At 65.4% G+C, this 84,881-nt stretch carries 85 protein-coding genes and 2 tRNA genes (1 of these 87 cut by a window edge); 45 read left to right on the forward strand and 42 right to left on the reverse strand.

Annotated elements, in window-relative coordinates:
* From C8J40_RS15110 to nadA, 15 genes are all read left to right on the forward strand, one after another.
* A protein-coding gene (locus tag C8J40_RS15110; RefSeq protein ID WP_132897715.1) for a CoA transferase subunit A crosses the window boundary here: on the forward strand, positions 1-416 show its 3' portion. Its footprint begins 295 nt before the window's first position; the window shows 416 of its 711 coding nt (coding positions 296-711); its start codon lies beyond the left edge, outside the window; it ends in the stop codon at positions 414-416.
* A gap of 185 nt (positions 417-601) precedes the next feature.
* Complete coding sequence (locus C8J40_RS15115) at positions 602-1,348, forward strand: HAD family acid phosphatase (RefSeq protein ID WP_132897789.1); 747 nt, start codon at positions 602-604, stop codon at positions 1,346-1,348.
* Positions 1,348-1,656 (forward strand): DUF5076 domain-containing protein, encoded by a 309-nt coding sequence (locus C8J40_RS15120; protein WP_165911470.1) that lies wholly within the window; start codon positions 1,348-1,350, stop codon positions 1,654-1,656. Before C8J40_RS15115 ends, C8J40_RS15120 begins: the two co-directional genes overlap by 1 nt.
* Complete coding sequence (locus C8J40_RS15125; protein WP_120299824.1) at positions 1,656-2,291, forward strand: 3-oxoacid CoA-transferase subunit B; 636 nt, start codon at positions 1,656-1,658, stop codon at positions 2,289-2,291. The genes C8J40_RS15120 and C8J40_RS15125 overlap by 1 nt, the downstream gene beginning before the upstream one ends.
* On the forward strand, positions 2,291-2,974 hold the full coding sequence (locus C8J40_RS15130; protein ID WP_132897717.1) for a glutathione S-transferase family protein: 684 nt from the start codon (positions 2,291-2,293) through the stop codon (positions 2,972-2,974). Before C8J40_RS15125 ends, C8J40_RS15130 begins: the two co-directional genes overlap by 1 nt.
* Positions 2,941-3,855, forward strand: coding sequence for an alpha/beta hydrolase (locus tag C8J40_RS15135; protein WP_243693412.1), 915 nt, complete (start codon positions 2,941-2,943; stop codon positions 3,853-3,855). The genes C8J40_RS15130 and C8J40_RS15135 overlap by 34 nt, the downstream gene beginning before the upstream one ends.
* A 265-nt stretch (positions 3,856-4,120) precedes the next feature.
* Positions 4,121-5,560: a 3-isopropylmalate dehydratase large subunit gene (gene leuC, locus C8J40_RS15140; RefSeq protein ID WP_132897791.1), complete on the forward strand. Its 1,440-nt coding sequence runs from the start codon at positions 4,121-4,123 to the stop codon at positions 5,558-5,560.
* Positions 5,561-5,672: 112 nt separating this feature from the next.
* Positions 5,673-6,302 (forward strand): 3-isopropylmalate dehydratase small subunit, encoded by a 630-nt coding sequence (leuD, locus tag C8J40_RS15145; RefSeq protein WP_132897718.1) that lies wholly within the window; start codon positions 5,673-5,675, stop codon positions 6,300-6,302.
* Positions 6,265-7,263, forward strand: coding sequence for an NADPH:quinone oxidoreductase family protein (locus tag C8J40_RS15150; RefSeq protein ID WP_207901245.1), 999 nt, complete (start codon positions 6,265-6,267; stop codon positions 7,261-7,263). The genes leuD and C8J40_RS15150 overlap by 38 nt, the downstream gene beginning before the upstream one ends.
* Positions 7,264-7,355: 92 nt before the next feature.
* Positions 7,356-7,679, forward strand: coding sequence for a DUF1476 domain-containing protein (locus C8J40_RS15155; protein WP_132897719.1), 324 nt, complete (start codon positions 7,356-7,358; stop codon positions 7,677-7,679).
* Between the two features lies 1 nt (position 7,680).
* Positions 7,681-7,911, forward strand: a complete 231-nt coding sequence (locus C8J40_RS15160) for a BolA family transcriptional regulator (RefSeq protein ID WP_056420018.1) — start codon at positions 7,681-7,683, stop codon at positions 7,909-7,911.
* 22 nt (positions 7,912-7,933) lie between these two features.
* Entirely contained in the window at positions 7,934-8,257 is a 324-nt protein-coding gene (grxD, locus tag C8J40_RS15165) for a Grx4 family monothiol glutaredoxin (RefSeq protein ID WP_132739603.1), read from the forward strand.
* 427 nt (positions 8,258-8,684) lie between these two features.
* Positions 8,685-9,542 carry an MBL fold metallo-hydrolase gene (locus C8J40_RS15170; RefSeq protein WP_132897720.1) on the forward strand — a complete coding sequence of 286 codons (858 nt, stop codon included), beginning with the start codon at positions 8,685-8,687 and terminating at the stop codon, positions 9,540-9,542.
* The gene (locus C8J40_RS15175) at positions 9,524-10,249 is read left to right on the forward strand and encodes a DUF4230 domain-containing protein (RefSeq protein WP_132897721.1); all 726 of its coding nucleotides are present in this window, start codon (positions 9,524-9,526) and stop codon (positions 10,247-10,249) included. The genes C8J40_RS15170 and C8J40_RS15175 overlap by 19 nt, the downstream gene beginning before the upstream one ends.
* A gap of 29 nt (positions 10,250-10,278) precedes the next feature.
* A complete protein-coding gene (gene nadA / locus C8J40_RS15180; RefSeq protein WP_132897722.1) occupies positions 10,279-11,262 on the forward strand; it encodes a quinolinate synthase NadA in 984 nt (327 codons plus the stop codon).
* 62 nt (positions 11,263-11,324) lie between these two features.
* Here nadA and C8J40_RS20925 read toward each other — a convergent pair whose 3' ends face one another.
* Complete coding sequence (locus C8J40_RS20925) at positions 11,325-11,459, reverse strand: hypothetical protein (RefSeq protein ID WP_279388898.1); 135 nt, start codon at positions 11,457-11,459, stop codon at positions 11,325-11,327.
* Between the two features lie 182 nt (positions 11,460-11,641).
* On the opposite strand from C8J40_RS20925, the gene nadC reads away from it, so the two are divergent.
* Positions 11,642-12,490 (forward strand): carboxylating nicotinate-nucleotide diphosphorylase, encoded by an 849-nt coding sequence (nadC, locus tag C8J40_RS15185; RefSeq protein WP_132897723.1) that lies wholly within the window; start codon positions 11,642-11,644, stop codon positions 12,488-12,490.
* Between the two features lie 237 nt (positions 12,491-12,727).
* Positions 12,728-13,438, forward strand: a complete 711-nt coding sequence (locus C8J40_RS15190) for a ribonuclease T (RefSeq protein ID WP_243693413.1) — start codon at positions 12,728-12,730, stop codon at positions 13,436-13,438.
* Positions 13,439-13,467: 29 nt separating this feature from the next.
* Here C8J40_RS15190 and C8J40_RS15195 read toward each other — a convergent pair whose 3' ends face one another.
* Entirely contained in the window at positions 13,468-13,839 is a 372-nt protein-coding gene (locus tag C8J40_RS15195; protein WP_243693414.1) for a DUF4112 domain-containing protein, read from the reverse strand.
* A gap of 59 nt (positions 13,840-13,898) precedes the next feature.
* Complete coding sequence (locus tag C8J40_RS15200) at positions 13,899-15,329, reverse strand: ABC transporter substrate-binding protein (RefSeq protein ID WP_243693415.1); 1,431 nt, start codon at positions 15,327-15,329, stop codon at positions 13,899-13,901.
* Between the two features lie 196 nt (positions 15,330-15,525).
* Here C8J40_RS15200 and C8J40_RS15205 point away from each other — a divergent pair, with 196 nt between their 5' ends.
* On the forward strand, positions 15,526-15,720 hold the full coding sequence (locus C8J40_RS15205) for a hypothetical protein (protein WP_132897727.1): 195 nt from the start codon (positions 15,526-15,528) through the stop codon (positions 15,718-15,720).
* Positions 15,721-16,018: 298 nt separating this feature from the next.
* Here the strand turns inward: C8J40_RS15205 and C8J40_RS15210 are convergent, their stop codons facing one another.
* From C8J40_RS15210 to C8J40_RS15220, 3 genes are all read right to left on the reverse strand, one after another.
* Positions 16,019-16,402, reverse strand: coding sequence for a hypothetical protein (locus C8J40_RS15210; RefSeq protein WP_132897728.1), 384 nt, complete (start codon positions 16,400-16,402; stop codon positions 16,019-16,021).
* Positions 16,403-16,543: 141 nt separating this feature from the next.
* Positions 16,544-17,287 carry a hypothetical protein gene (locus C8J40_RS15215; RefSeq protein WP_132897729.1) on the reverse strand — a complete coding sequence of 248 codons (744 nt, stop codon included), beginning with the start codon at positions 17,285-17,287 and terminating at the stop codon, positions 16,544-16,546.
* Between the two features lie 219 nt (positions 17,288-17,506).
* A complete protein-coding gene (locus tag C8J40_RS15220; RefSeq protein WP_132897730.1) occupies positions 17,507-17,893 on the reverse strand; it encodes a hypothetical protein in 387 nt (128 codons plus the stop codon).
* A gap of 785 nt (positions 17,894-18,678) precedes the next feature.
* On the opposite strand from C8J40_RS15220, the gene C8J40_RS15225 reads away from it, so the two are divergent.
* Both C8J40_RS15225 and C8J40_RS15230 read left to right on the forward strand, forming a co-directional pair.
* Positions 18,679-19,242, forward strand: coding sequence for a recombinase family protein (locus C8J40_RS15225; RefSeq protein WP_132897731.1), 564 nt, complete (start codon positions 18,679-18,681; stop codon positions 19,240-19,242).
* A gap of 82 nt (positions 19,243-19,324) precedes the next feature.
* Positions 19,325-20,173: a hypothetical protein gene (locus C8J40_RS15230; protein ID WP_132897732.1), complete on the forward strand. Its 849-nt coding sequence runs from the start codon at positions 19,325-19,327 to the stop codon at positions 20,171-20,173.
* A 10-nt stretch (positions 20,174-20,183) separates the two neighbouring features.
* Here C8J40_RS15230 and C8J40_RS15235 read toward each other — a convergent pair whose 3' ends face one another.
* The 4 genes from C8J40_RS15235 to rpsA form a co-directional block, all read right to left on the reverse strand.
* A complete protein-coding gene (locus C8J40_RS15235; RefSeq protein ID WP_132897733.1) occupies positions 20,184-21,794 on the reverse strand; it encodes a recombinase XerD in 1,611 nt (536 codons plus the stop codon).
* A gap of 94 nt (positions 21,795-21,888) precedes the next feature.
* Positions 21,889-21,972, reverse strand: a tRNA-Leu gene (locus tag C8J40_RS15240).
* 94 nt (positions 21,973-22,066) lie between these two features.
* Positions 22,067-22,345 carry an integration host factor subunit beta gene (ihfB, locus tag C8J40_RS15245; RefSeq protein WP_132738987.1) on the reverse strand — a complete coding sequence of 93 codons (279 nt, stop codon included), beginning with the start codon at positions 22,343-22,345 and terminating at the stop codon, positions 22,067-22,069.
* A 159-nt stretch (positions 22,346-22,504) separates the two neighbouring features.
* Positions 22,505-24,223 carry a 30S ribosomal protein S1 gene (gene rpsA / locus C8J40_RS15250; RefSeq protein WP_056060414.1) on the reverse strand — a complete coding sequence of 573 codons (1,719 nt, stop codon included), beginning with the start codon at positions 24,221-24,223 and terminating at the stop codon, positions 22,505-22,507.
* A gap of 275 nt (positions 24,224-24,498) precedes the next feature.
* Between rpsA and C8J40_RS15255 the strand changes: the two genes are divergently transcribed.
* The gene (locus tag C8J40_RS15255; protein WP_056060411.1) at positions 24,499-24,756 is read left to right on the forward strand and encodes a SemiSWEET family transporter; all 258 of its coding nucleotides are present in this window, start codon (positions 24,499-24,501) and stop codon (positions 24,754-24,756) included.
* Between the two features lie 269 nt (positions 24,757-25,025).
* Here the strand turns inward: C8J40_RS15255 and cmk are convergent, their stop codons facing one another.
* A complete protein-coding gene (gene cmk, locus C8J40_RS15260; protein ID WP_056051420.1) occupies positions 25,026-25,664 on the reverse strand; it encodes a (d)CMP kinase in 639 nt (212 codons plus the stop codon).
* Between the two features lies 1 nt (position 25,665).
* Positions 25,666-27,000 (reverse strand): 3-phosphoshikimate 1-carboxyvinyltransferase, encoded by a 1,335-nt coding sequence (gene aroA, locus C8J40_RS15265; RefSeq protein ID WP_132897734.1) that lies wholly within the window; start codon positions 26,998-27,000, stop codon positions 25,666-25,668.
* 99 nt (positions 27,001-27,099) lie between these two features.
* Between aroA and C8J40_RS15270 the strand changes: the two genes are divergently transcribed.
* Both C8J40_RS15270 and C8J40_RS15275 read left to right on the forward strand, forming a co-directional pair.
* Positions 27,100-27,426 (forward strand): TIGR02300 family protein, encoded by a 327-nt coding sequence (locus C8J40_RS15270; protein WP_031395784.1) that lies wholly within the window; start codon positions 27,100-27,102, stop codon positions 27,424-27,426.
* 82 nt (positions 27,427-27,508) lie between these two features.
* Positions 27,509-27,584 (forward strand) — tRNA-Ala (locus tag C8J40_RS15275).
* Positions 27,585-27,730: 146 nt separating this feature from the next.
* Here C8J40_RS15275 and C8J40_RS15280 read toward each other — a convergent pair.
* From C8J40_RS15280 to C8J40_RS15290, 3 genes are all read right to left on the reverse strand, one after another.
* Positions 27,731-29,524 (reverse strand): autotransporter domain-containing protein, encoded by a 1,794-nt coding sequence (locus C8J40_RS15280; RefSeq protein WP_165911471.1) that lies wholly within the window; start codon positions 29,522-29,524, stop codon positions 27,731-27,733.
* A 107-nt stretch (positions 29,525-29,631) separates the two neighbouring features.
* Positions 29,632-30,630 carry an inorganic phosphate transporter gene (locus C8J40_RS15285; RefSeq protein WP_132897736.1) on the reverse strand — a complete coding sequence of 333 codons (999 nt, stop codon included), beginning with the start codon at positions 30,628-30,630 and terminating at the stop codon, positions 29,632-29,634.
* Positions 30,631-30,813: 183 nt separating this feature from the next.
* Positions 30,814-31,932 carry a DUF47 family protein gene (locus C8J40_RS15290; RefSeq protein ID WP_132897737.1) on the reverse strand — a complete coding sequence of 373 codons (1,119 nt, stop codon included), beginning with the start codon at positions 31,930-31,932 and terminating at the stop codon, positions 30,814-30,816.
* Positions 31,933-32,126: 194 nt separating this feature from the next.
* Between C8J40_RS15290 and C8J40_RS20390 the strand changes: the two genes are divergently transcribed.
* Complete coding sequence (locus C8J40_RS20390; RefSeq protein ID WP_165911472.1) at positions 32,127-32,291, forward strand: hypothetical protein; 165 nt, start codon at positions 32,127-32,129, stop codon at positions 32,289-32,291.
* Between the two features lie 103 nt (positions 32,292-32,394).
* Here C8J40_RS20390 and C8J40_RS15295 read toward each other — a convergent pair whose 3' ends face one another.
* A complete protein-coding gene (locus C8J40_RS15295; protein ID WP_132897738.1) occupies positions 32,395-33,720 on the reverse strand; it encodes an MFS transporter in 1,326 nt (441 codons plus the stop codon).
* A 114-nt stretch (positions 33,721-33,834) separates the two neighbouring features.
* On the opposite strand from C8J40_RS15295, the gene pgsA reads away from it, so the two are divergent.
* From pgsA to C8J40_RS15310, 3 genes are read left to right on the forward strand one after another with little or no spacing between them, the layout of a single operon-like run.
* Positions 33,835-34,386 carry a CDP-diacylglycerol--glycerol-3-phosphate 3-phosphatidyltransferase gene (gene pgsA, locus C8J40_RS15300; protein ID WP_056057734.1) on the forward strand — a complete coding sequence of 184 codons (552 nt, stop codon included), beginning with the start codon at positions 33,835-33,837 and terminating at the stop codon, positions 34,384-34,386.
* A gap of 2 nt (positions 34,387-34,388) precedes the next feature.
* Positions 34,389-34,646: a molybdopterin converting factor subunit 1 gene (moaD, locus tag C8J40_RS15305; RefSeq protein ID WP_132738967.1), complete on the forward strand. Its 258-nt coding sequence runs from the start codon at positions 34,389-34,391 to the stop codon at positions 34,644-34,646.
* Positions 34,643-35,092 (forward strand): molybdenum cofactor biosynthesis protein MoaE, encoded by a 450-nt coding sequence (locus tag C8J40_RS15310; RefSeq protein WP_132897739.1) that lies wholly within the window; start codon positions 34,643-34,645, stop codon positions 35,090-35,092. Before moaD ends, C8J40_RS15310 begins: the two co-directional genes overlap by 4 nt.
* A 108-nt stretch (positions 35,093-35,200) precedes the next feature.
* On the opposite strand, the gene C8J40_RS15315 is transcribed toward C8J40_RS15310, so the two are convergent.
* The 3 genes from C8J40_RS15315 to C8J40_RS15325 form a co-directional block, all read right to left on the reverse strand.
* Positions 35,201-35,839, reverse strand: a complete 639-nt coding sequence (locus tag C8J40_RS15315) for a fasciclin domain-containing protein (RefSeq protein ID WP_132897740.1) — start codon at positions 35,837-35,839, stop codon at positions 35,201-35,203.
* A gap of 137 nt (positions 35,840-35,976) precedes the next feature.
* Positions 35,977-36,603 carry a fasciclin domain-containing protein gene (locus tag C8J40_RS15320; RefSeq protein ID WP_243693416.1) on the reverse strand — a complete coding sequence of 209 codons (627 nt, stop codon included), beginning with the start codon at positions 36,601-36,603 and terminating at the stop codon, positions 35,977-35,979.
* 87 nt (positions 36,604-36,690) lie between these two features.
* Entirely contained in the window at positions 36,691-37,593 is a 903-nt protein-coding gene (locus C8J40_RS15325; protein ID WP_060526661.1) for a hydrogen peroxide-inducible genes activator, read from the reverse strand.
* A gap of 147 nt (positions 37,594-37,740) precedes the next feature.
* Here C8J40_RS15325 and C8J40_RS15330 point away from each other — a divergent pair, with 147 nt between their 5' ends.
* The gene (locus tag C8J40_RS15330; protein ID WP_132738959.1) at positions 37,741-38,286 is read left to right on the forward strand and encodes a peroxiredoxin; all 546 of its coding nucleotides are present in this window, start codon (positions 37,741-37,743) and stop codon (positions 38,284-38,286) included.
* Positions 38,287-38,415: 129 nt separating this feature from the next.
* A complete protein-coding gene (locus C8J40_RS15335; protein WP_056051403.1) occupies positions 38,416-38,934 on the forward strand; it encodes a carboxymuconolactone decarboxylase family protein in 519 nt (172 codons plus the stop codon).
* A gap of 171 nt (positions 38,935-39,105) precedes the next feature.
* On the opposite strand, the gene C8J40_RS15340 is transcribed toward C8J40_RS15335, so the two are convergent.
* Positions 39,106-39,879, reverse strand: coding sequence for a sulfite exporter TauE/SafE family protein (locus tag C8J40_RS15340; protein WP_093400338.1), 774 nt, complete (start codon positions 39,877-39,879; stop codon positions 39,106-39,108).
* A 169-nt stretch (positions 39,880-40,048) separates the two neighbouring features.
* On the opposite strand from C8J40_RS15340, the gene epsC reads away from it, so the two are divergent.
* Both epsC and C8J40_RS15350 read left to right on the forward strand, forming a co-directional pair.
* Positions 40,049-40,741 carry a serine O-acetyltransferase EpsC gene (epsC, locus tag C8J40_RS15345; RefSeq protein ID WP_132738953.1) on the forward strand — a complete coding sequence of 231 codons (693 nt, stop codon included), beginning with the start codon at positions 40,049-40,051 and terminating at the stop codon, positions 40,739-40,741.
* Positions 40,742-40,754: 13 nt separating this feature from the next.
* Positions 40,755-41,093 carry a DUF2794 domain-containing protein gene (locus C8J40_RS15350; RefSeq protein ID WP_132897741.1) on the forward strand — a complete coding sequence of 113 codons (339 nt, stop codon included), beginning with the start codon at positions 40,755-40,757 and terminating at the stop codon, positions 41,091-41,093.
* 144 nt (positions 41,094-41,237) lie between these two features.
* On the opposite strand, the gene C8J40_RS15355 is transcribed toward C8J40_RS15350, so the two are convergent.
* Together C8J40_RS15355 and pncB are read right to left on the reverse strand one after the other, a co-directional pair.
* Positions 41,238-44,147, reverse strand: a complete 2,910-nt coding sequence (locus tag C8J40_RS15355) for a TonB-dependent receptor (RefSeq protein ID WP_243693417.1) — start codon at positions 44,145-44,147, stop codon at positions 41,238-41,240.
* 159 nt (positions 44,148-44,306) lie between these two features.
* Positions 44,307-45,611 carry a nicotinate phosphoribosyltransferase gene (gene pncB / locus C8J40_RS15360; RefSeq protein WP_132897742.1) on the reverse strand — a complete coding sequence of 435 codons (1,305 nt, stop codon included), beginning with the start codon at positions 45,609-45,611 and terminating at the stop codon, positions 44,307-44,309.
* Positions 45,612-45,695: 84 nt separating this feature from the next.
* On the opposite strand from pncB, the gene C8J40_RS15365 reads away from it, so the two are divergent.
* Together C8J40_RS15365 and C8J40_RS15370 are read left to right on the forward strand one after the other, a co-directional pair.
* On the forward strand, positions 45,696-46,295 hold the full coding sequence (locus C8J40_RS15365) for an isochorismatase family protein (RefSeq protein WP_132897743.1): 600 nt from the start codon (positions 45,696-45,698) through the stop codon (positions 46,293-46,295).
* Between the two features lie 399 nt (positions 46,296-46,694).
* Positions 46,695-47,282 (forward strand): Spy/CpxP family protein refolding chaperone, encoded by a 588-nt coding sequence (locus C8J40_RS15370; RefSeq protein WP_165911473.1) that lies wholly within the window; start codon positions 46,695-46,697, stop codon positions 47,280-47,282.
* A gap of 40 nt (positions 47,283-47,322) precedes the next feature.
* Here the strand turns inward: C8J40_RS15370 and C8J40_RS15375 are convergent, their stop codons facing one another.
* Genes C8J40_RS15375 through C8J40_RS15385 form a run of 3 tightly spaced genes read right to left on the reverse strand, consistent with a single transcriptional unit; the run spans position 47,323 to position 50,252 of the window.
* Complete coding sequence (locus C8J40_RS15375; RefSeq protein ID WP_132738935.1) at positions 47,323-48,066, reverse strand: EF-hand domain-containing protein; 744 nt, start codon at positions 48,064-48,066, stop codon at positions 47,323-47,325.
* 33 nt (positions 48,067-48,099) lie between these two features.
* The gene (locus tag C8J40_RS15380) at positions 48,100-49,497 is read right to left on the reverse strand and encodes a HAMP domain-containing sensor histidine kinase (RefSeq protein ID WP_243643338.1); all 1,398 of its coding nucleotides are present in this window, start codon (positions 49,495-49,497) and stop codon (positions 48,100-48,102) included.
* 8 nt (positions 49,498-49,505) lie between these two features.
* Positions 49,506-50,252 (reverse strand): response regulator, encoded by a 747-nt coding sequence (locus C8J40_RS15385; RefSeq protein ID WP_207901247.1) that lies wholly within the window; start codon positions 50,250-50,252, stop codon positions 49,506-49,508.
* A 225-nt stretch (positions 50,253-50,477) separates the two neighbouring features.
* Between C8J40_RS15385 and C8J40_RS15390 the strand changes: the two genes are divergently transcribed.
* A complete protein-coding gene (locus C8J40_RS15390; RefSeq protein ID WP_132897746.1) occupies positions 50,478-51,326 on the forward strand; it encodes a response regulator in 849 nt (282 codons plus the stop codon).
* Between the two features lie 25 nt (positions 51,327-51,351).
* Here C8J40_RS15390 and C8J40_RS15395 read toward each other — a convergent pair whose 3' ends face one another.
* The 4 genes from C8J40_RS15395 to C8J40_RS15410 form a co-directional block, all read right to left on the reverse strand.
* Positions 51,352-53,145 (reverse strand): sensor domain-containing phosphodiesterase, encoded by a 1,794-nt coding sequence (locus tag C8J40_RS15395; RefSeq protein WP_132897747.1) that lies wholly within the window; start codon positions 53,143-53,145, stop codon positions 51,352-51,354.
* Between the two features lie 65 nt (positions 53,146-53,210).
* Positions 53,211-54,830, reverse strand: a complete 1,620-nt coding sequence (locus tag C8J40_RS15400; protein WP_165911474.1) for a GGDEF and EAL domain-containing protein — start codon at positions 54,828-54,830, stop codon at positions 53,211-53,213.
* A gap of 264 nt (positions 54,831-55,094) precedes the next feature.
* Positions 55,095-55,847 carry an SDR family NAD(P)-dependent oxidoreductase gene (locus C8J40_RS15405; protein ID WP_132897749.1) on the reverse strand — a complete coding sequence of 251 codons (753 nt, stop codon included), beginning with the start codon at positions 55,845-55,847 and terminating at the stop codon, positions 55,095-55,097.
* A gap of 84 nt (positions 55,848-55,931) precedes the next feature.
* On the reverse strand, positions 55,932-56,507 hold the full coding sequence (locus C8J40_RS15410) for a helix-turn-helix domain-containing protein (protein ID WP_332755409.1): 576 nt from the start codon (positions 56,505-56,507) through the stop codon (positions 55,932-55,934).
* 129 nt (positions 56,508-56,636) lie between these two features.
* On the opposite strand from C8J40_RS15410, the gene C8J40_RS15415 reads away from it, so the two are divergent.
* The 5 genes from C8J40_RS15415 to zwf all read left to right on the forward strand — a co-directional run bounded on the left by C8J40_RS15415 (position 56,637) and on the right by zwf (position 66,068).
* Positions 56,637-57,857 carry an efflux RND transporter periplasmic adaptor subunit gene (locus C8J40_RS15415; protein ID WP_132897750.1) on the forward strand — a complete coding sequence of 407 codons (1,221 nt, stop codon included), beginning with the start codon at positions 56,637-56,639 and terminating at the stop codon, positions 57,855-57,857.
* 6 nt (positions 57,858-57,863) lie between these two features.
* Positions 57,864-61,076 carry an efflux RND transporter permease subunit gene (locus C8J40_RS15420; RefSeq protein WP_132897751.1) on the forward strand — a complete coding sequence of 1,071 codons (3,213 nt, stop codon included), beginning with the start codon at positions 57,864-57,866 and terminating at the stop codon, positions 61,074-61,076.
* 5 nt (positions 61,077-61,081) lie between these two features.
* Positions 61,082-62,680, forward strand: coding sequence for an efflux transporter outer membrane subunit (locus C8J40_RS15425; protein WP_132897752.1), 1,599 nt, complete (start codon positions 61,082-61,084; stop codon positions 62,678-62,680).
* A 216-nt stretch (positions 62,681-62,896) separates the two neighbouring features.
* Complete coding sequence (locus C8J40_RS15430) at positions 62,897-64,444, forward strand: sodium:proton antiporter (protein WP_132897753.1); 1,548 nt, start codon at positions 62,897-62,899, stop codon at positions 64,442-64,444.
* A gap of 124 nt (positions 64,445-64,568) precedes the next feature.
* Positions 64,569-66,068 carry a glucose-6-phosphate dehydrogenase gene (gene zwf / locus C8J40_RS15435; protein ID WP_243693418.1) on the forward strand — a complete coding sequence of 500 codons (1,500 nt, stop codon included), beginning with the start codon at positions 64,569-64,571 and terminating at the stop codon, positions 66,066-66,068.
* 132 nt (positions 66,069-66,200) lie between these two features.
* Here the strand turns inward: zwf and C8J40_RS15440 are convergent, their stop codons facing one another.
* Positions 66,201-66,488 carry a hypothetical protein gene (locus C8J40_RS15440; protein ID WP_132897755.1) on the reverse strand — a complete coding sequence of 96 codons (288 nt, stop codon included), beginning with the start codon at positions 66,486-66,488 and terminating at the stop codon, positions 66,201-66,203.
* A gap of 27 nt (positions 66,489-66,515) precedes the next feature.
* Entirely contained in the window at positions 66,516-66,746 is a 231-nt protein-coding gene (locus C8J40_RS15445) for a hypothetical protein (protein WP_056047557.1), read from the reverse strand.
* Between the two features lie 119 nt (positions 66,747-66,865).
* Here C8J40_RS15445 and C8J40_RS15450 point away from each other — a divergent pair, with 119 nt between their 5' ends.
* A complete protein-coding gene (locus tag C8J40_RS15450; RefSeq protein ID WP_132897756.1) occupies positions 66,866-67,927 on the forward strand; it encodes an SDR family oxidoreductase in 1,062 nt (353 codons plus the stop codon).
* 167 nt (positions 67,928-68,094) lie between these two features.
* Here C8J40_RS15450 and C8J40_RS15455 read toward each other — a convergent pair whose 3' ends face one another.
* On the reverse strand, positions 68,095-70,482 hold the full coding sequence (locus tag C8J40_RS15455) for a hypothetical protein (RefSeq protein WP_243693419.1): 2,388 nt from the start codon (positions 70,480-70,482) through the stop codon (positions 68,095-68,097).
* 128 nt (positions 70,483-70,610) lie between these two features.
* Between C8J40_RS15455 and C8J40_RS15460 the strand changes: the two genes are divergently transcribed.
* Entirely contained in the window at positions 70,611-71,882 is a 1,272-nt protein-coding gene (locus C8J40_RS15460) for an amidohydrolase family protein (RefSeq protein WP_132897757.1), read from the forward strand.
* A 36-nt stretch (positions 71,883-71,918) separates the two neighbouring features.
* Here the strand turns inward: C8J40_RS15460 and C8J40_RS15465 are convergent, their stop codons facing one another.
* On the reverse strand, positions 71,919-72,398 hold the full coding sequence (locus C8J40_RS15465; RefSeq protein ID WP_132897758.1) for a hypothetical protein: 480 nt from the start codon (positions 72,396-72,398) through the stop codon (positions 71,919-71,921).
* A 181-nt stretch (positions 72,399-72,579) separates the two neighbouring features.
* Between C8J40_RS15465 and C8J40_RS15470 the strand changes: the two genes are divergently transcribed.
* Entirely contained in the window at positions 72,580-73,386 is an 807-nt protein-coding gene (locus tag C8J40_RS15470; protein WP_132897759.1) for a hypothetical protein, read from the forward strand.
* Positions 73,387-73,691: 305 nt separating this feature from the next.
* Here C8J40_RS15470 and rplL read toward each other — a convergent pair whose 3' ends face one another.
* The 9 genes from rplL to C8J40_RS15515 all read right to left on the reverse strand — a co-directional run bounded on the left by rplL (position 73,692) and on the right by C8J40_RS15515 (position 81,523).
* Positions 73,692-74,066 (reverse strand): 50S ribosomal protein L7/L12, encoded by a 375-nt coding sequence (rplL, locus tag C8J40_RS15475; RefSeq protein WP_056047577.1) that lies wholly within the window; start codon positions 74,064-74,066, stop codon positions 73,692-73,694.
* 64 nt (positions 74,067-74,130) lie between these two features.
* A complete protein-coding gene (gene rplJ, locus C8J40_RS15480; RefSeq protein WP_055879768.1) occupies positions 74,131-74,646 on the reverse strand; it encodes a 50S ribosomal protein L10 in 516 nt (171 codons plus the stop codon).
* A gap of 310 nt (positions 74,647-74,956) precedes the next feature.
* Positions 74,957-75,721, reverse strand: coding sequence for a molybdopterin-synthase adenylyltransferase MoeB (moeB, locus tag C8J40_RS15485; protein WP_132897760.1), 765 nt, complete (start codon positions 75,719-75,721; stop codon positions 74,957-74,959).
* 5 nt (positions 75,722-75,726) lie between these two features.
* A complete protein-coding gene (locus C8J40_RS15490) occupies positions 75,727-76,179 on the reverse strand; it encodes a hypothetical protein (RefSeq protein WP_132897761.1) in 453 nt (150 codons plus the stop codon).
* Entirely contained in the window at positions 76,176-76,613 is a 438-nt protein-coding gene (dut, locus tag C8J40_RS15495; protein WP_132897762.1) for a dUTP diphosphatase, read from the reverse strand. Before dut ends, C8J40_RS15490 begins: the two co-directional genes overlap by 4 nt.
* A complete protein-coding gene (coaBC, locus tag C8J40_RS15500; RefSeq protein ID WP_132897763.1) occupies positions 76,610-77,797 on the reverse strand; it encodes a bifunctional phosphopantothenoylcysteine decarboxylase/phosphopantothenate--cysteine ligase CoaBC in 1,188 nt (395 codons plus the stop codon). The genes dut and coaBC overlap by 4 nt, the downstream gene beginning before the upstream one ends.
* A 10-nt stretch (positions 77,798-77,807) precedes the next feature.
* Positions 77,808-78,908, reverse strand: a complete 1,101-nt coding sequence (locus C8J40_RS15505; RefSeq protein WP_347812476.1) for a hypothetical protein — start codon at positions 78,906-78,908, stop codon at positions 77,808-77,810.
* Positions 78,909-78,930: 22 nt separating this feature from the next.
* Complete coding sequence (ubiB, locus tag C8J40_RS15510) at positions 78,931-80,466, reverse strand: 2-polyprenylphenol 6-hydroxylase (protein ID WP_132897765.1); 1,536 nt, start codon at positions 80,464-80,466, stop codon at positions 78,931-78,933.
* Positions 80,467-80,758: 292 nt separating this feature from the next.
* Entirely contained in the window at positions 80,759-81,523 is a 765-nt protein-coding gene (locus C8J40_RS15515; RefSeq protein ID WP_132897766.1) for a class I SAM-dependent methyltransferase, read from the reverse strand.
* 56 nt (positions 81,524-81,579) lie between these two features.
* Between C8J40_RS15515 and mutM the strand changes: the two genes are divergently transcribed.
* From mutM to dnaA, 3 genes are all read left to right on the forward strand, one after another.
* Positions 81,580-82,395 carry a bifunctional DNA-formamidopyrimidine glycosylase/DNA-(apurinic or apyrimidinic site) lyase gene (gene mutM, locus C8J40_RS15520; RefSeq protein WP_132897767.1) on the forward strand — a complete coding sequence of 272 codons (816 nt, stop codon included), beginning with the start codon at positions 81,580-81,582 and terminating at the stop codon, positions 82,393-82,395.
* Positions 82,396-82,489: 94 nt separating this feature from the next.
* Positions 82,490-82,753: a 30S ribosomal protein S20 gene (rpsT, locus tag C8J40_RS15525; protein ID WP_031394736.1), complete on the forward strand. Its 264-nt coding sequence runs from the start codon at positions 82,490-82,492 to the stop codon at positions 82,751-82,753.
* Between the two features lie 450 nt (positions 82,754-83,203).
* Positions 83,204-84,697 (forward strand): chromosomal replication initiator protein DnaA, encoded by a 1,494-nt coding sequence (gene dnaA / locus C8J40_RS15530; RefSeq protein WP_132897768.1) that lies wholly within the window; start codon positions 83,204-83,206, stop codon positions 84,695-84,697.
* Positions 84,698-84,881 lie beyond the last annotated feature (184 nt).

The following is an 84,881-nucleotide window of genomic DNA, read 5'->3' on the forward strand; positions in this document are numbered from 1 at the left end:
TCTGTCCGCAGGGCACGCTCGCCGAACGGTGCCGGGCAGGGGGAGCGGGCATCCCCGGCTTCTACACCAAGACCGGCGTCGGCACGCAGGTCGCCGAGGGCAAGGAAACGAAAGTCTTCGACGGCCAGGAATACATCCTCGAACGCGGCATCCGCGCCGATCTCGCGATCATCAAGGGCTGGAAAGCGGACGAAAGCGGCAACCTGATCTTCCGCAAGACCGCGCGCAACTTCAACCAGCCGATGGCCACCGCGGGGAAGATCTGCGTCGCCGAGGTCGAGGAGATCGTCCCCGTCGGCAGCCTCGATCCCGATACGATCCACCTGCCGGGCATCTACGTGAAACGGATGATCGTCGGATCGCCGTACGACAAGCAGATCGAGTTCCGCACCGTCCGCGAGCGGGTTTCCACGTGATCCACTCTCGGTTCTCCTGCGAACGCAGGAGCACAGGGTCGCGAGCGTTGCGGGCGGTATCCTGGGCCCCTGCGTTCGCAGGGGCACTGGCGCTGCAGGGATGCGTGAGCGTGTCCGCGCCGACCTCGATCGCAGCCACGCCGACTGTCTCCGCGCCCGTCACGGTCGACGGCGTCCCAGCCGGCATGCAGTATCTCTACGCCTCGGGCGAAGCCGCGGCAGTCAGCATCCAGGCTTGGAACGCGCTCGTCGGCTATGTCCGCACGCAACGCACGCCAACCTCCGTGGTCCTCGCGAAAGGCGCCTCGCTCGCCGCCCCCACCTGGACCTCCTGCGGCACCAAACCAAAAGCAGCAGTGTTCGACGTCGATGAGACGGTCCTCCTCAACCTCGGCTTCGAATACGACGCATCCTCCGGCCGACCCTGGTCCGATCCCCGCTGGCAGGACTGGGAGCGCACCGGCGTCAAGCAGGTCGCCCCCGTCCCCGGCGCCCTCGCCGCGCTCACGCAACTCCGCGCGATGGGTGTCACGGTGATCTTCAACACCAATCGCTCCGCCGCCAACGCCGTACAGACTGAGGCCACGATCGAATCTGCCGGCCTCGGCCCCGCGCGTCACGGCGAGACGTTGTTCCTCGCCGGCGACGACGCGATGGGCTCGAAGAAAGACGGCCGCCGCGCGACGATCGCCGCGAGATACTGCGTCGTCGCGATGGGCGGCGACCAGCTCGGCGACTTCAGCGACCTGTTCAACGCCGGCCAGACCCCCGCGGCCCGCCGCGCCACGGTTCAGTCGCCCGCGGTCGCGGCGAAATGGGGCGCAGGGTGGTTCGTCCTGCCCAACCCCGTCTACGGCACCGCGCTCAAAGGCAACCGCGACGAGGTGTTCCCGCCAGCAGTCCGCTGGGCCCCGACAGGAGGCGTACGCTAATGGCCGACCATCCCAACGCGATCGCACTCGACAAGGGCGCGCAACTCACCAGCGAATCGGTCGAGGTCGCGCGCATCTGGATCACTAACGGCGCCGGCAGCAACGTCCTGATCGACGCGGGCACCCTCGAGGATCCGACCGTGTTCGGCTACCTTCTCGCCGACACGATCCGCCACGCCGCGCGCGCCTATGCGGGCACCTGGGGTCTCGACGAGGATGCCGCGTTGCAGGCGATCGTCGACGGCGTCGGCACCGAGCTCCGCGAACAATTCACGACCATCACCACCATCCAGGAAGGAATGCACTGATGCCCTGGGACCGTAACCAGATGGCCGCGCGCGCGGCGCAGGAACTGAAGGACGGCTATTACGTCAATCTCGGCATCGGTATCCCGACGCTGGTCGCGAACAACATCCCCGAGGGCATGACCGTAACGCTCCAGTCGGAGAACGGCATGCTCGGGATCGGCCCGTTCCCCTATGCGGGCGAGGAAGACGCCGACCTGATCAACGCCGGCAAGCAGACGATCAGCGAACTCCCCTCGTCGGTGTATTTCAGCTCGTCGGACAGCTTTGCGATGATCCGCGGCGGCCATATCGACCTCACCGTGCTCGGCGCCATGGAGGTCAGCGAAGGCGGCGACATCGCCAACTGGATGATCCCGGGCAAGATGATCAAGGGCATGGGCGGCGCGATGGACCTCGTCGCGGGCGTCAAGCAGATCATCGTCGTGATGGACCACACTGCCAAGGACGGAAGCCCCAAGTTCATCCCGTCGTGCACGCTGCCGCTGACCGGCAAGAACGTCGTCGACATGATCGTCACCGACCTCGCCGTGTTCCAGCGCCCCGATCACGATAGCCCGTTCAAGCTCGTCGAGATGGCGCCGGGCGTCACCGCGGACGAGATCGCCGCGAAGACCACCGCGCGCTACACCGCCTGATGGGCTACACTCTCGTCACCGCGAACCGGAATTATTCGAGCTGGTCGCTGCGCCCCTGGGTCCTGATGAAGGCGCTCGGCATAGACTTCGAGGACCGGATCGAGCCGTTCCTGGAGCCGGTGAATTACGAAGCGTTCCGCGCCTTCTCGCCGACCGGGCAGGTGCCGGTGCTGATCGACGGCGAGCGGACGGTGTGGGATTCGCTCTGCATCGTCCTCTACCTCGCCGAGCGCCACGACGGCGTCTGGCCTTCCGACGCCGAGGCACGCGCGTGGGCGATCTGTGCCACGGCGGAGATGCATGGTGGGTTCTCCGCGCTGCGGAACGAGCGGACGATGAACGTCGGCGTCCGCGTCGACGCCGCCCCCGGCAGCGACGCGCTCGACCGCGACGTTGCACGGATCGCCGAACTCTGGAGCGAGGGACTCGACCAGTTCGGCGGTCCTTGGCTCGCTGGCGCCGAGTTCACCGCCGTCGATGCGTTCTATGCGCCGGTTGCGTTCCGCGTCCGGACCTATGGGATCGACGTCGGTCCGGCTGGACTCGCCTGGGTCGAGCGGATCATCGCGCACCCGGCAATGCGCGAATGGGAAGCGACCGCGCTCGCAGAGACATGGCGCGAGGAAAGCCACGAGGCCGACCTCGCAACATGCGGATCGATCACCGCGGACTTCCGCCGCTGATGCGCCGCGCCGCGATCGTCATAGCGCTGATCGTGATCCTGATCGCAGGCACGGCGTTCACCGCAGGCCCCGGCACGCTCAGCGTCCTCGACGGCATCATGGGCGGCGGACGCGGGACGGCACGCATCCGCGAAGGTGTCCCGTTCGGCACGCACGGCCAGAAGCTCGACGTCTGGCGCCCGTCCGGCGGCGTCAAGACTGGCCTGCCGGTGCTGATCTTCTGGTACGGCGGCGGCTGGGTGCACGGCTCGCGCGGCGCCTACGCGTTCGCCGCGCGCGCCTATGCGAAGGCGGGCTACGTCGTCGTCATGCCCGATTATCGGAAAGTGCCCGACGTCCGCTTCCCCGCCTTCCTCCAGGACGGCGCCGAAGCCGTAAAATGGACCCGCGACCACATCGCACAGTCCGGCGGCGACCCGAACCGGATCGCCGTCGCCGGCCATTCCGCGGGTGCCTACACCGTCGCGATGCTGACGCTCGACGAGCGCTGGCTGAAGGCTGAAGGCGTCGACCCGCAAATCATCAAGGCCGCGGTAGGCCTGTGCGGCCCGTACGACTTCTACCCCTTCACCGCGAAACGCGCGATCGACGCGATGCAAGGCGCCGCCGACCCGGTGATGACCCAGCCGATCCACTTCGCGCGGGCGGACGCGCCGCCGATGCTGCTGATCACCGCCGGCGACGACACGCAGGTCAAGCCGCACAACGCGATCAACCTAACCGCGCGGCTGAAGGCGCTTGGGGCGCCGGTGACTCACATCGATTATCCCGGTCTGAGCCATGAGAACGTCGCGATGGCGCTCTCGAAGCCGTTCCGCGGCAAGGCCCCTGTGCTCGCCGACAGCGTCGCGTTCCTGAACGAGGCGATGCCTGCGCGATAGACTCGCCCCACCCCAAAGTCCGTCACCCCCGAAGTCCGAAACCCCCGAAGTCTGTCCCCCGGTAATCCGTCACCCCAGCGAAAGCTGGGGTATCCCAGTTGGCGGATACCGCGACCCAAACCGCGAGATACCAGCTTTCGCTGGCATGACGGATAGGGGGCAGCGGGCGAACCATCATCTCCCGATCGCACCACACGTCCGCCTCAGCGACCGAAAATTACATCGAACCTTGGCCTCTCACCCCTTTTCGGTTAACGCGCGCTCCATCATGGCTACTCCACAAACGCTGTACGAAAAGATCTGGGCGGCGCACGTCGTCGAACGCCGCGACGACGGCACCTGCCTGATCTATATCGACCGCCACCTCGTCCACGAAGTCACCAGCCCGCAGGCCTTCGAAGGCCTGCGCGTTGCAGGCCGCAAGGTCCGCCGCCCCGATCTGACGCTCGCCGTCCCCGATCACAACCTGCCGACCACCGCGCGCAAAGACGCCGCCGGTCGCGTCCTGCCGATCGCCGACCCCGAAAGCGCGCAGCAGCTCGACGCACTCCGCCGCAACACCAGCGAGTTCGGGATCGACTATATCGACGCGATGGCGATCGAGCAGGGCATCGTCCACGTCGTCGGCCCCGAACAGGGCTTCACGCTGCCCGGCACGACGCTCGTCTGTGGCGACAGCCACACCTCCGCACACGGTGCACTCGGCGCTTTGGCGTTCGGGATCGGCACCAGCGAAGTCGAGCACGTCCTCGCCACGCAGACATTGCTGTTGTCGCAGGCCAAGACGATGGAAGTCCGCGTCGACGGCGAACTCGGCTTCGGCGTCAGCCCGAAGGACGTCATCCTCGCGATCATCGGCAAGATCGGCGCGGCGGGCGGTACCGGCCACGTCATCGAATTCACCGGCAGCGTGATCCGCAACATGTCGATCGAAGGTCGCCTGACGATCGCCAACATGTCGATCGAGGCGGGCGCGCGCGCCGGCCTGATCGCGCCCGACGACACCACCTTCGCGTATCTCAAAGGTCGCCCGATGGCTCCGACCGGCGAGAATTGGGACCGCGCGGTGACGTGGTGGCGTAGTCTCGCGACCGATGCCGGCGCGCGTTACGACAAGTCCGTCACGCTCGACGCTGCCGATATCGCACCCGGCCTCACCTGGGGCACCAGCCCCGAGGACGTCGTGCCGATCACCGGATTCGTCCCCGAGCCGTCGAGCTTCGCCGACCCCGCCAAGCAGGCGGCCGCACAGAAGTCGCTCGATTACATGGGCCTCACCGCCGGCACCGCGATGCGCGACGTGCCGATCCAGCACGTCTTCATCGGCAGCTGCACCAACAGCCGCATAGAGGACCTCCGCGCCGCCGCGGCGATCGCCGACGGTCGCCATGTCGCGACCGGTGTGCGCGCGCTCGTCGTCCCCGGCTCGGGCCTCGTCAAGCGCCAGGCCGAAGCCGAGGGGCTCGACCGAATCTTCATCACCGCCGGTTTCGAATGGCGCGAGCCGGGCTGTTCGATGTGCCTCGCGATGAACCCGGACAAAGTCCCTGCGGGGGAGCGTTGCGCTTCCACGTCGAACCGTAATTTCGTCGGCAGACAGGGTCCCGGAGCGCGCACGCATCTGGTATCACCCGCGATGGCGGCGGCGGCGGCGGTGACCGGTAAGCTGAGCGACGTCAGAGAGTTGATGGGGGAACGAGCATGAAGAAGGTATTCGTACTGCTGGCGGCTGGCGCGATGATCAGCGGCGTAGCGGCCTATGTCGCATCGGCGCGCACCACGCCGGAGCGCACGGGGTTGGAGCGCACGGAACAGCGATGACCCCCGTCACGACCGTCTCGGGCCGCGCCTATCCCTGGGGCGCGAAGAACATCGACACCGACGTCATCATCCCGGCGCACTGGCTGAAGACGATCACGCGCACCGGCCTCGGCCGCGGCGCGTTCGAGACGGTCCGCGCGCAACCCGGCAATATCTTCGATGACCCGCGCTATGCCGGCTCGCCGATCCTGATCGCGGGCGATAATTTCGGCTGCGGCTCCAGCCGCGAGCATGCCGCGTGGGCGCTCGCCGACATGGGCATCACCGCGGTGATCGCGCCAAGCTTCTCCGACATCTTCTCAGGCAACGCGTTCAAGAACGGCATCGTCCCCGTCGTGCTTCCTCAGGAAGCGATCGACCGCCTGATTGAGGTCGCCAAGGACCAGATCGTCACCGTTGACCTCGAGACGATGACCGTCACTACCCCGTTCCAGGATCGCTTCACCTTCGAACTCGACGCATTCCGTCGCCAGTGTCTCATGGAAGGGCTGGACGAAGTCGGCCTGACGCTGGCAAGGGATACCCAGATTTCGAAATTCGAGGAGGCGGTCGCATCGAATCGCCCCTGGACGACGGTGGAGAGCGGGTATGCGAGCATTGGTGTCGAAGGCAGTCGGCGGACCTGAAACTCTGGAAATGGTCGAGCTGCCCGATCTGGTAGCCGGCCCCGGGCAGGTCGTCGTCGCGGTGAAAGCCTGCGCGATAAACTTCCCCGACGTCCTGATCATCGAGGACAAATACCAGTTCAAGCCGCAACGCCCGTTCGCACCGGGCGGCGAGATCGCCGGCACGATCGATTCGATCGGCGAAGGCGTCACTGGTTGGGAAATCGGCGACCGCGTGATCGCGATGCTCGGCCACGGCGGCCTGTGCGAGAAGGTCATCGCCGACCCCGCCAAGCTCTACCGCCTCCCCGAAGGCCGCAGCTTCGCCGAGGGTGCCTCGCTGATCCTCACCTACGGCACGACGATCCACGCACTGCTCGACCGCGGCCATATCCAGGCGGGGCAGACATTGCTCGTGCTCGGCGCGGCCGGCGGGGTGGGGCTCGCGGCGATCGAACTCGGCAAGGCGTTCGGCGCCAAGGTCGTCGCCGCGGTCTCGTCCGAGGAGAAGGCCGCCGCGGCCAAGTCCGCCGGCGCCGACGAAACGCTGATCTATGCCCGCGCCCCGTTCGACAAGGACCAGTCCAAGGCACTCGCCGAGCAGTTCAAGGCGGCAGTCGGTCGCGACGGTGCGCACGTAATCTACGATCCGGTCGGCGGCGACTATGCCGAGCCCGCGCTGCGTTCGATCGCATGGGAGGGCAAGTATCTCGTCGTCGGCTTCCCCGCCGGTATCCCGCGTCTGCCGCTCAATCTGACTTTGCTCAAAAGCTGCGACGTCTGCGGCGTCTTCTGGGGCGCGTTTGCCGCGCGCGATCCGAAAGCCAACCAAGCGCACATCGAAACGCTTTTCGCCTTGTGGGCGGAAGGCAAGATCGCGCCGCGCGTGACCGAAACATTCGCGTTCGAGGATGGCGGCAAGGCGATCGCGAAGATGGCCGCGCGCGGCGCGATCGGCAAGCTGGTGGTCGAGGTCGGCTGACCGCAACCCGCCGAAGCAGCGGTGATTATTGCGCGCGGGCGGTCGCCGACCTATCTCAGGCCGGAGTACGAGACTGAACGGGGACCTGCGCAATGACCACATTCGACGATCGCGAACGCGCCAGCGAGGCGAATTTCGCGCGCGAAGAGGAAATGGCGTTCCGCATCACCGCGCGTCGCAATCGCCTGCTTGGCGGCTGGGCCGCGCACGAGATGAAGCTGACCCCCGAAGAAACCGATGCGTATGCGACCGCGCTGGTCCATGCCGACATGGAGGGCGGCGGCGATGACGACGTCGTCCGCAAACTGGTCGGCGATCTGACCGCGGCCGGGCTCGACCATGACGAGGCGACCGTCCGCCGCGCTCTCGCGCAGCAGATGATCGAGGCCCGTCGCCAGCTGCTGGAGGCGCAATAACATGCCGATGGCTGCCGACGATATCGCGACGATGATCCGCGACGCGATTCCCGATGCGCAGGTCGAGATCACCGATCTCGCCGGTGACGGCGATCATTATGCCGCAAAGGTCGTCGCGCCGAGTTTCGCTGGCATGAGCCGCGTGAAGCAGCACCAGGCGGTCTATGCCGCACTCGGTGGCCGCATGGGCGGCGTGCTGCACGCGCTTCAGCTTACCACCGCAATTTCCTGAGGACCCAGAGATGACCCAAGATATGACCGACGACACCAACGCCCGCATCGACGCAGTGGTCAAAGCCAGCCCCGTAGTCTTGTTCATGAAGGGCAGCCCGCTCTTTCCGCAGTGCGGCTTCTCCAGCCGCGCGATCGCGATCCTCAACCATCTCGAAGTCGAGTTCGAGAGCGTCGACGTGTTGCAGGACCAGGGCATCCGCCAGGGCATCAAGGCCTATTCGGATTGGCCCACGATTCCGCAGCTTTATGTCGATGGCGAGTTCGTCGGCGGCTCGGACATCATGATGGAAATGTACGAGAGCGGCGAACTGGCAGAACTGTTCGTGAAGCAGAAGGCTGGCTGAGACGCGCGCCGCTTTGCGCATCCTTCAGCCTACACTGACAAACGTCGCCCAAGCGAAAGCTGGGGTATCAGCATGAGGCGGGCGACATCGGCATCGATGGAGACCCCAGCTTCCGCTGGGGTGACGGACTGGCGTCGCAAGCAGCCGCCAGCGCCATGTTCGATCGGCCATGATTGGAAATGTCACCGGGGCGGGTGGATCGACGCGAGACCGGACGGTAGCGGTCGATCCACCCTGCTTGAACGCCGCGGCGTTCGGTGACGTGGCAGACGATGCAGTGCGTATGCCAAACACGATTTATCGCGGATTAGTGCGACATTTGTTAGTTAATGCCCGGACGCGCCGCTGCTGACCTGTAAAAAACGGCGACACATCCGCCTGATCAGAGGATCTTGTCATCGCCGACAATCACGGCCATCTCGGTCCCATGGCTGAGCATCCGACCGGTCTCCCGATCCAGCTCGAGCCTCTCGTCATCCGCGTGCTCGCGCCGAATCCGTCACCCTACACCTATACCGGCACGCAGACGCACATCGTCGGCACGACCGATCTGGCGGTGATCGATCCCGGTCCCGACGATCCCGCGCATGTCGCCGCGCTGATCCACGCGATCGACGGTCGTCCGGTCACCGCGATCGTCGTCACGCACCACCACCGCGATCACAGTCCTGCGACGCGGCCGTTGCAGGCCATCACCGGCGCGCCGATCGTCGGAGCGGCGCCGTTCGCTCTCGATGATGCGAGCGCGCGGGCGGATGCATCGTTCGACGCCGACTATGCGCCCGATCGCGTGCTCGTCGAAGGCGATACGATCACCGGCGTCGGCTGGACGCTGGCGGCGATCGCGACGCCCGGCCATACCTCGAACCATCTTGCCTTCGCTTTGCCCGAGACCAACGCGCTGTTCTCAGGCGATCACGTCATGGGCTGGTCGACGACGATCGTCTCGCCGCCCGATGGCGATATGGCGGCGTACATGGCGAGCCTCGAAAAGCTGATGGGTCGCGACGACCGGGTCTATTATCCCGGCCACGGTGAGGCGATCGACAAGCCACAGCGGCTGGTGCGCGGCATGCTCGGCCATCGCAAGCAACGCGAGGGGCAGATCCTGCGGCTGTTGCGCGCCGCCCCGCAACCGATTGGGCGGATCGTCACGCAGATGTATGTGGGGCTCGACGCGCGGCTCGTTCCCGCCGCCGAGCGTTCGGTGCTGGCGCATCTCTACGACTTGCAAAACCGTGGCTTGGTGATCGAGGAAGGCGAAACATGGCAGATCAAAAATTGACCGAACCGCGGCAGGGCGCTGGGATTGGCGGCTTCCTTGCCAAGGCGGCGGGCTTCGTCGTCATCCTCGTGCTCGCCGGGCTGCTCGCGCTGTGGGGCGTGCAGCGCTATGTCAGCGACCGGCTGACCCCCGATCCGACGACGATCGCCAGCGCCAGCCTCGAGGGCCTGCGCGAGCAGAACCGGCTGTCCGCCTTCGCCGCACGCTATGTCGCGGTCGTGACCTCCAAACAGTCGCAGCTCGGCTTCACCACCGAGAAGACGCTGATCATGCCCGGCATGGTGCGGTACGAGGTCGACATGGGCAAACTGACGCAGGCCGATGTCGCGTGGGACGGCACCAGCAAGACGCTGTCCGTGCGCCTGCCCGCGGTCGAGGCGGATGGCCCGCAGGTCGATCTCAACGCGGTCCGCGAATATGGCTCGGGCGGCGTCCTGACCACCTTCACCGATGCCGAGAAGAACCTCGATGCCGCCAATCGCCGCGCCGGCCAGATCGAACTGATTCGGCAAGCCCGCGAACCCGCGATGATCAAGCTTGCGCGCGACGCCACGCGCCGTGCCGTGGAACGCAGTTTCGCGATGCCGCTGCGGGCCGCAGGGATCGACGCGACCGTCGCGGTGCGCTTCGCCGACGAACCGATCGCGACCACCGAGCGCTGGGACACCTCGCGCTCGTTGCAGGACGTGCTAGGGAATCGTCGCTAGAAGACGGGCGCTAAACTCGGGATACGACCATGGAATTGAACCAGAACTTCGCCGGCATCGACATTCGCGCCGAGATCGAGCGCCTCCGCAAGGAGAAGAACGCGGTCATCCTCGCGCATTACTACCAGAAGCCCGAGCTTCAGGATCTCGCCGATTTCGTCGGTGACAGCCTCGACCTGTCGCGTAAGGCGGCGGCTACCGACGCCGACGTCATCGCGTTCTGCGGCGTGCGGTTCATGGCTGAGACCGCGAAGATCCTGTCGCCCGACAAGATCGTCGTGCTGCCCGACATGGACGCCGGCTGCAGCCTCGAGGACAGCTGCCCGCCCGAACAGTTCGCTGCCTTCCGCGCAAAGCATCCCGATCACATCGCACTCACCTACATCAACTGCTCGACCGAGGTGAAGGCGCTCTCCGACATCATTGTGACCTCGTCGTCGGCGGACACGATCCTCGCGCAGATCCCGCCCGAGCAGAAGATCATCTTCGGCCCCGACCGCAATCTCGGCGGCTATCTCGCGCGGAAGACCGGTCGCGACATGCTGCTCTGGCCAGGCGTGTGCATCGTCCACGAGGCATTCAGCGAGACCGAGCTGATGAAGCTCAAGGCGCAGCACCCCGATGCGCCCGTCGTCGCACATCCCGAATGCCCGCCGATCATCCTAGATCATGCCGATTATGTCGGGTCGACCCGCGGGATTCTCGATTACGCGCTGGCGATGCCCGGCGACACGCTGATCGTCGCGACCGAGCCGCACATCATCCACCAGATGGAAAAGGCGTTGCCGAACAAGCGGTTCATCGGCGCACCGGGCGCGGACGGCAACTGCAACTGCAACATCTGCCCGTACATGGCGCTCAACACGCTGGAAAAGCTCTACGTCGCGCTGCGCGACCTGAGCCCACGGATCGAGATCGAGGAAGGGCTTCGCCTTCAGGCCAAGAAGAGCCTCGATCGGATGCTGGAAATGGCGTCGAACACGGTAGGGAAAGGCGACCTGGGTCCTAAATAACGACCGTGCACGCCGGACAAACGAGCCGGGCGGGCCTCGACCCGTCCGACCATGCCTCTCATTTAGGCCGGAACAACATCCAGGCTTAGCTGGGACAGCGCCTGATCGATGTGGATGGCCGCCAGCGGCATTTGCAGGGCATCCGCCAATGCGAGGGCCTCATCGAGCAAAGCGTTCAAGCGTGCGACATCGGCCATCGTTTTCGTAGGCATTGTTGGATCCTTGAGTAACAGTCCTGCAACTCGCCAATCAGCCGTTTGTTCCCAGCATCGTCAAAAAATTATTCCGAGTCATCCGTCGGCGGTATCTGCTGGTCCACATCATCGCTTTTTGGCAATCGAGCCGGCATCGCCGGTCGGTAATATTTGGGAGAATCTACGTGAACGCAGCATTGCCCGAATCGTTCGATATCGACGGGTTCGTCGCCGCGACCCTGGCGGAGGACCTTGGCACGATTGGGGACATCACCTCCGCCGCCGTCATTCCTGCCGATGCCCGCTTTACCGGTGTGATGGATAGTCGCGATCCCATCGTCGTGGCGGGTTTGGCGCTCGCCGAAGCGTTTTTCCGGGCGCTCGATCCCAGCGTACATATCGAACGTCTCGTGCAGGACGGCGAATCGGTCGCGGCCGACACCGATCTGCTTCGTCTCGAGGGTGCAGGCCGAGCCTTGCTGACGGCAGAGCGATCGGCGCTCAACACCGTCCAGCATCTGTCGGGAATCGCGACGATGACGCGTCGCTATGTCGACGCCATCGCGGGAACAGGCGCTATCCTGCTCGACACGCGGAAAACAATCCCGGGACTGCGCGTGCTGGAGAAATATGCGACCCGCATGGGGGGCGCGCAAAACCATCGCATGGGGCTGTGGGACGCAGCGATGATCAAGGACAACCATGTCGCGGTTGCCGGCGGCGTGAGCGAAGCGGTGCGACGCGCCAAGACGGCAGGGATCGCGCATATCATCGTCGAGGTCGATCGGATCGACCAGATCGAACCCGCGCTCGCGGCGGGTGCGACGCACCTGTTGCTCGACAATATGGCGCCAGCGATGTTGCGCACGGCGGTGACGTTGGTCGACGGGCGGGTGCCGACCGAAGCCTCGGGCGGCGTCGCCCTGGATACGATCCGCGCAATCGCGGAAACCGGCGTCACCTATGTCTCGGTCGGCCGCTTGACGCAGTCCGCACCGGCGGCGGATATAGGGCTCGATTTCACGACAACATGACGCCTCATCCGCGTGGCTACGCATGCGTGACGCGACACCGGGCAGGGGGCCGAGACAATGAACAGATCGCCATCGATATTCTGGCCCGATCAGCGGCGGCCCGATCAGCGGCGTTTCGCGGAGAAGGGCCTACTGGCGCCGATTATGTCCGCGATCGGTCGGTCGGGTCGGGCCGTAACTATCAGTGCCGATTCGACCTCACGGGCATCGATGCCTGTGTCCGGTCTACGGCGCGGATTGGCTGGAACGAGCCTCGTAGCCGCGGCGCTCGCATTGCCGGTCGCGGCGCAAGCTCAGACCTATCAATGCTCGGCGCCGTCATCGGTCGAGCGTGTTCGTCCCGATCTACTGTCGGACAGCCAGCCGAAACGCGATATTCCGATCGGCAGCTATACGCTGGCGATCACATGGGCACCGCAATATTGTCGCGACAACGGCAGTCGCACGGGCTCGACATTTCAGTGCGCGGCGGGAAATCGGTTCGGCTTTACGCTGCACGGGCTGTGGCCCGATGGCATCGGCAAGGACTGGCCGCAATATTGTCATGACGCGGAATTCGTACCGCCTCCGGTGATCAAGGCGCATCTCTGTACGACACCTTCCGCACAACTGCTTCAGCACGAATGGGCCAAGCACGGCACCTGTATGCCGGGGTACCGTCCCGCCAAATACTTCGCCCAATCGGCTGCACTCTATGGCAAACTGAAATTCCCCAACATGGACGCCTTGTCGCGAACGTCACTGACGGCGGGGCGGTTCGCGGCGGCGATGGCCAGCGCCAACCCAGGCCTGAAGGCCGACATGATGCGTGTAACCGCGACAAAGCAGGGGTGGCTGGACGAGGTCTGGATCTGCCTCGATCGGCGTTTTCGCTACCGCCGCTGCCCGGTGCATCAGGGTGGTCTGGCGGTAGGTGCCCCGCTCGAGATCTGGCGAGGCTCTCGCTAGCCGCCGCCGCACCGCGATCGACGGCGCCGTCAGATTTCGAGCGTCGCCGTCGACGGATGGTGCTTGTCGAGATGCTTCTTGATGATCCGCAGGTTGCGCGTGTTCGAGCGGAAGAAGAAATCGGGGATCGCGCCGACGAACGGGATCATGCCTAGCGCCCAGTCGACCCCGACATTGCCGAACATCCGCGCCATCTGAATTTTCGACATGCCGATGTTGCGGGCCTCCCACGCCATCCACGCGCCGACCGCGGCGGCGATCGTGCTGCCCACGAACGGGATGATGTCGAGGATCACGTCCATGCCGACTTTGCGGTTGGTGCCGGGAATCGTGACCAGCCCCTCCATCACGCGCTCCATGGCCTCGACACGACGGCGAACCGACAAGGCGTCGCGTCCCATCGGAAGCGTATCGAGGATCGATCCAGGAGCTATGCGCGTCGGGCGTTGGGTCATGGCTGTCAGTTGGTGTCGGCGCGCAATCGGTTCAACGGGTGCCAGGCTCGCGTATTGGGCTGCCATTGTCGTAACCGGGTCGATACGAGCGACCATCGCAGCGGCCGCGCGAGCGGGATGAAGGCGACGTCGGCGTTCATCGCGACATCCGCGGCGGCGATCCGCTGCGCCCTCTCCGCGAGCGTCGGCGCCTCGCGCGCTGCGGTGATCGCCGCCTGCGCGGTCTCGCCACATACGACGCAGGCCGTTGCCAGATACCAGCGCGCGCTATCATAGGGCGCGACCGCATCGACCAGCATCAGGTCGGCGTCGCTACCCAGCGCGACGCGGTACGGCGTGATCCCGACTGCGATCAGCGAGGCCGCCACCTGCGCATACAATAATGTCGCGCCAGGCCCGTTCGGGAGGGCGATTCGCAACGTCACCGGTCCGCCACCCCATCCAGCAACCCGCTGCCGCGCGGCAACACGACGCTCGTCCTGCGTCAGCAGCGTCCAGGCGGGCACCTGGGGCAGCGCGGCCGAATCAAGGATATCGGGAAGAATACGATCGGCCGCGTCCCAGGCTGGAGCGATCGCCGTCGTCAGCGCGGTGCGATCGATCGCTTCCGCCACGGCCTCGCGGTTCGCGGCATCTGCAAGAAACCCATCGCGGCGAATGATGGCCAGTCCGAAGAGTCCGGCGGCAGGGTCGACGCGGATGGTGGCGGGCGATATCTCGGTGGTCGCGAGCAGGGGCCAGTCGACGAAGCTGCCACCGCTGACGAGGTCCGAGTCCCGATGGGCGAACCGCGCAATCGCCCGTGCCGCCCGTTCGCCGATCAGCCGGACATCTTCTTCGGGCTTGGTCACCCGCTGGTCTTCGGGATCGGCCTGGTTGGGATCGAAGGCCGGGCGCAGCAACGGCGCGCGCCCGCGTCCGTGCGGCGCAACCCGAAACGGTCCGCTCCCGCCGGACGGCGTCAGCCGCAGCAAACCAAGCTCGGGTTGCGCGAACAGCTTCAACAGATCGGGACGCGGGCGGCCGAGTCGCACTTCGATAACCTGCGGCGTCATCGCGACGATCTCGTCGATCGCGGTCAGAAAGGGTGCCAGCGGATTGCGCGAACCGGGTGCGATCTGACGGTTCAGAATGGTTACGACCTGATCCGCCGTCACCGGCGTGCCATCGCCCCAATCGCCCTCCCGCAGGCGAAAGATGTAGCTCATGCCACCGTCGATCACGATCCAGCGTTCCGCGAGGCCAGGCTCGATCTGTCCAGCGGCGTCGAACCGGACGAGGCCCTGTGCGGTCGAGTCGATCAGCAACCGGCTTGGCGTGTCGACCGGTGCACGGCGGGCATCGACGATGTGAGGTGGGGGCCCGATCGCGCTGACGATCACCGCGCCGGTATCGGGGCGACGTCGCTCGCACCCCGTCAGCGTCGCGGCAAGCACGACGCAGGTCGTTAAAAGAAGGGCCGCGCTGGTGCGGACGGCGGGAGTGTACCCCGTTTTCCTCACAAATCGCAGAAAACCGTTACTTTCAGCCCCTCCGCCATCACTGTTACTCCCTCCTCTTTGTACCTCTTTTTCGTCCGTGCAGTCAAGGCGGGGCCGGGCGGGGGAGCCGCCGAGAGGTGCAAGAGAGAGCATGATGGCACTGGTATGCGGGATCGATCGGGCGGACAATCTGGTAAGCGATGGCGCCGCCGTCCTGGAGCTGGTCGCTGAGGTATCCGAAGGGGGCCTGGAGCTTCACCTGTGCGGCGGGAACATGTTCGCGGATCACATAGGGTGCGGCGTCGTCGTAATCGACCAAGTCGACCCGGAGTCCCAAGAGGGTTAATCGTTCGCACTGACATCGGCGTGCCTGGAGACCCTAAAGGCGTTCGACGGCGCTTCGGTCGACCTGGGGGAGGGTGCTGCCGGCCATTCCATGGGTGGGCGTTTACGTCGTCGATCAGGTCCCAGCGGACGGCTCAGAGACCCATTGGATCGTGCTGACACGGGAGGACTTGGAGACCCTGCTGGCCTGGGTGGACTAGGAGCTCCTGGGGGGCACTGAGAGGCAGTCGTGGTCTAGGGCCCACAGAGGTAGCTGCCGGCCCCGTGCGGGACTCAGAGACTCTCCTAGCGGCCTATAGTCACGGATCGCCCTCACGGTTGGGCTTCTTGATCCGAGTTCCGTCAACTGTACTGAAATACGCGATCGGCTCGTCATCATCGATCGTCATGGCAAACCAATGGGCGTGGGGCCGGTAGACGCCGTCTCCCATTCCCTCGAATGGCTGAGCCAGTAGGACGACGCCAGCCATTGAGCCGATGTAGTAGCGGTAGCCCTTGGGGTCGCTGACGATCACGAAGGGCTCTTCGGTCCGCGCCTCCTCGACGATCACCGGGCCAGTGGAGCCGGGCAGCACGATACGGACGAGGTTGCCCAGGGCGATCTCCTCGCGGATCGTCCACACGAGGCCGGTTTGCCATGCCCTGGGAGCCGACTGGGGCTCGCTCGTCTCTTCCGTTTCCATCCCTGTATCTTACGCAACGCTGAGTCGCCGCCTAGTCGAAAAAAGAACCCCCGGCGTCCCGAAGGAGGCTACGACTTTGGTCGGGCAAGCGCGGTGAGTTTGGCGGGGCTCAGCGCCTTGGTTGTCGCGAACCGGTTGAAATCAAAACGGAACATCATCGTCAAGGTCATCGCTAAAGAAACCATGAGGTTGCGGTTTGACCTGAGGCGTAGTGTAATCGGGCAGGACCTTTGGAGGCGGTTGCAGGCGTAATCTTTCCGCTTCCTCGGCAGCTTTATCAGCGCCGATGTAACCTATGATCCTAGTGATCGTATCTTTCGCTTCAGGACCATTCGCCAGAGCCGTTGTTCCAGCGCCCGCGATCGTCATTATGGACGCGGCAATCGCCATCGTGCGGGCAAAGCTCAATCGTTTCTTTGAAAGTTCATCCTCCAGATCATCGAGTTTGTCGAAAAGTGCAGCTTTCTTTTTTTCCTCAATATCAGATTGCCTGATAGAAAGGCGAAGTTGGTCGATCTCTTGCTGAATCCTCGCTTTGGTTACCCGTCCGAGTTCGACAGAGTGCGGCTTGGCGACTAACTGGCCCTGCAAGCGCACGCGAGCGACGACTCCGGCGAGGTGAACCTGAAACATCTGGTACTTATCGTAATTCGTAACATCATGTCCGAGGTCCGGCAGGCCTTCAACACCAAGGGCATCTGCGATGCCAGTTACGATACTGATGAACTGTGCGCGGATTTCCGTAGAGAAGTCACCTGAGCTGGATTGATCAAGAAGTCGACCAAGGTTTGTCTGCGCGACCCGCACGAGTACAGCAAATTTGTCGTTTGCCTCTTGTGGAAGCGCCTCGTAGGTTTCTTCAGGTATCAAGTCGTACTCAGACATGCAGCCCCCGGTCCCGCAGTAAGGAGCCTGTTTGCCCGTACATTGAGGGAGGCGCAATAATCATGGATCATCCCAAGTTCTCAGCGTGAGGCCACAAGCGACACCAACGCGCTGCAGGGCGATCGGTGGCGTAGGTACCAAGCTGGGCAGCGCAGGCGCAGCCCAATGTCCTTCAAGGCAACCTGACCGTCTGAGCCCTGAATGTCTGATATGGAGAGGTTAGCGGACGTTGCGGCGTGCGAAAATATAGGACGGTGCGTTGCTTCGGTCCATCACCTCAATGCTGGACGGATCGCGCTCCCGATCAAGTCGCAGCTTGAGCGGATATGCACTTCGATCGATATCGAGCCGGTTGCTGGCGACACTTACAAGAGCTTTTGGCAGGACGTAAGCGCCGCCCTTATCCTGTTCGACAACATAGGAGACAGCTTCGTTCCCGCCCCGCAATTCACCACCTTGCAGGGTCAAAACGCCACAGCAGGGATTGTAATAAGTCCCATCTGCACTGGTCGCAGATAATCGTGGTTCGTCAGTCGAGAGAATGATGATCCACGCAGCTACGATGCCAAGCACCAGCGCGATCGATACCCATTTGCGAGTTGCCATAGGCCCTCATACCAGATGTGGGGATGTCCGCTATTGGGCGTTAGCGGACACCCCCGATTTAGCTACGGCTGAAACATCCGCTTCCCCTTCCGTCTCCCATTGAGCCAAGCCTCGACCTCCTGAATCCACGTCTTCCCAGGGTCCGGCATAGCGAACCAGCCATCGGCCTCGTCGTCCTCAGGGACCGGCGGGGCCTTTTCGCGACTGGCGGGCAGTAAGAGCACGTCGGCGCCGGGGAAATAATCGGCTCTACCCCCAGCAATCCTTTAGGGACCGGCGGGTGTACTCAGGGTCGGACTGGCGCTGTGGCCGCGCGAGCGAAGCCGTCGATTTCGAACCCGATTGACCACGAACCGGCGGCGGGAACCCAGCGGTGCAGGAAGGGACCCAAAGGGGCCCTAAATGGCTGAAGTCCTAGCCTCCGCCGCCAATTCGGGAGGCCGGCCTATAGTTAGGCGCCGCCGCCGACCGTAGGGACTTGGAGGGGACTGGCGGTCTTCGTGGAGGGCATTGGCGTTTCGGTCCGGGCCTGTCGCGAACTGATGGGGACATTGGACTTGGGAGCCGTAGCCTGTGTGTCGATGATACTTCATATCATGGGCTTGCAAGGGCCGGCGTGGGACCCTGAGGGACCGGGGAGACCCGCCGTGTCCCGATGTCTAGCTGAGGTATACCTGTACGAGTCGATGCCGTGATACACTTTTTCCGTCTCGATAGGGTTGACTTGGGGCAACGAGACGTTCACTCGTTGAACATCTTAGAGCCTAACGAGACGAGTAAGGGACATGGCAAGCATCATCGGTTACGCACGGGCATCCTCGGACGATCAGGACTGCACGATCCAGGAGCAGGCCCTCCAGGCGGCAGGGTGCACCATGATCCGGTCGGAGAAGCGGAGCGGCACGTCGCTGGTCGGGCGGAGTGAGCTGGATACGATCCTCGCCTTCCTTCAGGCTGGGGACACGTTGATGGTCACGCGGATTGATCGCCTGTCGCGGTCTGTGAAGGACCTGGAGGAGCTGGTCGAGACGCTGAAGACCCGTGGGGCGTACCTCCGGGCCACGGAGCAACCGATCGACACCTCCACGCCCGCAGGCACGGCGTTCCTTCAGATGCTTGGGGTCTTTGCTCAGTTCGAGACGGCGTTGCGCCGGGAGCGCCAGATGGAGGGCATTGCGAAGGCGAAGGCCGCAGGGGTCTACAAGGGCCGCAAGCCCTCTGTGGACGTCGCCCAGGTCCGCCAGATGAAGGCTGAGGGCGTCGGTCCGGCGGAGATTGCCCGGCGCCTGGGAATTGGACGTGCGAGCGTCTACCGGGTCCTTGGAGTCGCTGAGGAGGCGGGGGCGTGACCACGGGTCGGCGGGGACGGCTCGACACCCAAGGGCCTGAGGTGTACATACTGTATAGGCATTATGTGCAGGGAGAGCGGTTTTGGTAGTGCGGTCGGGCGGAGTTGAAGTCCCGAATAGATCAGCCCGGACGTGGACGAGGCAGCAGCTAGAGAAGGCCACGGTACACCGCACGGACACGCCGGACCGGCTGTACCTCGACGATATCCACGAAGCCACCGCGCTCTTCCAGCCCCGCTTCGATAGCATCGCGTATGCTCCCGGCCGCAGCGAAGGCCACGTGGCACGGCTGGGCCAAGTCTTAAAGCGCGGGGCGGCACTCGACCCTGTAACGATCGTGTCCTTTGGGTCGGAGTGGTTCCTGGTGGACGGCCATCATCGGCTGGCCTCCTATCGGGCCGCCCGCTGGGATAAGCCGATCCCGGTCCAGCCGGTACATTCCGACACCGTGGGGGACGAGCGGATCGCCTGGGCCATTGGACTGAGTTTGGCCGATAACGGTAAAAACCGCCTCTCGATGAGCGCCGAAGACAAGGCAGACGCAGCCTGGAGAATGACTGTCCATTCCGGCGCGGCGCTGTCCAAGTCGGAGACGTCTAACCAATGCGATGTCGCTACATCGACGGTCGGAAACATGCGGCGGGTGGTCAAGAAGCTCCGGGAGTATGGGGTCCGGGAGCCTGAGCTGGAGCGACTGGGGTGGAGGCACGCGCAATCAGCGCTGAAGAACCACGAAGATGAGACGGGGGGCACGGCCAGCGATTGGGACGAAAAGCGGGCGCGTATACTGGCGCGGAAGCTCGCCCCGGTCATGGAAACCCACCCCACAGCCTCACAACTAGCGGCGGCGCTGGAGGCTTACGAGCCGGGGATCGTCTTGCAGATGCAGCTTGCCCAGGCCGCCGAGAGCGAGGACGACGGAGAGGACTGAAGGGGCCCCGCTACACGCCGTCCACCGGGAACCGTGGTATCTTCTCGATAGCCTCTGCGCGGGCCTGCGGGGACGGCGAGCCATACTTCCTGCCTTGCGTGGTCGGCGCGTGTCCCTGGATCGCGTCGGCCATGCGCTCCTCAATACCGGCGTCGTAGGTCGCGGACTTAAAGAGGTGGCGCCATGCGTGGTTGGGCGCGATGCCCTCATCGTCGATCCCCACGACCTTTCGGACCCATTCGCCCAAGCGCTCGCCTACCTTGGCAACGTGGCGATTAGCCGGTCCCTCAACGCGTTGGCGGCTTGGATCATAGAAGATGGGGCCGCTCCCCTGCGCCTCCACAACCGCAAGGAACCCTTGGTCAATCAGATGCGGATGGATCGGGACAAGGCGGGCCTTGCGGTTCTTCACCGTTCCGGCGCTAGGTGTGATGTCCATCATCCAATGGCCGTCGACCTTTTTGACATCCTCTGCCCGGAGCTGGGAAAACTCGTTTACACGGGCCCCGCTGTAGGCACACAGCCACGGTATCCATCGGCGGGCCAACGCGTGTCCCTTGGTCAACTTATTGGCCGGCGGGATCAGGCTGGCCCTCAGGATCGCCAAGGCCTCGTCGGACGTGAAGTAGCGTTCGCGTAACTGTTCGGTGGCCGGGATGCTGACAGGCAGGCCAGCGGCGACATTGTCCTTCAGCTTATTGTTGTCCACCGCCCAGGACAGCATGGCTTTGACCGATCCGATGTACTTGCCGCGTACAGTCTTCGGATGCCGGAGTCCGCCCCGTCTGGTCGTCTCCTTTAGGAGAGTATTGCGCCAGTCCAGGAGGTTCTGTCGCGTCAACTTGGCGGCGTCATCGTGCCCCAGGAAGGTGACTAGGTGGGCGACGCAGGGCCTCCAGTCCTTTGCCGTTGTCGGACTGATTTGCGACTCTTCCGCGTATTCGTCGAATGTCTCTAGCATGGGGACCCGAGAGGACCGGATGGCCCCAGCCGCCACCTCAGGTGCGGCGGGCCGGGCCGGAAGCTCCACCGCTTGTCCGGAGAGCTGCGCCAGGGCGAGAGGGCCCACACGGATAGCGGCGTCGTTCAATTCCCGGCACAGCCTATTGAACCCTTCCGCGTCCTTTGGGTCGACCACTAGGTCCTGTTCGCTCAGGAGGGTCCGGGCGTGCTTGCTCCAGTAGGCTTCGATCGCCTCGGAGTCGCCGTCACCCCGCCATTCGATGAAGTCGGGCAGGCACTCTTCCCAGCCGTTGCGGACACGCTGCGCCCACTCGGGGCCTTGTTCCCATCGCTCCAGGCCTTCACGCTCCAGCCACTCAATCTCGAACACCTTCCCCAGGTAGGCGACTCGGGGAGTGTCGAGGTCATCGTAAGTCCCGGCAGCGGCCTTCCGGGCCTTGGCGACGATCGTGTCATACCGCGCTGTTGCCTCAGCGAACGCCGTACCGAACTGGGCCGAGTCGGGGTCCTTGGTGCCCATAGAGAGCTTCAAGACAGCCGGAGGCTTTCCCGTAGGTCCGGCTGGGACGAACGGGATCAAGCTGGCCGGGTAGGCCCTGAGATAGATCAATCGGCCGGTTTTTTTGTGAACTTGGATATGTTTCACGATGATACCCATTGGCGCTCTTTGTACCTCCACCTTGTCCCTGGTGGGGGCCGAAAGCCACGGAAATCTGCCATTTCTGAGGGTTTTCAGGCCCTTAGAGGTAGGTTGGTGCGGACGGCGGGACTCGAACCCGCATTCCTAGGGAGGGAGATTTTAAGTCTCCTGCGTCTACCGGTTTCGCCACGTCCGCACACGCCCCCAACAAGACGACGCCGTCCGCCGGGTCAACCCATCGCAGGGACAAACACGGCCGATCGGCGCCAGATCCTGAAATTTATGCGGGGTCACACGTTCAGGCGTGCGCGCATTTCCTTGCCCGGCTTGAAATACGGAACGCGTTTCGCATCGACCTCGACGACTTCGCCGGTACGCGGATTTCGGCCGGTTCGGGCATCGCGGGCGCGCGTTGAAAACGCACCGAAACCGCGCAGCTCGACCCGTCCGTCCGCTGCAAGGCGTTTCGAAATCTCGTCAAAAAACGTGCTGACGATAAGCTCGACTTCGTTCGGTTGCAGGTCCGGATGCGCCTCGGCGATCTTGAGGACCAGTTCAGATCGAATCATTCGTTTTCCCGCTCATATGGCAGTTCCGCTAATTGATGTAAGTCAACTTGCGAAGCGTTAGCACTAATCTGAGCGTAGTCAAAACCAAAGTGAGATAGTCAATAAAAAGCCCGGCATGTACGAGACATGCCGGGCCAATTTATCGTTAAGTCGTGAGACTTACTTCTTCTCGGCGTCCGTGCGAGCCTTGAGAGCCTCGCCCAGGATGTTGCCGAGGGTCGCGCCGGAATCCGACGAACCGTACTGCGCAACAGCCTGCTTCTCTTCCGAGATCTGCATAGCCTTGATCGAGAAGGTCGGCTTCTTCGAACGATCGAAGCCGGTGACCATCGCGTCGAACTTCTGGCCGACCTGGAAACGCTCCGGACGCTGCTCGTCGCGATCGCGACCCAGATCCGTGCGCTTGATGAAGCCGGTCGCACCATCGTCGCCCTGCTGCACTTCGAGACCCGCGTCGCGGACTTCGAGAACGGTCACGGTAACGATCGCGTTCTTGTTCAGCTTGTCGCCTGCTGCTGCGATGCCGCCGGCCGATGGCCCGCCGCGCTCGAGCTGCTTCATGCCGAGCGAGATACGCTCCTTCTCGGCGTCGATGTCGAGCACGACGGCCTCGACGGTCTCACCCTTGCGATGCAGGTTGAGCGCGTCCTCGCCCGAAACACCCCATGCGATGTCGGACATGTGGACCATGCCATCGACGTCGTTGTCGAGGCCGATGAACAGGCCGAACTCGGTCGCGTTCTTGACTTCGCCTTCGACGGTCGAACCGATCGGATGAGCGGCAGCGAAGGCCTCCCAGGGATTGGCCTGAGCCTGCTTGAGGCCGAGCGAGATGCGACGCTTCTCGGAATCGACTTCGAGGACCATGACGTCGACTTCCTGCGAGGTCGACACGATCTTGCCCGGATGGACGTTCTTCTTGGTCCAGGACATTTCCGACACGTGGACGAGGCCTTCGATGCCCGCTTCCAGCTCGACGAACGCACCATATTCGGTGATGTTCGTGACGCGGCCGGTGAGCTTCGCGCCGACCGGGTACTTGACCATCGCGCCATCCCAGGGATCGCTCTCCAGCTGCTTCATGCCGAGGCTGATGCGCTGGGTGTCCTTGTTGATGCGGATGATCTGCACCTTGACGGTGTCGCCGATGTTCAGGACTTCGCTCGGGTGACCGACGCGCTTGTAGCTGAGATCGGTGACGTGGAGCAGGCCATCGATGCCGCCGAGATCAACGAACGCACCGTAATCGGTGATGTTCTTGACGACGCCGTCGATGATCTGGCCCTCGGCCAGGCTGAGGATCAGGCCCGAACGCTGCTCTGCGCGCGTCTCTTCGAGAACGGCACGACGCGACACGACGATGTTGCCGCGCTTGCGGTCCATCTTCAGGATCTGGAACGGCTGGGGGATATCCATCAGCGGGGTGACATCGCGCACGGGGCGGATATCGACCTGCGAACCCGGCAGGAACGCGACGGCGCCGTTCAGGTCGACGGTGAAGCCACCCTTCACGCGGCCGAAGATCACGCCTTCGACGCGGGTCGTCTTGGAGAATTCGGTTTCCAGCTTGTCCCATGCGGCTTCGCGACGGGCGCGATCGCGGCTGAGCATCGCTTCGCCGTGGACGTTCTCGACGCGGTCGACATAGACTTCGACTTCGTCGCCGACCTTGAGGTCAGCCTTCTGGCCCGGCGCTGCGAATTCGCGAAGCGGCACGCGGCCTTCCGACTTCAGACCGACGTCGATGACGGCCATGTCGTTCTCGATGCCGGTCACGGTGCCATGCACCACGCGGCCCTCGAAGCTGTCGGCGTCGCCGAGCGTTTCGTTCAGCATCGCCGCGAAATCGTCGCGGGTCGGCATTACCTGGGTTGCCATAGAATTCAGTAATCCTAGTCTGTTTCCGGCCAAGCGGTTGGGTCCGCTGGTCTTGGCCTTCGTTGCCGCGACGACCGAACGCCGGCGCAGCATCCGGACGGCACGAGGCGCGGAGGACGTAGACGCTGAATGCGAAAACGGCGCGTGAGACTCGAGGGTCTCCGCGCCTTCCTCCACGAGCATCGCTCGCCGGACGGTTCCGTATAGCCGAAACCCCGTCTCGGAGCAAGTTCACTGCTGCTTCGTTAGGGGGCGCTCACAACAGGAGCGAAGATTTGAACGAACGCGGCATTCTCGTGCTGGGCTGGGTCGCCACCGTGACGGCGATCGTGATGTACCTGTCGTACATCGACCAGATCATGCTGAACCTTGCAGGTCAGAAGGGATCGGTGGTCCAGCCGTTCGCGACGATGGTGAATTGCGCGCTGTGGGTCGGGTATGGGTTTCTGAAGGACAAGCGGGACTGGCCGATCGTCGTGGCGAATGCGCCGGGGGTGGTGTTCGGGGCGGTCGCGCTGGTTACTGCGCTTTAGGGCAGGGGGGTGACGGAGCTGTAGGCGACGGGGATTATAACGGGCGGCAACCCCCGCTTCCTTGTTCTCCCGCGAAGGCGGGAGCCCAGTCTGGGTCCCCGCCTTCGCGGGGAAACAAGTTTACGTCACCCCCCGGGGCAACCACCCCGGCGAAGGCCGGGGCCCAGTTGGAAAGGTTGCAGTAAATTAGCGCTGCCCTCAGTTAGCAACGTCCCCCAACTGGGCCCCGGCCTTCGCCGGGGTGGGGCCAACAGGAATGGAGGGAAGGCTTAAACCGAAGCGGCCTTCTTCGCCCGCTGCGCCTCCACCAGCGCCACCGCCCTTTGCACCGAAGCCTCGATCGACAAAAAACTAGTATCCAGCAAAGCAGCATCCGCCGCCATCACCAACGGCGCGGTAGACCGCCCGCTATCCCGAGCATCCCGAGCCCGAATATCCGCCAACACCCGATCCTTGCTCGCAGTCCCGCCCCGAGCCTGCAACTCCGCATGCCGCCGCTGCGCCCGAATATTCGGCGTAGCCTTCACGAACAGCTTCGCATCCGCATCCGGCGCGATCACCGTCCCGATGTCGCGCCCATCCAAAATCGCGCCACCCTCCTGCGCCGCGAACCGCTTCTGCCGGTGCAGCAGCGCCGCGCGGACCAGCGGATGCGCCGACACAACGGACGCCAGCGCGCCGATATCGTCGTCGCGCAACGCCGGATCGCTCAACAGCGCATCGCTGAAATCGCACGCCGCGACCGCGTCGGCTTCCGTCTCCGGATCGAGCCCCATCCGCGCCACGCTCAACGCCACGGCCCGATACAACAGCCCGGTATCGAGATACGGCAGCTTGTAATGCTTGGCCAAGGCACGCGCGATCGTGCCCTTGCCCGATGCCGCCGGACCGTCGACTGCGATGATCATCTTAATTCCCCCGGCCGGTAAGCGCATCGAGCGACCGGAAGAACACGGGATAGCTCGTCGCCACCGGCGATACATCATCGATCGTGACGGGCTCGCGGGCGGCAAGTCCAGCCACGACCATGCTCATTGCGATGCGGTGGTCGAGTTTCGAGGCGATCCGAGCGCCACCGCGAATCGCCGCGCCGCCAGACCCGGTGATCGCCATGCCGTCTTCGAACTCCTCGCAAGGAACCCCGCACGCTTCGAGCGCGATCCGCATCGTCGTGATCCGGTCCGATTCCTTGACCCGCAACTCGTGTGCGCCGCGCGCGATCGTCGTGCCGGCCGCAAAGGCGGCGGCGACGAACAACACCGGATATTCATCGATCATGCTCGGCGCGAGATCGGCCGGCACCTCGATCGCGGCCAGCGGAGCATGCCGCACCCGCAGGTCGGCGACCGGCTCGCCACCGACGGTGCGCGGGTCGAGCTCGGTAATATCCGCGCCCATCATCCGCAACGCCGTGACGATCCCGATCCGCGTCGGGTTCAGCCCGACGTTGCGGACGACGATATCCGACCCGGGCACGATCGACGCCGCGACTAGCCAGAACGCCGACGACGAAGGATCGCCCGGCACGACGATATCCTGCGGCTTCAAATCCGCTTCGCCCGTAATCGAGATGATGCGGCCCTGGTTCGTCTCCTCGACGGTCAGCTTCGCGCCGAACCCGGTCAGCATCCGCTCGCTATGGTCGCGCGTCGCGACCGGCTCGATCACCCGCGTGATCCCCGGCGTGTTGAGTCCGGCCAGCAGGATCGCCGACTTCACCTGTGCCGACGCGACCGGCAGCGTGTATTCGATCGGCACCGCCGGGCAGATCCCGCGCACCATCAACGGAAGCCGCCCGCCCGGCGAAGACGTGATGTCCGCCCCCATCTGCGACAGCGGCTCGATCACCCGCCCCATCGGTCGACCCGACAGCGACGCGTCGCCGGTAAACGTGCACGTGATCGGATGGCTCGACACGAGGCCCATCAGCAACCGCGTCGACGTGCCAGAATTGCCCATCTCCAGCGCCGTCTCGGGCTGAAGCAGCCCACCAACGCCGACCCCGTCCACCGTCCAGATGCCGTCCTCGCCGCGCTCGATCGTCGCGCCCATCGCGCGCATCGCTGCGGCCGTAGCGAGCACGTCCTCGCCCTCCAGCAGCCCTTCGATCCGGCTGGTGCCGACCGCGAGGCTTGCGAACATCAAGGCGCGGTGGCTGATCGACTTGTCGCCGGGGACTGCGATCGAACCGATCAAAGGACCGCGCGCGACGACGTCCATCGAAGTGGGGAGGGGGTGTGCCATGGGGCCGGGCTTTTGACAGTGGCCTTGCGCTATGGCAAGGCGCGCCCACTTTGCGAGGGTATCCCCCTGCAATCCATTCATCCGAAAGGTTCTATCGGCATGATCAAGCCGGAATGGGGCACGAAGCGTTCGTGCCCGAAATGCGCGACGCGTTTCTACGACCTCGAAAAAGCCGACCCCGTGACCTGCATCGAATGCGGGTATGCGTGGGAGCCCGAGCCCATCCTGAAGTCGAAGCAGCCGCTGCCGTTCGAAGTCGCCAAGCCCGACACCAAGAAGCCCGACGCGGATCTCGAGGGTGACGAGGAAGAGGACATCGCCTCGATCACCGGCGAGGACGAAGAGCCGTCGGCGGACGACGAAGTCGATCTCGGCGGCGACGACGACCTCGGCGTCGAGACGCCGCAGGACGAGCACGAGCGTTAAGCGCAATAAATTTGGCAGGCGGCATTTACGCCGCTTGCCAACCCGGGCGGGTCCGGTTAGTGACCCGCCTCCCAACGGGAATGGGGCCGTAGCTCAGCTGGGAGAGCGTTCGCATGGCATGCGAAAGGTCAGGGGTTCGATCCCCCTCGGCTCCACCATTTCCGTTGATGACCGGTCGATTGGACCGTTGTCCCAGATAGCGCGATCAGGTCTGACGGAAACGAGGTTGGCCTGTTGCCTCAGCCCGCCTCGAACGGTGTTCGGGACGCGGCGCCTCCACATCCCGAACACCGTCGCCACGCAGCTAGAACGCGGCGGATAGCCCTGCGAACGCCGAGACGCTGTCGCGGTCGTCGCGCAACGCGTAGCCGGCGACACCAGCGCGGAGCGACAACTGCCCTGCGACGTTGCCGTCCACACCCATCGCGTAGCTCATATAGCTGCGATCGGCGCGTTCCACCGTGCTCGTGAAGCTGATCGGCGCACCCGTCGGGGTCAGCGTCAGCGTCCGCGGATCGTCGTCGAACTCGCGCTCGTAGCCGGCGCGGGCGAAGAACCGCACCAGCTCGCCCGGGACGGTCCGGACCACCGCGCCGAACCGGCCGGTCAGGCTTTTCATCTCCTGCTTGCCGAATGCCGCCGCGGTCGAGAGCCCGCCGGTCTCCACATAGCCGGCGATCCGGACCCGGTCGTACTGCGCAGCGAGGTCGGGGCCGAACGCCACGCCGCCGAGCGTGATCAGATCGAACGCGGCGGTGACGCGGCCGGCGACATAGGTGCCGTCGGTTTCGCCTTCGTGCGAGCGGATCGCCGGGCCAAGCTGGACGGTGCGGCGAATGTAGCGATAGTCGATCTCGCCGTACGTCCCGTCCGCAAGCAGGCGCACCGGGCCGAGTTCGCCGCGCGCGTAGCCGCTGACCGACCAGGCGCGTGGCTTGTAGGTGCCCGCGCCGGCCTTGAAGTCGCCGGTGCCGTCCGAATAGCCGCCAGCTGCGCCGACTCCCGACGCGTCGCCGATCGCGAGGTCGGCACCCGCGGTACCGCTGAAGCCGCGCTCGGTGATCCCGACGCGCTGGGCGGAAGTGCCGCTCGCGTAATAATGATAGCCCGCACTGCCGAACAGCGACAGCGCATGGCCGCTACGCTGCGCGCCGCCGCGCTCGGCGCCTTCGAACAGGTCGCGCTGGCCGCGGAACATCGCTTGTGCGGCATAGCCGAGCCCGGCGATCTGGTCGGGGGCCTGGACGAGGCTGGCCACTGCCTGCCCCTGGATGCGCTGCGTCTTGCCCGACGGGTGGACGCTATCGGCCAAGATATAGGTCTCGTTGGCGTTGGGCGAGACGAGCGTCGCGCGCGTGCAGGCGAGCGACGACGGCACGGTACAGGCGACGCCGGTGATGTTGGTGTAGCCATAGGTCGCTGGACTCGCGACGAGTTCGCCGAACAGCCGGTCGGTATCGAAATACAGCGCGTTGACGTTCGCCGCCGCCAAAGCCGCGGCATAGGTCCGGTTGAACAGCTGGAGCCCGGCCGCGCCGCCGGTTTGGACCGCGAGCGTGACGATCCGCGTGGCGCCCGCCGTCTGGAGCCGGCTGACCTGCGCGGCAAGCTGGGTTGCCGCCGTCGTCAGGATCGCGGTGTTGGTGCTGCCCGCCGCCTGGAACGCGAAATAGTCGTTCCCGCCGCCCTGGATGTAGACGAGATCGCGCGGCCCGAACGTGCCGCCGGCGGCGAGGAAGTTGCTGATCTGGGTCGTGACCGGGATGGAAAATCCATTGGCCGCCGTGACGCGTGCGCCGCCGACCGCGTAATTGGTCCCGCCCTTGCCGTAGACCGGATCGAGCGGGAAGCCGAGTCGCGCCGCGAGGACTTCGGGCGAGACTGGGTCCGGGTTGGTGGTGAAGCTGCCCGCATCGCGCGGCAGGGTTGGATCGAGCGTCAGATAATAGCCGCCGTCGGCGAGGCTGTCGCCGAACACTATCATGCGGTTATAGGTCTCGCTCGCCGCGACGCTGGTCGGGCTGGCGGTCTGTGCCTGTCCCGGAGTCGCGAAACTCAGCGCAGTCCCGACCAGCAACGCCGTATAGGTCGTCTTCATGATGTCCTCTCCCTGGCGGCGAGGGATCATTGTCCTTCGCTCGACCGGGAGTGTCGGAGCCGGTTACGGCTGCGTCAATAGACTGTCGCTTAGGGGTGGCGGGCCGTTCAGACGAACAGCCCGACCAGCAGATAGGTGCCTGCACCGATCAATCCGGCGGCTGGGAGTGTCAGCGTCCAGGCGACGACGATGTTGCTGGCCACGTTCCAGCGGACCGCGGACAGGCGCCGCGCCGCACCCACGCCGACGATCGAGCCGGTGATGGTGTGCGTCGACGATACCGGGATGCCCCAGAAGGTCGCGGCGAACAACGTGATCGCGCCGCCGGTCTCCGCGCAGAACCCTTGTGCCGGTGTCAGCCGCGTGATCTTCGAGCCCATCGTGTGGACGATCCGCCAGCCACCCGACAGCGTGCCGAGCGCCATTGCCGCCTGGCAGGATAGCACGACCCAGAGCGGCACGTGAAACTCGCCGCCGAGCAGGCCCTGAGAATAGAGCAGCACGGCGATGATCCCCATCGTCTTCTGTGCGTCGTTGCCGCCGTGGCCGAGCGAGTAGAGCGCGGCGGAGATCAGCTGGAGCTTGCGGAAGCGCTTGTCGACGCCGAGCGGGGTGAGCTTGAGGCTGGTCCAGGCGACGATCAGGACGAGCACGAGCGCGAGCATCAGGCCGATCGCGGGCGAGGCGAAGATCGCTAGGACGGTCTTGATGACGCCGCTCCAGACGATCGCGCCGAAACCGATCTTGGCGATACCCGAGCCGAGCAGCCCGCCGATCAATGCGTGGCTGCTGCTCGACGGGATGCCGAGCACCCAGGTAATGACGTTCCACGCGATCGCGCCCATCAGCGCGGCGAAAATCACCTGCGCGTCGATCACGTGCGCTTGGACGATCCCGGTACCGACGGTCTGCGCGACATGGAGGCCGAACACCGCGAACGCTATGAAGTTGAAGAACGCCGCCCATAGGACGGCATATTGCGGTTTCAGGACGCGCGTGGAGACGACGGTGGCGATCGAGTTCGCCGCGTCATGCAGGCCGTTCAGGAAGTCGAACAGCAGCGCGATGCCGATGAGGCCGATGAGGAGGGGGAGGGAGAGGATCATGCGATTGCGCTCTGCGACGTGGGCATGATGCCCACTGCCGCCCGCCCAACCAAGCCACCACCCCGGCGAAGGCCGGGGCCCAGTTGGAGAGGTCGCAGTAACAGCGCACCGTCCTCAGTTATCGCCGTCCCCCAACTGGGCCCCGGCCTTCGCCGGGGTGGGGCACCTATCGATGACTGCCCCTCAAGCATGGTCGATGACCAGCCCCTGAATCTCGTTCGCCACATCCTCGAAGCGATCGACGATCTTTTCCAGGCTGCTGTAGATCTCGCGGTTGATGATGAAGGTCATCGGGTCCGCACTGATCTTCGACGCCTGGAACAGCGCGCGCAGGCCCGTGTCGTGGATGTCGTCGGCATGCCCCTCGATCTGGATCAGCCGCGCTGTCAGGTCGTGCAACCGCCCCGCGTTAGTGCCGAGCGACCGCAGCAGCGGAATCGCCTCTGCGGTAATCCGAGCGGCCTCGACGATGATGCCGGCCATGTCGCGCATCTGCGGCGAGAACTCGGTGACTTCGTACAGCGCGATCGCGTTGGCGGTGCCGTTCATCTGGTCGATCGCGTCGTCCATCACGCCGATCAAATCCGTGATCGCGCTGCGGTCGAACGGCGTCACGAACACGCGGCGGACGTCCTGCAACACCTCGCGCGTGATATCGTCGGCCTCGTGCTCGCGCTTGACGATCTCGGCGATCTGACCCTCGATCGAGCCTTCGCCGTGGAGCAGCCGTGCAAGCGCATCGGCACCGGCGACCAGAGTCGCGGCATGCGCGTCGAACAGTTCGAAGAACCGTCCCTGCTTCGGCATCAGCGACTGGAACCAGCCCAGCATCGGAATTCTCCTTTTCGCACTCGTGCGTACGACGGGTAAAATACGTTGCGCGAGCGACGCCGGGATCGGCGGCTCGCGGAAGGCAGCGATCAGCGCCTTCAGGCCGGGCTCATTGACAGCGTCTGCCGCGCGATCAAGCGTAAACCAGCGTGTGTCGCGTTGATGACGCTCCGGCCAGTCGTCGACCTGCTCGACGAACGCGAGCGGAAACACGGTGACGATCATGTCGCGGTAACGGCCCGTGCGACGGCGTTTGCGATAGGCGAATTGTCCCACGGGCGAGGGGCAGGGGATGCCGCGGATGCCGGCTTCCTCATAGGCCTCCTGCGCGGCGGCCTCGTGGCTGGCGAGGCCTACAATGGGGTTGCCCTTGGGGATCACCCAGCGGCCGGTGTCGCGCGAGGTGATCAGCATCACGCGGGCGTGGCCAGCTTCGTCGATCACATAGGGAAGTGCGCCGATCTGCTCGATGGTCTGGGTCCTCGCACCCGCAGAATCGCGGGGAAAGTCCGAAGCTTATACGCACGAAACCGGTAAGGACAGCGTCCTGCACAAGCGCTGATCTGCGTTAGGATGGCCGCAATTCCGTCCCATTCCTGGACGGCGCATATTTAACCATTTTTGCCGCTGGTCGAAATAGTAAACGCCGCGTTAACGTTTCCATCATGACCAGACGCCTAGTCCTCACTAACGAAGCCGCCCGCCATCCGCTGCGCCGTTCGTTGCCGCCGCCGGTAATCGCTAGCGCGAAGAACGACGATCAGGACGTGAAGCTGTTCCTGCTGAGCTTTGCGGCATTCTTTACGTGCTTCTACAGCTTCATTTTCTAGGCGTACGCCCCCGCTTTTCCGTTCGTGCTGAGCGCAGTCGAAGCACCTGCCTTCGGGACTCACCCTTCGACTTCGCTCAGGGCGAACGGATTTGGGTGTGAGGTTATCCCCTCAACGTCGGCAAGCACCCGACGGCATCGTCGTCACACGCGCGGTGCAGCTTCTGCGCCAGCCAAGCCGAGACCAGGCACATCGCCGCGACCAGGAACAGCATGTCCTCCGGCGTCACGCCCATCGCGGTAATGCCGATCACCAGAATCGAACCGATCGTCATCGCGCCCGAATTGACGACATTGTTCGCCGCGACGGTCCGCGCAGTCTGGTCCTTCTCGACGGTCGTCGTCAGGAACGCATAGAGCGGCACGACGAACATTCCGCCGGTGATCGCGATTGCTAGCAGCGTCGCGAGCACGGGGATCGCGCCCGGCTGATGAATGAAGCCCGCCCAGTCGTAATATTGCCCCGCCGGTGCAGGCGTCCAGTTCCGCGCCAGGAACGAGAACAGCACGACGAAGCCGCCCATCGCGATCACCGATGCCGGCGAGAACTTCGCCGAGATCCGCCCTCGCAGCATCGAGTTGATCACGACCGACCCGATCGCGACTCCGACCGAGAACACCGCAATGACGAAGCTAGCGACCCGCTCGTCGGCGGTCAGCACGTTCTTCACCAGGGGCGGGAAGACGATGATCAGAACCGCGCCGATCGTCCAGAAGAAGCTGATCGCGACGATCGCCAGGAACAGCCGCGGGATGTGCAGCGTCGCGCTGATCAACCGCCACGACGCGGTGAACGGGTTGTAGTCGAGCTTGAGCGGCGGGCCTTCACGGGGTGCGGGGGGCACCTGACGCCCGGAGAACCAGCCGATAACTGCGACGATTAACACGCTGGCAGCGGCGCCTTCTATCGGTATCCAGCCTGCGGTCACTGTGCCGAGCAGGATCGCAAGATACGTCCCGGCCTCGACAAGGCCCGTGCCACCGAGCACATCGCACGGTTTCAGATGCTGCGGCAGGATCGCGTATTTGATCGGCCCGAAGAACGTCGAATGCACGCCGAGGCACAGTACCGCGCCGAGCATCAGTCCGATTCCCAGCGACGGATGTCCGAAGCGCGCAACCATCAGCCCGGTCGCGCCGAGCAACATGATGCCGATCTCGACCGTCTTCACGATCCGGATGATCCGCGCCTTGTCGTGACTGTCCGCCAATTGCCCGGCGAGCGCGGACAGCAGGAAGAACGGCAGGATGCCGAGTCCCGTCGCCAACGCGTTGAAGTTCGCCTCCATCTTCGGGTCGTTGAAGACCGCATAGGTGGCGAACAGGACCATCGAAGTCTTGAACAGGTTGTCGTTGAACGCGCCGAGAAACTGCGTGGTGAACAGGGGCAGGAAGCGACGTTGCTTCAGCAACCCGAGGGCATTGAGCATGCGAGAAATCGCCCAGATCGTTGCGAAAATACGCCAAACCCTTAGCCCAGCGCTATGCTCACGCCAACGCTTAAACCGGTTTCGCCGCGCGACCGACCGGTATAGAGGTGGTGGGTGCTGAGCTTGCCTAACCTCCTGACATTGTCGCGGATCGTCGCGGTGCCCCTGCTGGTCTGGTTCCTGTGGTGGCCCGACTGGGAGGCGGGGTACGGCATCGCCTTCGTGCTGTATTGCCTGATGGGCATCACCGATTATTTCGATGGTTACCTCGCGCGGTCGAGCGGCGCAGTGTCGCGGCTGGGGATCTTCCTCGATCCGATCGCCGACAAGATCATGGTTGCCGCGGTGATCCTGATCCTGGTCGGCACGCGCGATATCGCTGGCATCCACGTGATCGCCGCGCTGGTCATCCTGCTGCGTGAGATCGCGGTGTCGGGGCTGCGCGAGTTCCTGGCGCAGGTGCAGGTCTCCGTTCCCGTGTCGCAGCTCGCCAAGTGGAAGACGACGCTGCAGCTCGTGTCGCTGGGCGGCATCATCCTTGGTGGCGCGGTGCCTGATATGGTCTGGGTGCATACCGTCGGCATCGTCGCGCTGTGGGGCGCGGCCGTCCTTACGTTGCTGACCGGGTGGGATTATCTCCGCGTCGGCTTGAAGCACATGGACTGAAAATGACGGTACGGATGGTGTATTTCGCCTGGGTGCGCGAGCGCATCGGCACGGGCGAAGAGTCGGTCGAGCCGCCTGCGAGCGTAGTGACGGTGGCCGATCTGGTCGACTGGTTGGCGGAAACGAGCGAGGCACACGCGGGCGCGTTCGAGAACCGCTCGCGGTTGCGCGCAGCGATCGATCAGGACTTCGTCTCGCTCGATACGCCGATCGGTCGGGCGCAGGAGATTGCGATCTTCCCACCGGTGACCGGCGGATGATCCATATTTCGGTCCAGCAGTCGCCGATCGATATCGCGGCTGAAATGACGCGCGCCGAGGCGGCAGGGGCCGGCGCGGTGGCGACGTTCACCGGCCTCGTACGTGCGGACGATGGCGTCGGTACGCTCGAACTCGAACATTATCCCGGTGCGACCGAAGCGGCGTTGCTGAAGGTTGCCGAGGGCGCGATCGAACGCTGGCAGCTGAGTGCGGCGATCATTGTGCACCGGGTCGGGCCGATGCATCCGGGGGAGCGGATCGTGTTCGTTGCAGCGACGACGGCGCATCGCGGCGCGGCGCTGGAGGCCTGCGCGTATCTGATCGATCGGCTAAAGACCGATGCGCCGTTCTGGAAGCGCGAGACCCGTGGTGCAACGGCTAGCTGGGTCGAAGCTCGCGATGGCGATCATGCCGCTGCTGTTCGCTGGGATAAGCCGGAGGCCTAAACCAAAGGTTGTCCTCCCGCGAAGGCGGGAGCCCAGACTGGGTCCCCGCCTTCGCGGGAAAACACTATGCGGGCCACGACCTTTGTGAAAGTCGCGGCCCGCAATCTTTTAGCCGAGCTTCGGAACGCTCATGCCGTTGGTCAGGTGGACGACGCCGTTCGTCTCCTTGATGTCGGCAGTATCCACATACGCCTTGATCCCGGCGGTGTCGGTCAGCTCGATGTTGCCGTTCGGCCCGAGCGAGGCGATCAGCGGCTGGCCCGCAAGCGTGGTCAGCGTTGCCTTGCCACCGCCAGCGGTGATCTGCGCCTTCAACTGGTCCGAGGTCACTGCGCCGGCAACGACGTGATACTTGATGATCGTCGCGAGCGTCGGTGCCGACTCAGGCTTCAACAGCGTGTCGAGCGCACCGGCGGGCAGACGGGTGAACGCCTCGTCGCTCGGGGCGAACACGGTGAAGGGACCGGGGCCTGCAAGCGTCGTCTGCAACTTTGCCGCGGTCACCAGCTTGGTCAGCGTCGCGCGGTTCGGCAACGTCGGCAGCGCAGCGGCGATCGTAGTCGTCGGCGCGGCCGTCGGTGCAGCCGAAGCCGCAGTTGCAGGCGCTGCCTGCGGCGTAGCGGTAGTGGCTGGCGCCGTCTGCGCCGGTGCTGCGGGCGCCGCAGGCGTCGTCGTCTGTGCGGTCGCACCGGCGGCGAGGATGATGCTCGATGCGGCGGCAATCAAAAGGTTCGTCTTAACAGTCATATGCGACTCCAAATGCAATTGGTGGGACGATTAGAAACTCGAAAGGAAAAAGTAGGTATGAGATCGGCTCGTCTTCAATGTTTTGGCGGACCAGCCGCGCCATCGATGCGACGAACCGAGCCCGACAATCATGCCGATCAGCTAAGTTTCGGCACGATTACGCCGTTGACGACGTGCACGACGCCGTTCGACTGACGTACGTCTGCGGTCTCGATATAGCTCTTGTTACCGTTGACGTCGGTCAGCGCGATCACCGCGCCGACCAGCGTCGCGGTGATCGGGTCGCCCTCGACGGTGGTCAGCGTCGCCGTGCCACCGCCGGCCGCGATGCGCTGACGCAGATCGTCCGCGGTGATCGCCCCCGACACGACATGATAGGTCAGAACCTTCGTCAGCGAAGCCTTGTTCTCGGGCTTCAGCAACGTATCGACCATGCCTGGTGCGAGCCGGCCGAACGCATCGTTGGTCGGCGCGAACACGGTGAAGGGACCCGGACCCGAAAGCGTGCCGACCAGATCGGCGGCCTTTACCGCGGCGACCAGCGTTGACAGGTTGGGGGCGGCGGACGCGTTGTCGACGATCGTCCGCGTGGCCATCATCGGCACGCCGCCGACGGTCGGATTGGCAACCGCAGGCGGGCCGTTCGGGACCGACAGCGCGGGATTGGTCGACGGACTGGCCACGTCGTCCTTCGATTTGCCACTGCACGCAGCGAGCGCCAGCGCGCTCGTCATCAGCAGTAGCGGAAGCGTCTTCGACATCATCGGGTCTCCAGCGGGAACTCGCGAAACATACGATCGAACGCCGAGTTGGTTGCGCATCCGTGCCAATCTCACGGCGAGCCGAGCCGCTTACTGAACGTCGGCCAGCGCCTTCGCCATCAACCGGAAGTCCTTCTCGCGCGGGCTCGCCCGCCGCCAGACCAAGGCGATTTTCCGAACCGCGTTGATCTCGTCGAGCGGTCTGGCCGTAATGTTGGTGTTGTCGAGGATGCCGGCCTTGAGCGCCATCTCGGGCAGCATCGTGATGCCAAGCCCGTTGTCGACCATCTGCACGATCGTGTGCAGCGACGTGCCCAGCATCGTCGCCTCCGCGCGCAACTCCGGCCGGTTGCACGCGCCGAGCGCATGATCCTTCAGGCAATGCCCGTCCTCGAGCAGCAGCAACCGCGTCTCGTCGATCGCCGACGCCGGGATCGCGGGCAGCGCGGTCGGCTCCTCGCCCGACGGATAGGCGACGAACAGACGATCCTCGAACAGCGTCTCGGACGTCACTTCGCCGCACGCATAGGGAAGCGCGAGCAGCACGCAGTCGGTCCGGCCATTGTGCAACCCCTCGCACGCCGGACCACTAGGCTCCTCGCGCAAAAATAGCTTCAGGTCCGGATAATCCTTCCGCAACCGCGGCAGGATGCGGGGCAGCATGAACGGCGCGATCGTCGGGATGACGCTCATCCGCATGTCGCCCGAAAGCGGCTGGCCGGCGGCGCGCGCCATGTCGCCGAGCTCCTCCGCCTCGCGCAGCACGCGCCTAGCCTTGTCGGCGATCCCGTCGCCCAGCGGCGTGAACCGTACGACTCGCCGGGTGCGCTCCACCAGCACCACGCCGATCAGCGTTTCGAGCTCGCGCAGGCCCGCCGACAGCGTCGATTGAGTCACGAAACACGCTTCCGCGGCGCGTCCGAAATGGCCGTGGTCCTTCAGCGCAACAAGATATTGCAACTGTTTCAACGTGGGTAGGTAGGTCGCAGCCATTAATCGCCTCTATCGATCATCAGATGATAAATAGAGCGTTGGATCGATTACACCAGCCCCCTATACCGCAATGCACAACAACCGAGCGGGCTAACCGCCGCCTTTGAGGATGCCTGGAGCCAAGTTTATTTCCAGGAGGCTTCCATCATGCTGACCATCGGCGACCAGTTCCCATCGATGACCATTCCCGTCCAGCAGGGCGTTGCCGCACTGCCCGCCGGCGAGACGCTCGACCTGACGACGGCATATCCCGGCAAGTGGAAGGTGCTGTTCTACTGGCCGAAGGACTTCACGTTCGTGTGCCCGACCGAGATCGTCGGTTACAGCGACATCCGCGGCGATTTCGAGGACCGCGACGCCGTGCTGATCGGCGCGTCGACCGACACCGCGCACGTCCACCTCGCCTGGCGCAAGTCGGATGCGGACCTCGCTGCCGCGGACTTCCCGTGGCTCGCGGATAACGGCGCCAAGCTCGCCGACGCGCTCGGCATCGTCGACAAGAACGAGCATGTCGCGTTCCGCGCGACCTTCATCATCGATCCGGACAACGTCATCCAGGCGGTCCAGGTCAACGGCCTGAACGTCGGCCGCAACCCCGCCGAGACGCTCCGCGTGCTCGACGCGCTGCAGACCGACGAACTCTGCCCGTGCAACTGGAACAAGGGCGACGACGTCCTCCAGCTCGCTGCCTGATCTATTGGGAGCGGGCTTGAACGCCCGCTCCCATTTTCTTCCGTCACCCCAGCGAAAGCTGGGGTCTCTTCGTAACGGGGAGACCCCAGCTTTCGCTGGGGTGACGCTTTTCTGGACTGGAACCCATTCATGTCACTCAAGGAATTCGCTGGGCAACTGCCCGATTACGCCAAAGACATCCGCCTCAACGTCGGCTCGCTGCTGAACGAGACGCATCTGACCGACCAGCGCAAATACGGCCTGTTGCTGACCTGCGCGCACGGCTCGGGCTACAAGCCGCTGGTCGAGGCCGCCGAGGCCGAATGCGCGCCGAAGCTCTCGCCCGAGGCCGCCAATGCGGCGCGCGCAGCCGCTGCGGTGATGGCGATGAACAACGTCTATTACCGGTTCACGCACCTCGCCGGGAACCAGGAATACCGCAACATGCCCGCCAAGCTGCGGATGAACGTGATCGGCCAGCCCGGCATCGACAAGGTCGATTTCGAGCTTTTCAGCCTGGCCGTATCTGCGATGAACGGCTGCGGCATGTGCATCGACAGCCACGAGCAGATTCTGAAGAAGGCCGGCGTGACCGCGGAAGCGATCCAGACGTCGGTACGGATCGGCGCGGTGATGGCGGCAGTCGCCACGGTCCACGCAACGCTGTGACTTCTGTTCCCCTCCCGCCTGCGGGAGGGGTTAGGGGAGGGGCTGGCCCCAAGCTCGGGCTGTTCCCCTCCCACTTGTGGGAGGGGTTAGGGGAGGGGCTGACCCCAAGTTCGGGGTCGTATCTGGCGCGCCCCTCCCCCGACCCCTCCCGCAAGCGGGAGGGGAGTTTGGTCAGTGCCAGATCGCGCGGTAGAGCCCGAACAAGCTCGTGATTGTCAGAATCACCCCCACCAACACCATCAGCGTCTTGGCCGGCACGCGCTTCGCCAGCATCGCGCCGAACGGGGCCGCCAGCACGCCGCCGATCAGCAACCCCACGGTGGCCTGCGTAAACGCCGCCCAGCCGAGCTGCGTGATGAATGTCGCCGAGATCGTCGCGGTCAGGAAGAATTCCGCGGTGTTGACCGTGCCGATCGTGGTGCGCGGCGATGCGCCCTGCACCAGCAGGTTCGACGTCACCACCGGCCCCCAACCGCCACCGCCCGCCGCGTCGAGAAACCCGCCGACCAGCCCGAGCGGCTCGACGATCTTCGGCTCCTTCTGCTTCGGCGGATAGCGCAAGCCCCGGTACAACAGGTACACGCCGATCGACGTCAGATACGCGAGGATGAACGGTTTCGCCGTGCTCGCATCGATGTTCGACAGCACGTACGCGCCCAGCACGCCGCCGATCACGCCCGGGATCATCAGCCGCAGGAACAGCGTCCAGTTGACGTTCTTGTGCAGCACATGGCTGATCCCCGACACAGCGGTCGTGAAGGTCTCGACGGTATGCACGCCAGCCGACGCCGCGGCCGGTGGCACGCCGACCCACAGCAGCAACGTGTTCGAAATCACCCCGAACGCCATCCCCAGCGCGCCATCGACGATCTGCGCGGCGAACCCGACCAGGATGAACGGCAACAGCGTCTCGAAGCTCAAGGTCGTCAGGTCGAACATCGGCATCCCCTCAATATCGCGCACAGAGTGCAACGCGCGGGCTTATCCCACAACAAAGATAGGCTTTACCCCGATCCCGGCAGTCCGATGTGGGGGCCTGAGGCGGCCCTTGCGCCCGGTTCTGGAAATCGGTCGTTCGATACCCTAGATACGGAAATCGCGAAGGGGACTGCGGATGTCGAGCGGATTACTGGCCTATCTGGATTCGATCCGCGCCCGCGATCCCGCCCCGCATTCGCGCGCCGAAATCATGCTGTACCCTGGCGTCTGGGCGCTCGGCTATCACCGCATCGCGCACCGCCTGTACAAGGCGAAACTCTATTTCCTCGCGCGCTGCGTCAATCACTGGTCGCGCTTCACGACCGCGATCGACATTCATCCCGGCGCGACGATCGGCCGCAATTTCTTTATCGACCACGGCTTCGTCGTGATCGGCGAGACCGCGGAAATCGGCGACGACGTCACGATCTACCAATGCGTCACGCTTGGCGGTACCAGCCCCGACAACGGCGTGCAGGGCAAGCGCCATCCGACCATTTCCGACGGCGCCATCATCGGCTCGGGCGCGCAGGTGCTGGGGCCGATCACGCTCGGCAAGCGCTCGCGCGTCGGCGCCAACGCGGTCGTTACGCGCGACGTGCCGGCGGGGACGACGGTGGTCGGCATCCCCGCCCGCGCGACCACGATCGAGGGTGGCAACGCACCCGAGATGCCGCGGTTCGTGCCCTATGGTACGCCGTGCAGCGAGTCGTTCGATCCCGCGACGCAGAAGATGGAGATCATGCGTTGCGAGCTCGAGACGATGCGCAAGCGGCTCGACGCGTTGCTCGCCGATGGTCTTCCCGAGGATCGACGCGACCGCGCATGATGGTGGATAATTGATGGGCGTCGTACCCTTTCCGATACCGTCCAAAGCGACGCAGGTCGGCTTCGAACGCCTCGAACTCAACCGGATCCTCGACCTCTACGGCCGGATGGTCGCAGCGGGGCATTGGCGAGATTACGCGATCGATCTCGGCACGGACGCCGCCGTTTTCGCCGCCTTCCGTCGCGCCGCCGAGCGGCCTGAATTCAGGATCGAGAAACGCCCGTCGTTGCGCAACAAACAGGGCATGTGGGCTCTGATCGGCGAGGGCGGCGCGGTAGTGAAGCGCGGCCATGAGCTTGGCCCGGTGCTGGCCCCGGTAGAACGCCGCTTCATGAAGCTCGTCGAGGACTGAGTTCCCGTCATCCTGACGAAAGTCAGGATCCAGAGTTACAAAGGACGTCGCGCGTTACTCTGAATGTGATTTTCATCAGGATGACGGGAGGCGGTCCGCCCGCCATCGGCGGACTGCCTTCCCCACTAGATCACGCCCGCGGGATCAAAGCCCCCACGACAGACGGATATACCCGAACTGCCCCGGCACATCATACGTGGTTGGATCATAGTTCGGCCCGGTGCAGCTGAAGCAGGCCGGCGGGTCTTGGTTGAACACGTTGTTGACGCCGATCGTCAGGCCCAACCGGTTCTCCAGCCAGCCCGGCGCCAACGTTAGCTGGACGTCGCCGTAGAAGGTGCTGTCGAGCTTTTTACCATCGGCTTCCTTCACGCTGTTGATGTAGCGCCCGGTGAACGACGCGCGCGCCGCGCCGATATCCCAGTCGACCACCGCATTGCCCTTGAACTTCGGGTAGGACTGGTCGGGGAAGCCGCGCGTCGTGCCGCGGTAGTCGGTGGTGGTGAAGCCCGTCGCCGCCGGGAACGTCTCGGTGTATTTCAACAGGATGTTGCCGTTGAGCGACAGCCCGAACGTCCCCGCCGAGGTGCGTGGCGAGCGATAGATCGCGGTCACGTCGACACCGCGCGTGCGGATCCCGCCGATATTCTGCAACTGCGCATTGATCCGCGAGATCAATCCGTTCGAGGTCCGGGTGATCGCCGCGCAACTCAGCGCATCGCCGGTTTCCGCGCACCGGCTCAGCGTTAGCTGTGCCGCGACCGGTGCGATCGCGTCGCTCACCTTGATGTCGTAGTAATTGCCCTCGAGGCTCAGCTGGCTCGCAAAGCCGCTGGTTCGAGCCCAGTTCGGCGCATAGACGCCGCCGAACAGCCAGGTCCGCGAGGTTTCCGGCTTCAACGCGCTGTTGCCGCCGGTCAGCACGCCCAGCTGGCCGCCATTGGGCTCCTGGTAACTGCCGTTCGCGGGTACGCCGTTCGTGGTGCAGTTCGCCCGCACCGTGGCCGAGCTCTGATACGGCGACCCGGCGACGTTGGTGCAGGGATCGTCGATCGGCGCATCCGACCGCGATTCCGCCCCGAACAACTCGCCGATGCTCGGGGCGCGGAACCCCTGCGCATAGGAGGCACGGAACAGCAGGTCGCTGACCGGCTTCCACAGGCCGCTGCCGGTATAGGTCGTGTTGCTGCCACTCGTCGAATAGTTCGAATGCCGCACCGCGCCGCCGACTTCGAGCGAGTGGATCAACGGGGTGTCGTGGATCAGCGGCACGCGCAGCTCGGCATAGACCTCGTCCGAGTTGAAATGGCCGCGCGCGGGCTGCGCCGGAATGTCCGCGCCAAGCCCTGCGGTGATCAGCGGGTCGGGCGTGAAGCTGCCATATTGAACGCGGTGCTCATACCCTGCGGCGATACCGACCGGGCCGGCGGGCAGGTTGAACAGGTCGCCGGAGATGTTGGCAGTATAATCCTCCAGGCTCTGCGAACTGCGCGCGCGCTCGTCGAATGCGATATAGGCGAGCATCGCCGGCGTCACCGAGCCGGCCCCGCCGAAGATGTTGAACGGGACGCATGCGCCGGTGCAATTCGCGACCGGGCCGAGCGCCTGTTGCAGCAACGCCGCATTGATGTTGCCGGTGAACAGCTGCTTGGCATCGTTGAAGCCCAGGACAGCGTTGGCATCCCAGTAGAATTTACGGCTGCCGACCATGAACGAGCCATCGAGCGTCGCGGTCGCCGACATCGTGTCGACGGTCTGCGTATAGGTGCGCTGCCCCGCTTCGACGAGACGACGACGCACCGTCGAGTAATTCGCCGGCGCATTGCCCGCGCCGCCCGCCGACAGCGTATAGCCGAACGGATTATACGGGTTGGTCGCATCGATCGAGATCGTGTCGAGCAGATTGCCGTTGCCCGCATCGGGCCCGACGAACAGCGGCAGGAACGCCGCCTGGTTCTGTGAATTGCGCCGCGTGTAGTTCATCTTCACGCGCAGGTTCACGCTGTCGGTCAGCTCCTGCTTGGCGCTGACGAAGAAGCCGTAGCGCTCCGACGGCGTCAGGAAATAGTTGAACGGTGCGAAGTTGAATCGGTCCGAGGTCGTGAGCAGACGGTAGTCGCTGTTCGCGCCGGTCGGGTTCGCCGCGTCGTAGCGCGGCCGACCGAGGATCGGTGCCGACTTCAACGTCAATGCTGCGCCGGTCAGCTGGACATAGCCGTTCACCGTCGCGCTCGAACAGCCGCCGATCGGATCGGTGCAGCTCGTCTGGCCAGGGTTGGGGAATTGCGAGATCGCGCGGTCGCCGGTGCGGACCGCTTCCTGCTTCACGTAACTCCCGCCGAACACCACGCTCGTCCGCGGCGCCTGGATCCCGTAGCTGACGTTGTAGTCCTGCGTATGCCCGTCGCCCTGACGGAACGTACCAAACTGCGCGGAGGCCTTCAGCCCCTTTTGCTGCGACTTGGTGATGATGTTGACGACGCCGGCCAGCGCGTCGGACCCGTAGAGTGGCGACTGGCCCGACTGGAGGATCTCGATCCGCTCGATCGAGCCGACCTGGATCGTGTTGAGATCGACCGTCGAGGGAATCCCGCTCGCCGACGCGCCGTTGACGAAGCGCAGGCCATCGACCAGCACCAGCGTCCGCTTGGCGGTGAGATAGCGCAGATCGATCTCCGCCGACCCGGCGCCGACGCCGCCGCCGTCGGGCGGATTGCCGATGTTCCCCGAGTTATTGGCCTTCGAATTGAGCCCCCCGGCCGCACTCGGCAGCCGCTGGAGCACGTCGGCGACCGACGACAGCCCGGTCCGCTGGATCGATTCCGCATCGACCGTGATGACCGGCGAAGGCTGCGACAGCGGATCGCGACGGATACGCGATCCGGTGACGACGATCTCTTCCCCGCTGGTCTGATCAACGGGTGGCGTGGCCTCCGCCGCGGGTGTCGTGACGGTTTGCGCGTGGACCGGCGCCACTGCGACCATCGTCGCCAGGGCCAAACCACCGACGCTGGCATATCTGCTCGAATATTTGAACGTCTTCACTGCACGCATGAACCATCCCCCTGTTCGTGTTTCCGCACGGCATCCGCTCTTATATTTTGTATACGAATGATGGCTCAGGGGCGTAACGAAGCAAGGCAATACTGCCATGTGAAACAATTTTGTTGCAAAATGTGCTTGCTGTGTTGCGCGGATGCCACGTTTGGCGGGTTAGACCAGCACGGGTGCCGCGGCCCGATCGGCTTCGCCGAATACGCGCAAATAGCGCGCGATTTCGGAGGGTTCGCCGGTCGCCTTGGCGGGATTATCCGACAGCTTCACCGCCGGGCGCCCGTTCGCCTCGATCACCTTGCAGACCAGCGAGATCGGCTCCAGCGCCGCCGCGCCATCGGGATCGCAGCCGCGGAAATCGTTGGTCAGGTTGGTCCCCCAGCCAAAGCTCATCCGCACACGCCCATGGAAATGGCCATACACCTGCTCGATCGTGTCGATGTCCATCCCGTCGGAGAAGATCAGCAGCTTGGTCTTCGGATCGACGCCCTGTTGCTCCCACCAGCGGATGATCTGCTCGCCCCCCGCGATCGGCGGCGCGCTGTCGGGGCGGAACCCGGTCCACTCCGCCAGCCAGTGCGGCGCGTTGCGCAGGAACGCGGTCGTCCCGAACGCATCGGGCAGCGCGATCAGGAGGTTGCCATTATAATGCTGCCGCCAATGCTCGAGCACGCGGTACGGCGCGTCGGCCAGTTCGGCGTCGCTCTCGGCTAGCGCGGCGGTGACCATCGGTAGTTCGTGCGCGTTCGTGCCGATCGCCTCGAGGTCCGCGTCCATCGCCAGCAGCACGTTCGAGGTGCCGATGAACCGGTCGCCAAGACCTTCTTTGAGCGCCTCCACGCACCAGCGCTGCCACAGGAACCCGTGCCGCCGCCGCGTACCGAAATCCGACAGGACGAGATCGGGCAGCTCGCGCAACCGCTCGACCTTCTCCCACAGTTTCGCCTTGGCGCGCGCATAGACGATATCGAGTGCGAACCGGCCGCGATCGCGCAGGGCCGCACGCGATTTCAACTCGTTGATGATTGTCAGCGCGGGGATTTCCCACATCGTCGTGTGGGTCCACGGACCGTCGAAATGCAGCTCGTACTGCCCATCGACCTTCCGCAGGTCGTAGGCGGGCAGCTGGAACTCGCCGAGCCAGGCGAGGAACTCGGGTCCGAACATCTTCTGCTTGCCGTAGAAGCTGTTGCCCGCGAGCCAGATCAGCTCCTTCTTCGCGAACCTGAGCGTTCGGGCGTGATCGAGCTGCGCGCGCAGTTCGGCCTCGTCGACGATCTCCGCCAGCCGCACCGTCTTGGTCCGGTTGATCAGTGCGAAGGTGGCATGCACGTCCGGATAGACCTGCCGGATCATCTGCAACATCAGCAGCTTGTAGAAATCGGTGTCGAGCAGGCTGCGCACGATCGGATCGAGCCGGAAATTGTGATTGTACGTGCGGGTGGCGATATCGGTCACGGCCATGCGCGCGGGCTCCTGCGTTGCTTGGGGGTTGCGGGTGTCCGAGATGACGGGAGTGTGTCAAGCAGCGGCCAAAGGAGACGGGCGATGGCGCGGTTCGTGGTCGTGGTGGATACGCAGTGGGATTTCATGGCGGCGGACGGCGCGCTGAGCGTCGCGGGGGCCGAGGGACTGGTGGCGCCGATGCAGGCTTGGCTGTCGGCTTTGAAGCCCGGTGAAACCTTAGGTGTCCTCTTCACCTTCGACACGCATTTCCGCGAAACCTACGCCGCGTCGCCCGAGGCGGCGATGTTCCCGATCCACTGCGTCCGGGGGACGCGAGGGTGGGAGAACATGCTCGATGTGGCGTTGCTCGATCCGGCGATCCCGGCATGGCGGATCGAGAAGGGGGTGTTCGACATGTGGGCCGAACCGGGGCTCGCGATCGAAGACGCACGCGATGCGAGCCGGACGATTCCCCGCGAAGAGTTCTTCGATCGCCTTGCCGCGCAACGGATCACCGACGTCACGGTCATCGGCGTCGCTGCGGACTATTGCGTCCGGTGGGCTGTCGAAGGTCTGGTCGATCGCGGTTTTGCGGTACGCGTTCCGGCCGCGTTGACGCGGGGAATCGAGCGCCAGATCGACACGGTCGCAGCGCAAGATTTTGCCGGCAAGCGCCTCGAGATTTCGGCCGAACCAGCCTGACGCCACGCGTTCGTGCGCGCGCGGCGCAGGCCACGATCTTGCACGCCCGATCAATTGTTCCGCGTTTCGGATGGTGCCCTCGACAGGCATAGCATCGGTGTGTCCTCGAAATACTGCGGACAAGATTGGCGCGCAAAACTGCCTCCGGGGATCTCGGAGGGCAGTTTCATGCAGCACCAGTCAATATCGTCGCCCGAATGCGCGATCGGGCGTCATGCGCCGCGTTCGCGTCACCGGGATGTCCTGAGCGAACCGATCCAGCGATCCGCTTGTCGTCGGTGCGGTGCGACGATCGTCAAATCGGCGGTCAGCCGACGCTGGGTCATCTCCGGACTGCTCGGCTGAGATGCCCGAATTCATTATCAAAAGGGGAAAGACATGACGCCAAGGATAGTGCCGATGCTTGCACTGCTTATGGGAATGCCGGGTATTGCCAGTGCGCAGACGGAGCGGGCGGGGCCACCAAGGATCGACGTCGTGACGCTGCAACGGCGCGAGGCGGACGACATGGCGCTTCTGCTGCAGCTGCGGGCGGCGCAACGTCCGGCACTCGACGCATTTCTGCAGTCATTCGCACCGCCGCCGGCAATGCCGCACGGGGACAAGATGCGTGAGGCGATGCCGTCGGACGGTTTCGAGCAGCATTTGCAACGCATGACGGAGATGACGGCACAGCGCGCGGCCGATGACACCCGGCGCATCGCCGCGGCGCGAAGCTTCTATGATGGCCTGGATACGAAACAGCGCGCCGCGTTCGAGGCGTTGATGCGTCTACGTCACGGCCCCGCGATGATGGGCCCTCCCATGATGAGACCCCCGATGATGGGCCCCTCCACGATGGGACCGCCGATGATGAGGGCCATGCCGGGTGGCCCGATGCGCGATCCCGACGGTGGCCCATTCCTCGACGGCCCAGCGGCTGGCGGCGTGCCGTCGCACGCAGGTTCGTCACAGCAACTGCCAAAGGGCCCGGGCAGCGACCAGTAGGACGATGCTCAACTGACGGGACCTCGATGAACCTTCGTTATCAGGGTTTTTCGGGGTCCCTGTCGCGGTCGGGTTCGACCGGCGCATCGGATCCGTTGCGCCATGTCTCGGCCCCGGCGCGCGGCAATTCCCCGCGCGTTATCGCGCCATCGTGGTTGCGGTCCAATGCCGCGAAACGAACCGTCGCGGTACTCGTGAATTCGCTGGCGTCGACCCCGCGGTTGCCGTCGCGGTCGGCGGTAATGACCGGCTCGGGAAAGTCGAAGAACCCGAACCGCGCCGCACCCTGGCGTTCGCGGGGCACGGCAGTCTTGCTGGAACCACCATTGCCAAAGCGCATGCCGTCACCGCCGCCGCCGCCCCCGTTTTGACCGCCGCCGTTTCGACCGCCCCCGTCATCGCCACGCCGCCCGCCTCCTTCGGCCATGCGGCGGCCGCCGACGACGCGGATCTCGGGGACGAGGACGTTTTCGTAAAATGCGATGTCGTCCGGGTCGATTTCCCCGTCCTTGCCGCGATCGAGCACCGCGAAAAAGCGCATCGCGTCGTGCTGGAACTCCGTCAGCGTAAGGCGTCCGTCGCCATCCGCATCCGCCCCAGCGAACCAAAGGGTTTGCGCGGCGCCGGGGCGAAGGATCGTGCGAAACGGCTCGCCCATCGGGCTGACGAACAATTGGCCGCGGCCACGCTCGGACGGATCGCCGGGGCGCGGGAGGTCGGCGGCACAGCCTGCCAGCGCGCCTGCCAGTGCGCCCGCCAGCCCGATGAGGATTACGCGTCGCATAGGAACTCCTTGCATGTCGCCGGACAAAAACGGTTAGCCTGGTAGCGTGATGCGGGCTCGCAACCCGCCTTCGGGGCGCATATCGAGTGTCGCATCGCCGCCATGCGCACGTGCCACCGCGCGGACGCTGGCGAGACCCAGTCCGATCCCGCCGGTATCGCGGTTGCGCGATTGTTCGGCGCGGAAGAACGGTTCGAATGCACGGATCAGGTCGTCGGGCTGCATGCCGGGGCCGCGGTCCTGCACTTCGATGACCACCGTGTCGCGGTCGCGGTACAGCAGCACCTCGGCATGACCGGCGTATTTGATCGCATTGCCGACCAGGTTGCCGATCAACGCCTTCAGCGAGGGGGCATCGCCTTCGATCGTCAGGGGATCGCCGATCTGGAGCACGACGTCGTCGCCGCGGTCCGCGAACTCGTCGGTGACGCTTTCCGCCAGCGATCGCAGATCCAGGCGTTGCCGACGAACATGCCGTGTCATGTCCCGGACGAACGCCATCGCCGCACCGATCCGGTGGCTCATTTCCTGAATGTCGTCCTCGGTGGCGATGCGGATGTCCTCCGGCGCCTTTTCGAGCCGCAACGAGAGCCGCATCAACGGCGTTCGCAAGTCATGCGCGACCGCGGCGATCAGCGTCGTGCGATCCTCGACGTAGCGATTGAGCCGCTCCTGCATCACGTTGAAGGCGATTGCCGCCTCGGCGATCTCGGGCGGGCCGATCAAAGTCAGCGGTTCCGCGCGCGGATCGCGGCCGAGGCGTTCGACCGCTGCCGTGAATTGGCCGATCGGCTTGACCACGCGTCGGGCAAGCGCCCAGGCGATCGGCGCAACGACGGCCAGCGCGACCAGAAACCACAGGATGATGCGGATTCGCCACGGGCCCATGATCGCGCTGGTCGGGCGGATCACGCGCCATCTGCCGCCACCGACATCGATCGAGACAACGAACGGACCGAAGAGCGCATTCTCCAGCGCGGCGAAATTATGATGCCGACGGGGTCCGATCGGCGGTCCCATCGGTATCGGCGGGCGCAGCGCATCCGCGAACATCGGGCGTCCGGACCGCTCCGCCTCGACGACGACCGCGGTCGCGGGCAGGCCGAGATCGGTGGCGATGATCGCGCCCAGCCGTCGGTCGCGCGGACTGTCGGTCGGGTTGGGCGCGCGGGTCGCAATCTCGGTCTTCAGCAGCTTGGCGGGATCGACGCCGGTGCGGGCGAACGCCGCGATCCGGGTGGTGGTGAAGATGATCGGCGTCGGCGGCGGCATCAACAGCAGCGTGGCGAAGTTCAGCACCTGGACCAGCAGCACGGTGATCAGCATGAGCGCGAAGATTCGCAGGAACAGCGGCCAGGATCGTTGCAGATTGCGCGCGGGCACGGCGTCCCGGCCGGTATCGTTGCCGATCGGCTTTCGGGGAGCGTCCACGGCTTGGTTCACAGCCGGACCACGCGTGGCACGAAGAAATACCCTTCGTTGCGGATCGTCCGGATGATGTCGTCACCGCGGGAGCGGAGCTTGCGGCGCAGGCGGCTGACCTGGACGTCGATCGCGCGGTCGAAGGCATCGGTATCGGGCCCGCGTGCCGCCTCCAGCAGCGCGTCGCGCGCCAAAACGCGGCGGGGCCGCTCGACAAACGCACGCAGCACCGCAAACTCGCCATCCGTAAGATCGATCAGCGTATTTTCCGCATCGAACAGTTCGTGCGCGGCAAAATCGACGCGCCACCCGAGGAAACCGTAGGAACGCCCCTCGCTGGCGTCCTGGATTTCGCGCGCGCGCAACGCCGCGCGGACCGTCGCGAGGATTTCGCGCGGGCTGCACGGCTTGGTCAGATAGTGGCTGGCGCCGATCTCGAGCCCCAGGATACGATCGGGCTCCGCGCCCAGTGCGCTCAGCATCACCACCGGCGGCCCGGCCGCACGCGCCAGGCGACGGCAGACCGACAGGCCGTCCTCGCCGGGCATCATCACGTCGAGCAGGATCAGCGATACCGACTGGCGCGCCAGCACGCTGTCCATCTCCTGCGCGCTCGTCGCGGTCTCGACGTTATAGCCATGCATGCCGAGGCTTTGCGCCAGCAGCGTGCGGATCATGTGATCGTCGTCGACCACCAGCAGCGTCGGCTTCGGCACCACGCCGTCAGGGGCCGGGGCGAGCGATTCGGGGGCAGGGTTCGGCATCATGCGGCGATCCTAGCGGGCGCGTGTGTTCGCGATATTTCTGCATGCGCCAAAGCGCGTCGTCCCGCATCTTTTCGTTGCAGCAACATAGGTTAGGATAACACCAGCCCTCCAGTGTTTCAAAGCGGCGCGGGCGGTGTCACATCGGGAAACATCCCGGACAAACACCGGGTGCAGGGCAGGACGCATGGCTCACCGTCTCCCTCTCCCCGAAAGTCGCCGGCGATGAACGTTTCCCAACATTACGAACCCGTATCCGCCCGCCCGCCGCACATCGCCGCGTGGCAGGACGACGCGAGCCACGAGCCCGCGGACGATGCCGGCTACCAGTCGGCCCGGGTCATCATCGTCGACGACGACCCCGGTCTTCGCGAGCTTCTCACCGAGTTCCTCGTCGATAACGGGTTGGGCGTCGAGGCGGTGTCGAGCGGGGCGGCGTTGCGCGCCCGTCTCGTTCAGCGGCCCTGCGATCTCGTCATCCTCGACATGATGATGCCCGGTGAGGATGGCCTGTCCGTCCTGCGCGGGCTTGCCCAGTCCGACGATCCGCCCGGTGTCATCATGCTGTCGGCCTTGTCGAGCGAGGTCGACCGCGTGGTCGCCCTGGAGATGGGGGCGGACGATTACGTGACGAAGCCATCGACCCCGCGCGAAATTCTCGCGCGGATCCGATCGGTGCTGCGGCGGCGCAATCGGACGGTGCCCCTCGGTGCGGACATCGGTGGGATGGTCGAGGCGGGTGACATGCCGCGATTCCACACGACCTATCGGTTCGCAGGCTGGACGCTCAATTGCCGGATGCGGTCGTTGCAGGCGCCAGGCGGCGAGATCGTCTCGCTGACCGAGGGCGAGTTCCAGATGATGGATGCCTTTGTCACGCATCCCCACGCGGTCCACACGCGCGAAGACATGATCGCGCTGTCGGGGCGTGCGGATACGTCGTCGAAGGATCGCACGATCGACGTCAACATCAGCCGTCTCCGCCGCAAATTGGCAGCCTTCGACCGGACCGAGATCATCCGTACGGTCCGCGGGAAGGGCTATCTGTTCATCGCCGACGTCAGCGGCGCCTGACCAGGGTATCGGCCGGCTGCGAGGCTCAGGCGGCGGCGCGGGGCGTTGTCGCCGGATCCCCCGGATGCGCGATGCACCATGCGTGGAACGGCTCTGCCGGCATCGGTCGCGCGAACAGAAACCCCTGCGCCTCGTCGCACTCCATCGTCGAGAGGCAGGCGGCGACGCCCTCGGTCTCGACGCCTTCGGCGACCACGCGGTAGCCGAGTTCGTGCGATAACCGGATCATCGTTCGGACGAGCGTCTGTTCGTCGCCGCCGCTGATGGTGGCGTCGAGATCGCGCATGAAGCTCTGGTCGATCTTGACGACGTCGACGGGCAATTGCTGAAGATAGGCGAGACTGCTGTAGCCGGTGCCGAAATCGTCGATCGCCAGGCGCACCCCGGCGTCCCGTAGGGCAGCGAGCTGTTCGCGCGCCTGCGCGACGTTCCGCATGATCGCGCTCTCGGTGACCTCGAGCTCGATCCGCTCGGCACGGATCCGGTGCTTGAGCAGCAGCAGCTGGACCCGCGCAGCGAAATCGGGTTCCTCGAGATTGTTCGCCGACAGATTGATCGACAAATTACCGGTAAAGCCTTCGGCAATCCAGCGACCGAGTTGTTCCAGCGCCCGATCGACGACCCAGTGAGTCAGCGGTTTGGCGTGCCAGGTCTGTTCGATCAGCGGGATGAACTCGGCGGGCGACACATCGCCCAGTACCGGATGCGTCCAGCGCAACAGCACTTCGGCACCCAGGCATTGGCGGGACAGCAGGTCGACCCGGGGTTGATACACCAGGCTCAGCTGATCCTCGCTCGCCAACGCCGCCTCGAAGTCGCGCAGCAGTTCGTAGCGGCGGCGATGCGCGGTGTCGTTCGCCGACGAGAAGAAGCAGACGGTGGCTTCCTGAGCCCGCGCATCCTGCGCGGCACCGTGTGCGAACCGCAAGACGTCGGTCGGTTCGACCATGCCGAGCGTGATCGGCGCAACGCCCACCGCACCGGTGGTGGCAAAACGCAGCGACGATTTCACGCTGCACTCCGCGACCTTGTCCGTCAGCAGCGTGACATAGGCGGCATCATCGACATCGGGTTCGGCGAAGAACACGAACTGCGTCGCTGCGACATGGTACGCGCGACGATTTGCAGACAATGCGTCGCGGAGTTGCAGCGCGGCGGTCTTGACCATTTCAACGACATGCTCGGAGCCGAGCACGCGGGTCATGTTGTCGATCTGATCGGTCCTCGCCAGATCGAGCATCACCAGCAGGCGGCGCTCGCCGCAGTGATCGCGCGTCAGGTCGGCGAGATCGTCGAGAAACTGCTGGCGGTTCGGCAACCCGCTGATCGGATCGATCCGGCCAAATGCATGTTGCAGCTCGATCTGCGCCATCGCCATCGCCGCAAGATCGCGCAGCGCTCCCATCTCGGCGGTGGTTGCGGTCCGCGGTTCCGAGCCGAGCACGCACAACGAGCCCAAACCATAGCCATCGCGAGTCGTGAGGGGCGCCCCGGCGTAGAACCGGGTGCCCGAGCTAGCGAGCTGGCTCGAGGCATAGAAAGGATGATCGAGTAAATCGGGGATGACGAGAGGCTTGGTGGTCTCGGCGACCTCTGCACACGGTGCACGGTCGCGACTGAGTTCGGTGTGCTCGATACCGACCCGGGATTTGAACCACTGGCGATCGTCGTCGGTCAACGAGATCGCGGAGACGGGCAGCCCGAAAATCTGACTCGCCATCCGCGTGATACGGTCGAAACTCTCGCTAGGAGGGCTGTCGAGGATATCGAGCTGTCTGAGAGCATCGAGCCGCGCCGCTTCGTTTACCGGTTTAGTCATGGCAACACTCTGTCAAATATGACTTAAGTGAATGTGAATATTAGTCACCATGCGCATAACATAAGTTAGACCAGACGGATACTGCGCGCGGTGCGATCACGTTTTGCTGCGTATAGCGCCGCATCGGCGCGTCCCCAGGCTGCAGCGAAGTTCTGCACGGCGGAGCTGGTCGCCGAGCCATCCATAAGCACCGCCCCGACACTGCCTCCGACCGGAAGCGTGATGCCGTCGCTGGTCATCCGCTCGCACAATGCGCGTTCGATACGATTGGCGACGACGGACAGCCGGGCGTCGTCGGCGTCGGGCAACAGGACGGCAAACTCGTCGCCCCCCAGACGCGCGAGATGGTCGCTGGCGCGGACGGCCCCGCGCAGGCGTCTCGCGACTTCGACCAGAACCGTATCGCCGACACTATGCCCAAAGCGATCGTTGATCGCCTTGAACCGGTCCAGGTCGATCGCGATGATGCCGACCGCCACGCCGGGACTGGTCTGCGCGAGGCGCTGATCGAGACCGCGGCGATTGAGCAATCCCGTCAACGGGTCCGTTTCCGCGGCGACGACCGCGCGCAACTGGCGTTCCCGATCTTCGGAGATGTCGATCGTCACGCCGACGATCCGCAACGGACTGCCATCGGCGGCCCGAAGCAGCTTGCGATCGCACCGCATCCAGCGCGGGCCATTGATCGTCGACAATTCATATTCGACGGAGGCGTTGTCGATCTCACCGTCGAGCAAGGTCTGGACCGACGCCGCATCGCGGTTGGCAGGCGCGATATAGTCGCCATACGTATCGAGATCGATCGGCCCTGACCTTTCCGGTCCACGCACAAAGCGCGAGAAACTCGGGGAGGTTTCGAACCGTTTGGTTTCCACATCGATGTGCCAGAAGCCGCCGCGTACCGCCTCCATGGCCAGCGTCATCCGCGCGTTGATCTCTTGGAGCGCGCGATCGGCGCGCCGTCGCTCGGTGACGTCCTGGATATGCGCGATTACCCGGATCAGCGCGCCGTCGGGCGCGCGGACGGCCGATACCGCGAGCGACGCATGGACCGGTTCGCCGTTCTTGTGAATATAGCGCTTTTCGAGCGTGTAGTCGTCCCGCCCGCCTGCCACGACCTCGGCGAACAGCCGTGCGTCGGCCTCCTGATCGTCGGGATGCGTGATCGTCCGGAAATCGAGACCCGCAAGCTGGACGACCGTTAGCCCGAGCATGGCGGCGAACGCAGCGTTTACGCGTTCCATCCGCCCATCGGCATTGGTGACCGCCATGCCGACAGGGGCATGCTCGAACGCATCGTTGAACATGATCTCCTTCTCGGCGATGCGGGCCTCGAGATCGCGCCGGACGCTGATATCGGTCACCAGCACGACGACACCACGGATGACCCCTTCGGCATCGACATCGGGGACGTAGCTTCCCTGGACGCGGCGCGCGTCGCCCCCATCGAACAGCGTATATTCGTACGTCACGGGTGTGCCGGCCAATGCTTCGGTCAACCGCGGCAGCACGGTCGGAAAGTTACCCTCGCCGACGATCTCGCGACAATGCCGTCCAACGATCTGGTCGGGCGCGATCCCGCGCCACGCTGCGTAGGTCGCGTTGGCGTAGCGATAGGTCAGGTCCCGATCGAAATACGCGACCAGCCCCGGCAGCATGTCCAAGATGGCGAGTGCGGATGGCACGCCGTCCGACGATCGCTCAGGCCCGGTCGGAATAGATCCATTTTGAGGTCTATCTGTCGCGGAGGTAGGGCGGTGGGTCATGACGCTGCATACGGGCGGCATGGTTAAGTGATAGTTCGCGTCGTCGATCGATCGCGTATCGTGATCGACACCTACCTCAAAAGCCCAATGATCCCAACGCGATGGGCGGCGAGCTCTCAGCGCTGCACGCCAGCGATTGTAAAAAGCTCATAGCTCGCGGCGTTCGACGAGGGGCGCTGTCCCTCAGCTATTTCGCGCCACCTGAAACCCTGCAAACGACTGGCTCACCGGCATGATCTCGAGCCGGTTGATGTTCAGATGCGGCGGCAGTTCGGCGATCCACAACAGCGTCGCGGCAAGGTCGCCTCCGGTCATCGGATCGGCACCGCCATACAGCGTATCCGAGGCGGCCTGGTCGCCGGCGGTGCGGACGAGCGTGAATTCGGTTTCGATCATGCCCGGCTCGATCGATGTGACGCGCACGCCCTTGCCATGGAGATCGGATCGAAGCCCGAGCGAGAATTGTTCGACGAACGCCTTGGTGCCGCCGTACACATTGCCACCCGTATACGGATAGGTTGCCGCCACCGACGAGATGTTGATCACCGCACCCTTCCGCGCGATCAGCCCCGGCAACATCTTGTGCGTAAGCGATACGAGCGCGGTGACGTTGGTTGCGATCATCGTCTTCCACTGATCGACGTCCGCCTGGTCCGCGGGCTTCGTCCCCAGCGCCAGTCCGGCATTGTTGATGAGCAGGTCGACGTTGCGAAACGCCTCGGGCAGTGCGTCGAGTGCGGCATCACGCGCGCGCTCGTCGCACACGTCAAAGACCGCCGCGTGGACCTTGTCCGCGCCGAGCGCGGCGACCAGCGCATCGAGCCGCTCCGCACGGCGCCCGGTCGCGATCACGCGCCATCCCGCCTTCGCGAACGCGTGCGCGGCGGCCTCGCCGATTCCCGAGGTCGCGCCGGTGATGAGGACGGTTCTGGTCATGTCGCTTCCTAGCCGTGGTCCGCCCCGCATCGGTCGGGGGCAGGGGCTATGTAGGAGCGATCATCGTGCTCGCAAACGTCGCACCTATAGAGCGCGTACCGCGGCCAGGATCATCCGTCCCGTCAACCGCGCCGTCTGGTCCTCGGACAGCCGCGGGCGCGACAGGGTCCGGTGGCCGAGCCCGAACATGAAGGCGAGGATCAGCTCCTCGGCGCCTTCCAGTTCATTCTCCTGCAAGTCCGGGTTGGCGACGCAGGCGAGCTCGCGGATCATCCGCCGGAAATCGCGGCACAGGTCGGCGATCGTGTCGGCGACGTCGGCATTGCGATGCGCCTCTGCCATGATCTCGAACGAGAGCGCCTCGTCACCCTTCGACAACGCACGCCGTGCCAGTTCGACGAACCCTTCTTCGATCGAGAATCGTTCCGATTTGACCGAGTCGTTCATCGTCTGCAATTCGGCCATCTTCGCCGCCGCATCTTCCATCACGATCGCCTGGATCACGGCGTTCTTGCCGGTAAACAGGCGATAGATCTGACCGACCGACACACCCGCCGCAACGGCCAGTTCGGACATCGGCGTCTGGTGAAACCCTTGGGTCGCAAACAGATGACGAGCTGCGGCGACGATGCGCTCCCGGCTTCCCATCTCATGCTGCACTGCACTCAAAACTATATTCCCGACGCGTTTTTTGGTTGACCGGCCGCTCGCACAATCCTAGCGGGCAAGCAAGCGGAATGAACGTTCATTCCGGTGAACCTAATCTGCACGGACGTCGGGATGCTTAACATGCAGCAATTGAACCTCAAGGGATCGGTGGCGCTCTTCGCGCTCGCCCTGCTGTCGGCTTGCGGCAAGGAGCAGGCTCCGCCGCCTCCGCCTACACCGACCGTCGGCGTCGTTACCGTCGGTGAGGAAGCGGTCGTGCTAACCTCCGAGCTCCCCGGGCGTATCGCCGCGGTAGAGACGTCGGAAGTCCGTCCGCAGGTCAGCGGCGTGGTCCGCGATCGGCTGTTCACCGAGGGCGCGATGGTCAGCAAGGGCCAGGTGCTCTACGCGATCGAGGACGCCCCCTATCGCGCCGCACTCGCCAGCGCGCAGGGGCAGCTCGCTGCGGCCCAGTCGCAGATCAACGCGACCCGCCTCCAGGCGCAGCGCTACGGCCAGCTCGTGCAGCTGAACGCGGTCAGCAAGCAGGAGGCGGACAACGCCACCGCGTCCGCACAACAGGCGCGCGCAAATGTTGCGGCGCAGCAGGCAGCGGTCCAGTCGGCGCGCGTCAACCTCGGTTTTACGCGCATCAAGGCACCGATTTCGGGCCGCATCGGGCGTTCGCTCGTGACCGTCGGCGCGCTGGTCCAGACCGGCCAGACCGACCCCCTCGCGACGATCCAGCGCACCAACACCGTCTATGTCGACGTCGTCCAGTCGGCGGCGCAGCTGCTCGATCTTAAGCAGGCGATGGCGAGCGGCGGCGTGACGCGCGGTGACGGCAGCGCGCGCGTCCAGCTGATCCTGCCGAACGGCACGACCTATCCGATCGAGGGTCGCCTGCAGTTCGCCGAAGTCACCGTCGACCAGACCACCGGCGCGGTGACGCTGCGTGCGACGTTCCCCAATCCCAACGGCCTGTTGCTGCCCGGCATGTACGTCCGTGCCAAGCTGGTCGAAGGAACTCGTCGCCAGGCGATCATGGCGCCGACTGCGGGCATCACCCGCGATCCGCGCGGCGGTGCGACCGCTCTGGTCGTCAACGCGCAGAACAAGGTCGAACAGCGTAACGTGACGACCGATCGCGTCATCGGCGACAAGTGGATCGTCACCAGCGGCCTGAAGCCCGGCGACAAGCTGATCGTCGAGGGCCTGCTCAACCTGCGTCCCGGCGCGACCGTCAAGCCTGCCGCCCCGCAGCAGGTCGCCAAGCCGGCTGGCGGTGCGCCCGGCGCTGCACCCGGAGGCGGCGACGCGTCCGGTGCGACCAGCAACAGTTCCGCGCAGGCCGGGAAGTAACCGCCCATGTCACGCTATTTCATCGATCGACCCATCTTCGCATGGGTCATCGCCATCATCCTGATGCTGGCCGGTATCCTCGCGATCCGGTCGCTGCCGATCGCCCAGTTCCCTGAGATCGCCGCCCCCAAGGTGACGGTCGCGACGTCCTATCCGGGCGCCGACGCACAGACGCTCGAGAACACGACGACGCAGATCATCGAGCAGCAGATGAAGGGCATCGACAACCTTCGCTACTTCGCCTCGACCTCAGACGGCTCGGGCAACCTCGCGATCACGCTCACCTTCGAGCAGGGCACCGACCCCGACATCGCGCAGGTCCAGGTGCAGAACAAGCTGCAACAGGCGACGCCGCTCCTGCCGCAGGAAGTGCAGCAGGCCGGTCTGCGCGTGACCAAGGCGACCGCCAACTTCCTGCTCATCATCGCCGCCTATTCCGAGAATGGCGACCACGACCAGGTCGATCTCGGCGACATGATCGCCTCGAAGCTCCAGGATCCGCTTAGCCGCATCAAGGGCGTCGGCGACACGCAGGTGTTCGGCGCGCAATATTCGATGCGGATCTGGGTCGACCCGTTCAAGATGTCGAACCTCGGCGTCACCGTCACCGACATCACGTCTGCGCTGACCGCTCAGAACGCTCAGGTTTCGGCGGGGCAAGTCGGCAGTCTGCCTGCCGTGAAGGGCCAGTCGCTCAACGCCACCGTGACCGCACAGTCGCGCCTCCAGACACCGGAACAGTTCCGCGCGATCATCGTCCGCTCGGCGACCAGCGGCGCGACCGTACGCCTGTCGGACGTCGCTCGCGTCGAGATGGGCTCGGAGAACTACAGCTTCCAGGCGCGCTATAACGGCAAGCAGGCGGCAGGCTTCGGCGTGAAGCTGGCACCGGGTGCGAACGCGCTCGACACCGTCAAGCTGGTCAAGGCCGAGGTCAACCGGATCGCCAAGCAGTTCCCGCCCGACGTCAAGGTCGCGTTCCCGATCGACAATTCGACGTTCGTACGGCTGTCGGTCGAGCAGGTCATCCACACGCTGATCGAGGCGATCGTCCTCGTCTTCCTCGTGATGTTCCTGTTCCTCCAGAATTTCCGCGCCACGCTGATCCCGACGATCGCTGTCCCGGTCGTGTTGCTCGGCTCGCTTGCCGTGCTTCAGGTCGCGGGGTTCACGATCAACACGCTGACACTGTTCGGCATGGTGCTGGCGATCGGGTTGCTCGTGGATGACGCGATCGTCGTCGTCGAGAACGTCGAGCGTCTGATCCAGGAAGAAGGGCTCTCCCCGAAGGAAGCCGCCAAGAAGTCGATGGACGAGATCAGCGGCGCGCTGGTCGGCATTGGTCTTGTTCTGTCGGCGGTGTTCCTGCCGATGGCGTTCTTCAGCGGCTCGACCGGCGTGATCTTCCGCCAGTTCTCGATCACCATCGTGTCGTCGATGGCGCTCTCGGTGCTGGTCGCGTTGATCCTTACTCCCGCACTCTGCGCGACGATCCTCAAGCCTGCGAAGGAAGGTCATAGCGAGAAGAAGGGCTTCTTCGGCTGGTTCAACCGCACCTTCGACAAGGGCGTCGGCAAGTACGGCAACGGCCTGCGCCGCGTTGAGAAGGGCTGGGTCCGCACGATGCTGGTCTATGCCGTGATCGTCGTCGCCATGGCCTTCATCTTCCTGCGCCTGCCGTCGGGCTTCCTCCCCGAGGAAGATCAGGGCGTGATGTTCGCGCAGGTATCGATGCCGTCGGGTACGCCGATGGAGGAGACCGCACGGACGATGGACAAGGTCCGCGATCACTTCATGATCGACGAGAAGGCCAACACCGCAGGCATCTTCACGATCAGCGGCTTCGGCTTCGTCGGCCAGGGCCAGAATGTCGGCATCGCCTTCATCCAGCTGAAGCCATGGGAAGATCGCAGCGGTGCGGAGAACGGCGTCGCCGCGGTCGCGGCCCGTGCCAACCAGGCGCTCGCCGGGATCCGCGCCGGTATGGTGATCGGCTTCGTGCCGCCCGCCGTGCAGGAACTCGGCAACGCCAACGGCTTCGACTTCATGCTGAAGGACAATGCCGGCGTCGGGCACGAGAAACTGCTCGAAGCGCGCAACATGCTGCTCGGCATGGCCAGCCAGGACAAGCGCCTGATGCAGGTCCGTCCGAACGGTCTTGAGGATGCGCCACAGCTGAAACTGAACGTCGACCAGGCGCAGGCAGGGGCACTCGGCCTCAGCCAGCAAGACATCAACACCACCGTCAGCACCGCATTCGGTGGCGCCTATATCAACGACTTCATCGACCGCGGTCGCGTGAAGAAGGTGTTCGTGCAGGCCGACGCACCGTTCCGCACGTCGCCCGCTGATCTCGGCAACTTCTACGTCCGCGGCACGACCAGTAACGCGATGGCACCGTTCTCGTCCTTCTCGACGACGAGCTGGAACTACGGTCCGTCACGCCTCGAACGCTACAATGGCGTCGCATCGTTCGAGATCATGGGCTCGCCGGCGCCTGGCGTCAGCAGCGGTGCGGCGATCGCGGCGATGGAAGAGATGGCGGCCAAGCTACCGCCCGGCATCGGCTATGAATGGACCGGTCTCAGCTATGAGGAAAACCTGTCCTCGGGTCAGTCGACCACGGTCTATGCGCTGTCGCTGCTGATCGTGTTCCTCTGCCTCGCGGCACTGTACGAGAGCTGGTCGATCCCGATCGCCGTCCTGCTGGTGGTGCCGCTCGGCGTCCTCGGCGCGGTCGGCGCGGCGATGATCTTCGGGCTCAACAACGACATCTACCTCCAGGTCGGGCTGATCACGACGATCGGCGTGGCGGCGAAGAACGCGATCCTGATCGTCGAGTTCGCCGAGGAGAAGATGGGCGACGGGATGAACGCGGCCGATGCCGCGGTCGAGGCGGCCAAGCTTCGCCTTCGCCCGATCCTGATGACGTCGTTCGCGTTCATCTTCGGCGTGTTGCCGCTCGCTTTGTCGAGCGGTGCCGGCGCCGGCGGCCAGAACGCGATCGGCTGGGCGGTGGTCGGCGGCATGCTGTCCGCGACCGTCCTCGCGATCTTCTTCGTGCCGCTGTTCTTCCTGCTCGTGAAGCGCGTCTTCAAGCAGGACAAGGCCGGCTCGGGGCAGGACCGCGACCAGGTGCCCGACCGCGACGGCAACCGTGACGACAACCGTGACGGCGGCACCACGCCCCCCCACGACCAGCGGCCGCAGGAGGCCTGATCCAGATGTTCTCGACCAAAATCTCCAGCCGCACCGCGCTGACGTTCGCCGCCGGGCTCACGCTCGCCGGCTGTAATCTCGCCCCGAAATACGTCCGGCCCGAACTGTCCGTGCCGGCGGCGACGCCTTCAGGGCCCGCCTATGCCGCCACCGACGCGGCGGGCGCGATCATGCCGGCGGACACGTCGTGGGAGGTGTTCTTCACCGACGACCGCCTGCGCCGCGTGATCCGCACCGCGCTGGAAAACAACCGCGACCTCCGCGTCGCGGTCGCCAACGTTGCGCAGGCTCGCGCGCAATACAGCGTCCAGCGCTCGAACCTCTTCCCGACGATCGCGGCAAGCGGTAGCGCGACCTACCAGAAGTCGCCGTTCGGCGCGGTTGGCGGCGGGCTTGCGGGCGGTACGGGTACCGGCGGCACCGGGACGGGTGGCACCGGAACGGGTGGCACCGGAACGGGCGGTACTGGTACGGGCGGTACCGGCACGGGCGGTACCGGCGGCGGGACTGGCGGGACCGGGTCCAGCGTCGTCTCGAGCGGTCGTGCCGACATCTATTCGGCGAACGTCGGCATATCGGCGTGGCAGATCGACCTGTTCGGCCGCGTCCGCAACCTCACTCAGGCGCAGCAGGAACAGTATTTCGCGGCGGAGGAAAACCGTAACGCCGCCCAGGTGTCGCTGATCGCCGAGATTGCAACGCAGTGGCTGACGATGGCCGCCGACCAGGATCGCCTAAAGATCGCGCGCGATACGGAACGTGCGTTCGGCCAGACCGTCAAGTTGACGCAGGACCGCTTCCGGATCGGCATCGCATCCGAACTCGAAGTGCGCCAGGCGAGCACCAGCTACGATCAGGCCCGCTCGGACATCGCCGACGCGACCACGCTGATCGCGCAGGACCAGAACGCGTTGAACCTACTCGCGGGCACGACGCTGACCGCGGACATGCTGCCGGCCCGGCTCGATACGACCAGCCCGACGCTGGAGAACCTGCCCGCCAACCTGCCGTCGCAGGTGCTGCTACGTCGTCCGGACATCGCATCGGCCGAGCATCAGCTGATCGCCGCCAATGCCAATATCGGCGCAGCGCGCGCGGCGTTCTTCCCGAACATCTCGCTGACCGCCGCCTTCGGTACCATCAGCCTCGGGCTGTCGAACCTGTTCGGCAACGGATCGCAGAACTGGTCGGTCGCGCCATCGGTCAGCCAGACGCTGTTCGACTTCGGCCGCAACAAGGGCAATCTGCGCTACGCGCAGGCGACGCGCGATGCCGCGGTGGCCACGTACGAAAAGAGCATCCAGACCGGCTTCCGCGAAGTCGCCGATGCGCTTGCCCGCCGCGGCACGATCGGCGCGCAGTTGCAGGCGCAGACCTCGCTCCGCGACAATGCGGCAGGTGCGTTCAAGCTGTCGGAACTGCGGTTCCGTGCGGGGATCGACACGTTCCTCAACACGCTCGACTCGCAGCGCTCGCTCTATACCGCGCAGCAAAGCCTGCTTGCCGCGCGCCTGACCCGCGACAGCAACTCGGTCGAACTCTACCGCGCCCTTGGCGGCGGGGTAACGACGACCCAGTCCCCGGACCCGCGCCCGCAAAACTAACCCAGCGATCCTCCCCCGCCAGGGGGAGGTGGCTGGCACTTGCCAGACGGAGGGGGAGGAAAGGGCAGCGGCCGTTCCGCATCCGCCCCCTCCGTCACCTTCGGTGCCACCTCCCCCTAGAGGGGGAGGATCGCAAGTGCCGAACGGCAGTTGGCCCTAGACCCTGTCGCTAAGCACCGATCGGGCCCATAGCGCGGCGCCGACCGTTGCGCCCCGGTGCAACTCTTCGAATCCCTCGACATCATCCTGCTCGCCGCGCTGGTCCTGCTGGTCCTCGCGCGCAAGCTGAACGTCCCGTATCCGACGTTGCTCGCCGTGGCGGGACTCGGCTTTGCGATGCTGCCGTTCGCGCCGAAGATCGCGGTCGAACCGCATCTGGCGCTCGCGCTGTTCATCGCCCCGGCGCTGCTTCACGCCTCCTACAACACCAGTCCGCGCGCGTTGCGGCGGTTCTGGTTCCCACTTCTGTCGCTGGCGGTGTTCGCGGTGCTCGTCACCACGGCGACGGTCGCGCTGGTCGGCGTGACGCTCGGCGGGCTGCCGCTCGCGGCTGCGTTCGCACTGGGGGCGATCGTCGCGCCGCCCGATGCGGCCGCGTCCGAAGCGGTACTGGGCGAAGTCGGCATTCCCCGTCGCGGCCTGCTGCTGCTGCAGGGAGAAAGCCTGCTCAACGACGCCACCGCGCTGCTGTTGTTCGGGCTCGCCAGTGCGTTCGCGACGCATTCGGATACGCCCGTCACGCCGCTTGCTCTGGCCGCTGCGGTGCCAGGCGGGATCGTCTTCGGTGCGTTGGCGGCGTGGGCGTATCTTCGCGTCACGCCGCTGTTCGCACGAACACTGGGGGCAAGCCTCGCCGATTTCGCCGTGACGTTCGGGATCTGGCTGATGGCCGAGCGTCTCCACATTTCGCCGGTACTTGGCGTCGTCACCTTTGGCATGATCGTGTCGCAGCGCCGCCCGATCAAACAGCCCGCGCGCGACCGGTTGCAGAGCGCCGCGGTCTGGTCGGCCGCGGTCCTCGTCCTCAACATCATCGCCTTCGCCCTGATGGGGCTGCAATCGCGCGACATCCTGATCCGGCTGCCGAGCGCGGAGCGCTGGCCCGCGATCGGCTTTGCGGCCGCGGTCCTGGCCACCGTGCTGGCGACGCGGATCGCCTGGGTGTTTCTCGTCCGCTTTGTCGAAGGCGGTATCGCCAATCGCTATGCGCCGTCCTGGTTGCCCAAGCCGCCGCCGTGGAACGCGTCGGTGATCCTGTCCTGGTCAGGGATGCGTGGCCTGCTGACGCTGGCCACCGCGTTCGCGCTGCCACGGTCGGTGCCGGGCCGTGACCTGATCGTGCTGGCGGCGTTCGGCGTGGTGATCGGCACGCTCGTGCTGCAGGGACTGACGCTGGGTCCGCTGATCCGCCGCCTTGATCTCGGCGAGGACACCGGGCTTGCCGACGAGATCGCACCCGCACGCAAGCGACTGATCGATGCCGGGCTCGCAGTGCTGCCGGCGCGTGCGGGCGAGGCGGCGGACGCGTTGCGCTTTCGTTATGGCGCGGCGAGCAAGGTCACCGCCGAAGCCGACGATCCGCAGGCGACCTCCGAATTCGACGAACTCCACCTCGAGATGATCGCCTGCCAGCGGGTCGTGCTGCACCAGATGCGCGACAAGGGCGAGGTGGCCGAAGACGTGTATCGCCGCCTGCAGGAGGAACTCGACTGGGCGGAGGTCGACGCGCGCGCCTTCGGGGACAACATCCTCACTGCCACCTGAAACGCTGCCCTGAAATGACACCCGGAAATGCCACCCTGGAAATGGGTGTCGGGAACATCGGCGCCCGCTACGCTGTTTGAAGGAACCACCGAAGAAAGGGTCGATGCATGTCCGAGGCGAATTCGTGAGCAAGTCCGTGAAGCCCGCACCGCCGACGACGCTCGTGATTTTCGGCGCCTTTGGTGATCTGACCCGCCGTCTGTTGATGCCGGCGCTGATCAATATGACCCGCCTGGGGCTGGTCGGTAACGATTTCCATGTGCTCGGCGTCGGTATCGACGAGGGTAACGACCAGTCGCTCCGCGACGCACTCGGCAGCTTCGATGCGAAGGGCGGCGAGGGCGATAGCGAGAAGGGCGACGCCTGGGCGCGGCTCAAGGACCGCGTCGGCTATCTCCAGGGCGATTTCACCAAGGACGACGTCTACGAGCAGCTCAAGGCGCGGGTGAACGGTAACGTTGCCTTCTATTTCGCGGTGCCGGCCAAGTTCTTCGGGACGATCGTCGACAAGCTCGCCGACCACGGCCTGATGACCGAGACGCCGCACGGCTTCCGCCGGATCGCGATCGAGAAGCCGTTCGGCCACGACCTCGCCTCCGCCCGCGATCTCAACGCACGCATCCTCGCGCGCGTGTCCGAGGCGCAGGTCTACCGGATCGACCATTTCCTCGGCAAGGAGACCGTGCAGAACATTATGACTGCGCGGTTTGCCAACATGATGATCGAGCGCGTCTGGAATTCGGACTGCATCGCGCACGTCCAGATCACCGCCGCCGAGACGGTCGACGTCGGCACCCGCGGCAAGTTCTACGATGGCACCGGTGCACTCCGCGACATGGTGCCGAACCACCTGTTCCAGTTGCTGTCGATGGTCGCGATGGAGCCACCCGCGAGCTTCGATGCCGAGGCGATCCGCAACGAGAAGGGCAAGGTGCTCAAAGCCGTCCGCGTCTATTCGCCCGGCAAGGCGAAGCGCAACGGCGTCCGCGGGCAATATACCGCGGGCAAGGTGAAGGGGGTCGACGTCCCCGCCTACACCGCCTCGCCCGACGTGGCGCCCGACAGCAGGACGGAGACTTATGTCGCGCTGAAGCTGATGGTCGATACGTGGCGCTGGGCGGGCGTGCCGTTCTACCTACGCACCGGCAAGGCGATGACGTGCCGGGACACCGAGATCGCGATCACCTTCAAGCCGGTGCCGTTCGCCTCGTTCCCCGGCGCGGCGGCGGACATGCTGCCGCCCAACCGCCTGATCATCCAGATCCAGCCCGACGAGGGGCTGAGCATGGACATCAACATCAAACGCCCCGGGCTCGAAGTGGCAACCGCGCCGATCGCGCTCGATTTTCGGTACGCCGACGAATTCGATATCGGTCACCTGACCGGGTACGAGTCGCTGATCTACGACCTGTTCGTCGGCGACCAGACGCTGTTCCAGCGGGCGGACGCGATCGAGGCGGGCTGGGCCGCGGTACAACCGTTCCTCGACCTCTGGGCGCATGATGCGAGTAAGCCGGAACCCTACGAGGCGGGCACGCTCGGTCCCGCCGCGGCGGATGCCCTCCTCGCGCACGACGACCACAGCTGGCACGAACTTGCCCCGGCAGGGCAAACCGTCCCCTGAGCCCACCCCGGCGAAGGCCGGGGCCCAATTGGGGAACGTCGCTAACGAAGGGCCGCGCTCCGTTATGCCGGCCTTGCCAATTGGGCCCCGGCCATCGCCGGGGTGGTATGTTTATCTACATGCGGTTCGCGCTCAAACCCGCTCGGTCAGCTCGATCTCGCCCTCGACTTCCATCTCGTCCTCGTCGCCCATCTCGTCCATGTCGGGCATCGTGAAGTCCGCCTTCCAGTCATAGACCTTCTCGACCCCGCCCTGCATCCAGACGCGCACCGCGCCCGACGTGATCTCGCCGCCCATCGCGCCGACGAAATCCGCCACCAGCGAATCCGCCGCATCCTCGTGATCGGTCGCGCCCGGAATCGTCGCGGCGGTCATTTCCTCATCGAGTTCAATGATCTGCGCCCAATATTGCTTCGCCATGTGTCGCTCCTGCGTAGATAAAAGCCGTCAGCCGGCGGTGATGATGGGGTGATCCTCGCGCAGCCGGTCCGCCAGCCGCTCGACCGCGTCGACCTCGCTCGCGCTGCCCGACGGGGTCACCGCCCAGTTGCAATGCGCGTGCGTCGCGAGGCTGTAGACCTTCACGTCGCCGACGATCAGCCGCCACCGCCGCCGGTCGCCGCTATTGTACCGGACGAGGTTGGTCACGAACAGGCTCTGGAGATCCGATGCGGTCATCCGCGCCCCATAGCGACAATCGCCCGCCCGCCGCCACCGCAAACGGCCGCCGATGGATCCCTTCCAAAATACAGCGCGTTTGGGATCGGAACAGATCATCTAGATTACGGGAATTGCACATGGCCAAGACGGCATTGGTAGTGGGAACGAGCGGGATCGTCGGCAGCGCGACCGCCGCGGCGTTGGTGAAGTCGGGCTGGACCGTCCACGGTCTCGCGCGGCGCCCGACCGAACAGGACGGCGTCCAGCCCATCGCGGCGGACCTCCAGGATCCCGCCAGCCTCGAAACTGCGCTCACCGGCCTCAAGCCAGACGCGGTGTTCATCGCCACCTGGTCGCGCCAGGATAGCGAGGCAGAGAACATCCGCGTCAACGGCGGCATGGTCCGCAACCTGCTCGGCGCGTTGTCGCCAGCGGGCAGCGTCGGCCACGTCGCGTTGGTGACGGGCCTCAAGCATTACCTCGGACCGTTCGAGGCCTACGGCAAAGGCGTCCTCCCGCAGACCCCGTTTCGCGAGGAGCAGGGCCGCCTCGACGTCGAGAACTTCTATTACGCGCAGGAAGACGCCGTGTTCGAGGCGGCGGAACGCGACGGCTTTGGCTGGAGCGTCCACCGCCCGCACACGATCATCGGCAAGGCAGTCGGCAACGCGATGAACATGGGCACCACGCTCGCCGTCTACGCCACGCTGTGCCGTGAGACCGGCCGCCCGTTCCGCTTTCCCGGCTCGGCCGCGCAGTGGAACGGCCTCACCGACATGACCAGCGCGACGATGCTCGCCGATCACCTCATCTGGGCCGCGACCACCCCCGAGGCGCGCAACCAGGCGTTCAACGTCGTCAACGGCGACGTCTTCCGCTGGAGCTGGATGTGGGGCCGCATCGCCGAATGGTTCGGGATCGAACCGGCGCCGTTCGACGGTACCATCCTGACGCTCGACGAGCAGATGAAGGATGACGCAGGCATCTGGCGCCAGATCGTCGCGCGCGAAGGTCTGGCGGAAGCCGACCTGTCGCGCCTCGCCTCGCCGTGGCACACCGACGCCGATCTCGGCCGCCCGATCGAGGTGGTGACGGACATGGGCAAGAGCCGGCGGCTCGGGTTCAAGGAATACCAGCCGACCGACGACGCGTTCTTCGATCTGTTCGCGGAACTGCGCGCCGATCGCTTGATCCCGTAAACTTGGGGCGAGGTGGGACCCGATCTTGAAATTCTCCCCCGCCAGGGGGAGGTGGCTGGCGCTTGCCAGACGGAGGGGGAGGTAAGGGAAACCGCTGTTCCGTGTCCTCCCCCTCCGTCACCTTCGGCGACACCTCCCCCTTGCGGGGGAGGATTGGCGGTCGAACGTCAGCTTTTGACCGCCACCGTAGCCACCACCGCCGGGTCATCCCGAAGCTTCAGATACAGCGCCCCGCCAACCGGCTTGGGCACGGTCAGCGAAGCCCCGGTAAACCCCTCCGGCACCCGAACCGTATCCGCAAACCCCGCATTCGCCGCCACCGAATCGATCAGGAACAGGTCGGTCCCCGCCAGCGTGCACACGTCGTTGCACGTAACCCCGGTCAGCGCCGGCACGCGTACCAGGCTCGTCAACGGCACCCAGTCGCCCGCAACGCCGTCCTGCACCAGCCGCCACCGCAGCGGCCCATGCGCGGAAACGCCGAGCGCCTTGCCCGGCTCAACCGACACCACCGCTATCCGCTCGTCCTGCACGGTCAGCCCGCGCCCCGACGCGACGCTGGTCGTCGCCCCGCCGGCGACCGCGCCGATCTCGACGCTGTCCCCCGCCGCGAACCGCGTCGTCCCTTCGGCACGCAGCGAGAAGGTGATCCGGGCATCCTGCGCGATCGCCGTATCCCCCGCCAGCACGACGGGAAGCCCAGGGGAGGGCTGCGCAACCACGCTCTTGGCGATCAGCGTCGCCTTGGGCCGCGCCGCCGCGACGGTGAACTTCACCGATCGCTTCCGCCCGTCGGTCAGCGTCACGAGCGCAGTCTTCGCCTGCCCCGGCGTAAACGTCGGCGTCGCATCCGCGGTCAATCCCAGCAGATCGCCCTTGTCCGCGCGCACCACTTCGCCCGGCTTGAAAGCGACCCCGTCGACCGTCATCGACGCGACTAGGTCCAGTCGGGTTCCCGCCAGCGTTCCCGCCGCATCGCCCGCATACAGCGTGAGGCCATCAATCCGCCCCGCCTCGGCCAGCGCTGTGAGCGCGATTCGCTCCGGCGCCTCGACCCCGTATTGCTTCACCAGCAGCGTCAATTTCCCCGGCGCGGTCTTCGCCAGCGGCAGCGTCAATCCGATCCGGTCGCCGGTCGTCGTCCACGCCAGCGGCACGTCGCCCGCCGCGCTCGTCAGCGTCACCGCCTCGACGCAACTCGGCGTCGGCCCCGCCAACGCCACCGGATTGTCGCGCCCGACCACCAAATTCTCAGGATCGGTATCGACCATCGTCCACCCGCCGGCGCGCGGCACCTGCAAGCGGAACCGTGGCCCGTCGAACGGCGTGAAGCCCCAGCGCCCGTGCAACGTCGCATCGGTCACGCTGCTCAAGCCTGCGGTCTGCATCCCGACCTGATCCAGCACATAGCCCCCACGCTCCGCATCCGCCTGCACCGGCAGTTCGACCACGCCCCCCTGCGGCGTCGTCACCCGCAAGCTCATGTCGTGCGCGAACTTGGTCGCATAGATCAGCGGCGCCCCCTCGACCGGCAGCACCAGATCGGGCTTTGCCGCACACACGAGCCGGTCCGCCTCCGCGCGCCGCATCGTCGGGGTCTGCGGCGCACCCGTCTCGATCACCGGCATCGCCACGACCATCACCGACTTCGGGCTGGCGAACGACGGCGCCGCGTTCAGCAGCAGCGCCAGCCGATCGTCATGCGCCCGCGCCAGTGCCGGAATATAGCGGAACTGCGTCGTCTGGAACGCGCCGAAGATCTTCGCCAGGTCGCGCACCACGCCGATATACGGGCTGTAATAGCCAAGCCCGCCCTCCGGAGTCGCGCTCAGTTGCAGCGCCAGATCGGTCGGCGCCCCCACCAGAGTATCCGCCAGCGTCGAACTCTGCCCATCCGCCAGCACCAGCGAATCGCGGCTCTGCGTCAGGCAGGAGGCTTGCAGATCCGCCGCGAGATCGAGGCACTCCGCCTTCAGTTTGATCGCCAGACTGCGCGACAGCAGCGGCGAGACCGCCTCGATCCGCTCCGGCCGGGTCCGTTCCAGCGCATGGATCCCGTCGAGAAACGCATCGAGCCGCGCCCGATCCAGCGACGCCTGGTCGAGATCCTGCACCGCACGCACGAACGCCCCCGGCTGCTTGCGCACCGCCGACACGACGGCATCGAACCCGCCGCTTTCGGGCACCAGGAACACCACCAGTTGCCGCGCGCCCTCCGGTACCGTCAACGCCAGCGCGTTCTTCTTCGCCTTCCACGTCTCGGCCTTGAAGAACCACGACTTCGGCGGCGGTTCGGTAGCGCCGCGCAGGAACGCCGCGACCAGCAGGTAGCGCGCGCCGTCGTCCTTCTTGCCGATGGCCAGATCCGCCGCGATCGACACGCGGTCGCCGGTCGCGAGTCTCGGCACCTGCGCGATCGGCAACGTCGTCGTGCCGTGCGTCACGCCGACGCGCAGGCTGGGCCCGGTCAGGTCGAACGGTGCCGGATCGGCGCGCGCAGCGAAGGGCACCAGCGCAGCAGCCAGCGCGCAGAACGGAAGAAATCGAAGCATCATCACGGGCGATCTCGTCGTCGGAAGCATCACAGATGGCCTGAACCGGTGTCGAGAATAGGGCAAGACGCGGCACTTGCTCGATCGCCCGCGGTACCGCACACAGCGCGCAACACGGGGAAGGGACTTACATGATCGCGCGCATTCTCATCGCGACGCTACTCGCGACGACCGCCGCCAATGCCGATGCGAAGACCGTCGTTGTCACCGCAGCGCACATGATCGACGTCCTTGCCGGCAAGCGCGTCGACAATCCGCAGGTGACGATCGTCGATGGCCGCATCACCGCAGTCGGGCGCAAAGGCGATGCCGTGCCCACCGGTGCCGAACGCGTCGATCTGGGCGAACGCACGCTGCTCCCCGGCCTGATCGACATGCACGTCCATCTGACCAGCGACCCGACGCTCAGCGGTTACCGCCAACTCGAATTTACGGACAATTTCTGGACCGTCGTCGGCGTCGCCAATGCACGTAAGACGCTCGACGCAGGCTTCACCACCGTGCGCAACGTCGGCTCGGCCAATTACGACGACGTAGCGCTGAAGCAGGGTATCGAGCGCGGCTACGTCCCTGGTCCGCGCATCGTCCCCGCCACCTACGCGCTCGGCGCCACCGGCGGCCACTGCGACGCGACCGAGTTCCCGCCCTCGATCCAGGTGCCTCATCCGCAGATCGCCAACACCCCCGACGAATTTCGCGGCGCCGTGAGGACGATCCGCAAATACGGTGCCGAGGTGGTCAAGGTCTGCATGACCGGGGGCGTCCTCTCGAAGACCGACGCCGTCGGCGCGCAACAGATCAGCCTCGCCGAGATCAAGGCGATCGTCGAGGAAGCGCATATGCTTGGGCTGAAGGTCGCGGTCCACGCGCACGGCGCGGAAGGGATCAACGACGCATTGCGCGCGGGCGTCGACACGATCGAACACGCCAGCCTCGCCGACGCCGAATCGTTCAAGCTGGCCAAGGCGAGCGGCGCATGGTTCGACATGGATATCTACGACGACGACTATATCCTCGCCGAAGGTGCCAAGAACGGCGTCTTCCCGGAGAGCCTCGAAAAGGAACGTCAGGTCGGCCTCAAGCAGCGCCAGACCTTCCGCGCGGCGCATGCCGCCGGGGTGAAGATGCTGTTCGGCACCGACGGCGGCGTCTACCCCAACGGCAACAACGCGCTGCAATTCGCCAAGATGGTCGAATGGGGCATGACCCCGATCGAGGCGATCCAGGCGGCTACCTCCAGCGCGGCGCAGGCGCTCGGCAGGACAGCGGACGTCGGCGCGATCCAGCCCGGCCGCTTCGGCGACCTGGTCGCAGTCGATGGCGATCCGCTCGCCGATGTCCGCGAGCTAGAGCATCCCAGCTTCGTCATGAAGGGCGGGGCAGTGGTCATCGCACCAAAGTAGACTCGCCTTCCGAATCCTCCCCCTGGCGGGGGAGGATTAATATTTGACGTCGTTACGCCAGCCGCGTTTCACCGCTACCAAGGCGCAACTCGTCGCAACGCGGGTTGCCGTCGGGCCGTGTTCAGCCTCCCCCGCCCACAACGCCGCGACGACCGCGCGCAGGGGATTTTCGACAATGACGACCGATCGCGGGGCGCTGGCCGCCCTGCTCGCCACCATGACGATGCTCGCATCGGCCAGTCCGGCAACGGCACAGACCGAGCAGACCGCGCCGGTCCGTGGCCTGGAGGGCTTGGCGAACCCAGCGCCGCAGACCAGCACCGCGGTCCCGATCCCTGACGCGCCGACGATTGTCCTGCCGAGCGAGACGCCCGCGTCCCGCCGCGCATCGCGTTCCCGCGCTGCGGAACCAGCTGCTGCGGAAAAAGCCGTCGTTACACGGCCCGCCGCGCGCAACGAATCCGAACCGTCGCAAGCCCGTACCTCGACCGAGCCGACACGTTCATCGGGCTCCACCGAACCCGCGCCGATAGCGACTCCTACGCCCCAGCCGGCATCGGCCCCGCCGCCGTCGGAAGCTCAATCGACGGAGTCCGGCCCGCAAGTCGCTGCCCCGCAACCCACAGTCCCGCAACCTACGCCCACGCCCGACGCAACGACACAATCGACGGTCACTGCACCAGAGACGGGCAGGGCGATGCCGCTCTGGCTTTCGCTCGCAGTCGTCATCGTAGTCATCGGCGCGCTCTGGCTGCTCCGCCGCAAACCCCGCGGCCGTAGGCAGGACCGCGTAGAGGTCGAAACCGTCGTCCAGCCGACACCGGAGCCGTTCGCGCCTGAGCCCGCCGCTGCGCCGGAACCCGCCGTCGGCCCCGCCTCATCGATCGAGCCTATAGCGGTCCCGGTCGCGCCTGCTACGTCCGTCGCAATTCCCGTGGCCGCGGCGGCCGCGCCGAAATTCCTCGAACCGCGGGCAAAAACGCCACCGCCGCCGCCTGCCGTTCCGCGGGCTCGCGTAACCTGCGACCTCCGTCCCTTGCGCGCCGGTCTCAACCTGCTGAGCGCGACGGTCGAGTGCGAACTCGTCGTCACCAACACCGGCACCGTGGCCGCCGAAGCGATCCGCACCGGCATCGCGCTGCTGACCGCGCATGCTCGTCAGGACACCGACCTCGCCCAGTTCAATGCCGCTCCGATCGGCCGCCCGGCCACGCCACCGTTCGCGCTGGCGCCTGGCGAGACCCGCACGATCCGCACCGTCGTTGCGATCGCGCGCGAGGCGATCCAGACCATGACCGCTGCCAACCGCCCGATGTTCGTCCCCGTCGTCGCCACCAATATCCTCTACACCACTGCCGGTGACGACGCGCAGACCGCCCGCGCGTGGGTCGTCGGCATCGAACGCGTCGACTCCGCCAAGCTCGCACCGTTCTGGCTGGATGCCCCCGCAAAGATGTTCACGACGGTCGCCGCCCGGCCGCATGCCGCGACGTTCGAGCGGTGAATTAAAGGGGGGCGGGAAGCGAGACGTCGCTAGCTCTCCCCCGTTCGTGCTGAGTAGAGACCGAGTAGCTTCGTAGAAGCGTATCGAGGGCTCGTATCGAAGCACAGGTTCCGCGCGCTACGCCCGCGTACGCAAGACGACCCACCATCACCAGACACGAAAAAGGGCGACCCCATCGCTGGGGCCGCCCTTTTTCTTAGCTGCGGCCAGCAGGGGCAAAGCCCCTGCTTCATCGGTCGGCATGAATGCCGCCGGCCGGCCTTGCGGGAGTGCGGGCCAGTATGGCCCGTCTCTCCCGCTGCGGCTTACTTGACCTCGACGGTCGCGCCAGCTGCTTCGAGCTGAGCCTTGATCTTGGCTGCCTCGTCCTTCGACACGCCTTCCTTGACGGCCTTGGGAGCCGACTCGACCAGCGTCTTGGCTTCGGTCAGGCCGAGCGCGGTGATCGCACGGACTTCCTTGATGACGTTGATCTTCTTGCCACCGTCGCCGGTCAGGATGACGTCGAATTCGGTCTGCTCTTCTGCTGCAGGAGCAGCGGCGCCGCCGCCTGCTGCCGGTGCTGCGACCGCTGCTGCGGCCGAAACGCCCCACTTCTCTTCGAGCAGCTTCGAAAGCTCAGCTGCTTCGAGAACGGTCAGTTCGCTCAGGCTCTCAACGAGCGCGTTCAGGTCTGCCATGATAAATCTCCATCTCGGGGCTCGTGCCCCATCAGTTCAAAAAGGTAACGAAAGGCCTGCAAGATCAGGCGGCTTCCTTCTCCGCGTAGGCGGAAAGCACGCGCGCGAGCTGCGCTGCCGGAGCCTGCGTGATCGTTGCCAGCTTCGTGGCGGGTGCCACGATGAGGCCAACGATCTTGGCACGCAGTTCGTCCAGCGAGGGCAGCGTTGCGAGCGCCTTCACACCGTCGACGTCGAGGGTCGTCGCGCCCATCGCCCCACCCACGATTTCGAACTTGTCGTTCGTCTTCGCGAATTCCACGACCACCTTGGCGGCCGCGACGGGATCGATGGAGCTGGCCAGACCGACCGGACCCGTGAGCATGTCGCCCAGCGAGCTGTAGTCGGTGCCGTCCATTGCGATCTTGGCAAGCTTGTTCTTCGAGACCTTGTAGGTCGCGCCGGCGTCGCGCATCTTGTTCCGCAGCACAGTGGACTGTGCGACGGTCAGGCCGAGGTTGCGCGTGACAACGACGACGCCGACCTCGGAAAAGGTGCGGTTCAGCTCGGCTACGGCCGCGGTCTTTTGATCACGATCCATGCCATTCTCCACGTTTTACGAGTTCACCGCTTGCGCAGGGAACCCGGTTACTAACCGGAGGCGCAGACAAGCCCGCGCTTCCGGGGTGTCTCGTCGATGGGGCATGGGAGAGGGCAGGCACACGAGACGCTCCGCAAAATCTCATTCCCCGTCTAGGTGGGAGATTAAGCACCGGCAAACCCTGTGCACCCACTGTCTCGGACGGAGTTCAACGAGCAAGCCCGCCGAACGAGCCCGCGCCTTAGCGGAATTGGCGGCGGAGTCAATCGGCGATGGACGTCGCGGCCGGTCTAAGGGCCTATAGTCGCTTTCAGATCATCGGCGAGGGCGCGCACCGCAGGCAACCGGGGTCTTTCGGCAACCGGATCGTGCGGAACCGCAGCGCCAGCAGGTCAACGAGCAGCAGCTTGCCCGCCTGATCGTCGCCGAAGGGCGCGATGGAGCGGAGCACTTCAAGCGCGGCAAGGCTGCCGAGGATGCCGGTGACGGGGCCGAGCACGCCGTCCTCCGCACAACTCGTTTCCGCCCGTTCGGGATCTTCGCCGACGAAGCAGCGATAGCACGGCTTGTCGGCTTCCCACCCGCGATAGGTGGCGAGCTGGCCTTCGAACTGGCCGACCGCCGCGGAGACCAGCGGGATGTGCAGCGCGTGGGCGGCATCGGCGACGCAGAACCGGGTGGCGAAATTGTCGCAGCCGTCGAGCACGACGTCCGCCCCGGCCAGCAGGTCCGCGACGTTGGTGGGGTCGATCCGGATGCAATGCGCGGCGATCTCGACATGCGGGTTGATCCGGCGCGCGGCGGCGGCGGCGGCCTCGACCTTGGCGAGGCCGGTGTCGGCGGTCGTGAAGATCGTCTGGCGCTGAAGGTTCGAGGGCTCGACGCTGTCGTCGTCGATCAGGATCATCTGGCCGACGCCCGCCGCGGCGAGATACTGGATCGCGGGCGAGCCGATCCCGCCCGCGCCGACGACTGCAACGCTGGCCGCCTTCAGTTTCGCCTGACCGGTACCGCCAAATTCCTTCAGGACGATGTGTCGGGCGTAGCGGACGAGCTCGTCGTCGGAGAGCATCATGCGGTTCAGCTGCCTGCCCAGGTGAAGGTCATGCTGGTGCGATACCAGGTGTCGGTCTGCGTATCGTCGAGGTCGATCGCGTCGCGCGGCGTACCGACGAGTACGCCGGCAGCATATTGCTCGACCGTCGGGCAATCGATCGCGCGCGGCGTCACGCGGCGAAACCGGCCCTGCGGCGTCGCGAGGACGGCGAGGTCGAGCGTGAGCGTCCAGCCCTGCGCGGTCCGCACCGCCTTCGCACAGCGTCCCGCCATCACCTCGCCGTGGACGTACATCGAGGTGTTCGCCTGGATCGTCGCGGACCGGCGGATCGGAAGAATTGGCAGCCCGCTCCAATCCTGCGGCGGCAGGGGAACGCTGGCGGTCGGCATGGCGGCAGATGGTGCGGCCGGCGCGACCTGCGTCGCGACGCCTGGCGGGGCGACGGCCTGAAGCAGCAGGAGAAACGCGGCGATCATCGCCCGGTCGATCCGAAGCCGCCTGCGCCGCGGGTGGTGTCGTCGAGCGTATCGACTTCGGCGAGCGTCGCGCGGAGGACGACCGCGGGGACCAGTTGCGCGATGCGGTCGCCGCGTGCGATCTCGAATGGGGCTTGGCCGAGATTGGCGAGGATCACCTTCACTTCGCCGCGATAGTCGCTGTCGATCGTGCCGGGGGTGTTGAGGCAGGTGACGCCGTGCTTCAGCGCGAGGCCGGAGCGGGGGCGGACCTGCACCTCATGGCCTGCGGGAATGGCGATCGCGAAACCAGTCGCGACCGCGGCTCGGTCGCCGGGGGCGAGCGTCAACGCCTCGGCGGCAACGACGTCCATCCCGGCGGCACCCTCGGTCGCATAGGCGGGCAAAGGCAGGCCCTCGCCATGCGGCAGGCGCTTCAGTTCGATACGGATCATGATGCGGCTTCTAGCGCATCGGCGATGCGGTCCGCCAGTCGTGCGGCAACCGCGTCCTTGGGCATGCGCTTCCAGCTCTCGACGCCCGCGGCGGTGACGAGGTGCACGCTGTTGTCGGCGCCGCCCATCACGTCGCCCGATACGTCGTTGGCGACGATCCAGTCTGCGGTCTTGCGGATACGCTTGGCGACGGCGTGTTCGATGACGCGCTCGGTCTCGGCGGCGAACCCGATCAGCAGGCGAGGGCGGTGGGGGCTGCGCGCCAAAGTCGCGAGAATATCGGGATTTTCCGCGAGCGTCAGCGTCGGCGTGGCATCGCCCTTCTTGATCTTCTGCTGGAAGGACTCGACGTGCCAGTCCGCCACGGCAGCCACCATGACCGCGGCATCGGCGGGCAGCGCGCGGTCCACCGCGTGCGCCATCTCGCGCGCGGTCTCGACGTCGATCCGGTCGACGCCGTGTGGAGTCGGCAGCGTCACCGGGCCCGCGACCAGCGTCACGCGTGCGCCGAGCCGTGCCAGCGCTGCGGCGATCGCAAAGCCCTGTTTGCCCGACGAGCGGTTGGCGATGTAGCGCACCGGATCGATCGGCTCGTGAGTCGGTCCGGCGGTGACGAGTACGTGGCGGCCCGCAAGGCGCTTCGGCAGTGCAGGCGAGAGCAAGGCCTCGATCGCGGCGACGATCGCGGGCGGCTTGGGCAGGCGGCCGGGACCGTATTCGCCGCACGCCATCGCGCCTTCGTCGGGCATCATCACCGTGACGCCATCCGCGCGAAGCTGCGCCACGTTGCGGACGGTCGCGGCATGGCCCCACATGCGGACGTTCATTGCCGGCGCGACGAGCACCGGCTTGTCGGTGGCGAGCAGCAGCGTCGTCGCGAGATCGTTCGCGAGGCCCGCGGCCATGCGGGCCATCAGGTCGGCGGTAGCGGGCGCGACGACGATCAGGTCGGCCTGCCGGCTGAGCTGGATATGGCCCATCTCAGCCTCGTCCTTGAGGTCCCACAGCGTCGTGTAGACCTTGTCCTCGCTGAGCGCGGCGAGCGTCATCGGCGTGACGAAATGATGCGCTGCCTCGGTCATCACGCAGCGTACCGCGTGGCCATCGCGTTTGAGCAGGCGGATCAGCTCGGCGGCCTTGTAGGCGGCGATCCCGCCGCCGACGATCAGGAGAATACGCGTCATGGACGGCGTCTTAGCGTATTACGCGGCGGACCGTAATGCGTCGCCCGTCGCTCGCGGCTCGTACCAGATCGCGCAGTCCGTCGGCTGCAAAGACTATCCCCACGAGCGAGGCCGGCGCGATCAGCAAGGCCCAGTAAAATGTGTCGATCCGCCCGAACAGGCCAAGCATCAGGCCATAGCCGGCGAGCAGCGCGGCCATCCGCCCGGCGAGCGGATCGTGCCAGGCGGTCCAGCCGAACGCCGCGATACCGACTATCGGCGCGGCAACCACGAGCGGAAACAGGCTGAGCGCAGAGGCATCGACGATCGCGCGGACGACGAAGCCGACCCCGAGCATGCCGGCCCAGCCCGGCGACGACGGATCCAGCGGATGCACGACGAGCGACACGGCATGCGCGTGGAGCACCAGAACGATCGCGACGATGGCGAGCGATCCGATCCAGGCGGCGGCCTCACGGCGGCTTCCTTCGACGAGCGCGAAGACCGCCATCAACACGAGATACGGCGCGGCGGTCTCGCGGACAAGCGCGGCGGCAAGGCCTAATGCGACCGCTTCGACCCAATAGCCTGGACGACGCAGCGCGAGCGACAGCGCGATCAGCAATCCTGCCCAGATCTCGTGGAACAGCACCAGGCCCGCCTGGAAGAACGCTAGCATTCCGCCGAGCAGCAGGATCATCGCGATGGCGAGCGCCGGCTGGGTCAACGCGGGGCGCAGGCGGCGATACCAGGCGATCAACGTCGCGGTCGCCAGTGCGTACAGCATGGCGACGACCGCGAAGGCGGGCAACGCTGCGGCCACGACCGCGAGGGTCGGTAGGCGCATCGTGACGAACGGCTTCATCGGATAGTTGCCCGCGCGCATCGCATCGGCCGCGACCGCATAATAGGGGCCGCCGTGCCGAACACCGTCGACGATCCCCACGTAGAGCGCCATGTCCGTGCCGTGATCGGCACCGGTTGCGCGGGGCGCGGTCGGTACCGAAAGGGCAAGCCACGTCGCCATGATCGCGATGACGAACACCGCCAGCGTCGCGCGTGCACCCGACTGCGACATCGCCGCAAACCGCGACGGTCTCGTCAGCCACAAAGGCGCTACGGGACGGCGCATCATCCGGTCCGGCAGGCGGATATCACCGCAGCAAGAGCCAGGTCGCACCCACACTGGTCAACGCGGTTGCGAGCGCCACCGCCATATAGCGCCAGCCACCGCCGATCCGGATGACCTCGATTTCGCGCAGCGGCATCGTCGGCGGCGCGCCACCGGGCGCAGGGTAATGCGCCTCGATCCGCCGGACCAACTCGGGCAGGCGGGTGAGCGTCTGGAAGTCGGCGATCAGTCGGTCGGCGATCATCGCCTCGGGGCCGAGTTCGCCGCGGATCCAGTCGCGGACGAACGGCTCGGCGGCTTCCCACAAATTGATGTCGGGGTTGAGGCTGGTCGCCACGCCCTCGACCATCACCATCGTCTTCTGCAGCAGCAGCAAGTGCGGCTGCGTCACCATGTCGAAATCGCGCGTGATCGAGAACAGGCTGTCGAGCATCATGCCGATCGACATGTCCTTGACCGGCAGCCCGCGCATCGGCTCGCCGACCGCGCGAAGCGCCGTCGCGAACTCGCCGACGTCGTGATAGGCGGGAACATAGCCCGCCTCGAAATGGATCTCGGCGACGCGCTTATAATTGCCGGTGATCAGGCCGTAGAGGATCTCGGCGAGCCAAACGCGCGCGCGCCGGTCGATCCGGCCCATGATGCCGAAGTCGATCGCGGCGATGCGGTTGCCGTGCAGCGCGAACAGGTTTCCCTGGTGCATGTCGGCGTGGAAGAATCCGTCGGCGATCGCCTGGCGCAGGAACGCGCGGACCAGTGTCTGCGCGAGCGCGGGAAGGTCGTAGCCGGCGGCGACGAGCGCGGGGCGATCGGACAGCTTGATGCCGTCGATCCACTCGATCGTCATGACCTTGGCGGTCGAGCGCGCCCAGTCGATCGCGGGGATGACGAAGTCGGGCTCGGCGGTCATGCCCTCGGCGAGTTCGGAGGCCGAGGCGGCTTCGCGGCGGAAATTCAGTTCGCGCAGCGTCCAGCGCTTGAACGTCTCGATCGTGAGGCGCGGGCGGAGGCGCATGGCCTCGGGGCTGAGCGCCTCAAGCTGCGCTGCCGCCCAGCTATAGGTGTCGATCGCGCGCGCAAAATCATCCTCGACGCCGGGGCGCAGGACTTTCACCGCGACCTGGCGGCCATCCGTCGTAACGGCGCGGTGGACCTGCGCGATCGACGCGGCGCCGACCGGGATCGGTTCGATGCGCGAGAACAGCGTTTCCAGCGGCTTGCCGAAGCTCGCCAGCATCGCCGCCTCGATCGTCGCGTAGGGGACGGGGGAGAGCTGGTCCTGCAACCTGAGCAGATCGTGCGCGGCGTCTTCACCGACGAGATCGGGGCGGGTGGCGAGCGTCTGGCCAAGCTTGATCGCCGCGGGGCCGATCGCCTGGAACGCATCGGCGTACCGCGGGACTGCCGGCACGCGTGCGCCGAACCGTGCGATCCGCGCGAGGCGACGGACGGGGGCGGGCGTGTTGGGGTCACGCTCGATGCCGCGCAGCGCGCCATGGCGGGCTAGGATGCGGCCCCATTTGAGGAGTCGCCAGACGTGGGTGGTTGAGGCGGTCACTGTGGTCGAGCGCCTTGAGAAGGGGTTTGTTCACGCGAAGGCGCGAAGGCGCGAAGAGAAATTGGTTCACGCGGAGACGCGGAGCCGCGGAGAGAAAGAAGAAGTGGTTCGCGCGGAGGCACGGAGGCGCAGAGATGTGGCGCCTCGCCGCGCTTGTGGCTTTTCATAACCAACATAGCGGCAGCAAAGCGCTGACGCGCGAGAAACCTGGCGCCTTCGCGCCCACTTACTCTCCGCGTCTCCGCGTCTCCGCGTGAACCACTCTTCGCGCCTTCGCGCCTTCGCGTGATCACTAGATCTTCCACCCCGAGTGTATCGCGACCAAACCGCCCAGCAGAGGTTCGACCTTCGTCTGCACGAAGCCGGCATTCGCGATCATGCCCTTGAACTTCGGCATGTCGGGGAAGCGGCGGATCGACTCGATCAGGTAGCGGTAGCTGTCGGCGTCCTGTGCGAGCAGCTGGCCGAGCTTCGGGACCATCTTGTGCGAATAGGCGTCGTATACCTCGGCGAACCCGGGCCAGACGGTGGTCGAGAATTCGAGACAGTAGAACCGCCCGCCACGCCGCAGGACGCGGTGCGCCTCACGCAGAGCCTTCGGGATATCCGTCACGTTCCGAATGCCGAACGCGATCGTGTAGGCGTCGAAGAACTTGTCGGGAAAGGTCAGCGTTTCCGCATTGGCTTCGGTCCAGACCAGGCCGTCGATGCCGCGTTTCTGCGCGCGCTGCATGCCGACTTCGAGCATCTGCGGGTTGATGTCGGCGACCGTGATCGATGCGCCCGACGGCTCCATGCGGAACGCGATGTCGCCCGTGCCGCCGGCCATGTCGAGGATCTGCTCGCCTTCGCGCGGCTTCACGCGGCGGACGAAGCGGTCCTTCCACAGCCGGTGCATGCCGCCCGACATCGCATCGTTCATCAGGTCGTATTTGCCCGCGACGTTCGAGAAGACGCCGCCGACGCGGGCGGTCTTCTCGGTGGCGGGGATGTCTTCGTAGCCGAAGGAGACGGTATCGGGCGTGAGTGCGGGCGCGGGCGCGATCAAGTCGTTCATATCCTGCGCTCTAGCCGCGCCTTGTGGCGCGAGCAAACGCAACCTAGCTGAAAACCGTGCCAGAATTACCAGAAGTCGAAACCACCGTGCGCGGGCTGGAGCCCGTGCTGAAGGGCCAGCGCCTGACCTCGGTCGAGCCGCGCCGCGCCGACTTGCGGAAAGCGATCCCGGTCGACCTGCGCCAGCGGATGACCGGGGCGACCGTTACGCAACTCGGACGGCGTGCGAAATACGGGCTGATCGATACCGATCGCGGCGATACGCTCGTGTTCCATCTCGGCATGTCGGGGCGCTGGCGGGTCGATCCGAGTGAACTCCTCGCCCATGATCACCTGCTGATCGGCACCGCAGCGGGGCGTACGGTCGCGCTCAACGATCCGCGGCGATTCGGCTTTCTCGATCTGTGGGCGACGGACGACATCGCCCATTACCCACCGTTCCTCAGCATGGGGCCGGAGCCGCTCGGGCCCGACCTGACCGCCGCGTATCTGCTGGAGGCGCTCGAAGGGCGGGGGGCGTCGATCAAGGCGATGCTGCTCGACCAGCGAATCGTCGCGGGGCTCGGCAACATCTATGTGTGCGAGGCGCTGCACATGGCGAAGATCGCGCCGTCACGCGCGGCGGGGCGGATATCGCTGTTTCGACTCGAGCGACTCGTCGAGGCGATTCGGACGGTGCTCACCGCCGCGATCCTCGCGGGCGGCTCGTCGCTACGTGATTATGTCCGGCCGGACGGCGAGCTCGGCTATTTCTCGAAGCAGTGGCGCGTCTATGGGCGTGAAGGCGAGCCGTGCGAATGCGGTGCTACCGTGAAGCGGCGGACGGAGGGCGGGCGTTCGACGTTCTGGTGTCCGAAGTGCCAACGCGGTTGACGATCTAGGACAAAGTGGGTAGGGCCGCGGCTTCGAGAGGGCGTAGGAGCAATCCGGCGCCCCTTTTTATTCATTCGAACATCCAGAGGGCTTCATGGCGAACACGCCGCAGGCGAAAAAGCGTATCCGTCGCAACGACCGTCGCGCGGAAGTGAACGGCAACCGCGTCGGCCGTATCCGTACCTTCATCAAGAAGGTCGAGGCCGCACTGGCTTCGGGCGACAAGGGCGCAGCGACCACCGCACTCGCGGCCGCACAGCCTGAGCTGCAGCGTGGCGTCGCCAAGGGCGTGCTGCACAAGAACACCGCGAGCCGCAAGTTCGCGCGTCTGACCAAGGCCGTGACCGGGCTCGCATAAGCGACCGATCACTGTCGAAAGCGGATCACCCGTCGGGACATTCCCGGCGGGTTTTTTGCGTCTGCGAAGGGAACCAAGTGCGACGGTGCGTAACCCACGGATTCCCCGCGATTCGAGTGGTCCGAAGTCAAGTCATGGAATGATTGAATTCGCAAAAAATACGTAAACACAGCCACTTATAAAAATATCGACGCATTTCCGCGGCTTGATCAAGTCAACCCGCTTTATTTCGAAAATGTGACGTGTCGGGGTCTTGCCCGGATCGCCGATCGCTTCATAACGGGGCTCACAGCGACGGTGGTTTCCACCGCTGCATCAAACACACAGGGCGAAGATGCCGGATGACCCTTGGGGTCGTCGGGGGGACCATTTTCTGTCGGGACTATATCACCCGCGCGAGCAATCTCGCGGGGTCGGAGAAGCGTGCGCGTGACGAAGTGGCAAGGATCAATGACACACGCGACCGAGGCCGAGAAGGCCTGGGCCCGCGTGCGTGCATCCTTGCGCGAGTCGGCGGGGGCACGGCTGTTCGAGCAGTGGCTGAAGCCGATCGAACTCGTTCCGGGTGACGATCGCGACACGATCCGGCTGGCGCTGCCGTCGGCGTTCATGACGAACTGGGTCCGCAATCATTATGCCGACCGACTCGTGCTCGAATTCAAGCAGATCCTGCCCCACGTCCGCACCGTCCAGATCGAGACCCGGGCGCCGGGTCGCGCGCCCGTCGTGCTCGCGATCGAGCCGGTCGCCGACGCCATTCCCGCGAAGCCCGTCGCCGATCCGGTGCCGGTCGAGGCCAAGCCGGCTCCCAAGCCGGTCGCCGAGCCTGCGCAGGTTTCGATGAAGTTCGGCGTCGATCCTTCGCTGAAGCCTGCGCCGACGCCGGTCGTGGCCTCCGCGCCCGTTGGCGTGCCGGCCGAGCGGCCGCCGCTCGATCCGCGTTACACGTTCGCGCGATTCGTCGTCGATCCGTCAAACAAGGTCGCGTTCAACGCGGCCAAGGTGCTCGCCGAGCCAGGCCCGGTCCGGTTCAGCCCGTTGTTCCTCCACAGCGGCACGGGGCAGGGCAAGACCCACCTCATGCACGCGATCGGTCACGCGTTCCTCGAGCATAATCCGAACGCGATCGTGCTGTGCATGTCCGCCGAGCGGTTCATGTACGACTTCGTCGCGTCGATGCGCGCACGCGATACGCATGCGTTCAAGCAGCGGCTGCGCGGTGCCGACCTGCTGCTGATCGACGACCTCCAGTTCATCGCCGGCAAGGATGCGACGCAGGAAGAATTCTTCCACACGGTCAACGAGATCATGGCGGCGGGCAAGCGGCTGGTGATCTCCGCCGACCGCTGCCCGCAGGCGCTCGAAGGCGTCGAGGCGCGGATCGTCAGCCGGATGTCGGTCGGGCTGGTCGCGGACATCAAGGCGCCCGACCTGACGCTCCGCCGGACGATCCTCGACCGGAAGCTGGTCGACCTGCCCGAAATGCGCGTGCCGACCGACGTGCTCGACCTGCTCGCGAGCCGCATTCACGCGAATATCCGCGAGCTCGAGGGCGCGCTCAACCGCGTCGTGGCGTATGCGCAGCTGACCGGCGACACGATCGACCTCGACTTCGCGGTCGCAACGTTGGGTGAGGTCCTGCGCGGGGCGCAGAAGCGCGTGACGATCGACGAGATCCAGAAGCTCGTGTCGGCGCATTTCGAACTGAAGCCGCTCGACCTGATTTCGGCGCGTCGCGCGCGCGCTGTGGCACGGCCGCGGCAGATCGCGATGTACCTGGCCAAGCGGCTGACGACTCGGTCGCTGCCGGAGATCGGGCGAAAGTTCGGTGGGCGCGATCACTCGACGGTGATTCATGCGGTGCGGAAGATCGAGGAATTGCGGGACTCGGACCGCGATATCGATGCCGCGGTTCGCGTGCTGATGCGCGAGCTGGAAGGCTAGGCCAGCCTACGATTTCTTGTTCTCCCGCGAAGGCGGGCGCCCAGACTGGACCCCCGACTTCGCGGGGGAACATGCTTTCTAGCTGATCCTAGGGTCAGGACTCATTGGTCATAGCCAGAAGATGACGGTGGCCGCGAGCGCGACGGCAGAGAAGAAGACAGTTGGGCAGCGGTCGTAACGAGTG

This window comes from Sphingomonas sp. PP-CC-3A-396 (assembly GCF_004343105.1).
Classification (GTDB): domain Bacteria; phylum Pseudomonadota; class Alphaproteobacteria; order Sphingomonadales; family Sphingomonadaceae; genus Sphingomonas.

Coding starts and splice junctions, on each gene's coding strand:
- C8J40_RS15340 (WP_093400338.1), bottom strand. CDS start 39,879: ATGCCGATGTTCGACCTGACGACCTTGAGCTTCGAGACGCTGTTGCCG.
- C8J40_RS15335 (WP_056051403.1), top strand. CDS start 38,416: ATGTCACTCAAGGAATTCGCTGGGCAACTGCCCGATTACGCCAAAGAC.
- moaD (WP_132738967.1), top strand. CDS start 34,389: ATGACGGTACGGATGGTGTATTTCGCCTGGGTGCGCGAGCGCATCGGC.
- C8J40_RS15160 (WP_056420018.1), top strand. CDS start 7,681: ATGCCGATGGCTGCCGACGATATCGCGACGATGATCCGCGACGCGATT.
- C8J40_RS15295 (WP_132897738.1), bottom strand. CDS start 33,720: ATGCTCAATGCCCTCGGGTTGCTGAAGCAACGTCGCTTCCTGCCCCTG.
- epsC (WP_132738953.1), top strand. CDS start 40,049: ATGTCGAGCGGATTACTGGCCTATCTGGATTCGATCCGCGCCCGCGAT.
- C8J40_RS15395 (WP_132897747.1), bottom strand. CDS start 53,145: ATGACTAAACCGGTAAACGAAGCGGCGCGGCTCGATGCTCTCAGACAG.
- C8J40_RS15415 (WP_132897750.1), top strand. CDS start 56,637: ATGCAGCAATTGAACCTCAAGGGATCGGTGGCGCTCTTCGCGCTCGCC.
- C8J40_RS15375 (WP_132738935.1), bottom strand. CDS start 48,066: ATGCGACGCGTAATCCTCATCGGGCTGGCGGGCGCACTGGCAGGCGCG.
- C8J40_RS15390 (WP_132897746.1), top strand. CDS start 50,478: ATGAACGTTTCCCAACATTACGAACCCGTATCCGCCCGCCCGCCGCAC.
- rplL (WP_056047577.1), bottom strand. CDS start 74,066: ATGGCAGACCTGAACGCGCTCGTTGAGAGCCTGAGCGAACTGACCGTT.
- C8J40_RS15365 (WP_132897743.1), top strand. CDS start 45,696: ATGGCGCGGTTCGTGGTCGTGGTGGATACGCAGTGGGATTTCATGGCG.
- C8J40_RS15405 (WP_132897749.1), bottom strand. CDS start 55,847: ATGACCAGAACCGTCCTCATCACCGGCGCGACCTCGGGAATCGGCGAG.
- C8J40_RS15270 (WP_031395784.1), top strand. CDS start 27,100: ATGATCAAGCCGGAATGGGGCACGAAGCGTTCGTGCCCGAAATGCGCG.
- C8J40_RS15385 (WP_207901247.1), bottom strand. CDS start 50,252: ATGCCGAACCCTGCCCCCGAATCGCTCGCCCCGGCCCCTGACGGCGTG.
- C8J40_RS15470 (WP_132897759.1), top strand. CDS start 72,580: ATGCCGCTCTGGCTTTCGCTCGCAGTCGTCATCGTAGTCATCGGCGCG.
- C8J40_RS15370 (WP_165911473.1), top strand. CDS start 46,695: ATGCTTGCACTGCTTATGGGAATGCCGGGTATTGCCAGTGCGCAGACG.
- rpsA (WP_056060414.1), bottom strand. CDS start 24,223: ATGGCAACCCAGGTAATGCCGACCCGCGACGATTTCGCGGCGATGCTG.
- coaBC (WP_132897763.1), bottom strand. CDS start 77,797: ATGACGCGTATTCTCCTGATCGTCGGCGGCGGGATCGCCGCCTACAAG.
- C8J40_RS15320 (WP_243693416.1), bottom strand. CDS start 36,603: ATGATGTCGAAGACGCTTCCGCTACTGCTGATGACGAGCGCGCTGGCG.
- C8J40_RS15210 (WP_132897728.1), bottom strand. CDS start 16,402: ATGGAAACGGAAGAGACGAGCGAGCCCCAGTCGGCTCCCAGGGCATGG.
- C8J40_RS15315 (WP_132897740.1), bottom strand. CDS start 35,839: ATGACTGTTAAGACGAACCTTTTGATTGCCGCCGCATCGAGCATCATC.
- C8J40_RS15135 (WP_243693412.1), top strand. CDS start 2,941: ATGCGGATCGATCACCGCGGACTTCCGCCGCTGATGCGCCGCGCCGCG.
- C8J40_RS15170 (WP_132897720.1), top strand. CDS start 8,685: ATGGCTGAGCATCCGACCGGTCTCCCGATCCAGCTCGAGCCTCTCGTC.
- C8J40_RS15425 (WP_132897752.1), top strand. CDS start 61,082: ATGTTCTCGACCAAAATCTCCAGCCGCACCGCGCTGACGTTCGCCGCC.
- C8J40_RS15120 (WP_165911470.1), top strand. CDS start 1,348: ATGGCCGACCATCCCAACGCGATCGCACTCGACAAGGGCGCGCAACTC.
- C8J40_RS15505 (WP_347812476.1), bottom strand. CDS start 78,908: ATGCGCCGTCCCGTAGCGCCTTTGTGGCTGACGAGACCGTCGCGGTTT.
- ihfB (WP_132738987.1), bottom strand. CDS start 22,345: ATGATTCGATCTGAACTGGTCCTCAAGATCGCCGAGGCGCATCCGGAC.
- C8J40_RS20925 (WP_279388898.1), bottom strand. CDS start 11,459: ATGGCCGATGTCGCACGCTTGAACGCTTTGCTCGATGAGGCCCTCGCA.
- C8J40_RS15155 (WP_132897719.1), top strand. CDS start 7,356: ATGACCACATTCGACGATCGCGAACGCGCCAGCGAGGCGAATTTCGCG.
- C8J40_RS15215 (WP_132897729.1), bottom strand. CDS start 17,287: ATGTCTGAGTACGACTTGATACCTGAAGAAACCTACGAGGCGCTTCCA.
- C8J40_RS15440 (WP_132897755.1), bottom strand. CDS start 66,488: ATGGCGAAGCAATATTGGGCGCAGATCATTGAACTCGATGAGGAAATG.
- cmk (WP_056051420.1), bottom strand. CDS start 25,664: ATGATCATCGCAGTCGACGGTCCGGCGGCATCGGGCAAGGGCACGATC.
- nadA (WP_132897722.1), top strand. CDS start 10,279: ATGGAATTGAACCAGAACTTCGCCGGCATCGACATTCGCGCCGAGATC.
- C8J40_RS15280 (WP_165911471.1), bottom strand. CDS start 29,524: ATGAAGACGACCTATACGGCGTTGCTGGTCGGGACTGCGCTGAGTTTC.
- C8J40_RS15115 (WP_132897789.1), top strand. CDS start 602: ATGCAGTATCTCTACGCCTCGGGCGAAGCCGCGGCAGTCAGCATCCAG.
- moeB (WP_132897760.1), bottom strand. CDS start 75,721: ATGATGCTCTCCGACGACGAGCTCGTCCGCTACGCCCGACACATCGTC.
- C8J40_RS15455 (WP_243693419.1), bottom strand. CDS start 70,482: ATGATGCTTCGATTTCTTCCGTTCTGCGCGCTGGCTGCTGCGCTGGTG.
- grxD (WP_132739603.1), top strand. CDS start 7,934: ATGACCGACGACACCAACGCCCGCATCGACGCAGTGGTCAAAGCCAGC.
- dnaA (WP_132897768.1), top strand. CDS start 83,204: ATGACACACGCGACCGAGGCCGAGAAGGCCTGGGCCCGCGTGCGTGCA.
- C8J40_RS15420 (WP_132897751.1), top strand. CDS start 57,864: ATGTCACGCTATTTCATCGATCGACCCATCTTCGCATGGGTCATCGCC.
- C8J40_RS15235 (WP_132897733.1), bottom strand. CDS start 21,794: ATGGGTATCATCGTGAAACATATCCAAGTTCACAAAAAAACCGGCCGA.
- C8J40_RS20390 (WP_165911472.1), top strand. CDS start 32,127: ATGACCAGACGCCTAGTCCTCACTAACGAAGCCGCCCGCCATCCGCTG.
- C8J40_RS15350 (WP_132897741.1), top strand. CDS start 40,755: ATGGGCGTCGTACCCTTTCCGATACCGTCCAAAGCGACGCAGGTCGGC.
- C8J40_RS15450 (WP_132897756.1), top strand. CDS start 66,866: ATGGCCAAGACGGCATTGGTAGTGGGAACGAGCGGGATCGTCGGCAGC.
- C8J40_RS15205 (WP_132897727.1), top strand. CDS start 15,526: ATGATGGCACTGGTATGCGGGATCGATCGGGCGGACAATCTGGTAAGC.
- C8J40_RS15195 (WP_243693414.1), bottom strand. CDS start 13,839: ATGGGACGCGACGCCTTGTCGGTTCGCCGTCGTGTCGAGGCCATGGAG.
- rplJ (WP_055879768.1), bottom strand. CDS start 74,646: ATGGATCGTGATCAAAAGACCGCGGCCGTAGCCGAGCTGAACCGCACC.
- aroA (WP_132897734.1), bottom strand. CDS start 27,000: ATGGCACACCCCCTCCCCACTTCGATGGACGTCGTCGCGCGCGGTCCT.
- C8J40_RS15325 (WP_060526661.1), bottom strand. CDS start 37,593: ATGGCTGCGACCTACCTACCCACGTTGAAACAGTTGCAATATCTTGTT.
- C8J40_RS15490 (WP_132897761.1), bottom strand. CDS start 76,179: ATGATCGCCGCGTTTCTCCTGCTGCTTCAGGCCGTCGCCCCGCCAGGC.
- rpsT (WP_031394736.1), top strand. CDS start 82,490: ATGGCGAACACGCCGCAGGCGAAAAAGCGTATCCGTCGCAACGACCGT.
- dut (WP_132897762.1), bottom strand. CDS start 76,613: ATGATCCGTATCGAACTGAAGCGCCTGCCGCATGGCGAGGGCCTGCCT.
- C8J40_RS15310 (WP_132897739.1), top strand. CDS start 34,643: ATGATCCATATTTCGGTCCAGCAGTCGCCGATCGATATCGCGGCTGAA.
- C8J40_RS15515 (WP_132897766.1), bottom strand. CDS start 81,523: ATGAACGACTTGATCGCGCCCGCGCCCGCACTCACGCCCGATACCGTC.
- C8J40_RS15130 (WP_132897717.1), top strand. CDS start 2,291: ATGGGCTACACTCTCGTCACCGCGAACCGGAATTATTCGAGCTGGTCG.
- C8J40_RS15285 (WP_132897736.1), bottom strand. CDS start 30,630: ATGATCCTCTCCCTCCCCCTCCTCATCGGCCTCATCGGCATCGCGCTG.
- C8J40_RS15460 (WP_132897757.1), top strand. CDS start 70,611: ATGATCGCGCGCATTCTCATCGCGACGCTACTCGCGACGACCGCCGCC.
- C8J40_RS15220 (WP_132897730.1), bottom strand. CDS start 17,893: ATGGCAACTCGCAAATGGGTATCGATCGCGCTGGTGCTTGGCATCGTA.
- C8J40_RS15175 (WP_132897721.1), top strand. CDS start 9,524: ATGGCAGATCAAAAATTGACCGAACCGCGGCAGGGCGCTGGGATTGGC.
- pncB (WP_132897742.1), bottom strand. CDS start 45,611: ATGGCCGTGACCGATATCGCCACCCGCACGTACAATCACAATTTCCGG.
- leuD (WP_132897718.1), top strand. CDS start 5,673: ATGACCCCCGTCACGACCGTCTCGGGCCGCGCCTATCCCTGGGGCGCG.
- C8J40_RS15125 (WP_120299824.1), top strand. CDS start 1,656: ATGCCCTGGGACCGTAACCAGATGGCCGCGCGCGCGGCGCAGGAACTG.
- C8J40_RS15150 (WP_207901245.1), top strand. CDS start 6,265: ATGCGAGCATTGGTGTCGAAGGCAGTCGGCGGACCTGAAACTCTGGAA.
- C8J40_RS15330 (WP_132738959.1), top strand. CDS start 37,741: ATGCTGACCATCGGCGACCAGTTCCCATCGATGACCATTCCCGTCCAG.
- C8J40_RS15355 (WP_243693417.1), bottom strand. CDS start 44,147: ATGCGTGCAGTGAAGACGTTCAAATATTCGAGCAGATATGCCAGCGTC.
- C8J40_RS15445 (WP_056047557.1), bottom strand. CDS start 66,746: ATGACCGCATCGGATCTCCAGAGCCTGTTCGTGACCAACCTCGTCCGG.
- C8J40_RS15225 (WP_132897731.1), top strand. CDS start 18,679: ATGGCAAGCATCATCGGTTACGCACGGGCATCCTCGGACGATCAGGAC.